The sequence below is a fragment of the Haloarcula amylolytica genome (assembly GCF_049705545.1).
GTDB lineage: Archaea > Halobacteriota > Halobacteria > Halobacteriales > Haloarculaceae > Haloarcula > Haloarcula amylolytica_B.
This window is the reverse complement of the sequence record NZ_JBNAMU010000001.1, coordinates 1-109,424: the sequence shown is the minus strand read 5'-3', so window position 1 is coordinate 109,424 and position 109,424 is coordinate 1. Positions and strand designations below refer to the sequence as shown.

General features: G+C 66.0%; 114 protein-coding genes and 1 other RNA gene (1 of these 115 running past the window's edge). 72 read left to right on the top strand and 43 right to left on the bottom strand.

Features of this window, described 5'->3' with window-relative positions:
• The 18 genes from ACOZ4H_RS00575 to ACOZ4H_RS00490 all read left to right on the top strand — a co-directional run.
• A protein-coding gene (locus tag ACOZ4H_RS00575) for a nitrite/sulfite reductase (protein WP_424327497.1) crosses the window boundary here: on the top strand, positions 1-294 show its end. Its footprint begins 1,470 nt before the window's first position; the window shows 294 of its 1,764 coding nt (coding positions 1,471-1,764); its start codon lies off the left edge, out of view; it ends in the stop codon at positions 292-294.
• Between the two features lie 331 nt (positions 295-625).
• Positions 626-1,104, top strand: an RNA gene (gene rnpB, locus ACOZ4H_RS00570) — RNase P RNA component.
• Positions 1,105-1,165: 61 nt separating this feature from the next.
• Positions 1,166-1,777, top strand: a complete 612-nt coding sequence (locus tag ACOZ4H_RS00565) for a rubrerythrin family protein (RefSeq protein ID WP_424327496.1) — start codon at positions 1,166-1,168, stop codon at positions 1,775-1,777.
• A gap of 49 nt (positions 1,778-1,826) precedes the next feature.
• The gene (gene uvrB / locus ACOZ4H_RS00560) at positions 1,827-3,887 is read left to right on the top strand and encodes an excinuclease ABC subunit UvrB (RefSeq protein ID WP_424327495.1); all 2,061 of its coding nucleotides are present in this window, start codon (positions 1,827-1,829) and stop codon (positions 3,885-3,887) included.
• A 99-nt stretch (positions 3,888-3,986) separates the two neighbouring features.
• Entirely contained in the window at positions 3,987-5,537 is a 1,551-nt protein-coding gene (locus ACOZ4H_RS00555) for an ATP-binding protein (protein ID WP_424327494.1), read from the top strand.
• Between the two features lie 102 nt (positions 5,538-5,639).
• The gene (cbiT, locus tag ACOZ4H_RS00550) at positions 5,640-6,245 is read left to right on the top strand and encodes a precorrin-6Y C5,15-methyltransferase (decarboxylating) subunit CbiT (RefSeq protein ID WP_424327493.1); all 606 of its coding nucleotides are present in this window, start codon (positions 5,640-5,642) and stop codon (positions 6,243-6,245) included.
• Positions 6,242-7,039: a cobalt-factor II C(20)-methyltransferase gene (locus ACOZ4H_RS00545; protein WP_424327492.1), complete on the top strand. Its 798-nt coding sequence runs from the start codon at positions 6,242-6,244 to the stop codon at positions 7,037-7,039. Before cbiT ends, ACOZ4H_RS00545 begins: the two co-directional genes overlap by 4 nt.
• Positions 7,032-7,910 carry a cobalt-precorrin-4/precorrin-4 C(11)-methyltransferase gene (locus ACOZ4H_RS00540; RefSeq protein ID WP_424327491.1) on the top strand — a complete coding sequence of 293 codons (879 nt, stop codon included), beginning with the start codon at positions 7,032-7,034 and terminating at the stop codon, positions 7,908-7,910. Before ACOZ4H_RS00545 ends, ACOZ4H_RS00540 begins: the two co-directional genes overlap by 8 nt.
• 404 nt (positions 7,911-8,314) lie before the next feature.
• The gene (cbiG, locus tag ACOZ4H_RS00535) at positions 8,315-9,286 is read left to right on the top strand and encodes a cobalt-precorrin 5A hydrolase (RefSeq protein WP_424327490.1); all 972 of its coding nucleotides are present in this window, start codon (positions 8,315-8,317) and stop codon (positions 9,284-9,286) included.
• A gap of 167 nt (positions 9,287-9,453) precedes the next feature.
• Positions 9,454-10,380 (top strand): precorrin-3B C(17)-methyltransferase, encoded by a 927-nt coding sequence (locus tag ACOZ4H_RS00530; protein ID WP_424327489.1) that lies wholly within the window; start codon positions 9,454-9,456, stop codon positions 10,378-10,380.
• A gap of 2 nt (positions 10,381-10,382) precedes the next feature.
• On the top strand, positions 10,383-11,396 hold the full coding sequence (gene cobJ, locus ACOZ4H_RS00525; RefSeq protein WP_424327488.1) for a precorrin-3B C(17)-methyltransferase: 1,014 nt from the start codon (positions 10,383-10,385) through the stop codon (positions 11,394-11,396).
• Positions 11,396-11,668 (top strand): ferredoxin, encoded by a 273-nt coding sequence (locus ACOZ4H_RS00520; protein WP_424327487.1) that lies wholly within the window; start codon positions 11,396-11,398, stop codon positions 11,666-11,668. The genes cobJ and ACOZ4H_RS00520 overlap by 1 nt, the downstream gene beginning before the upstream one ends.
• The gene (locus tag ACOZ4H_RS00515) at positions 11,665-12,324 is read left to right on the top strand and encodes a cobalamin biosynthesis protein (RefSeq protein ID WP_424327486.1); all 660 of its coding nucleotides are present in this window, start codon (positions 11,665-11,667) and stop codon (positions 12,322-12,324) included. Before ACOZ4H_RS00520 ends, ACOZ4H_RS00515 begins: the two co-directional genes overlap by 4 nt.
• Positions 12,321-13,544: a CbiX/SirB N-terminal domain-containing protein gene (locus ACOZ4H_RS00510; protein ID WP_424327485.1), complete on the top strand. Its 1,224-nt coding sequence runs from the start codon at positions 12,321-12,323 to the stop codon at positions 13,542-13,544. Before ACOZ4H_RS00515 ends, ACOZ4H_RS00510 begins: the two co-directional genes overlap by 4 nt.
• Before the next feature lie 29 nt (positions 13,545-13,573).
• Complete coding sequence (locus tag ACOZ4H_RS00505) at positions 13,574-13,945, top strand: DUF3209 family protein (protein ID WP_424327484.1); 372 nt, start codon at positions 13,574-13,576, stop codon at positions 13,943-13,945.
• Positions 13,938-15,209 carry a PQQ-binding-like beta-propeller repeat protein gene (locus ACOZ4H_RS00500; protein WP_424327483.1) on the top strand — a complete coding sequence of 424 codons (1,272 nt, stop codon included), beginning with the start codon at positions 13,938-13,940 and terminating at the stop codon, positions 15,207-15,209. The genes ACOZ4H_RS00505 and ACOZ4H_RS00500 overlap by 8 nt, the downstream gene beginning before the upstream one ends.
• 148 nt (positions 15,210-15,357) lie before the next feature.
• Positions 15,358-16,044 carry a hypothetical protein gene (locus ACOZ4H_RS00495; protein WP_424327482.1) on the top strand — a complete coding sequence of 229 codons (687 nt, stop codon included), beginning with the start codon at positions 15,358-15,360 and terminating at the stop codon, positions 16,042-16,044.
• Between the two features lie 129 nt (positions 16,045-16,173).
• Positions 16,174-16,365: a hypothetical protein gene (locus tag ACOZ4H_RS00490; protein WP_424327481.1), complete on the top strand. Its 192-nt coding sequence runs from the start codon at positions 16,174-16,176 to the stop codon at positions 16,363-16,365.
• 6 nt (positions 16,366-16,371) lie between these two features.
• Here the strand turns inward: ACOZ4H_RS00490 and ACOZ4H_RS00485 are convergent, their stop codons facing one another.
• The 3 genes from ACOZ4H_RS00485 to ACOZ4H_RS00475 form a co-directional block, all read right to left on the bottom strand.
• Positions 16,372-17,082 carry a CbtA family protein gene (locus ACOZ4H_RS00485; RefSeq protein ID WP_424327480.1) on the bottom strand — a complete coding sequence of 237 codons (711 nt, stop codon included), beginning with the start codon at positions 17,080-17,082 and terminating at the stop codon, positions 16,372-16,374.
• Positions 17,082-17,288 carry a CbtB domain-containing protein gene (locus ACOZ4H_RS00480; protein ID WP_424327479.1) on the bottom strand — a complete coding sequence of 69 codons (207 nt, stop codon included), beginning with the start codon at positions 17,286-17,288 and terminating at the stop codon, positions 17,082-17,084. Before ACOZ4H_RS00480 ends, ACOZ4H_RS00485 begins: the two co-directional genes overlap by 1 nt.
• A 68-nt stretch (positions 17,289-17,356) precedes the next feature.
• On the bottom strand, positions 17,357-19,519 hold the full coding sequence (locus ACOZ4H_RS00475) for a VWA domain-containing protein (RefSeq protein ID WP_424327478.1): 2,163 nt from the start codon (positions 19,517-19,519) through the stop codon (positions 17,357-17,359).
• A 35-nt stretch (positions 19,520-19,554) separates the two neighbouring features.
• Here ACOZ4H_RS00475 and cobN point away from each other — a divergent pair, with 35 nt between their 5' ends.
• Genes cobN through ACOZ4H_RS00460 form a run of 3 tightly spaced genes read left to right on the top strand, consistent with a single transcriptional unit; the run spans position 19,555 to position 25,036 of the window.
• Entirely contained in the window at positions 19,555-23,451 is a 3,897-nt protein-coding gene (gene cobN, locus ACOZ4H_RS00470; protein WP_424327477.1) for a cobaltochelatase subunit CobN, read from the top strand.
• On the top strand, positions 23,441-24,214 hold the full coding sequence (locus tag ACOZ4H_RS00465) for a precorrin-8X methylmutase (RefSeq protein ID WP_424327476.1): 774 nt from the start codon (positions 23,441-23,443) through the stop codon (positions 24,212-24,214). Before cobN ends, ACOZ4H_RS00465 begins: the two co-directional genes overlap by 11 nt.
• A 60-nt stretch (positions 24,215-24,274) precedes the next feature.
• Positions 24,275-25,036, top strand: coding sequence for a cobalt-precorrin-7 (C(5))-methyltransferase (locus ACOZ4H_RS00460; RefSeq protein WP_424327475.1), 762 nt, complete (start codon positions 24,275-24,277; stop codon positions 25,034-25,036).
• A 24-nt stretch (positions 25,037-25,060) separates the two neighbouring features.
• On the opposite strand, the gene ACOZ4H_RS00455 is transcribed toward ACOZ4H_RS00460, so the two are convergent.
• Together ACOZ4H_RS00455 and ACOZ4H_RS00450 are read right to left on the bottom strand one after the other, a co-directional pair.
• Positions 25,061-25,528: a DUF2062 domain-containing protein gene (locus ACOZ4H_RS00455; protein ID WP_424327474.1), complete on the bottom strand. Its 468-nt coding sequence runs from the start codon at positions 25,526-25,528 to the stop codon at positions 25,061-25,063.
• Positions 25,529-25,606: 78 nt separating this feature from the next.
• Positions 25,607-26,380 carry a CbiX/SirB N-terminal domain-containing protein gene (locus ACOZ4H_RS00450; RefSeq protein WP_424327473.1) on the bottom strand — a complete coding sequence of 258 codons (774 nt, stop codon included), beginning with the start codon at positions 26,378-26,380 and terminating at the stop codon, positions 25,607-25,609.
• 171 nt (positions 26,381-26,551) lie between these two features.
• Here ACOZ4H_RS00450 and ACOZ4H_RS00445 point away from each other — a divergent pair, with 171 nt between their 5' ends.
• Positions 26,552-27,040: a cation:proton antiporter regulatory subunit gene (locus ACOZ4H_RS00445; RefSeq protein WP_424327472.1), complete on the top strand. Its 489-nt coding sequence runs from the start codon at positions 26,552-26,554 to the stop codon at positions 27,038-27,040.
• Between the two features lie 34 nt (positions 27,041-27,074).
• Positions 27,075-28,286: a cation:proton antiporter gene (locus ACOZ4H_RS00440; protein ID WP_424327471.1), complete on the top strand. Its 1,212-nt coding sequence runs from the start codon at positions 27,075-27,077 to the stop codon at positions 28,284-28,286.
• A 22-nt stretch (positions 28,287-28,308) separates the two neighbouring features.
• On the opposite strand, the gene ACOZ4H_RS00435 is transcribed toward ACOZ4H_RS00440, so the two are convergent.
• Positions 28,309-29,349 (bottom strand): zinc-binding dehydrogenase, encoded by a 1,041-nt coding sequence (locus ACOZ4H_RS00435; protein WP_424327470.1) that lies wholly within the window; start codon positions 29,347-29,349, stop codon positions 28,309-28,311.
• Between the two features lie 477 nt (positions 29,350-29,826).
• On the opposite strand from ACOZ4H_RS00435, the gene ACOZ4H_RS00430 reads away from it, so the two are divergent.
• Positions 29,827-30,021 (top strand): XapX domain-containing protein, encoded by a 195-nt coding sequence (locus ACOZ4H_RS00430; RefSeq protein ID WP_004518274.1) that lies wholly within the window; start codon positions 29,827-29,829, stop codon positions 30,019-30,021.
• A gap of 86 nt (positions 30,022-30,107) precedes the next feature.
• Here ACOZ4H_RS00430 and ACOZ4H_RS00425 read toward each other — a convergent pair whose 3' ends face one another.
• Positions 30,108-30,839 (bottom strand): hypothetical protein, encoded by a 732-nt coding sequence (locus ACOZ4H_RS00425; RefSeq protein WP_424327469.1) that lies wholly within the window; start codon positions 30,837-30,839, stop codon positions 30,108-30,110.
• A 3-nt stretch (positions 30,840-30,842) separates the two neighbouring features.
• Positions 30,843-34,298: a CehA/McbA family metallohydrolase gene (locus ACOZ4H_RS00420; RefSeq protein WP_424327468.1), complete on the bottom strand. Its 3,456-nt coding sequence runs from the start codon at positions 34,296-34,298 to the stop codon at positions 30,843-30,845.
• Between the two features lie 367 nt (positions 34,299-34,665).
• Between ACOZ4H_RS00420 and ACOZ4H_RS00415 the strand changes: the two genes are divergently transcribed.
• Entirely contained in the window at positions 34,666-35,592 is a 927-nt protein-coding gene (locus ACOZ4H_RS00415) for a nucleoside hydrolase (protein ID WP_424327467.1), read from the top strand.
• Positions 35,593-35,633: 41 nt separating this feature from the next.
• On the opposite strand, the gene ACOZ4H_RS00410 is transcribed toward ACOZ4H_RS00415, so the two are convergent.
• The 4 genes from ACOZ4H_RS00410 to ACOZ4H_RS00395 all read right to left on the bottom strand — a co-directional run bounded on the left by ACOZ4H_RS00410 (position 35,634) and on the right by ACOZ4H_RS00395 (position 41,119).
• Positions 35,634-36,809, bottom strand: a complete 1,176-nt coding sequence (locus tag ACOZ4H_RS00410; RefSeq protein WP_424327466.1) for a mandelate racemase family protein — start codon at positions 36,807-36,809, stop codon at positions 35,634-35,636.
• A 129-nt stretch (positions 36,810-36,938) separates the two neighbouring features.
• A complete protein-coding gene (locus tag ACOZ4H_RS00405; RefSeq protein WP_424327465.1) occupies positions 36,939-37,805 on the bottom strand; it encodes an MBL fold metallo-hydrolase in 867 nt (288 codons plus the stop codon).
• 45 nt (positions 37,806-37,850) lie between these two features.
• Positions 37,851-38,933, bottom strand: coding sequence for a D-xylose 1-dehydrogenase Gfo6 (gfo6, locus tag ACOZ4H_RS00400; protein ID WP_424327464.1), 1,083 nt, complete (start codon positions 38,931-38,933; stop codon positions 37,851-37,853).
• A 740-nt stretch (positions 38,934-39,673) separates the two neighbouring features.
• Complete coding sequence (locus tag ACOZ4H_RS00395) at positions 39,674-41,119, bottom strand: aldehyde dehydrogenase family protein (RefSeq protein WP_424327463.1); 1,446 nt, start codon at positions 41,117-41,119, stop codon at positions 39,674-39,676.
• 264 nt (positions 41,120-41,383) lie between these two features.
• Here ACOZ4H_RS00395 and ACOZ4H_RS00390 point away from each other — a divergent pair, with 264 nt between their 5' ends.
• Positions 41,384-42,148, top strand: a complete 765-nt coding sequence (locus ACOZ4H_RS00390) for an IclR family transcriptional regulator (RefSeq protein ID WP_424327462.1) — start codon at positions 41,384-41,386, stop codon at positions 42,146-42,148.
• A 648-nt stretch (positions 42,149-42,796) separates the two neighbouring features.
• Here ACOZ4H_RS00390 and ACOZ4H_RS00385 read toward each other — a convergent pair.
• Together ACOZ4H_RS00385 and ACOZ4H_RS00380 are read right to left on the bottom strand one after the other, a co-directional pair.
• Entirely contained in the window at positions 42,797-42,973 is a 177-nt protein-coding gene (locus ACOZ4H_RS00385; RefSeq protein WP_424327461.1) for a hypothetical protein, read from the bottom strand.
• A gap of 478 nt (positions 42,974-43,451) precedes the next feature.
• Entirely contained in the window at positions 43,452-44,408 is a 957-nt protein-coding gene (locus ACOZ4H_RS00380; protein WP_424327460.1) for a M48 family metallopeptidase, read from the bottom strand.
• Positions 44,409-44,655: 247 nt separating this feature from the next.
• Here ACOZ4H_RS00380 and ACOZ4H_RS00375 point away from each other — a divergent pair, with 247 nt between their 5' ends.
• The gene (locus ACOZ4H_RS00375) at positions 44,656-45,372 is read left to right on the top strand and encodes a fumarylacetoacetate hydrolase family protein (RefSeq protein ID WP_424327459.1); all 717 of its coding nucleotides are present in this window, start codon (positions 44,656-44,658) and stop codon (positions 45,370-45,372) included.
• 109 nt (positions 45,373-45,481) lie between these two features.
• Here ACOZ4H_RS00375 and ACOZ4H_RS00370 read toward each other — a convergent pair whose 3' ends face one another.
• Together ACOZ4H_RS00370 and ACOZ4H_RS00365 are read right to left on the bottom strand one after the other, a co-directional pair.
• Entirely contained in the window at positions 45,482-47,227 is a 1,746-nt protein-coding gene (locus tag ACOZ4H_RS00370) for an excinuclease ABC subunit C (protein WP_424327458.1), read from the bottom strand.
• Between the two features lie 33 nt (positions 47,228-47,260).
• A complete protein-coding gene (locus tag ACOZ4H_RS00365) occupies positions 47,261-47,887 on the bottom strand; it encodes a hypothetical protein (protein WP_424327457.1) in 627 nt (208 codons plus the stop codon).
• A 137-nt stretch (positions 47,888-48,024) separates the two neighbouring features.
• Between ACOZ4H_RS00365 and ACOZ4H_RS00360 the strand changes: the two genes are divergently transcribed.
• From ACOZ4H_RS00360 to ACOZ4H_RS00340, 5 genes are all read left to right on the top strand, one after another.
• Positions 48,025-48,501 (top strand): hypothetical protein, encoded by a 477-nt coding sequence (locus ACOZ4H_RS00360; protein WP_424327456.1) that lies wholly within the window; start codon positions 48,025-48,027, stop codon positions 48,499-48,501.
• A gap of 335 nt (positions 48,502-48,836) precedes the next feature.
• Positions 48,837-49,940: a pyridoxal-phosphate-dependent aminotransferase family protein gene (locus tag ACOZ4H_RS00355; protein ID WP_424327455.1), complete on the top strand. Its 1,104-nt coding sequence runs from the start codon at positions 48,837-48,839 to the stop codon at positions 49,938-49,940.
• Between the two features lie 188 nt (positions 49,941-50,128).
• Positions 50,129-50,398: a HalOD1 output domain-containing protein gene (locus ACOZ4H_RS00350; RefSeq protein WP_424327454.1), complete on the top strand. Its 270-nt coding sequence runs from the start codon at positions 50,129-50,131 to the stop codon at positions 50,396-50,398.
• A gap of 153 nt (positions 50,399-50,551) precedes the next feature.
• Positions 50,552-52,627, top strand: coding sequence for an NAD-dependent DNA ligase LigA (gene ligA / locus ACOZ4H_RS00345; protein ID WP_424327453.1), 2,076 nt, complete (start codon positions 50,552-50,554; stop codon positions 52,625-52,627).
• 145 nt (positions 52,628-52,772) lie between these two features.
• A complete protein-coding gene (locus ACOZ4H_RS00340; RefSeq protein ID WP_424327452.1) occupies positions 52,773-53,936 on the top strand; it encodes a response regulator in 1,164 nt (387 codons plus the stop codon).
• Positions 53,937-54,052: 116 nt separating this feature from the next.
• On the opposite strand, the gene ACOZ4H_RS00335 is transcribed toward ACOZ4H_RS00340, so the two are convergent.
• The 3 genes from ACOZ4H_RS00335 to ACOZ4H_RS00325 form a co-directional block, all read right to left on the bottom strand.
• The gene (locus ACOZ4H_RS00335) at positions 54,053-55,057 is read right to left on the bottom strand and encodes an ABC transporter permease (protein ID WP_424327451.1); all 1,005 of its coding nucleotides are present in this window, start codon (positions 55,055-55,057) and stop codon (positions 54,053-54,055) included.
• A complete protein-coding gene (locus ACOZ4H_RS00330) occupies positions 55,054-55,992 on the bottom strand; it encodes an ATP-binding cassette domain-containing protein (RefSeq protein ID WP_424327450.1) in 939 nt (312 codons plus the stop codon). Before ACOZ4H_RS00330 ends, ACOZ4H_RS00335 begins: the two co-directional genes overlap by 4 nt.
• A gap of 93 nt (positions 55,993-56,085) precedes the next feature.
• The gene (locus ACOZ4H_RS00325) at positions 56,086-56,361 is read right to left on the bottom strand and encodes a hypothetical protein (protein WP_424327449.1); all 276 of its coding nucleotides are present in this window, start codon (positions 56,359-56,361) and stop codon (positions 56,086-56,088) included.
• Between the two features lie 149 nt (positions 56,362-56,510).
• Between ACOZ4H_RS00325 and ACOZ4H_RS00320 the strand changes: the two genes are divergently transcribed.
• From ACOZ4H_RS00320 to ACOZ4H_RS00300, 5 genes are read left to right on the top strand one after another with little or no spacing between them, the layout of a single operon-like run.
• Entirely contained in the window at positions 56,511-59,288 is a 2,778-nt protein-coding gene (locus ACOZ4H_RS00320) for a transglutaminaseTgpA domain-containing protein (protein WP_424327448.1), read from the top strand.
• Complete coding sequence (locus tag ACOZ4H_RS00315; protein ID WP_424327447.1) at positions 59,288-59,887, top strand: DUF7269 family protein; 600 nt, start codon at positions 59,288-59,290, stop codon at positions 59,885-59,887. Before ACOZ4H_RS00320 ends, ACOZ4H_RS00315 begins: the two co-directional genes overlap by 1 nt.
• Before the next feature lie 2 nt (positions 59,888-59,889).
• The gene (locus ACOZ4H_RS00310; protein WP_424327446.1) at positions 59,890-61,278 is read left to right on the top strand and encodes a DUF58 domain-containing protein; all 1,389 of its coding nucleotides are present in this window, start codon (positions 59,890-59,892) and stop codon (positions 61,276-61,278) included.
• 2 nt (positions 61,279-61,280) lie between these two features.
• Positions 61,281-62,894, top strand: a complete 1,614-nt coding sequence (locus ACOZ4H_RS00305; protein WP_424327445.1) for a DUF7519 family protein — start codon at positions 61,281-61,283, stop codon at positions 62,892-62,894.
• Positions 62,895-62,939: 45 nt separating this feature from the next.
• The gene (locus tag ACOZ4H_RS00300; RefSeq protein ID WP_424327444.1) at positions 62,940-63,341 is read left to right on the top strand and encodes an SHOCT domain-containing protein; all 402 of its coding nucleotides are present in this window, start codon (positions 62,940-62,942) and stop codon (positions 63,339-63,341) included.
• Positions 63,342-63,346: 5 nt separating this feature from the next.
• Here the strand turns inward: ACOZ4H_RS00300 and ACOZ4H_RS00295 are convergent, their stop codons facing one another.
• Entirely contained in the window at positions 63,347-64,300 is a 954-nt protein-coding gene (locus tag ACOZ4H_RS00295) for an AAA family ATPase (RefSeq protein ID WP_424327443.1), read from the bottom strand.
• A gap of 143 nt (positions 64,301-64,443) precedes the next feature.
• On the opposite strand from ACOZ4H_RS00295, the gene ACOZ4H_RS00290 reads away from it, so the two are divergent.
• The 3 genes from ACOZ4H_RS00290 to ACOZ4H_RS00280 all read left to right on the top strand — a co-directional run bounded on the left by ACOZ4H_RS00290 (position 64,444) and on the right by ACOZ4H_RS00280 (position 67,355).
• A complete protein-coding gene (locus ACOZ4H_RS00290) occupies positions 64,444-65,730 on the top strand; it encodes an O-acetylhomoserine aminocarboxypropyltransferase/cysteine synthase family protein (RefSeq protein WP_424327442.1) in 1,287 nt (428 codons plus the stop codon).
• Positions 65,727-66,935: a homoserine O-acetyltransferase MetX gene (gene metX / locus ACOZ4H_RS00285; RefSeq protein ID WP_424327441.1), complete on the top strand. Its 1,209-nt coding sequence runs from the start codon at positions 65,727-65,729 to the stop codon at positions 66,933-66,935. Before ACOZ4H_RS00290 ends, metX begins: the two co-directional genes overlap by 4 nt.
• A gap of 117 nt (positions 66,936-67,052) precedes the next feature.
• Positions 67,053-67,355, top strand: a complete 303-nt coding sequence (locus ACOZ4H_RS00280; protein ID WP_424327440.1) for a DUF7130 family rubredoxin-like protein — start codon at positions 67,053-67,055, stop codon at positions 67,353-67,355.
• Positions 67,356-67,436: 81 nt separating this feature from the next.
• On the opposite strand, the gene ACOZ4H_RS00275 is transcribed toward ACOZ4H_RS00280, so the two are convergent.
• Positions 67,437-67,994 (bottom strand): hypothetical protein, encoded by a 558-nt coding sequence (locus ACOZ4H_RS00275; protein ID WP_424327439.1) that lies wholly within the window; start codon positions 67,992-67,994, stop codon positions 67,437-67,439.
• Between the two features lie 89 nt (positions 67,995-68,083).
• On the opposite strand from ACOZ4H_RS00275, the gene ACOZ4H_RS00270 reads away from it, so the two are divergent.
• From ACOZ4H_RS00270 to ACOZ4H_RS00260, 3 genes are all read left to right on the top strand, one after another.
• Positions 68,084-68,965: a ketopantoate reductase family protein gene (locus ACOZ4H_RS00270; RefSeq protein ID WP_424327438.1), complete on the top strand. Its 882-nt coding sequence runs from the start codon at positions 68,084-68,086 to the stop codon at positions 68,963-68,965.
• A 220-nt stretch (positions 68,966-69,185) separates the two neighbouring features.
• Entirely contained in the window at positions 69,186-70,361 is a 1,176-nt protein-coding gene (gene dgoD / locus ACOZ4H_RS00265; RefSeq protein ID WP_424327437.1) for a galactonate dehydratase, read from the top strand.
• Positions 70,362-70,471: 110 nt separating this feature from the next.
• Positions 70,472-71,131, top strand: coding sequence for a DUF502 domain-containing protein (locus ACOZ4H_RS00260; RefSeq protein ID WP_424327436.1), 660 nt, complete (start codon positions 70,472-70,474; stop codon positions 71,129-71,131).
• 99 nt (positions 71,132-71,230) lie between these two features.
• Here the strand turns inward: ACOZ4H_RS00260 and ACOZ4H_RS00255 are convergent, their stop codons facing one another.
• Positions 71,231-72,163 (bottom strand): branched-chain amino acid transaminase, encoded by a 933-nt coding sequence (locus ACOZ4H_RS00255; protein WP_424327435.1) that lies wholly within the window; start codon positions 72,161-72,163, stop codon positions 71,231-71,233.
• A gap of 207 nt (positions 72,164-72,370) precedes the next feature.
• On the opposite strand from ACOZ4H_RS00255, the gene ACOZ4H_RS00250 reads away from it, so the two are divergent.
• Positions 72,371-72,607 (top strand): hypothetical protein, encoded by a 237-nt coding sequence (locus ACOZ4H_RS00250; RefSeq protein WP_424327434.1) that lies wholly within the window; start codon positions 72,371-72,373, stop codon positions 72,605-72,607.
• A 135-nt stretch (positions 72,608-72,742) separates the two neighbouring features.
• On the opposite strand, the gene ACOZ4H_RS00245 is transcribed toward ACOZ4H_RS00250, so the two are convergent.
• The 5 genes from ACOZ4H_RS00245 to ACOZ4H_RS00225 form a co-directional block, all read right to left on the bottom strand.
• Entirely contained in the window at positions 72,743-73,189 is a 447-nt protein-coding gene (locus tag ACOZ4H_RS00245) for an RDD family protein (RefSeq protein ID WP_424327433.1), read from the bottom strand.
• A 131-nt stretch (positions 73,190-73,320) separates the two neighbouring features.
• On the bottom strand, positions 73,321-73,995 hold the full coding sequence (gene ribB, locus ACOZ4H_RS00240) for a 3,4-dihydroxy-2-butanone-4-phosphate synthase (RefSeq protein ID WP_424327432.1): 675 nt from the start codon (positions 73,993-73,995) through the stop codon (positions 73,321-73,323).
• A complete protein-coding gene (locus ACOZ4H_RS00235; RefSeq protein WP_424327431.1) occupies positions 73,982-74,680 on the bottom strand; it encodes a DUF120 domain-containing protein in 699 nt (232 codons plus the stop codon). Before ACOZ4H_RS00235 ends, ribB begins: the two co-directional genes overlap by 14 nt.
• A 217-nt stretch (positions 74,681-74,897) precedes the next feature.
• Complete coding sequence (gene twy1, locus ACOZ4H_RS00230) at positions 74,898-75,878, bottom strand: 4-demethylwyosine synthase TYW1 (protein WP_424327430.1); 981 nt, start codon at positions 75,876-75,878, stop codon at positions 74,898-74,900.
• Between the two features lie 74 nt (positions 75,879-75,952).
• A complete protein-coding gene (locus ACOZ4H_RS00225) occupies positions 75,953-76,090 on the bottom strand; it encodes a hypothetical protein (protein WP_004964745.1) in 138 nt (45 codons plus the stop codon).
• A gap of 144 nt (positions 76,091-76,234) precedes the next feature.
• Between ACOZ4H_RS00225 and ACOZ4H_RS00220 the strand changes: the two genes are divergently transcribed.
• A complete protein-coding gene (locus ACOZ4H_RS00220; protein ID WP_424327429.1) occupies positions 76,235-76,402 on the top strand; it encodes an FmdB family zinc ribbon protein in 168 nt (55 codons plus the stop codon).
• Between the two features lie 7 nt (positions 76,403-76,409).
• On the opposite strand, the gene ACOZ4H_RS00215 is transcribed toward ACOZ4H_RS00220, so the two are convergent.
• Positions 76,410-76,982: a peroxidase-related enzyme gene (locus ACOZ4H_RS00215; RefSeq protein ID WP_424327428.1), complete on the bottom strand. Its 573-nt coding sequence runs from the start codon at positions 76,980-76,982 to the stop codon at positions 76,410-76,412.
• A 150-nt stretch (positions 76,983-77,132) separates the two neighbouring features.
• Between ACOZ4H_RS00215 and ACOZ4H_RS00210 the strand changes: the two genes are divergently transcribed.
• A complete protein-coding gene (locus tag ACOZ4H_RS00210; protein ID WP_424327427.1) occupies positions 77,133-77,606 on the top strand; it encodes a DUF6789 family protein in 474 nt (157 codons plus the stop codon).
• A 28-nt stretch (positions 77,607-77,634) separates the two neighbouring features.
• On the opposite strand, the gene ACOZ4H_RS00205 is transcribed toward ACOZ4H_RS00210, so the two are convergent.
• Positions 77,635-78,159 (bottom strand): helix-turn-helix domain-containing protein, encoded by a 525-nt coding sequence (locus ACOZ4H_RS00205; RefSeq protein WP_424327426.1) that lies wholly within the window; start codon positions 78,157-78,159, stop codon positions 77,635-77,637.
• A gap of 144 nt (positions 78,160-78,303) precedes the next feature.
• Between ACOZ4H_RS00205 and ACOZ4H_RS00200 the strand changes: the two genes are divergently transcribed.
• The 7 genes from ACOZ4H_RS00200 to ACOZ4H_RS00170 all read left to right on the top strand — a co-directional run bounded on the left by ACOZ4H_RS00200 (position 78,304) and on the right by ACOZ4H_RS00170 (position 83,773).
• A complete protein-coding gene (locus ACOZ4H_RS00200) occupies positions 78,304-78,678 on the top strand; it encodes a NifU family protein (RefSeq protein ID WP_058993009.1) in 375 nt (124 codons plus the stop codon).
• A 237-nt stretch (positions 78,679-78,915) separates the two neighbouring features.
• Positions 78,916-79,461 (top strand): CDP-2,3-bis-(O-geranylgeranyl)-sn-glycerol synthase, encoded by a 546-nt coding sequence (locus ACOZ4H_RS00195; RefSeq protein WP_151102831.1) that lies wholly within the window; start codon positions 78,916-78,918, stop codon positions 79,459-79,461.
• Positions 79,462-79,524: 63 nt separating this feature from the next.
• The gene (locus tag ACOZ4H_RS00190; protein WP_151102832.1) at positions 79,525-79,797 is read left to right on the top strand and encodes a hypothetical protein; all 273 of its coding nucleotides are present in this window, start codon (positions 79,525-79,527) and stop codon (positions 79,795-79,797) included.
• A 56-nt stretch (positions 79,798-79,853) separates the two neighbouring features.
• Positions 79,854-81,023, top strand: coding sequence for a hydroxymethylbilane synthase (gene hemC, locus ACOZ4H_RS00185; RefSeq protein WP_424327425.1), 1,170 nt, complete (start codon positions 79,854-79,856; stop codon positions 81,021-81,023).
• Complete coding sequence (gene cobA, locus ACOZ4H_RS00180; RefSeq protein WP_424327424.1) at positions 81,020-81,781, top strand: uroporphyrinogen-III C-methyltransferase; 762 nt, start codon at positions 81,020-81,022, stop codon at positions 81,779-81,781. The genes hemC and cobA overlap by 4 nt, the downstream gene beginning before the upstream one ends.
• On the top strand, positions 81,781-82,569 hold the full coding sequence (locus ACOZ4H_RS00175) for a uroporphyrinogen-III synthase (RefSeq protein WP_424327423.1): 789 nt from the start codon (positions 81,781-81,783) through the stop codon (positions 82,567-82,569). The genes cobA and ACOZ4H_RS00175 overlap by 1 nt, the downstream gene beginning before the upstream one ends.
• A gap of 19 nt (positions 82,570-82,588) precedes the next feature.
• Positions 82,589-83,773: an MFS transporter gene (locus tag ACOZ4H_RS00170; RefSeq protein ID WP_424327422.1), complete on the top strand. Its 1,185-nt coding sequence runs from the start codon at positions 82,589-82,591 to the stop codon at positions 83,771-83,773.
• 8 nt (positions 83,774-83,781) lie between these two features.
• On the opposite strand, the gene ACOZ4H_RS00165 is transcribed toward ACOZ4H_RS00170, so the two are convergent.
• On the bottom strand, positions 83,782-84,504 hold the full coding sequence (locus ACOZ4H_RS00165) for a PspA/IM30 family protein (RefSeq protein WP_424327421.1): 723 nt from the start codon (positions 84,502-84,504) through the stop codon (positions 83,782-83,784).
• 216 nt (positions 84,505-84,720) lie between these two features.
• Between ACOZ4H_RS00165 and ACOZ4H_RS00160 the strand changes: the two genes are divergently transcribed.
• The 5 genes from ACOZ4H_RS00160 to ACOZ4H_RS00140 all read left to right on the top strand — a co-directional run bounded on the left by ACOZ4H_RS00160 (position 84,721) and on the right by ACOZ4H_RS00140 (position 87,751).
• Positions 84,721-84,975: a hypothetical protein gene (locus tag ACOZ4H_RS00160; RefSeq protein WP_424327420.1), complete on the top strand. Its 255-nt coding sequence runs from the start codon at positions 84,721-84,723 to the stop codon at positions 84,973-84,975.
• 1 nt (position 84,976) lies between these two features.
• Positions 84,977-85,522 carry a hypothetical protein gene (locus ACOZ4H_RS00155; protein ID WP_424327419.1) on the top strand — a complete coding sequence of 182 codons (546 nt, stop codon included), beginning with the start codon at positions 84,977-84,979 and terminating at the stop codon, positions 85,520-85,522.
• A 75-nt stretch (positions 85,523-85,597) separates the two neighbouring features.
• Entirely contained in the window at positions 85,598-87,061 is a 1,464-nt protein-coding gene (locus tag ACOZ4H_RS00150) for a DHHA1 domain-containing protein (RefSeq protein WP_424327418.1), read from the top strand.
• Positions 87,062-87,157: 96 nt separating this feature from the next.
• Positions 87,158-87,391 (top strand): hypothetical protein, encoded by a 234-nt coding sequence (locus ACOZ4H_RS00145; RefSeq protein ID WP_424327417.1) that lies wholly within the window; start codon positions 87,158-87,160, stop codon positions 87,389-87,391.
• A 42-nt stretch (positions 87,392-87,433) separates the two neighbouring features.
• Entirely contained in the window at positions 87,434-87,751 is a 318-nt protein-coding gene (locus ACOZ4H_RS00140) for a DUF5783 family protein (RefSeq protein WP_004594050.1), read from the top strand.
• A gap of 80 nt (positions 87,752-87,831) precedes the next feature.
• Here the strand turns inward: ACOZ4H_RS00140 and ACOZ4H_RS00135 are convergent, their stop codons facing one another.
• The gene (locus ACOZ4H_RS00135) at positions 87,832-88,914 is read right to left on the bottom strand and encodes a DUF4350 domain-containing protein (protein WP_424327416.1); all 1,083 of its coding nucleotides are present in this window, start codon (positions 88,912-88,914) and stop codon (positions 87,832-87,834) included.
• Between the two features lies 1 nt (position 88,915).
• Positions 88,916-89,842 (bottom strand): S49 family peptidase, encoded by a 927-nt coding sequence (locus tag ACOZ4H_RS00130; RefSeq protein ID WP_424327415.1) that lies wholly within the window; start codon positions 89,840-89,842, stop codon positions 88,916-88,918.
• A 123-nt stretch (positions 89,843-89,965) separates the two neighbouring features.
• Here ACOZ4H_RS00130 and ACOZ4H_RS00125 point away from each other — a divergent pair, with 123 nt between their 5' ends.
• A complete protein-coding gene (locus ACOZ4H_RS00125; protein WP_424327414.1) occupies positions 89,966-91,975 on the top strand; it encodes a heme-binding protein in 2,010 nt (669 codons plus the stop codon).
• A 31-nt stretch (positions 91,976-92,006) separates the two neighbouring features.
• On the opposite strand, the gene ACOZ4H_RS00120 is transcribed toward ACOZ4H_RS00125, so the two are convergent.
• The 6 genes from ACOZ4H_RS00120 to ACOZ4H_RS00095 form a co-directional block, all read right to left on the bottom strand.
• Positions 92,007-92,765: a class I SAM-dependent methyltransferase gene (locus tag ACOZ4H_RS00120; RefSeq protein WP_424327413.1), complete on the bottom strand. Its 759-nt coding sequence runs from the start codon at positions 92,763-92,765 to the stop codon at positions 92,007-92,009.
• Positions 92,766-92,822: 57 nt separating this feature from the next.
• Positions 92,823-93,251, bottom strand: coding sequence for an iron-sulfur cluster assembly scaffold protein (locus ACOZ4H_RS00115; protein WP_424327412.1), 429 nt, complete (start codon positions 93,249-93,251; stop codon positions 92,823-92,825).
• A 232-nt stretch (positions 93,252-93,483) separates the two neighbouring features.
• On the bottom strand, positions 93,484-94,731 hold the full coding sequence (locus tag ACOZ4H_RS00110; protein WP_424327411.1) for an aminotransferase class V-fold PLP-dependent enzyme: 1,248 nt from the start codon (positions 94,729-94,731) through the stop codon (positions 93,484-93,486).
• A 68-nt stretch (positions 94,732-94,799) separates the two neighbouring features.
• Entirely contained in the window at positions 94,800-95,246 is a 447-nt protein-coding gene (locus tag ACOZ4H_RS00105) for a hypothetical protein (protein WP_424327410.1), read from the bottom strand.
• 63 nt (positions 95,247-95,309) lie between these two features.
• On the bottom strand, positions 95,310-95,600 hold the full coding sequence (locus tag ACOZ4H_RS00100) for a DUF424 domain-containing protein (RefSeq protein WP_424327409.1): 291 nt from the start codon (positions 95,598-95,600) through the stop codon (positions 95,310-95,312).
• A complete protein-coding gene (locus ACOZ4H_RS00095; protein WP_424327408.1) occupies positions 95,597-96,325 on the bottom strand; it encodes a tetratricopeptide repeat protein in 729 nt (242 codons plus the stop codon). Before ACOZ4H_RS00095 ends, ACOZ4H_RS00100 begins: the two co-directional genes overlap by 4 nt.
• A gap of 84 nt (positions 96,326-96,409) precedes the next feature.
• Here ACOZ4H_RS00095 and ACOZ4H_RS00090 point away from each other — a divergent pair, with 84 nt between their 5' ends.
• The 3 genes from ACOZ4H_RS00090 to ACOZ4H_RS00080 all read left to right on the top strand — a co-directional run bounded on the left by ACOZ4H_RS00090 (position 96,410) and on the right by ACOZ4H_RS00080 (position 98,538).
• On the top strand, positions 96,410-96,808 hold the full coding sequence (locus ACOZ4H_RS00090; RefSeq protein WP_424327407.1) for a hypothetical protein: 399 nt from the start codon (positions 96,410-96,412) through the stop codon (positions 96,806-96,808).
• Between the two features lie 44 nt (positions 96,809-96,852).
• Positions 96,853-97,416 carry an RNA 2',3'-cyclic phosphodiesterase gene (gene thpR / locus ACOZ4H_RS00085; protein WP_424327406.1) on the top strand — a complete coding sequence of 188 codons (564 nt, stop codon included), beginning with the start codon at positions 96,853-96,855 and terminating at the stop codon, positions 97,414-97,416.
• Between the two features lie 309 nt (positions 97,417-97,725).
• A complete protein-coding gene (locus tag ACOZ4H_RS00080; protein ID WP_424327405.1) occupies positions 97,726-98,538 on the top strand; it encodes a ZIP family metal transporter in 813 nt (270 codons plus the stop codon).
• Here the strand turns inward: ACOZ4H_RS00080 and ACOZ4H_RS00075 are convergent.
• On the bottom strand, positions 98,535-98,987 hold the full coding sequence (locus ACOZ4H_RS00075) for a hypothetical protein (protein WP_424330315.1): 453 nt from the start codon (positions 98,985-98,987) through the stop codon (positions 98,535-98,537). The genes ACOZ4H_RS00080 and ACOZ4H_RS00075 overlap by 4 nt on opposite strands.
• A 186-nt stretch (positions 98,988-99,173) precedes the next feature.
• On the opposite strand from ACOZ4H_RS00075, the gene ACOZ4H_RS00070 reads away from it, so the two are divergent.
• Genes ACOZ4H_RS00070 through ACOZ4H_RS00060 form a run of 3 tightly spaced genes read left to right on the top strand, consistent with a single transcriptional unit; the run spans position 99,174 to position 100,272 of the window.
• Complete coding sequence (locus ACOZ4H_RS00070) at positions 99,174-99,326, top strand: 50S ribosomal protein L39e (RefSeq protein WP_004518346.1); 153 nt, start codon at positions 99,174-99,176, stop codon at positions 99,324-99,326.
• A complete protein-coding gene (locus ACOZ4H_RS00065; protein WP_424327404.1) occupies positions 99,326-99,604 on the top strand; it encodes a 50S ribosomal protein L31e in 279 nt (92 codons plus the stop codon). The genes ACOZ4H_RS00070 and ACOZ4H_RS00065 overlap by 1 nt, the downstream gene beginning before the upstream one ends.
• Before the next feature lie 2 nt (positions 99,605-99,606).
• Complete coding sequence (locus tag ACOZ4H_RS00060; RefSeq protein WP_424327403.1) at positions 99,607-100,272, top strand: translation initiation factor IF-6; 666 nt, start codon at positions 99,607-99,609, stop codon at positions 100,270-100,272.
• A 23-nt stretch (positions 100,273-100,295) separates the two neighbouring features.
• Here the strand turns inward: ACOZ4H_RS00060 and ACOZ4H_RS00055 are convergent, their stop codons facing one another.
• Entirely contained in the window at positions 100,296-100,460 is a 165-nt protein-coding gene (locus ACOZ4H_RS00055; protein ID WP_424327402.1) for a hypothetical protein, read from the bottom strand.
• A 96-nt stretch (positions 100,461-100,556) separates the two neighbouring features.
• On the opposite strand from ACOZ4H_RS00055, the gene ACOZ4H_RS00050 reads away from it, so the two are divergent.
• The 7 genes from ACOZ4H_RS00050 (at position 100,557) to ACOZ4H_RS00020 (ending at position 107,326) form a co-directional block, all read left to right on the top strand.
• On the top strand, positions 100,557-100,694 hold the full coding sequence (locus tag ACOZ4H_RS00050) for a hypothetical protein (protein WP_424327401.1): 138 nt from the start codon (positions 100,557-100,559) through the stop codon (positions 100,692-100,694).
• A 129-nt stretch (positions 100,695-100,823) separates the two neighbouring features.
• Positions 100,824-100,997 (top strand): 50S ribosomal protein L18Ae, encoded by a 174-nt coding sequence (gene rpl18a / locus ACOZ4H_RS00045; protein ID WP_004594032.1) that lies wholly within the window; start codon positions 100,824-100,826, stop codon positions 100,995-100,997.
• Positions 100,994-101,455: a prefoldin subunit alpha gene (pfdA, locus tag ACOZ4H_RS00040; RefSeq protein ID WP_424327400.1), complete on the top strand. Its 462-nt coding sequence runs from the start codon at positions 100,994-100,996 to the stop codon at positions 101,453-101,455. Before rpl18a ends, pfdA begins: the two co-directional genes overlap by 4 nt.
• A gap of 6 nt (positions 101,456-101,461) precedes the next feature.
• A complete protein-coding gene (ftsY, locus tag ACOZ4H_RS00035; RefSeq protein WP_424327399.1) occupies positions 101,462-102,757 on the top strand; it encodes a signal recognition particle-docking protein FtsY in 1,296 nt (431 codons plus the stop codon).
• Positions 102,758-102,988: 231 nt separating this feature from the next.
• Positions 102,989-104,728 (top strand): nitrite/sulfite reductase, encoded by a 1,740-nt coding sequence (locus ACOZ4H_RS00030; RefSeq protein WP_424327398.1) that lies wholly within the window; start codon positions 102,989-102,991, stop codon positions 104,726-104,728.
• On the top strand, positions 104,721-106,325 hold the full coding sequence (locus ACOZ4H_RS00025; protein WP_424327397.1) for a Coenzyme F420 hydrogenase/dehydrogenase, beta subunit C-terminal domain: 1,605 nt from the start codon (positions 104,721-104,723) through the stop codon (positions 106,323-106,325). The genes ACOZ4H_RS00030 and ACOZ4H_RS00025 overlap by 8 nt, the downstream gene beginning before the upstream one ends.
• A 440-nt stretch (positions 106,326-106,765) precedes the next feature.
• Positions 106,766-107,326, top strand: a complete 561-nt coding sequence (locus ACOZ4H_RS00020; protein WP_424327396.1) for a cell wall anchor protein — start codon at positions 106,766-106,768, stop codon at positions 107,324-107,326.
• Positions 107,327-107,388: 62 nt separating this feature from the next.
• Here the strand turns inward: ACOZ4H_RS00020 and ACOZ4H_RS00015 are convergent, their stop codons facing one another.
• The 3 genes from ACOZ4H_RS00015 to ACOZ4H_RS00005 all read right to left on the bottom strand — a co-directional run.
• A complete protein-coding gene (locus ACOZ4H_RS00015; RefSeq protein ID WP_424327395.1) occupies positions 107,389-108,039 on the bottom strand; it encodes a bifunctional 4-hydroxy-2-oxoglutarate aldolase/2-dehydro-3-deoxy-phosphogluconate aldolase in 651 nt (216 codons plus the stop codon).
• A gap of 56 nt (positions 108,040-108,095) precedes the next feature.
• Positions 108,096-108,470 carry a cupin domain-containing protein gene (locus ACOZ4H_RS00010; RefSeq protein WP_424327394.1) on the bottom strand — a complete coding sequence of 125 codons (375 nt, stop codon included), beginning with the start codon at positions 108,468-108,470 and terminating at the stop codon, positions 108,096-108,098.
• A gap of 45 nt (positions 108,471-108,515) precedes the next feature.
• Positions 108,516-109,424: AEC family transporter (locus tag ACOZ4H_RS00005; protein ID WP_424327393.1), on the bottom strand; the 909-nt coding region annotated here is incomplete at its 5' end.

The following is a 109,424-nucleotide window of genomic DNA, read 5'->3' as shown; positions in this document are numbered from 1 at the left end:
TTCGCCGACTGGGTGGAGATGCGCGTCCCGGCCGACGAAGTCCCCGGCGCGATCAAGAACCTCGTCAACAACTTCAAGGACGCTCGCGAGGGCGGCGAGACCTTCCGTGACTTCGTGGAGGACCGCGACGAGGAAACGCTGGCCGAGATGGTCGAGCCCGAAGAGACGGACTACCACGACCCGTACATGCACAACACGAAGATGACGTGGTACCCCTACGCAGAGGACGACGACATGCAGTCCTCGCCTGCGCCGACCGATGGTGCCGGCGAGCCGCTCCCCTCTGACGACTAAGACGCACTACTGGGCACTCTCGGTTCGATTTTCGCCGAATCGTGCGGTTGTCCGCGTTTCGATCACCTCTCTTCTCTGCTTGGGCCGGGAGCGCGCTCTGTCGCGCGACCCGGGGAAGGGTAGGCACGCCTGAAGACACAAAACCAGTCGTTGTCGTTTGCGCGCATACCGCGAGCGAAGCGAGCGGTTTCTCGCGAATCGCGGCGCGATTCGCGCTTTTTTCATCGACGTTTTTTGGCCGGGGTTGAGCGCTCGCCATCGGCGAGCGCGATACCCCGGTGAAAAAAGGTCGTTGGTAAGCCTTATTCGCGGCACTGGCGTATCAGTATGTGGCAGCGGGAGGCCGGCTCCCGTGGCGCAAGCCATGAGGAAAGTCCCCCCACCTGTCGGACAGGTGACCGGGCGCAAGCCCGGGGCGGGAGACCGTCGGCTCTGGAACAGCAACGACACGTCGTCGCCGGACCGATGAGGTGTGCGAATCCCGAGCGAGGCTGGTCGTGCCCCACCAGACGGTGCGGCACGCGGCCAAAGCGAGGGAGAGTTAACCCACCGAGGGCAGCCGCGACCCGGTGACTCCGGGGCGCGCGTTCCGTGGGCCGCAGACGCCCCACGCATTCCGTGGACCACATCCGTGCTCCACACGTGGGCCGTCTCTGACGCCCCACGCCCCCGGCGACGGACCGATGGAACGGCGAAACCTCACCGGTGCAAGGCCGCGTCGACAGGTAGTCCGACGCCGCGCGGGAGCGCTGGACGTGGCCGCTCAGCCGAATGCTGGCCCGAACAGAAGGGGGCTTACTCCCCGCAGCCACACCACCTCGGTAGCGGCGGGTTCGATGGTTACAAGCCCGCGCCGGCCGCAGGCTCGTGTATGACCGCAGCCGATCTTATCGACGCCGTTCGTGACGACCAGCAGACGGAACTCTCCCGACTTGGCTCCTCGAAGACGCTGTACGCCGACACCCGCGGCGAGATGGAACCGGACGTGGTACTGGCGGCGGCCGCCGCCCGCGAGGAGGCGGCCCACGACACCTTCGACGTCTGGAGCGACGACGACCACGTCGACGCGGCGGCGCTGTTCGCCGACGCCGCGACCGAGACGGCCGAGCGTCGTGACAGCATCGATGCCGACCCGGTCGACCGGACGCCGGCGATGCACGACGTACTCGACGACTTCGACGGGACCATCGAGCGCCTCGGCGGCTTCGTCGGCTGGACGCTCGTCGACAAGAAGGTCAAAGAGCAGTACACCGGTTTCTTCACCGGCCAGGCAGACCCACAGACGGCGAGCACGTTCCGCAGCGCCGGCAGCGACGTGGTGGACCTGCGCGAGGAAGCGGCGGAACTGCTCGACGCCGTCTGCGAGAGCGACGACGACTGGGCCGCCGCGGAGGCGGCTGCTATCGACGTCATCTCGACGGCTTACGACGAGTACTTCGAGACGCTGGAAGACCTCGGCGTGAACCCGAAGCCCGTCTGCTAGCGATTCACGAACCACGCGGCTCAAGTCCGTCCAGCCCGATGTGTGGGTAATGAGCGACACCGGCGGACCACTCTCTATCGACCGACCAGATGTCGACCGCGAGTTCCGTGTCGACGCCCCGTTCGAGCCGGCGGGCGACCAGCCCGAGGCCATCGAACAGCTCGCGTCGGGCTATCGCCAGGGGATGGACCGGCAGACCCTGCTCGGTGTGACTGGCTCCGGGAAGACAAACACCGTTTCCTGGGTCGTCGAGGAGATTCAGCAGCCCACGCTGGTCATCGCCCACAACAAGACCCTCGCGGCGCAGCTCTACGAGGAGTTCCGCGAGCTGTTCCCGGACAACGCCGTCGAGTACTTCGTCTCCTACTACGACTACTACCAGCCAGAAGCCTACGTCGAGCAGACGGACACCTTCATCGACAAGGACGCCTCCATCAACGACGAGATCGACCGGCTGCGCCACTCCGCGACGCGCTCGCTGCTCACCCGGGACGACGTCATCGTCGTCGCGTCGGTGTCGGCCATCTACGGGCTCGGTGACCCGCGAAACTACATCGACATGTCCCTCTCGCTCGAGGTGGGCCAAGAGATCGAGCGCGATGACCTGCTCGGGCGGCTGGTCGACCTGAACTACGAGCGCAACGACGTGGACTTCACGCAGGGGACCTTCCGCGTGCGCGGGGACACGCTGGAGATCTACCCGATGTACGCCCGCTACGCCCTCCGAGTGGAGTTCTGGGGCGACGAGATCGACCGGATGCTGAAGGTCGACCCGCTGGAGGGCGAGGTCAAAAGCGAGGAACCGGCCGCCCTGCTCCACCCGGCGGAACACTACTCGATTCCCGAACAGCGGCTCCAGCGGGCCATCGACGAAATCAAGGAACTGCTGGACCAGCGTATCAGCTACTTCGAGCGACAGGGCGACCACGTCGCCGCCCAGCGCATCGAGGAGCGGACCACGTTCGATATCGAGATGATGCAGGAGACGGGTTACTGCTCGGGCATCGAGAACTACTCGGTCCACCTCTCGGACCGCGAGACCGGCGAGGCCCCATACACCCTGCTGGATTACTTCCCCGACGACTTCCTCACCGTCGTCGACGAGTCCCACCAGACGCTCCCCCAGATCCGCGGCCAGTTCGAGGGCGACAAGAGCCGCAAGGAGAGCCTCGTCGAGAACGGCTTCCGCCTGCCGACGGCCTTCGACAACCGCCCGCTCACCTTCGAGGAGTTCGAGGAGAAGACCGACCAGACGCTGTACGTGAGCGCCACGCCCGGTGACTACGAGCGCGAACACAGCGACCAGGTGGTCGAGCAGATCGTCCGCCCGACCCACCTCGTGGACCCGGCCGTCGAAATCGCGTCGGCGACGGGGCAGGTCGAGGACCTGCTCGAACGGATCGACGGGCGCGTCGAGCGCGACGAGCGGGTGCTGGTGACCACACTCACGAAACGCATGGCCGAGGACCTCACGGAGTACCTCGAAGAGTCCGGCGTGAACGTCGCCTACATGCACGACGAGACGGACACGCTGGAACGCCACGAACTCATCCGGTCGCTCCGACTGGGCGACATCGACGTGCTCGTCGGCATCAATCTCCTTCGGGAGGGGCTGGATATCCCGGAGGTGTCGCTGGTCGCGATTCTCGACGCTGATCAAGAGGGGTTCCTGCGCTCGGAGACGACGCTCGTCCAGACGATGGGGCGCGCAGCCAGAAACGTCAACGGCGAAGTCGTGCTGTACGCCGACGAGCGCAGCAACGCCATGCAGTCGGCCATTCAGGAGACCCAGCGCCGCCGGCGCATCCAGCAGCAGTACAACGAGGAACACGGCTTCGAACCGACGACCATCGAGAAGGCAGTCGGCGAGACGAACCTGCCGGGGAGCAAGACCGACACCGGCGGCATTTCCAGTGACGGTGCGAGCGATGCTGACGAGGCTGCCCATCAGATCGAGCAACTGGAAGAGCGGATGCAGGAGGCCGCGGACAACCTGGAGTTCGAACTGGCCGCGGACATCAGGGACCGCATCGGCGAACTGCGCGAGGAGTTCGATCTGGACGGCGGCGACGACAGCGACGGCGTTCCGGCACCCGGGCCGGAGTTCTGATTTCCCGGTTCGCAGAGCCCCCGCTGTATCTGGGTAACCGATTTGTACCCTGACGCAAAATGGTACGTATCTCGATGGTAGCGCTGTCGGGGTTGGACCATGTTCGAGTACATTCGTTCCCTGGGCCGTGGCTTCTCGCCGACCGGACTCGTCGTCGCCGTCCTCGGCTTCTTTCTGACCCGGTTCACAGTCACGCTAGCGGTTAGGGACAGTCCGGTGGCGTTCGTCTTCGGCGGAGTGCTGCCGCTGATCCTCGGGTTGGGGCTGTCGGCGTTCGGTGTCGCCCTTGTCGTCGGTGAGTTCGAGCGCGGGTTCGTTCGGACGGTCACGCTGTGGTGTCTCGCCGGCACCGGCGCGATGTTCGTCCTCGTCCTGGTGACGCTGGTCGGCAACGGCAGCATGGGGCCGCTGTCCGCTGGGGGGAGCCGGACGTACCTGTCGAACTTCCTCATCGGCGGCGGCGTCGGCGGGGCGCTCACCGGCGTCTACGCCGGCCGGTCGAACCGACAGCAACACGAACTCGAACAGCAGGCCGCCAGGCTGGACCTGGTCAACCGTATCCTCCGTGACAGGGTGCTGAACGCGCTGACGGTCATCCGGGGCCGGGTAGAACTCGCGGAGTCGCGGGACGGTGTGGGAACGGCAGACGTTCTGTCGGTCATCGATGACCGCTCGGCTGGCGTCCAGCAGGTCGTCGAGAACATGAAACACATCACCCACGGCGGCGCCGATCTGTCGCTGGACGCCGTACCCGTGGTTCCGTGTGTGAAGTCCGGCGTCGACGCAGTCCGGGAGACGCACCCATCGGCCGACTACGACCTACAGGCCGACGTGCCCGCGGACCTGCGGGTGCGGGCCAACACGATGCTCGACAATCTCGTCGCGCACCTGGTCGAGAACGCGGTCGTCTACAACGACAGCGACAGTCCCCGCGTCGAGGTTGCAGTCACCGACACCACGGACACCGTCACCATCAGCGTCAGCGATAACGGACGGGGCTTGCCCGAGCGGCAACTCGACCTGCTGGACCGCGGCGAAATCGGCTCCTACGAGGACCGCTCGACCGGCTTCGGGCTGGATCTCGTCCGCCTGCTCGTCCGAAGCTACGGCGGTCGGACGGCAGCCACCGTCACGGACGGGGGGACCACGATAACGCTGACACTGCCGCGAGTCTCGGCCGATGGCGGCGTCGCGACGTCCCAGTCGAACGACGTGTTGGGGCTTTCACCGCGCCGCCTAAGTCTCGCCGTCGGGACGTCGCTCGTCGCTGCCGTCGTCATGGGCGTCCCGATGCAGTTCCTCTCCGGAAGCGTCCCGGTCATCGGGGCGCTGTACGGCGTCCAGAACGCCCTGGTCGGGTGGCTCACCCACGGCTTCCACAGCGTCGTCTTCGGACTGGTGTACGCCGCACTGGTCCAGACTGCGCCGGACCAGCTCTCCGACGGCCTCAGGTACTACGGGGTCGCTCTCGGCTGGTCGCTCGCGCTCTGGCTCGTTGCAGCCGGGCTCATCATGCCGATATGGCTCTCGCTTGTCGGGATCGAAGCTAACCTCCCGAACCTCAGCGCGGTGTCGCTGCTGGCTCACCTCCTCTGGGGGGCCTCCCTTGCCGCGCTCTACCGCTACGGCTGCCGTGTCTGGTCTCCCTGACTTACTCATCCAATTAGGTCCGTCCCCCGAACCCTGCTATCATCCAAACTTGAACTAATACAACCAAAATTGTTTTACGCGCTACTGCAGTTGTATAGCGTGATGTCCCGCGTCTCGCTCCCACACGATGCGAAGGCCGGTCCCACCAAGCCGGAGGTCAGGGCCGTCCTCGCTAGCAAACTCGCTCTCACCGGGTCCGATCACTTCGCGGAGGTCGGCTCCTGTACCGGTGCCGTCACCATCACGGCGGCGCGCCGGGCCGGGCGGGTCACTGCGCTCGAACGCAAGGGGAATCGACTCGACGTGACTCGCAAGAACCTCGCCGCTAACGACGTCGACGCCGATGTCGAACTGCGCGAGGCCGAGGCCCCGGAGGGCTTGCCGGACGACGCCGACGCCCTCTTCCTCGGCGGGTCGCGCAACTACGAGGCCATCCTCGACCACGCGGTCGAGACCGGTGTCGACCGAATCGTGATGAACGTCTCGCGGCTCGAAGTCGCTGGCGCGGCGACGGAGGCCTTCCGCGAGCGCGACATTCTGGAGGAAGTCGTCCAGTTCCAGGTGAGCCACGGCTACGAACTCGCCGGCGCGACGAGTTTCAACTCGGAGAACCCGGTGTACATGCTCGTCGGCAGCGCCAGTGAGGACGTTGCTGCCGACGGCGGGTCGCCGGCCGAGACTGAGGCGACGAACGGAGGCGACCGATGACGCTCTACGGCATCGGTCTCGGCCCCGGGCAGCCCGACCTGGTGACCGTCCGCGGGAAGCGCGCCCTCGAATCCGCCGACGTGGTGTACTCGCCGGGACGGCTCTCGCGGTCGGTCGCGACCGAGCACGTCCCCGAGGAGCGCATCGGCGACCTCGACTTCCCGATGACACGCGATGAGGAAAAGCTCAGGACAGCCTGGAAGGAAGCCGCCGCCGAAATCGCGCCGACGGCCCGCGACGGCGACGCCGCTTTCGTCACGCTCGGGGACCCGAACGTCTACTCGACCTTCGGCCACCTCCGGCGGACCCTCGCGGCGTTCCACCCCGAGGTCGACCTCGAAGTGGTGCCCGGCGTCAGCGCCATGTCGGCGTTCGCGACGGCGCTCGGCGTCGAGATCACCGCAGGATCGAGCCTGGCGCTGCGGGAGGCCGACCGCGGCGCGTCGCCGACCGGCCCGGACCGGATGATCCTGTTCAAGGTGACCGACGCGCCAGCTACCCACGAGGGCCTGGTCGAGGCCGGCTACGACGTTGTGTACGGCCGCCGGCTGTTCATGGAACAGGGCGAGACAGTCGTGACGGACGACCCGAGCGAGATCGACGAGCGAGACTACTACACGCTGGCCTACGCCGAGAAGCCCGAGACGCGCGTCGAACAGGCGACCGACGCCTTCCTCGAAGCGGCCGACGAAAGCGGTGTCGTGACCGACGGTGGCGAGCAGTCAATCGGTGAACTCGCCAGACAGGAGCGCTCCGAAGCCGCCCTGTGCGGCGACGAGGTGAAGCATGACTGACGAAACTGCCGAGACGGACCCGCAGACGGCCATCGACTCCGTCGCCGGGAACCGGGACGACCGCGTGTACGAGTACAGTGCCGGCGACGAGCAGGACGGCATCCCCTTCGTCGGGGCCGGTCCGGGCAACCCTCGGCTGCTGACCGTCGCCGGCCGCGAACTGCTGGCCGACGCCGACCTCGTGGTCCACGCCGGCTCGCTCGTCAACAGCGAACTGCTGGAGGAGTACTGCGAGGATGCCGAGACAGTGTCCTCCATCGGCAAGGACCTCGAAGAGCTGATTCCGCTGATGCGGGACGCCTACGAGGCCGGCGACACCGTCGTCCGGCTTCACAGCGGCGACCCCGCCATCTACGGTGCGGCCCTGGAACAGATGGACGCACTCGAACACGAGGGCGTCCCGACCTACATCGTCCCCGGCGTCACCTCCGCGTTCGCCGCCAGCGCGACGATGCGAACGCAGTTGACCCTCAACGAGGTCGCCAACCACGTCGCCTTCACCCGCCCGCAGGGCAAAACGCTGGACGAAGACGAGGACCACATCTCCGAGTTCGTCGGTATGGGCGACGTGACGACCTGCATCTACCTCGGGACCCACGCCGTTTCCGAGACGATGGACCGTCTGCTCGAAGACGGTCACGACCCGGAGACGCCCGTGGCGGCTATCTACCACGCGTCCTGGCCCGACGAGGATGTCATCGAAGGGACGATTGCGACCATCGGCGAGAAGCTTGAGGACGCGGGCTACCGCGCCTCCGCGATGGTCGTCATCGGCGACGCCGTCGGCGGCGAGGACTACGAGCGGTCGTTCCTCTACGGCGACTGGGCGAACCGTGGTGAGTCGAGTGGATCGCAGGAAGCCGACGACTAGGATGGTCTGTCGCTGGTGGAGACTGGACCGGTGCGTTCGACCACAGCCAGAAAGCCCCCGGTCGCTCCGGTCGAGGACCTCGTTGCGCGCGTTCGCTTCGCTCACGTGCTTACATCGGTCGTCTTCCCGGAGCGACCGGCCCCTTTCAGTCCACCCCGCAGCACCGCACGCCACCGCGAGCCACACGCCTCCCCAACCGATTGCGCTGCTCGCTCGTTCTACTCGCTGTGCTGCTCATCCCTCGCACAGCGTTGGCGCGCCATCCGAGCGCGCCAGCGCGCGCCGACAGCAGTCGAGCGTCGCCTCGCAGCGATCTGCCATAGCCGAGAATCGAACCGCAGACAGTACCCACGCGGCTGACCGGCCGGCGGTCGCCTGGGGCAGTTTCACCGGTCGGAGAATCCATGAGCACTGACACCGACAACGATTCGAGTTCGAACAGTTGCAAAGCGCCCGACTCAGACGGCGAAGTAGCCGAGGACATCGCCATCGTGGCCTTCGAGCGGAAGATGGACACCGCCGAGGATATCGTCGACGGCATCGGCGACCGCTACGAGTCCATCGACATCCTCGAATACCACGGCGACGTGTTCGAGGAGCACTGGGGCGAGTACGACTGCTTCATCGGCCTGATGGCGAGCGGTATCGCGATGCGCAAGACGGCCCACCTGCTCGACGACAAGTGGGACGACCCCGCAATCTGTGTGGTCGACGAGGAACTCACCTGGGCCATCCCCATCACCGGCGGCCACCACGGCGCGAACCAGGTCGCCGACGACCTCGCGTCGATGGGTGCGGTGCCGGCGATGACCACCGCCTCGGAAGCCGCGGACAAGCAGGGCGTCGAGAAGCAGGCGAAAGCGCTCGATGCCCACGTGGTCAACGGCGACTCGACGGTAGCAACGAACCTCGCCGTGCTGGACGACGAACTCGGTCCCATCGAGCGCCTCGACGGGCCGAAGGCCGTGCTGGTCGACGACGACGTGACGGTGCTCAAGCGTAACAAGGACGACGGCGTCGTGCTGGGCACCGGCAGCGTCGCCGGGGCCGACGTTGAGCAGTTCCACGAAGCGTGGCAGCGGGCCCTCGATGAGGCCGACCGCGACCGCGGCGACGTGGAGTTCGTCGCGACGGGCACGCGGAAAGCCGACGAGGAAGGAATGCTCGCCGCGGCCGAGGAGTGGGGGCTGGGCGTCGTCGCCTTCGAGAAAGAAACCCTGGAGGAGTTCGAGGGGCCGACCCCCTCGCGGTCGAAGGAACTCATCGGCTGGCCGGGCATCGCCGAAGCGTCGGCCATCGCTGCCGGCAGCGAGCACGACCTGCTGGCCGAGAAGACCCGCTACGACGAGGCTGTTACCGTTGCTATCGGGCAGTAGCTCGGACGGATCTCCCGGGTCCCGGTAGCCGCGTTTCTGTCGACCGGAACCGCCGTTTGCATCTACAGTTGGACTAATACAAGCACAATTGTTTTATGCGAAAGCGGCGTTGTACTCACCATGCGCCACAGTATCGAGATTCGACCGTCGGCTCTCGGAGTGCCAGGATGAGCAGCGACGGACGCCAGCCGGCAGAGGCTACGACCGAGGCGACGCGTCCAGCCGACTACGGGACGCTGTACGTGGTCGGCATCGGGCCGGGGCTGCCCCACGACATGACCCAGCGGGCCAAAGACGTCATTCAGACCGCTGACTGCATCATCGCCTCGAACCTCTACCAGGAGTTCCTCCGGAAGGACGGGACGCTCCCACCCCAGTCCGCCGAACTCGACGGCGAAACCGACGACGGCGAAATCGCCGACGAGGAAGGGACCGTGCTGGAGCGGCCCGACGGCCGCCAGCAGACCCTCATTCGCTCGTCGATGGGCAAACAGGTCGAACTCGCCCGCGAGGCCTTCGAGCGGGTCCGGGCCGGCGAGGACATCGCCCACGTCTCCGGCGGCGACCCGAACGTCTACGGGAAGTCCGACCTCCTCTTTACGATGGCCGACGCCGACGACGCCGACGACGTCCCCATCGAGATCGTCCCCGGCGTGACCGCTGCTCTGTCGGGCGCAGCGAACCTCGGAGCGCCGCTGTCGAACGACTTCTGTACGATTTCGCTGTCCGACAAGTGGCGCGGCTGGGACGAAATCGAAGAGAAGCTCCGGGCGGCCGCTATCTCGGGGTTCGTCGTCGTCCTCTACAACTGCTGGCGCGACTACGAGCGAGCCGTCGATGTTCTGCGGGAGGAACGAGCGGACGACGTGCCCGCCGCTATCGTCAACGACTCCGGCCGCGGGGAAGCCGGCCGGAACCTCGACGACGAGACGGAGACGATCACGACGCTCGGCGAACTGTCCGAGCACGACGACAAGGTCGGCGGCATGGGCTCGTCCATCGTCGTCGGCACCCACGAGACCGAAGTCTGGCGCAACGACTACCAGGAGTTCCTCGTCACCCCGCGCGGCGGGCGTGACGTCGACGATTTCTGACAATGAGCACTGACAACACCACCGACGCAAGTACCGAGACAGAATCCAAATGCGGCGCGAGTACGGCAAGCTCGTCCACAGAAACGACACCGGACACGGGCGAGGACACCGCCTCGAAGTGTGGCGCGTCCTCGTCGTCCGCTTCGTCGTCATCTTCATCCAGCAGTAGCTCCTGTGGCGCGTCCTCGTCCAGCGACTCGGACGAGGAGGAGGTCGGCGCGACCGTTGACGACTTCGACGCCGAGCCGGGCCAGCTCATTGCCGTCGGCCTCGGTCCCGGCCAGCCCGAAGGGATGACCGCCCGCGCGCGGTCCGCCCTCATGGACGCCGAGCACATCGTCGGCTACACCACCTACGTCGACCTGCTGCCCGACGAGGTGACCGACGCCGCGGAGGACATCTACAACACGCCGATGTGCGGCGAGGTGTCCCGGACGGAGGAGGCAATCGACCGCGCGCTGGCGGGCAACGACGTGGCCATCATCGGCAGCGGCGACCCGAACGTGTACGCGCTGGCCGGCCTCGCGCTGGAGATAATCGAGTCCAAGGGCGCGACGGCGACGATGCTCGACTTCGACGTGGTTCCGGGCGTTCCGGCGGCCCAGTCCTGTGCCGCCCGCGTCGGCGCGCCGCTGGTCAACGACACCGTCTCCATCTCGCTGTCGGACCACCTCACCGACATGCCGACAATCGAGTCGCGGCTCCACGCCGCCGCGAAGGAGGGCTTTACCATCACCATCTACAACCCCTGGAGCCGCAAGCGCCGGGACAACTACGAGAAGTGCTGTGAAATTCTACTGGAGCACCGCGACCCCGAGACGCCGGTCGGCGTCGTCCACGCCGCCGGCCGAGAGGACGAACAGGTCGAGATAGTCGAACTCGGTGAACTCCCCGAACTGGGCGAGACGGACCTCGTGGACATGACCACCACCCTGCTCGTGGGCAACGAGGACACCTACGTCTGGGACGACCGGATGGTGACCCCGCGGGGCTACGAGACGAAGTACGACTACTAATGTACCGAATCACCATCGACCGCGAGGCCTGCGACGGTATCTTCGCCTGTCTCGTCCGCGACGACCGCTTCGTGGAGGACGGCGAAGGTCTGGCGGCCATCGAGACGGACGACCGGACGGCAATCGAGGCCACCTTCGACGACGACCGGCGGGACGACGCCGAGCAGGCCGCCGCGGCCTGTCCGCTGGACGCGATTCACGTCGAATCCGTCGAAGAGGACGTGGAGGCCGTCGATGCGCCGGCGACCGATACCGGGGAGGTCCAGCCATGAGCGTCGAGACCGGCGCGCCGCGGGACATGCTCGCGGCCCATCCCGAGACGGCGTACTTCTGGGGCCGGGTCGCCGGCGACGGGGAGTGCGAGGACGGCTGTGTCACGGTCCGAACCAACGACGAGACGGCCGCCCGGCGGCTCGCGTCCATCGCTGGTGCGGAACGGGCTGACCGCCGCATCGTCGAGCGAGCCTACGCCCACGATACCTCCATCACCCGCAAGGAGGAGGAGTTCACGGTGCAGGTCGTCGGCGGGCTCTCGGACCGCGCCAGCGCCGCGCTCGGCCTACCCTTCGACGGGGACTCGGGCGGCTACCGCTTCGACGCGCTGGCCGACTACGACCGCCAGCTCCTCCGAGGCCTGCTCGAAGGCTGTGGGACGGTGTGTTTCAAGTCCGACGACAACGCCGTCGGCATCTCGTTCGTTCACGAAGACGAGCGACTCCTCCGGACGGTCCAGACGCTCCTCGACCGCTGCCCGGTCGACGCCCCGTACGACGACCTCTCGGAGACATCGTCGGGCTACTGGTTCGGCGTGGACGACGACGCGGCACCTGCCCTCGGCGACTGGCTGTACGAGGGCAGCGAGGAGACCGGGCTGTTCGCGCCCAGTCGGCGGCGCAAGCTCCGGAAGAGCGTCGAACGAGTCCGATGAGCGAAGCCATCACCGCCCCCGACACGCTGGACGACGAGGCGGTCCTGCTCGTCGGGCACGGCTCCCGTCGCGAGAAGTCGAACGAACAGGTCCGCGACCTCGCGGTCGAACTGGAGGGGCGGCTCGGCATCCCGGTCGACGCCGCCTTCCTCGAACTCGCGGAGCCGGCCATCGACGACGCCATCGCGGGGCTGGCCGGAGCGGTCTCGCAGGTGTCGGTGGTCCACCTCTCGCTGTTCGCCGCCAGTCACGTCAAAAACGACGTGCCCCTGGCCGTCGAGCAGGCCCGCGAGGCCCATCCCGAACTGACCATCAACAACGGCGCGCACCTGGGCGTCCACCCGGCGCTGCTGGACCTGCTTGACGACCGCGCGGCCGCCGTTGAGGCCGACCTCGGCGTCGACCGCGAGGACGACGAAGTCGCCGCCGTCGTCTGCGCCCGCGGCTCCAGCGACCCGGACGCCAACGCCGACGTGCACAAGCTCGCCCGCCTGCTGTACGAGGGCCGCGAGTTCTCGCGGGTCGAAGCCTCGTTCATCGGCGTCACCGAGCCACTGCTCGACGATACGTTACATGACATCGCCAAGACCCGGCCCGACGCCGTCGTCGTCATCCCCTACATGCTCGGCGACGGCGTGCTGACCGGCCGCATCAAGGACGGCGCGCGGGAGTTCGACGAGGAGTACCCCTACGTCGACGCCGCGCCGGGCGAACCGCTTGGAACGGATACCCGTCTGCTGGACGTGCTCGGTGACCGCTGGCAGGAGGCCCGGACCGGCAGCGTCGAGATGTCCTGTGACACCTGCAAGTACAAGGTCGAACTCGACGGCTACGAGGAAGACCAGGGCGGCGCTCGCGCGATGCTTCGAGCGCTGACCCACCAAGCCGAACACGCCGACCGCGAGGACGTGGACGACGACCCCCACGTCCACGACGCTCCCGAGAAGCACGTCGCCGTCTGTACGAACCAGACCTGCGCACAGGACGGCGCGCCGGCGGTCCTCGAACGACTCCGGCAGGCCGCCCGCGACAGCGACCAGTGCGACGCCCGCATCACGCGGTCGTCGTGTCTCGGCCGCTGCGGCGAGGGGCCGATGGTCGCCGTCTATCCGGACGGCGTCTGGTACGGCGGCGTCGAAGACGAGGACGCCGCCGACATCGTCTCCTCGCATCTTGACCGCGACCGCATCGTGAGCGAACTGGTCGACCAGACCCTTTGAGAGTACACCCTTACAACACTACGACACCCATGAGCTGCTACGAAATCGAGGCTCTCCGACTGGGCCTCATGAACGTTCTCGGTACCGAAGACGACCACGCCCGCCAGCACGCCGAGCAGGAACTGGAGGGTCACATGACCGGCCCCATCGAGGCCCTCGCCGGCGCGGAGACGCTCGCCGGCATCGAGCGTCACCTCGACGCGGCGCTCGTGGACCTCGAAGAAGAAATCGCCGCGACCGACGAGGACGACCCGGAATACGACTACCTCCGGGGCCGACTCGTCGCGGTCCGCGACGCCGAGCGGGCGGTGTCGCGCATCACCATGCAGGGCGAGGACGTCCTCGACGGGCTCGGTGAGGCCCACGACGTCCTCCACGAGGCGTTCCCGGTCGATGAGTAGCCAGCGCGCCCCGACCGCTGACCTCGGGGACGTGACCCCGGCCCGCTCGCGCCATCAGGGCCGCCGTTCGGCGGTCACGCTGACCGACGGGCTCGCGGTCGTCGGCACCGCCGACGGGGACCTCCGGGCGTTCGACGTCTCGGCGGAGTCCGGCCCCCCACGTCCGCGCTGGCAGTACGACACGGACGGGGAACCCAGCGTCGTCGCGGCGGTGCCCTTCGACGGCGGTGTCGTCGTCGGCGAACGAAGCGCCCGCGGCGAGATCCGCTGTCACGACGCCGACGGGGGCCTTCGCTGGCGCTACGACACCAGAACGGACCTCGGCGAGGCCCAGCAGGAGACGCGCTTCCTACTCCCCTTCGTCGCGTCCCTCGCAACCGACGGCGACCGGCTCTATGCCGCCGCCAGACGGTACGAGCGACGGACTGACGATGACGGGAACGACCTCCGCCACTTCGAGAGCGTCGTCTACGCGTTCGCGCCTGACGGCACCGTCGACTGGACGTACCGAACCGACGGCTCGCCGATCTCGCTCGACGCCGGCGACGGCCGCGTCGCCGTCGCCTACAACCGCTGTCCGGGCGATCACCAGCACGGTCTCGTCGTCCTTGACGCCGACGGCGGCGAGCCGCGCTGGATGTGGGACCCCGGCACCGACGGCCAGCGCCGCGTCGGCGACGTGGCCCTGCTTGCTGACGGCGCTGTCGTCTCCAGCCACGGCGACTACTGCGGCTACCGGCTCGACAGCGGCGGCCGGGAACGCTGGCGCGTCCCGCTGGCGACGCCGACCGACGTGGACGGCGACACCGTCTACGCGTACCCGAACCACGTCCACGCGACGGCCGGGGGCGCGGTGTTCGTCACCGGCAACACGTACCCCGAGGCGGGCCGCGAGACCGACGCGCGGCATCCGAGCGAGCACACCGCCGTCGGCGTCTCGCCGGATGGCCACCGGCACTGGGACGCCCCGGTGGGCGGCTTCGCCAGCGGGCTGGGCACCGACGGTTCGCTGCTGGCCGTTCCCGGCGCGCAGAACTTTCGGGACCGCGACGCCGACGACCACGCGCTTCGACTGTTCGCTGTCGCAGACGGCCCCATCGATACGCTGGACACCGACGGCGTCGTGACCGCGGCCGCAATCGGGGACGGGACCGCTGTTGCCGTCGAGGAACCGGTCGTCTACCACGACGAGGGTCGCGAACGCGGTGCGTACCGGTTGCATCGGGTTGAGGTGGAGAGCGAGACGGGCCGATCGCGCCGCTGACGCGTCGATGTGGCGATCTGAACCGGTAGCGGTCCGTTCGGACGCTTTTTCTCTCAGACGTGATGTCCTGGTTTGGCTCCGGTTACTGTGTTATGTGGTATCAAACTAACCGTTCGCTAGCCGTAGCGTTTCGGTACGGGAGCCGATCATGGCCAATGACACAGACGCGGACCACGAGGAAGAACCGGCGGACGCGGACTCCGATGCTGATGTCGACAGCACTGCTGTCGATGACCACCCGACCGAGCGTGAGCGGGAGTTCGCGCAGATGCAGCGCCGGCTCAACGAGCGGGAGATGGGCCTCGACCAGCGGAGCGCGGAACTCGACCGCCGCGAGGAGCAGATCGACGCCCGCGAGGAGGAGCTTGACCGGCGAGAGACGGAACTTGATGAGCGGGAGTACCAGCTCGACGAACGCGAAGCCGCTCTCGACGACCGGGAGACCGATCTCGACGAGCGCGAGGCCGAACTGACGGAGTACGACGCGCAACTGTCCGACCGCGCCGCAAAACTCGACGAGCACGAGGAGACATTGAACACCTACCTCTCGGGGCAGATGGCGGACGTAGAGGAGTCGATTACGGAGACGATGTACGACGCACTGGACCGGTACGAGGCGGACCGGGCGACAGGCCGGTTCGGCCCGACCGGCACGATGCTCGTGGGTCTGGCCGGCCTGGCGCTTGCCGTCGCCGGACTCGGACTGGGTGCACTCGCAGTCACCGGGTCGCCGGTGGTCGCAGCCGGGGGACAGACAGCGAACCTCGTGCTTGCCGCTGTTGTCACCGTTGTCGGGTTGGCCCTCAATCTCGGAACGGTCGCCGGGAGACTCTGAACCGCGTCCGTCGTCGGGGACGTTCGCAGAGTCAAACCGCGGTCCGCACGCACAAGTGCTGTTCCCGGCCACCCACCAACCACGTCATCACGAAAACACTTATGCCGAGTCAGTATGCTATGTGTTACCATGACAGGTCACGACGCCGACCTCGATTTCCCGAGCTGTTGCGCTCACTGTCCGTTCCGGGATGACGGCTCGGCGTCCTGTGCGCACGACTTCCGCCAGGCGCTCGTGTGGGAACTCGACACAGGCCGGACCTGTTCGGTGTATCGGCAGCAGAAAACGGATGCGATGCGACAGCTTGCGGCGACCCAGTAACCGGGATCAGTCGGCTGTCGCGGGGTAGTCCAGGCCGTCCGCGGCTGGGGTGTCACTATCTCCGAGCCAGGCGTGAACTCCTGCGATTGTGGCCCACAGCAGCAGTTGGCCGAACACGACCGTCCAGCGGTAGGCGGCCACCAGCGCGGCGGGCACGTCCCCGTGGACCGGGTTCGCGGGCGCGAGCGCGACCGGAACCACGAGCAGCGCGAGCGGCAGCGCCGCCGCCCCGAGTCGAACTGCGGTGTGGCGGCGCTCCGTCCGCCGGTACGCGAACCCGGCGAGCACCGCGACCAGCGCGCCAAGCGACATCAGGCCGGCGTACCAGGTGAGGCGCACCTCCGTTCCGAGCGCCTGCTCGACGCCCGGTGGCTGTGGCGGCAAGACGAGCCACGGCGCGCCGGAGACGGTGAGGAAGCCGGCCCCCGCAAGCGCCAGCCGCTTCGTCGCTCCCGATCCGGGAATCGCCGGTTCGAGGAAGAAGTACGCCATTCCGAAGGCCGCGACGCCGAACAGCAGCCCCCAGAGGACGCCGCCGCCGATGCTCGCGACGGCCGTCGTGAGTTCCGAGACGGCGGGGCCGCCCCCGCCGTGGCTGTGTTCGAACGTCTCCAGCCCGGCGGTGAAGGCGTTCCCCACTGTCGCGACGAACAGGCCGTAGACCAGCCCGCCCGCCACGCCGGCCACCGCGCCGCGTTCGAGGTAGTCAGTCGCCATCAGTGGCAGGTGATGCCGGCGCTGTGCCGGAAGTTGTGCAGTGAGTCGTGCAGCATCGGGTCCTGCACGAACAGCAGCGTGAAGCCGAGCGCCGCCACCAGCGCGACGGCGATGGCGATCTGCGGGCCGGTCAGTGACGCTCTGGCGCGTTCGATGCGGTCGTGCACGCTGTCCGTGGCGCGTGCGGCGGGAGTGTCATCCTGCATTGTAAGCTCACTTGTCCTAAGAACAAGTAAGATTGTAAAACTTCCGCCTCACATAGGCCAACTGGGGATTATCGTTCGCTGGCCACGGCATCGACGCGCTCGGCGGTCAGCGCATCCAGCGGGACGACCGACGCGTCCGTTTCGTCTGCAACGAGGTCGAGTAATCCGGCGCGGCTCTCCTCGCCCGCATCCACGACAACGGTCCGGTCAGCCGCCTCGCCGAGCGTCCGCGCCGCGGTCCGGGTCGAATCGACCGGGCTCCCGTCGGCGGTGTTCGCCCGGCCGTCGGTCACGACAACGACGACGCCGGCGTCCGGCGCTGCGCGATGCAACACCTCGCGCGCGGCCGTCAGCCCGTCCGGCAGCGGCGTCCGGTCGCCGGTCGGAAGGTCCTTCAGGTGGCGGGCCGCCAGCGAGACGCTGTCGGTCGGCGGGAGCACCACGTCCGCGCCTTCGCCGGCGAAGGTGACGAAGGCGACCTGATCCCGGGCCTGATAGGCGTCTTTCAGCAGTTCCAGCACGGTGCCCTTCGCGGCTTTCATTGCCGGCCGCATCGACGCGCTCGCGTCGACGGCGAACACCACCAGCGTCTCCGCATCGCCCGCGCGAACGGATTTGCGGAGGTCCCGCGACTCGACGCGGCCGCTCCCGCGGCTGGCTGCCGCCCGGACCGACGCTGCGGCGTCGACCTCGTCGTCGCGACCGGCGCGCTCGGTGCGGACCATTGCGCCGCGTTTCGTTCCCGTCGCGCTGGCACGGCCGCTCGCTGTTCCGCCGTCCGTGTCGACCGAGGGTGCGTCCACGTCGGGCGCGCCGCTGTCGCCGACTGCGGCGCGGGACTGGCCCGGCAACAGCGGGGTTGCGCTCTCCGGGTCGTCGGACTGGTCGGGGTCACCCTCCTCGCCGTCGTCTCCAGCCTCTCCTTCGCCGTCGCCGGCCTCTCTTGCTTGCCGCTCGCCGTCGCTGTCGGCGGATGCTGGTGTCGGCTGCTCGCCGCGTTCGCCCGACTCGTCGTCGCCGTCCTCGCCGGCGTCACCGCTGTCGTCCGGCCGCTCTTCTTGCTGTTCGCTCCCATCTTCACCGCCTTCGGAATCGGATCCGTCGTTTGCTGACTCGTCGCCCGCCTCCGCTTCCTCTCCGTCGTCTTCCGCGTCACCTTCCTCGTCACCGTTTTCTCCGTCGTCGGCGGACTGCTCCTCGGATTCGTCCTCGCCGTCCTCGAAGTGGTCATCCAGCACGTCGTCCACGTCCGGCGCGTCCTCGAAGGGTCGGGCGGTGAGCCGGTGGGGCAACGCGAACTCGGCGGCGCGCTCGATGTCCGATTCGAGTACCGTCGTCCGCCCGTCGAGTGCGGCGAAGGTCCTGGCCGCTCGCGCCGTGGCGATGTCGCCACGGTGGCCGTCGAGGCCGGCGTCCCGGCAGAGTTCGGCGATCTGCTCGCGGAACTCGCGGGCGAGGGCGACCTCCGGAAGAACATCACGGGCGGTCCGCAGGCGCTCGCCCGGGTCGCGGTCGGGTTCGCTCTGCATCTCCTCGTCGCCGCCCTCCCCGAGCGCCTGGTCGATGATAGCGACGCGCTCCTCTAGGTCCTCGCAGGCAGACACCTCGGTCTGCAGGGCGAAGCGGTCCCGCAACTGCGGCCGCAGGTCCCCTTCCTCGGGGTTCATCGTCCCGACGAGCGTGAACTCGGCGGGGTGGGTGACGGTGACGCCGTCGCGCTCGACCCGGTTCTGGCCGCTCGCAGCGGCGTCGAGCAGTACGTCGACGAGGTGGTCGTCCAGCAGGTTCACCTCGTCCACGTAGAGGATGCCGCGGTTTGCCCGGGCGAGCAGGCCGGGGTCGAACTCGTGGTCGCCGTCGAGCGCGTCGGCCACCGACAGTGTGCCGACGACGCGGTCCCGAGTCGCGCCGAGGGGGAGCGTGACGAGGGGAACGGACCGGGTCTCGACCGGCGGGTCCGAGCGTGTCCGGCAGTCCTCGCATTGCTCGTCGGGGCGGTCGGGCGGACAGCCGTAGGGACAGTCCGCGACCGCGCGCTGCTCCGGCAGCAGGTCGGCGAGGGCGCGCACGGCCGTCGATTTCGCCGTCCCCTTCTCGCCGCGGACCAACAGGCCGTCCAGATCGTCGTCCGTCACGACGGCCAGCAGTCCGTCTTTGAGGTCCCGTTGGCCAACCACGGCCGCGAACGAGCCCCCCTGCGAAGCTTTTTTGCCGTCGCCGAGTACAACCATACTTGTATTAGTGCAAACGGAGATTTAATAACGTTATGCCACAGCTAGGACTCTACACCGCGACGGAGAACGAACTCGGGGCCGTTCAGCGGGCCGCGGGCGAGGTCGACGCGGACCTCGTCGTGCGCTCGGAGAGCGACCTCGACGACGAGCCAGCGGTCGAGGCGTTCGTCGACGAACTGACCGACGCCGACGCCGTCATCCTCTGGCTCCACGGGGCCGAGGACAGCATGCCCGGCTACGAGATGGCCGTCGAGCGATTGCGCGAGGCCGGCGTCCCGCTCGTGGTGAAAGCGACGGGCGACGCCTTCGCCTTCGAGGACACGTCGGTTCCTGACGAACACCGCGAGACAGTCTACGACTACCTCGAGAAGGGCGGGGCGAGCAACGTCGCCAACTGCGTCCGCTACCTCGTGGCGCAGTACGGCGACGCCGATCCCGCGTACGACGACCCGGTGACACTCCCGACCGAGGGCGTCTACCACCCCGACCACCCGGGCGCGAGTATCGACGAACTTCGGGCGACGTTCGACCCCGCGAAGCCGACCGTCGCCGTCTGGTTCTACGAGTCCCACTGGACCCACGAGAACACCCGCTACGTCGACGCGCAGGTCCGGGCCATCGAGGCCCAGGGGGCGAACGCGCTCCCCATCTTCTGCGAGCCGGCGACCGACGCCGAGGGCCAGTGGAACGCCGAGCAGGTCACCGAGGAGTGGCTGCTGGACGACGACGGCAACCCGCTCGTCGACGCCGTCTGCTCGTCGTTCATGTTCTCGCTGTCGATGGACGAACGCGGCCGCAGCGCCGACGACGAGGGCCAGAGCGCCGAGGACGTGTTCCTCGACAAGCTCGGCGTCCCGGTCATCCAGACCGTGACGACGATGCGCTCCCGGTCCCGGTACGACAGCAGCGACACGGGCGTGATGGGCTTCGAACTCGCGCTCTCGGTCGCGCTGCCGGAGTTCGACGGCAACGTCATTACCCACCCCATCTCGGGCAAGGAGCGGACCGACGACGACGCCGGCATCGGTAGCGCGCCGAAACAGCACTTCCCAATCGACGACCGCATCGACCACGTCGCGCGATTGGCGGTCAACTGGGCCGAACTGCGGCACACGCCCAACGACGAGAAGCAGGTCGCCGTCGTCCTCCACAACTACCCGCCCAGCGACGACGGGATCGGGACGGCGTTTGGACTGGATTCACCTGAGAGCACGGTGAATCTGCTGGAAGAGCTGGACAGTCGGGGCTATGACCTGGGCGACACGATGCCCGACAGCGGCCAGTCGCTTGTCGAACGCCTCACCGCACAACTCACGCTCGACGACCGCTGGGTCGCGCCCGAGGACGTGCGCGAGATGAGCGTCGACACCGTCTCGCCGGCCCAGTACGGCGAGTGGTTCGAGACGCTGGACGCGGACTTCCGCGAAAACGTCATCGAGGAGTGGGGTGACCCGCCGGACCGACCGTTCGCGATTCCCGGCGTGGAGTTCGGCAACGTCCTCGTGACGGTCCAGCCGCCGCGGGGCTTCGGGATGGACCCCTCGAAGGTGTACCACGACTCGGATCTCCAGCCGCCCCACGACTACGTCGCGTTCTACCGCTGGCTCCGCAACAGCTACGAGACGGACGCTGTCGTTCACCTCGGGACCCACGGCAGCCTGGAGTGGCTGCCGGGCAAGACCGTCGGACTGGACGGCGAGAGCGCACCCGACCAGCTCATCGACGACATCCCGAACGTCTACCCCTACATCGTCAACAACCCCGGCGAGGGGACCCAGGCCAAGCGTCGGTCCTACGCCGCCATCGTGGACTACCTGACGCCGGTGATGGCCAACGCCGGGACCTACGACGACCTCGCCGACCTGGAGGAACTGGCCGACCGCTACCGCGAGGCCGGCATGGAGGACGCTCGCACCGACGACGGCGAGCATCTCGCTGAGCAGATCCGCCAGACAGTGGACGACCTGGACCTCGCCGTCGAACTCGGGATCGCGGGCGAAATCGACGAGAAAGCCGACGTTCGTGGGCCCGACGAAGCGGGGTCGACGCTCGCTGAGGGCGACGTGGACGGTGATGAGTTGGATATCGACGCCCTCGTCGAACGCGTCCACGAGTACCTCACGGACGTGAAGACGACCCAGATCCGGAAGGGCCTGCACACGATGGGCGAACCGCCGGCCGACGACCGGCTCGTCGACTATCTGGTCGCGCTGACTCGGCTTGAAAATCCCGGCGCGCCGTCGCTCCGCGAGAGCGTCGCGGGCGTGCTCGGCGTCGACTACGACAAACTGCGCAACGCCCCCGGCGAGTACGACGAGGCCCTCGGCATGACTTACGCCGAGGCCGCCGACCGCGTCCACGAGAACAGCAAGGACCTCGTCCGGACGCTGGCCGAGCACGACTTCGACGTGCCAGAGAGCGAACTCGAAGACAGTACCTCGGAGGTGAACATGAACCTCCTCGTCGTGGACATCGAACCGCTCGGGGACGCTCGCGTGCGGTCGGGCGCGCACGACGCCCTCCGCGAGGCGCTGGCGTACATCTGCGAGGAGGCCGCTCCGCGGGTGGCCGGCGCGGCCGACGAGATTCCCCGCACTGCCGACGCGCTGGCTGGCGAGTACGTCCCGCCCGGCGGGTCCGGCGCGCCGACCCGCGGCGGCGTCGACCTGCTCCCCACGGCCCGGAACTTCTACACGCTGGACCCGCGGAAGGTCCCGGCCAAGACGGCCTGGGACGTGGGCAGCGAGGTCGCCGACGGCGTGCTGGAACGGCACGAGACCGACGAGGGCGAGTACCCCGAGGAGATCGGCGTCGTCGTCTGGGGCACGCCGACGGTTCGGACCCGCGGCGAGACAATCGCGCAGGTGCTCGCGCTGATGGGCGTCGAACCGGTCTGGTCCGACGCCGGTCGCGTCGAGGACGTTGAGCCGATTCCGCTCGAGAAACTCGGCCGCCCGCGCATCGACGTGACGACGCGCGTCTCCGGCCTGTTCAGGGACGCGTTCCCGGCGGCCGCGGGGGTCGTCCACGACGCCGTCGACGCCGTCGTCGACCTCGACGAACCGCACGAGATGAACTACGTGAAAAAGCACGTCGAGGAGGAGACCGACGACCTCGTCGCGGATGGCATGGACGAGGGCGACGCCGAGAGCGCGGCGAAACACCGCGTGTTCACGACGCGGCCGGGCGGCTACGGGGCCGGGACGAACAAGGCCGTCGACGAGGGCAACTGGGACGACCGCTCGGACCTCGCCGACGTGTACGTCCAGTGGGGCGGCTACGCGATGGGCTCCCGCGGTCGGGTCAGTGACGCCCACGACGCCTTCGAGCGCCGTCTTTCCTCGGTCGACGCGACCGTCAAGATCGAGGACACCGCCGAACAGGACGAGTTCGACTCCTCCGACTGGTACGCCTTCCACGGCGGCTTCATCTCCGCGGTCACGGAAATCGCCGGCGAGGAGCCGAACTCCTACGTGGGTGATTCGTCCGATCCGGACAACGTCGATGTCTACACCAACGAGGAGAAGGTCCGGAAGGCGATGCGTGCCCGCGTTCTGAACCCTTCGTGGCTCGACTCGATGGAGGAGCACGGCTACAAGGGCGCGGGCGACCTCTCGACGACGGTCGACGTGGTGCTGGGCTGGGACGCGACGACAGACGTGGTCAGCGACACGCTGTGGGAGGACGTGGCCGAGCGCTACGCCTTCGACGCGGACCGACAGGAGTGGCTCCGGGACGTGAACCCCTGGGCGCTGGATTCGATTACTGACACGCTGCTGGAAGCCATCGACCGCGGGCTCTGGGACGCAGACGACGAAACCCGGGACCGCCTGCGGGACCTGAACCTGGAAGTGGATGGGGACCTAGAGGCCCGCGCTGGCGCTGACCCCGGCAGCGATTCGACGGAGGTGACCTCAGATGACGACTGATGGCGCGACGCCGGAGGCGTCGCGAGACGGAGGCGGTGAAACCGCCGACGCAGACGATGCGACAGACGGCGACACGAACAGCGAGGACGACTTCGAGGAGTACGCCGACCTCGGCGCGACCACCTCGAACGCGATGGACATCGCGGAGACGTCGATGGACCGCGTCCGCGAACTCGTTCCGGACGAGACGCTGGCCGACCGCATCCGCCAGAAGTCCGTCCACGCGACCGGCGATCCCGAGTTCCAGCACCTGATGCGGTTCACTGGTGCGGACGACGACGAACCGGTCCGCGCGGGGGCGCGGGCCGTGCTGGACGAACAGCCCATCGTCACCGACATCACGATGGTCAAGGCCGGCATCACCGGTCGCGGTCACGACTGTCCGGTACAGAAGGCCATCGGCAACGGCGCGGAGCTGGCCGCCGAAACCGGAATGACCCGGACGGCCGCGTCAGTGCTCGAACTCGACAAGCAGGGCGTCTACGACGGGGCGATTGCCGTTGTCGGGAACGCGCCGACCGCCGCGCTCGCGCTGGCGGACTGCATCGAGGACGGCACGCGCCCGGCGGTCGTCGTCGCCACGCCCGTCGGCTTCGTCAAGGCCGCCGAGAGCCGAGAGCGGCTCCGCGAGGTCGCCGCCGAGCACGGCGTGCCGACCATCACGAACGTCGGCCGCCGCGGCGGGAGCGGGCTGGCCGCCGGGCTGACGAACGAACTGGTGCACGTCGCAAGCGATGTGCGCGAGGGGGAGGTCGACATATGACCTCCCCCTCGGAACGAGCGAGCGGGGAGGAACGACCCGCGAGCCGGGAGGCGTCGCTGGATGACTGAGGACGACTACGACCTCGACGCCGGGCCGGACCCGGCGGACCTCGCGGCGGTCGCACCCGAGGACCCCGACGCTGACCGACCGGTCCACGCCGTCGGCATCGGTCCGGGGAACCTCGACTTCCTGACGCCACGGGGCGAGCAGGCGATCCGCGAAGCTGACGTAGTCGTCGGCTTCGAGACGGTGGTCGACTTCGTCGCCGACCGGACCGACGCGGACTTGCTGACCTGTGGCTACCAGGACGAACTGGACACGCTGGACACCTTCGCCGAGCGCGTGGCCGCGGGCGAGCGCGGGACTGCGGTCCTGATGGGCGACCCGAACCACTCGGGCTACCAGTTCGTCGGGAAGGTCCAGCGTGCCGTCGACCAGCCGGTCCGCGTGGTGCCGGGCATCTCCTCGCTCCAGATCGCCGCCAGCCGCGCCCGGACGCCGATGGAGGACACGACGTTTGTCACGCTGCACAAGAGCGGCGACCTCTCGGCCGATCTCGACCGCCTCCGGAGCGACGTGGGCGACCGGCATCTGCTCGTGTTACCTCGGCCCTTTGATCTGATGCCCGAAGACGTCGCGGCCGAGCTGTTGGACGCCGGCGGTGACCCCGAACTCCCGGCGCTGGTCTACGAGCGACTCACCCACGACGACGAGGCGCGGACCGCGACGACGCTCGGCGACCTCGCAGCCGAGGCCGGCGGCGACAGCAGGGACGACACGCGGTTCTCGGACCTGTCGGTGTTCGTCGTGCGGCGAGAGTGACGAGGGTGCCTGCGACGGTCTCGGTTAGCTGACCGCGACCGGTCCCTTCTGCCGTCGCCTGTACTCGTTGATCAAACGGAACGCGAGTACGTACCCGATAGCGGCGAACACGACGGCCAGAATGATATTCCCGACCCAGAGCCGGACCAGGAGTCCGGTGCCCATCGAGGCCGATACCCCGTCGAATGTCATGCCGGGCACCGGCCCCAAGATTTTGTTACCGAGCCAGAAGCTCGACGCGTACACGCCCCACTTGACCGGTGGATTGAGAATCAGCACGGACGCGAACAGCGCGACCTTGCTGAGCTGTTTGAACAGGTACGCGAGGACGAGAAAGGCGATAAACCCAGTGCCGAGGGTCGGCAGCGCAGTGAGGAACACGCCGACGCTGAAGCTCATAGCGACCTCCCGCGGAGAGTGCTCCTCGACCAGCGCGGCCACTAGCTTCTCTTTGACCTGTTCCCGCGTCCGCGCCACTCGTCGACGAACCATCTACGTGCCAGAATGTACCGTGGGTACAAATCGCTTCCTCTCGTCCGGCGCGTGCTCGGCACTGACGCCGCGACAGCCCTAATCGCCCTCGCCGTCGGTCGCCATCGGCCGGTTTGTGGCGGCCAGCGTCGCCTCGAACGTCTGTGGTGTGCGTGCGTCGGCCATCGTTCGCGCCGTCTCGACGGCAGTTGCGACGGCCTCGGTGACGAGCGGGTGGTCGTCCAGCGTGTCGGTGTAGGAGAGCCCACCTCTGTCGAGGTCGAGTTTGTCGGGAATCTGCGTCTCGGTCGCGTCGGTGGGCGCGAGAAAGAGCGGTACGGCGACGGCGTGGTCGTGGGTGAGGTTGTACCTGACACATTCGACGGCGGGGTTCTGGAGCAGATAGCACGGTTCGACCTCGCCGAAGGCCGAGCGCTCGCGCAGGCGCTCGGCGTGGTACTCCGTCACCTGGCGCTGATACGGCTTGCCGCTGGAGCCGAAGGCGACGAGCGCGACGGAGGAGTCGGCGGCCTCCGGCACCGCAGCAGCGGCGCGGTCCCGGAGCGCTTCGGTCAGCAGCGGGCTTCGCCCGACTGGTTCACAGTAGTGCGTCTCGGCGTCGACCTCGTCGAGTGCCGCTGGTACGTCCGTGACTGTCGCGTGGTCGTGGGCGACGGTCATCGGCAGCGCGAACACGCGGTCGGCATCGATGGCTACCAGTTCGTCGCGTAACTCCCGACGGGGTTCGTGATCGTAGGTCAGCACCGTCACGTCGGTGGCTACCCCGCGCTCGCGCAGACGGCGAGCGTGTGTCTCATAGGGCGTAGCGCGTGACGTGTCCCGACCGATGAGCAGGAGTGTGTCGTGTGGCATTGGTAGCTCCTAACGCTAAAACAAGCTGAGTTGTTTTAGCGAAAGTTGGCTTGCCTGAACGTTGGCAGGAACCCACTAATACCTTTGGGTCCCCGCCGTATCGGGCATCGGTGATTGGCGGAGACACTCCGGGCCACCGGGTCTTATAGGCAATCGACCGCAATCTCGGCTATGGACGTAACCGAGAGCGATCTACCGGGTGTGGGAAAGAAACACGAGGTAGATATCGGCGGCGGGCAGCAGCTTGTCGTCGTGACCCACAACACGGGGACCCGCGAACTGTACCTGAAAGAGAGCACGGACGCCGATTCCGAGAAACTCGTCGAACTCTCCGACCGGATGGCGCGGATGGTCGGCACGATACTCGAAGGGGCGTACTTCCAGCCGGTCGAATCCAACCACGTCGAGACGATGCTGTCGGAGGGCACGCTGCTCGAGTGGTACGCGGTCGAGGACGACTCGCCGCTGGTCGGCGAGACACTGGCCGGCGCTGACATCGGGCAACGCACCGGCGTCACCGTCGTCGCGATACAGCGCGGGGAAGACGTTATCGCCGCCCCCACGTCCGCCGCCGAAATCGAGGCCGGCGACACTATCGTCGTCATCGGCGAGCGCGACAACTGCGAGCGGTTCGAGAAGCTCCTTGCCGGAGACCTGTAGATGTCCGCGACCAGTTTGCCGGGGGTCCACTGCCGTGGCTGACCTGCTCGGTATCGGCGTGTTGTTCGCCGCCGTCGCGGTCGCTACCCTCGTCGCCGTGTGGCTGAACAAGTCGGTGATTCCGTTCTACATCGTCTTCGGGATGGTGCTGTCGCCGTCGGTCGCGGGACAACTCTCCGTCGCCGGCTACGGCCTTCCGGTCGTCGAGTCCACCGAGTTCATCGAACTCGGGGCCGAACTGGGTATCGTCTTCCTGCTGTTTTTCCTCGGGCTTGAGTTCAATCTCGACCGGCTGCTGGACCGCTGGGAGCGCATCACCAGAGCGGGGACCATCGACCTCGCCATCAACTTCGGTGCCGGTCTCCTGCTCGGGTTCGCGCTGTTCCGCGACCCGCTCGCGGCCTTCCTGGTCGCCGGCATCGTCTACATCTCCTCGTCGGCCATCATCACGAAGTCGCTCATCGACCTCGGCTGGATCGCCAACGACGAGGCCGACCCGTTGCTCGGGACGCTCGTGTTCGAGGACCTGTTCATCGCTGTGTATCTCACGATAGCCGCCGCTCTCGTCGCCGGCGGGTCCGACGTGGGGGCCGCCGTGACCTCCGTCGGCGTCGCGCTCTCGTTCATCGTCGCGCTCCTGCTCCTGGCCCGCTACGGGACGCCGTGGTTCGAGCGGGCCCTGCAGACGAACTCGAATGAGTTCACGGTAGTGCGGGCCGTCGGCATCACGGTCCTCATCTCCGGTGTCGCCCTCGCTATCGGCGTCAGCGAAGCTGTCGCTGCCTTTTTCGTCGGGATGGCCTTCGCCTCGACCACCCACACACATAAACTGGAGAACCTGTTAGAGCCCGTCCGCGACACGTTCGCGGCGGTGTTTTTCTTCTGGATCGGCGTCGAGACCGACCCGCGACTGTTCGCTGGCGTCGCGGCGCTCGTCGTCGCCGCTGTCGTCGTCACGACGCCGACGAAAATCCTGTCCGGCTATCTGGGCGGCCGCGCGTACGACCTCGACCCCCGTCGGTCGATGCGCGTCGGCCTCGGAATGGTCACTCGCGGCGAGTTCTCTCTGATTATCGCCGCCGTCGCACTGACCGGCGCAGGCACGTCGCTGTCGTCCGAGATAGCCAACGCCGTCTACTCCTTCACCGTCGCCTACGTGCTCGTCATGAGTATTCTCGGGACGATGCTGATGCAGTACTCGGCTCCCTTCGAGCAGTTCGCGACGGCCCGCTTCGGGGCGGAGTAACGACGAAAACGTGGGGGCGGTCCTACATCTCGCTGTCGGGAACGACCACGACCTTCCCGAAGCCTTCGCGGTCCTCGATTATCTCGTGTGCCCGGACGATCTCGCTCATTGGCAGCGTCTCGCGGACTCGCGGCTCCATCTCCCCTTGCCAGACCAGGTCCAGCACTTCGTCGGCCTGCCCCGGGGTGGCCATTGTCGAGCCGATGACCTGCAACTGGTTCCAGAAGATGCGGTTGATGTCCGTCTCAGGGTTCCCGCCGGTGGTCGCGCCGCAGGTGACGACCCGACCGCCCTTGACGAGGCTCTTGAGCGAGTCCTGCCAGGTCTGTGCGCCGATGTGGTCGACGACCATGTCGACGCCGCGGCCGTCGGTCAGGTCCCGGATCTCGCTCGCGAAGTCCGCCTCTTCGTAGTTGATGGTGTGGTCCGCGCCCAGCTCTTCGGCGTAGTCGAGCTTTTCCTGGCTGCTGGCGGTGGCGAACACCTCAGCGCCGGCGTGGTCGGCGATCTGGACGGCCGCGTGGCCCACACCGCCGGAGGCACCGAGGACTAGTACCGACTCGCCGGCCTTCAGGTCGCCGCGGTCCCGGAGCATCCGCCAGGCGGTCTGGAACACCAGCGGCGACGCGGCGGCCGTCTCCCAGTCGACGCCCTCCGGGACCGGTGTGAGGTTCTCCGCCGGCACGGCGGCGTACTCGCTGTGGACGCCCCGGACGTGTTCACCGATGATGTGGAAGTCCGGCGCGAGTGTCGGGTCACCTTTCCGTGTGAACTCGTCGCCGCCGCCGCTCTTGCCGGCGAGGACGGCGACGCGGTCACCCGGCTCGAACCGCGAAACGCCGTCGCCCACCTCGTCGACGACCCCGGCGGCGTCACTCCCCGGGATGTGTGGCATATCGAGGTCGACGCCGGGGAGCCCGCGCCGGGTCCAGATGTCGAGGTGGTTCAGCGCGGCCGCCTTCACGTCGATGACTACCTCGTCGCGGCCCGGTTCGGGGTCGGGAAACTCGCCATACTCGAGCACATCACGGTCGCCGTGACTGTCGAACTGAACGGCTTGCATCGTCATCACTTCCCGTGGCTTGCTTATAAACGCCAGCCTCCCGGAGAGTCTCCGGATTGCGGCGGTCAGTGGTCGCTCCGCTGGCACCACTCGATTTGCGTGTACAACTCCTATGATACAGCCGTGTGATACCTATTTGTCTGTACAATACGACATATGATTCAACTCTGGATATTCTGATCAACGTCTGGATTTTATGACTCTACATTCATTAAATATAATGTGTACTCCCGACAGTTGGACCTAAAAATCCGCCTAAATCGGATATATGGATATATTTCCGATTTTCGAGAACTATCTGTGGTTGTTGTGTGCTACTCTTCACCACTGTCGACCCGAGGAGGAGCATACTTACCGCTCGAACCCGTTTTATACGCCACCAATGACACACACTTCAAACACACCCGCCGGCCGCTCTCGGGGCGTTCCGACACGTGACTCCGCGGGTCCTCGCTGTGGGACAGTGGTGACCGACCGATGAATCTCTCGCTTGTTATCGTCGCAACGATGACCGGCGTCGCCACCGGCGTCGTGTTCGGACTGCTGGACGTCCCCATTCCGGCCCCGCCGAACCTCGCCGGCGTCATGGGTATCCTCGGGATCCTCGTCGGTTATCGCCTCATCGAGTATTTCGATGTCGGCGTCAGCCTGCTGTCGTTGCTGAAGGTCTGAGCAGCTACACGCCCCTTTTCCGGACTAACTGCACCACTTCCCCTCACTACTCGCAGACGATGACGGCAGTGACGACGCTGCCGCCGTCAGTGGTCCGCGTGCTCGGTCCCGTGGTGGCGCTGGTGACTGCTCTCGTTCTCGCTGTGGTCGGTTCCGGTCTCCCCGTGATCGTGCTCGCGAGTGAGACGGCCGTGGTACGTGTCGAGCGTCCGTTCGAGGAGTGCGGTCCGGGTCTCGTGGCCCTCGACGACCGGTTCGACCCACCGCGATTCGGTCCGCCAGTAGCCCATCACGTCGCCGGAGGGCTCGATTACCTCCGCGTCGAGACCATCGACCCCCCAGTCGTCCGTGTAGGCCTGGATGAACGAGACGACCACCGTCTCGATGCCGGCGGCGAGTTCGTGGCTGCGCGTGCTCTTCGTGACGTAGGTCAGCCTGACGCGGCTGTCTTCGACGGTCAGCGAGTCGATGTCGACGAACCACTTCCGCAGGTTGGACTCGAACGCTGCTAGCTCGGTCTCGGCAGCACTCTCGGCGTCGTTGCCAGCGTGTTCGCTGTCCTGGGTGTGCTCCTCGCCGTGCTCGTGTCCGCCGTCGGTGTGCGTGTGTCCGTGTCCGCTCTCGTCGCGATGTCCCTCGTCGTCTGTCTGTGCGGGCGTCTCACTCCCGCCGGGACTCGCCGTCGATCCGCTGGCTCCGACGCCCGGCTGACTGTTCTGGGTTCCGCCGAGGCTGCTACAGCCAGCGGTTGTCACCGCGGCCAGCGCGAGGGTTCCGAGGAACCCCCGTCGCGTCGGCCGCTGGCTGGTGTCCGGCATGGCTTACGTCCCCCGCCGCGTTGCGAGCAGCGACGCCCCGACGAGCGCGAGCAGCGTGAGGACGGCGGTGAACCCGGGCCCGGACGCGGCGGTCGTCTCCGGTTCCGCGGTCGCAGTGTCGGCTGCCGCCGTGGTCGCTGACTCGCTCTCGGTGTCTACTGGCGTCGCGGTCCCTGTAGCACCCCCGGATTCGCCGTCGTCATCAGTCCCGGATTCGGCTTCCTGGCCGGCCGAAATCCAGACCGGACTGGTCAGCGCTCGGTCGCCGTCCTCGTCGACGACGCGGAAGGCGACCCAGGCGTCCCCCTCCACGTCCACGTCGGTGCTCATGGTGTCGTTCGTGCCGTCGAGCGTGACGTTCGCGACTGTCGTGCCGTTCCGGATGACTTCGGCGTAGGCGAGTTCGTCGAGGTTCCGGACCGTCGCGGACGCCTCCACGGCGGATCCGGCGGTCGTGTTCACGGTCTCACCGGGCATCCTATCGTCGACGGTGAACTCGACGGCGGGACCGTACGTCGCGTACGTGTGTCCGTCCTTCACCGACTGGGCCCACTTCTCGGGCGTGACGGTCCCCTCAACGTACGCCCGCGTGCGGGCGCTGCCGTATTTCGCCGGGAAGCACTGCGAACAGTGGTCGTCGCTGACGCCGGTCGCCGTGATCTCGTAGCCCGCGTTCCAGAGGGTGAACAGCCCCTGGACACTGGCTGCGTCGGACTCGCCGTACGGACCGTTGTACGCCTCGATGGCGTCGACCATCGGGAGGTACTCCTCGTGCTGGCCGGGCGCGCTGTCGAGGCTGACGAAGCGGTCACCCGGATGGTTGATCTGGAACACCGTCGCGTTGTGGCGGCTGCGGGACTCCTTGATGAACTCGACGATGGTCCCGTCGGAGTCGACCATCTCTTCGCCGTGCATCGGGTACGGGTTGAAGTGTCCGAGGTCGCCGGTCGTGATCTCCTCGCTCCGGATGAACATGACGTCGCGCTCCTCGGCCTGTGACTCCATCGACCCCCAGCCGCCGATGGCGTTGTGATCGGAGATGAACACCGCGTCGACGCCCGCCGACTGCTGGATGGCGACGAAGTTGTCGATGGGCGTCTTGCCGTCGAAGCTGACGCTGCTGTGGGCGTGGGGGTCGATACCGACCCAGTCGCGTTCGCTGGGATCGAGTTCCTCGGTGAACGTCGCGTTGACGCTGACTGACTCGCCGGGCGTCACCGAGACGTTCTTCTCGACCGGGTCGGCGATGTAGCCGGTCCCGTGGTTGAACACCAGCGTGTAGTTCCCGGGCGGGAGCTGGAGCGAGGCCGTGCCGGCCGGCGACGTCCGGGTGTAGACGGTCTGGACCGCGGTGCCGTCGTCGAGCACCGTAATCCGGGCGTCGGCGGGACTGACCTCGCCCTCGTCGTCGATCATGGCGGTGACGTTGACGGGGGCCGGCCCCTCCAGCGAGTCGAAGTCGGCGGTGGCCGTTTCGCCGCCGCTGACGGTAACTGACTTGGGCTCTGACGCCGCGAATCCGCTGGCATCGGCCGTCAGCGTGTACTCACCGGCGGGGAGTTCGAGGTCGTACGTCCCCGTCTCCGATCCGACGGTGTAGGTGAACGCACGGTCGCCCTGCGAGGCGGTGACCGTGGCCTGTGAGACGGACTCGTTGTTCGTGCTTGCGATGGTGCCGGTCACCGTTCCCGTCTCGGTCCCTTGCTGCTGGTTGTAGTACTCGCTGGTCGCGCTACTTGAGCCGTCCTCGCCGACGAAGAAGGCGAACTCCGCCGACTGCGTCTCACCGGGGTCGAGTCGGTGTTCGAGCCACGGGTCGACCCACGTCGAGGAGGCGGTGTACGAGGTGAACGAGCCGTTGCCGCCCCAGACGCCGTAGCTGACGCGGTCGCCGGTGAGCGCGGCCCACGGCTGGGTGAGCGTGTCGGCGCTCACTGGCGGCGCGCGCGTCTCCTCGACGGTCCCCGAACCGGGGAGCCAGGTAGACTGCCCCTCGGAACTGAGTGCCGCCCCGCTCTGGAGGCGCTCGGAGTCGTTGACCGGGAGCCGCTGGTCCCCGCCGTTCTCCATCGTGGTGTTGATCCAGATGTGACTGGAATCGGCCGGCAGCGTGTACGTCGTCGTGACAGAAACGTTCGGATTCGTACTGACGTGGCCGGTCGCGGTGACGACCGCCGCGCCGTTCGGTCCGGATGCGTTCCGGTGCTCGAAGGACTCGTAGACGGGCCACGTCCCGAAGTTGTTGAACGCGAACTCGGCGACCCCGATCTGGTCGGTCGTCAGACCGTACGCGTTGGCGTCGTAGATACCGCCCGGCAGCGTGCCGAAGGGGCCGTTGGTTTCGGTGCCGATGGCGGCGGCGATTTCGCTGTTCTTGAGCACGATCGTCTCGTTGGCGGGCGTCTCGCCGCCTTTGATCCGCTCGCCGGTGACGGCGACCGGCCGCTCCGGTCGCTCGACGTGGCCCGACGAAGCCAGCCACTTCACCGTTCGGAAGAGGAACGGTCGTGTGTCCGTCTGCTGGTGGTCGGCCTGCCACTCGTCGGTGAGATACGTCGTGAGCGACTTCTGGCTGCCGAAGGCGACGACGCGGCCGTTGTCACCGATGTCCCACGTCGCGGCCGCACCGACGATGCGCTCGCCGCGGGGGAACTCCTCCTCGGTGGTGGAGTAGGTGTACTCGTAGGTGTCGCTGTCACCGTATAACAGCGGGGCCTGCGTCCCGTTTTCGGTGTCGGTTACGTTGAGACTGACCCCGTCGTACTCCACGGTATCGACGCCGTTCATGATCGGATGCTGGCCCGTGTTGTGGAGGACGACCCGCCACTCGTAGTCCTCGACCGTCTTGTTGGTCGGGTCCTGGATGTTCCGGAGCCACTTATCGCTCTCGCCGTTGAAGTGGAGCCCGTACGGGTCGGTGATGTCGTTCAGCTTGCCGGCGTGGCCCTGCAGCGGCGAGGTCCAGTCCCCGACGACGAACAGGCTGCCGCCGTTTCTGACGTACTCGTCGATTGCGGCCTGTTCGGACTCGCTATAAGCCGTCTGGGGGACGGGGATGATGACCACGTCGTAGTCCGACAGCCCGTTCGCGGACGAACTGTTCCACGAGGTCAACCCCCCGGTCGTCGACCGCTTCGTGTCGACGTCGTACCCGCGCTCGCTGAGCCGGTTCGCGAACTCCGTGAACGTCGAGCCCTGATGACTCCCGTCGATCAGGACGTCGACCCCGGCACCACTGTTGTTGAGGTCGACAGAATCATCAGGAACCGGACAGCTCCCGTCAAGCTGACAGGTAGCTCCACCAACTGATGCTGTTTGTGTCGCCGTCTGGCTGTTCGCCGTTGTCAACTCGTTTTTCTCGCTCGGTGCAGCAGCGGCGCTTCCGAGAAAGCCGGCACTGATAACCGAGAAAACGAGCAGTACGCTGAGTAGCACTGGCCGTATGTGATTTCTGTCCATCACTTCCTGTACGCTATTGAGACTGTATAGTTAAAATTTACCCTGAAATGACTCTTTCGAAGTAATGACTGGATTCTGTAACAAACTGTCGGCTACGCATGGTGTCTGAGTACCGTGGCCCGGACTTCGCTTCCAGGGATGGGCGTCCCCGCGACTGTCCCTTGGTATCGCACCACCTGGCCAGTACAAGACGGTTGTGGCGGACACACCGGATTTGTCGGTCACACATACTGACACACTGCTGTGTGGTGCGGCGCCGGCCCGACAGACGGCCCACAGAACGCTGCCGGTCTGTCTACGGCGACGTTCCCGTGTCCTTGTCAGTCCGTACCAGCTTTTAATACCCGATAGGGGGAAATTCGGAGGTATGTCACGCAAAGTGTTCTTCGATACTGACCCCGGCTGCGACGACGCGGTCATGCTGGCGATGGCGCTTGGCCACGATGAGATCGATGTCGTCGGCCTCTCGACCGTCTGTGGGAACACGACTATCGAGAACACGACGCAAAACACCCACGCGATACTGGAACTGGGTGGCTACGACGTGCCGGTCGCCCGGGGCTGTGGCCGCCCGCTGGTCGACGACCTCGACACCGCCGAGTGGATCCATGGCGAGACCGGGCTCCACGGCAATCTTCCCGACGTAGACGTTGATACACGAGACATCCACGGAGCCGACGCGATCACCGAAGCCGCCCGCGAATACGGCGACGAACTGACGATTGCGGCTGTCGGGCCGCTCCCGAACCTGGCAATCGCGCTGGCCAAAGAGCCCCGCCTGCCCGACCTGGTCGAGGACATCTATCTCATGGGCGGGGCGGCGATGACGTCCGGGAACGTGACGCCGATGGCCGAGGCCAACTTCCACAACGACCCTGCCGCGGCCAGCCGCGTCATCCAGGACGCTACTACGCGGATGGTCGGCCTGGACGTGACCAACCGTGCTACCGTGGCCCCCGAGTTCATCGAGGAGTTCCGCGAGGCCGGCGGCGTCCGCGGGACAATCGCCGAGTGGCTCGACTACCGGCCCGATTCCGGGACCTATCCGCTGGCCGACGCACCGGCCATCCACGACGCCGCCGTCGTTGCGGACATCATCGACGAGTCGGTGCTCACCTTCGAGGAGTACTACCTCGACGTGGATACGACCGGCGGCCCCTGCCACGGGGCCGTGATCTGTGACGAACACGGCACGACCGACAACGAACCCAACAGCAGGGTGGCCGTCGATATCGACGTGCGCCGTTACCGCGAGGTTCTCGAAACCGGCGTCAGGGCCTACGCATCGGCGTGAGCCGGTAGCCAAGCCGGGTAGTAGAAAAACAACGACCGGCGCTATTCGTAGACGTGAACGCTCCCGGTGGTGTTGTCCTCGATGTAGTCCCAGTCGTACTCCACGCCCAGACCGGGACCGTCCGGGACACCGACCGTCCCGTCGTCGTCGACGGCGTCCATCAGGTCGGAGTAGCCGCCCTCGTACACCGGCGGCTGGGTGTTCTGGCAGTCCGGGTGGACCAGCGCCATCTCGTAGTAGTTCGAGTTCCGGCAGGCGGCGATGCAGTGCCGCTGTGCGGGGCCGGGCGCGTGGAACTCCACGTCCAGCCCGAACGCCTCGGCCATGCGGGCGACCTTGATCGCGCCGGTGATGCCCGCGTCGTACTCGGGATCGGCCCGCAGGAAGTCGGTCGCCTCGCTGGCGGCGAAGTCGGACTTGATCTCCAGTCCGCGGATGTGCTCGGTCTGGAGAATCGGCGTGTCGAGTTTCTGGGCCAGCTTCTTGTGGGCGTGCTGTGAGATGCCGCCGTCGCGGAACGGGTCCTCGTACCAGAAGAAGTCCTGCTCGTCGAGCGCGCGGCCCAGTTCCAGCGCGTCGGCGAACGTCTCCAGTTCGCAGGCCGGGTCGTGCATCAGGTCCATCTCGTCGCCGACGGCCTCGCCGACGGCGTGGACGGCTTCGACCTCGCGGTCGAGGCTCCGGGCGTCGTCGCCGCCGCCCCAGCCGTGGATCTTGAAGCCGCCGAAGCCCTCGTCTCGACAGTCCTCGGCGAAGTCGGCGAACGCTTCCGGCGAGTCGAGCCCGCCGGCGTCGTCGCCGTGGTAGGTCGAGGCGTACGCCGGGATGCGCTTGCGGTAGGTCCCCAGCAGTTCGTGGATCGGTGCGTCGTAGTACTTGCCGGCGAAGTCCCACAGCGCGATGTCGATGGGCCCGATGCCCATCCGGTCGTACTTCCGGAGCGCTCGCTTGCACTCCGACCAGTGTTTCTCGCGTTTCAACGGGTCCTTGCCGATGAGGTACTCCGCGACGATGTTGTACTGGGCGGCCGCCGGGGAGTTACCGCCGACGTATTCGCCCGTGATTCCCTCGTCGGTATGAATCTGCACGCCGAACAGCTTCCGGGTCGTCGTCTCTCCCGGGGCATACACCAGGTTGAAGCCGTGCTTGTCGGTCCCTACGTCTTCGAGCGGGTACTCGAACTCCCGGCTTTCGATTTTCGTTATCGTTGGCGACATTTGTCTGACGTTCCGAGGTTGGGATATTAAAGCTACCCCGCGGCAAACGAAAGACAGCGAACACCGGGTGGTTGTTTGAACCCGATTCCGCTTCATCAAACGAGATTGGGGGCTGAAACACCGGCTACATCAGCTGTCGCCCAGCGCACCGATACGTCGAATACCGGGCTCGCCCAGCCGCACCGAACAGCCGATGTACAGTGGTTCGATCAGGCGGGGATATTCGAAGGACGCCGCGTGCTCGTGGAGTACTTTCGGGTCGCCGGCTTCGCCCTGCCACATGTCGTGGTGGGAGGGGAGCAGGCGGTCGAGCCGGAGCTGGTTCGCGGCCTCGATAATTTCGTTTTCGTCCATGTACCACTTCGTTCGGACGCCGCAATCGGGTTCGGGCTCGTAGATGGAGCCGACGGTCCCGAACGCCAGTGCGCCCGCGTCGATGTCGAACCGCTCACCGATATCGACAAACGCGTCGGCAGGCCGGCTATCGCCGGCGTGGAAGAACGTCCCGGCGTCGTGCTCGATGACGTAGCTCACGGGCTCGATGGCATCGGGGTCGTTCGCGCTGGTGACGTGGACGGTGAAATCGCCGACAGCGAACTCGTCACCGACGGCGATTTCGTTGCGCTGCTCATCGGGCACCCGAAGTTCACCGTCGTAGTCTGGCGACTCGTACGACGCCGTGGGGGCATACAGATCAGCCCCACAGTCCTCGACCAGCGGGCCGTACGACGGCGGATGCATGTGGTCGATGTGCTCGTGTGTGACCAGTGTGGCGTCGCATCGGGTCGCATCGGCGGGGTCCATCGGTACCGGAATCATTCTGATGAGGTTCGGCGGGTCGCCCGTCCCGAAGTACGGGTCGATGTACAGCGTCGTCGACTGCGACCGGAGCACGAAGCCGTTACAGCCGAGATACCAGATAGTGACGCCGTCGCCGGGGTCCGTCGATTCGACTTCCTCGCGGACGAACCAGTCGTCCCACGTTGACTGAACCATGCTCCGAGCTACGGCCGGCCCGGGCAAAAAGTCCCGTGGCGACACTTAATCGAGCGTGACCGTCGACTCCGTTTCGGAGGCCTCGTAGACGGCCTTGATCGTCTTGATGTCGACGAGGCCGTGCTCGCCGTCGGCGTAGGGGTCGCTGTCGGTCAGCAGACAGTGGGCGAAGTACTCGAACTCCTCTTCCATCTGGTCGATCTGCTCGAAGTCGATGTCGACCGTCGTGCCCTCGTGGGAAAGCTGGAGCGAGCGGTCGTCCCAGGGGTAAAACGCCGGTTCGACGCGGACCTTGCCCTCGGTCCCGAGCACGGAGATGTGGCTGTCGAGGTGGGCGTTCTGGCTGGCGGTACACACCGCGTACACGTGCCCGGGGAAATCAAGCTGGAACGCGCCGTGTTCGTCGGGCACGTCCGCGAACTCCTCTTGAACCGATGCGACGGTCCCCCGGACGGCGACTGGGTCGGCGTCCAGCAGGAACCGGCTCGTGTTCAGCGGATACAGGCCGATGTCCATCACGGCACATCCCCCCGAGAGCTCCCAGTCCAGCCGCCACTGGTCGGGGTCGGGAACCAGTTCGAGGATGGGCTCGGTCATGTTGCCGTGGACGAACAGCGGCTCGCCGACGTACCCCTCGTCGATGAGGTCCTTCGCCCGCCGGACGGCCGGCTCGGTGTGCATCCGGTAGGCGACCATCAGCGTCGCGTCGTACTCGTCACACACCTCGACCATCCGCTCGGCGCGTTCGATGGTGGCCTCCATCGGCTTCTCACAGAGTATCGCCTTGTCCAGTTCCGCCGCCGTCTCGACGAAGGGGAGGTGGCGAGCGTTCGGGGTAACGATGTAGACAGCGTCGTAGGCGTCGCTCGCGGCCCCGTCGTGGAACTCTTCGTAGGTGATGGCGTGCTCGACCGTCTCCGAATCGGCGGCCACGTCGGCCGCCTTCTCGCGGTCGCCGCTGACCAGGACGGTCGTCTCACAGAGGTCCCCCGCGTCGACGGCGGGCATCGCCTGCTCGGTGGTCCACCAGCCCACACCGATCATCGCAAACCGGACTGGACTGTCGGTTTCTGTCAGTTCCTGCCAGTCTCGATGGTCGAACCCGGCTGTGAGCGCGTCGATATCCATGAGGTTGTTATCGGCTGGCTGGATATTATGTTTTGTGTTGGCACACCCGGGCTGGCCCGAGCCGTTCCAGAGTAGCGAATGATAGTTCATGTATCGAGTAAATTAATCCCGGCTGGTGACATGTATGTTTGGTATAATGGAACAAATCGTCAGTCTCACCCGCCGCTGTTCTACAGCGACCGGCCGATAATCCGAGCGGATAATGCTGTTTCACGGGCTGTCTATGGGCGGTATCCGCCCGCGATCTCCGTTTCCCCTCTCGAGAATAACGACAGTACAACCGTTACGGCAGGCGTTCCACGATAATGAACGAGCGGCACTGTGGGGCCTACCACGCATTGTCTGATAGGGGGTCGCTTCAAAACTCCGTCCCACTCGCTGTGTTCACTACGGTGAGGTGGACGTATGCAACGACTGCCGACAACGAAACCTGTGCCCAACCGGGTACCGATATCAGTCACTGTTTCTCGCCGTGCTCAGACCGGTCCGGCTATTGTAGTTGGCGACGGCGAAACATGCTCCGGATGCTGGGGCGCCAATAACGAGAGTGGAACGTCTGTACGGGACAGACAGTGCCGATGCTGGGGCCGTTCCACCATCGTTTGCCGGTTAGGCTACGACCATGACTTTGCACGCTCGCTCTTGCGGTGGACAAGAGCAAGAGAATATAAAAATTAATACTATATAAATATTGTGTTACAGAAACACTACTTCGCAGTCAGCACCAGTAGCCGCCTCGATTAGCTGTTGCGGTACACCGTCTTGATGTAGCTGAAGAACTCCAGCCCGGCGTCGCCCTGCTCGCGGTAGGTGTTCGTCGAGGAGCGTTTGAGGCCGCCGAAGGGCACGTGCAGTTCCAGCCCGGTGGTCTTCTCGTTGACCTTGACCACGCCGGACTCGGAGCGCTCGATGAACTCGTTTTCTTCCTCGATTTTTTCGGTCACGACGCTGGCCGAGAGCCCGTAGTCGATGTCGTTGGCGACCTCGACACCCTCGTCGAAGTCGGAGACGGGAATCACGGCGAGTACCGGCCCGAACACCTCTTCCTGTGCGATGCGCATGTCGGGCTCGACGTCGGAGAAGACGGCCGGCGAGATGAAGTTCCCGGCGTCGTACTCGCCGCCGGTGAGTTCTTCGCCGCCCGTTTCGAGGGTCGCACCCTCCGACTGTGCGATGTCGATGTACTCCAGGCTCCCCGCGAGTTCGTCCTCACTGACGTGGGGACCCATGTCGGCCCGGTCGAGGCCGTTTCCGATATCCAGTGACTCGGCGTAATCGACGATGGCGTCGAGGAACTCGTCGTACACGTCCTCGTGGACGATGGCTCGGGAGGTCGCCGTACAGGCCTGGCCCGTGCCGCCGAAGGCCCCGGCACCGACGATGTCGGCCGCTTTGTCCACGTCGGCGCTCGGCATGACGACGGTCGGGTTTTTCCCGCCCATCTCCGCCTGCGCGCGCTTCCCGTTGTTCGTCGCCTGGTCGTAGACGTGTTCGCCGACTGAGGCGCTGCCGGTGAACGACACTACGTCGACATCCTCGTGGGTGGTCAGTCGCTCGCCGACCTCGCTACCGGGGCCACAGACGAGGTTGATAGCGCCGTCCGGAATCCCGGCCTCGTCAAGTGCCTCGACGATCATCGCCCCAACGGTCGGGGCCTGCATCGCGGGCTTGATGACGACGGCGTTCCCGACCGCGAGCGCCGGGGCGATCTTCCAGGCCGGAATCGCGATGGGGTAGTTCCACGGCGTGATGAGCGCCGCGACGCCCATCGGCTCCTTCTTCGTCTGCAGGCCGGCACGGCCACCGCTTGGCTGTTTGACGGTCCCGCCGAAGTCGCGGGCCTTCTCCGCGTAGTAATAGAAGATGTCAATCGCCCGCTGTACCTCACCTTCGGCCTCTCCGAGCGGTTTCCCCTCTTCGCGGGTCAGTGTCTCCGCCAGTTCGTCTTTCCGGGACTTCAGGATTTCACCGGTCTCGCGCAATATCGCACCGCGCTCCGGGCCGGGCATTCCGCCCCATTCGTCCGTCGCGTCCACTGCGGCCGCGACCGCTTCGTCGGTTTCCGCCGTCGAGGACACCGGAACCGTGCTGACGACGTCGGTCTCGTCCGCCGGGTTCGTGACGTCCTGTGTCTCCCCGCTTCCGGTCCACTCGCCACCGATATAGTTCTCGTACGTCTGCGTCATACGTTCGATTCATCTCGTTCCCGATACTTACGCGTTTCCCATCCCTCGCTGTGCTGTTTCGTTCGGCGACAATACCTGCAACCGCCAGTCGCTTCTCACGGGCTCTCCTTGCCCGATGTAAACGATAAATATAAATAAGATATTATCACAATCGTTGCACAACGAACATACACCACTGGTGGCTGCGTTCCGAACACACGGTTGCCTGCAGCCGACTCGTTCGGTGTACAACGCAGTTGCGACCTAACGCTGACAACTCAATCCATGGCACGAACGGCACAAAACCCGGTCAAGTCGGTCGAAACGACGTTCGAGATACTCAACGGACTCAAAGACCTCGGTGGCGCTGGCGTCACTGAACTTTCGCGACACCTCGACCTTCCGAAGAGCACGATCCACAACTATCTCAGCACACTCGAGCAGGAGAAGTACATCGTCAACGACGACGGCCGCTACAGGGTCGGTCTCCGGTTTCTGGAACTGGGCGCGTACTCCAGACACCGACAGAAACTGTTCCGCATTGCCAAACCCGAAGTCGACCGGCTCGCCTCGGAGACCGGTGAGCTGGCGAACGTTCTGGTTGAGGAGCACGGGCGCGGGTCCTATCTGTACCGCGCCCGGGGTGAACAGGCCGTACAGGTGAAAGCCCACGTCGGCACCCGCGTTCCGCTCCACTCGACAGCCCTCGGGAAAGCTATCCTCGCCCATCTACCCCGGGAGCGTGTCGAAACGATCAGCGAACGACACGGGCTGGGGACTGAAACCGACAACGCAGCCAGCACGCTGGCGGAACTGGAGGATACTTTGGAAACCGTCAGGGAGACCGGCGTTGCGTTCGACGATGAGGAACGGCTCGACGGACTCCGATGTGTCGCGGCACCAGTGCTGAACAACAACGGTACCGTACTCGGTGCTATCAGCGTCTCCGGTCCGACTAACCGATTCCGCGACGATAGATTTACAGAGGAACTACCACAGAAGGTCCTCGAAGTCGCTAACGTTATCGAACTCAACGTTATCTACTCCTAGGCTTTGCACGCTGTTCTCTGTTCTCCCAAGGCCAACCACGAGAGGATGGTGGTGACTCTGTTCCATCGTGTGCTGTCTTGAGGGGCGCGGTGACCACAGTCTCATTAAAATGCCCACGAGAGCAACACGAAATCTGTGCGCTTGCCAGATCTGTCGTCCCGTCGGGAACGACTGTGGTGCAGTACTGGGTCCGTGGTTGAAACGCGACTGTTCAGTACTATCGTACGGTCTCTCTGCTGTCACTCGTACCGTAGCTGTGTCGCTGCGACGTACACCCTGGCGACGCCCTTTCTGGTATATATACCTTTCTCCAGCTCTAACACGTGTATGTATGTTATCGGTAATCCGCTGTTGGCGATCGTTACTGCTGGATCGGTTGCCGGTTGTTAGTGGCCTCACCGAAATTTGATATAGCGATATATGATTTGTTAAATAAGACATGCTGACCGAGAAACTCGATCGATGCACTGCCGCACGGTTCTCTCGAAACAGGACGATTCTGGATCGTCGGCTACGACGTTTCACTAATTAACTCTGGATATCTGACTCTAGGTTGTCTAATATATAACTAAATCCCATTTCGACATATCCAAAGTGTGCTATCGTAACAGCAGGGGACACCGTATCTTACCAAAATAAAACACCGGACTACTGTCCGCAGTCGGTCTTTTCTAGGAGGGCGTCGGCAAGCGCGCTCTTTCGATGTGAGACCAGTAAATGGCAATAAATATCGTCTTCGCTGTCCGCACCGCAGTTACACAGCGGACACCCGTACGTGTGGCTGGTTGCCGCCTCGGTCGCTCGCCGCGGGATGCTGGCTTGCATACGCGGGTGCAGGGTCGACCAGAACATAGCGGTTTCTAGGACCGCTATGTCGCTCTCCATCCGGATATAGAGACCGCCCGCGTGACCGCGCTCGACTCTTGGTGGTGACGGTTTCCGGAGCAGTGCCGGTCCGGTTCAGGGCCGCAATACGTGCCGCAGCCCGGTCCGCCGGCTCGTAGGACCGCCGCGACCGTCTTCCCCGCGGCTGACGAGGTCGGCGTCGCGGAGTCCGGGAGCGCGTAGCCGACCGTCCTGTCGCTTACCGCGACGGGCGGGCTATCTCACGGTCCCAGCGGCCGTCGGCTGTCAGAGCGGCTACACGATAGAATCCGGCTTCGTCGCCGAGCGTCTGTGACGCGTCGGGGTCTCCTCTCCATCGACTAATATCCCACTATCTGATAGTGGATTAGGGTAGTATACGTCTAAAACAGTGGCTTCGACAGACATATTGGCGCTACTGGCCGTCGCTAGGACGGTGTCACCGACGGGGTCCCGACGGCCGGTTCACCGTCGCGGAACTGCCGTGCCGGGCTCGTTCCTGTAACCGCTGTATTCGCTCGTCCATCGGGGGATGAGTCGACAGGAGCCGCGATAGCTCGCTGTCCGCCTCGCTGTGAACGTACAACTGTCGCAGGGGGCCGAGGTCCGGCGTCGAAGCCCGCTTGATTTTCGTGAGGGCGCGGGCAAGCGCAACGGGATTCTCCGTTATCTCGACTGCGCGGTCGTCGGCTGCCAGCTCACGACGTCTGGAGTACCCGAGTAGCAGCAGCGTCACGGCAAACCCGAGTCCGGCGACGACCTGCAGCGCGTACCGTTGCGTTCGGCCGAGCCAGGAGCGCGACCACGACGAGGGGTCGCCGCGCAGCAACGCGAGCGAGCGGGCGATGCCACCGATCAGCACCACGGCGGGAAACAGCACGAGGCCGACGAGCCCGACAAGCGTCTGGACGAGACTGTAGGCGACAGTCTGAACGAGTGCGTCGCGGGTCTCCAGGTGTGCGAGTTCGTGCGCCAGTAGCGCCTCGAACTCCGCCGCGGACAACAGCCGGAACAGCCGCCGGTCGACGACGATAGCCCCAGCCCCGCCGCCGATGGCGAACGCGTTCGGGACCGGCAGTTCCGCCAGTAGCAGTGTCGGTGTCTTGACGTCCATCCGGTCAACGAGCGCGTCAAGGTGGCGGTAGGCTTCGGGCGCACGCGCTCGCGAGAGCTCGACCGCATTGAGCGATCGCTTGAGTCGTGCCGTCGCAGCCCAGTAGTTCACGACGCCGAGAACGATTGCCGTTCCGATGACGACCACGGCGGCTACCATCGGCGACGGGCGACTGTCCCACAACGGCAGAAGCAGCATGTACCCGACGTACGCCGCCACGAGATAGACCAGCAGCGACAACAGTCCAACGACGGCCATGAGGAGCCGTCGGGTCACAGCCATATTCGGGGATACGTGCTGCTGGAAAAAGTCGCTTCGGTGGACACGGTGTTTGATTGGGGGTCTCGGATCGGGGGTGCCGTTATTGGCCATTTCATATAGCGGTACAGGATTTATCCGCTATCGCTTCGGTGTCCGTACTCGTCCACGAACCGCTCCAGAACGGCTCATATTCCACTCAAACGAGGCCATTGAGCGGTGCTGGCGTGGGGCCGACACGCCTTTTTGACCGGCCCTCGGACGACAGCGTATGCGAATCGCACGCCTGCTGACGGATGACGGTCCAGTCACCGGCGAATACGTCGACGGCGTCGTTCACGCCGACGACGGCCAGTACACAGTCGGCCGCGATGGACGACTGCTCCCGCCGTGTGAACCGACCGCGCTGTACTGCGTCGGCCGGAACTACGCCGCCACCAACGACCAGATGGACTACGACCGGCCCGAGGAGCCGGACTTCTTCATCAAACCCCCGACGGCACTGCTCGCACACGAGCAGGATATCCCCTACCCGCCGTTCTCCGACGAACTCACCTATGCTGGTGAACTGGCCGCAGTCATCGGTGAACGGTGTCACGACCTCGACCCGGCCGACGTTCCCGATGCCGTCAGAGGCTACACGATACTGAACGACGTCGACGCGTTGGACCAGCAGGGCCGAACCGCGCGAAAGGCCTTCGACGGGTCCGGGCCCCTGGGGCCGTGGGTCGAGACCGACGTCGACCCCACGGCCATCAGCATGTACACCGACATCAACGACGAGCGCCGCCAGTCTGCCAACACCAGCGAAATGCTGTTCGGTCCCCACGAAGTGGTCGCGTACCTCTCGGAGCGGTTCACGTTCCGCCCTGGCGACGTCGTCGCCTTCGGGAGTCCGGCGAACCCAGGCACAGTTGCGCCCGGTGATACGATTGAGATAACCTACGATGGCGTCGGGACGCTCCGAAACACGGTTGTCGAGCCGTAGCGGGATCCGAAACACTGGAATCACCGCTTAGCAACTTTCTTCGGCCCTTTCCACCAGAGCAGTGTATCTGATCGCTCAGCAGTGATAAACTGCTATCCGATATACGAAATCACTGCAGCCGAGACCGAATCGTCTCCGCGGTCTGCTCGCCGATGCCGTCGACAGCCGTCAGTTCTTCATCAGAGGCCGTCCTGACGTTGTCCACACTGCCAAAGCGCCGGAGCAACCGCTTCCGCGTCTCGGGGCCGATGCCGGGCACGTCGTCGAGCGTCGTCGACACCTCGTCCCGGAGCGTCTGGTGGTACTGCACGGCGAATCGGTGGGCCTCGTCGCGAATCCGCTGGAGCAGGTGGAGCTGCGGGGCGTCGTCATCCCAGTCGTGCACGCGGTCGGGCGTGATAACTAGTTCCTCGTCTTTCGCCAGTGCGATGGCCGGCACGTCCCAGCCGGTCTCGGCGAGGGCGTCGCGGGCCGCCCCGAGTTGGCCGTCGCCGCCGTCGATGAGCAGCAGGTCTGGGTCCGGCCGGTCGTCCCTGCCCTCGACGGCGCGCGCGGCCCGCCAGCGGAGGAGTTCGCGCATGTTCGCGTAATCGTCGTTTTGCTCGGTGAGCTTCTTGCGACGGTAGTCGCCCTTTTCCGGCGTCTCGTCGACGAAGGTGACGTTCGAGCCGACGGCCGACCGGCCCTGTGCGTGGCTCACGTCGAAGCCCTCGATGCGGCTCGGGCGGTCGATGCCCAGGGCGTCGGCCAGGCGGCCGGTCTCGTCGTCCGTCCCGCCGCGCTGGCGGGCGTTTTTCAGCGCGAGATCGACCAACGTCGCCTCCCGCCCGGCCCCGGGCACGCCGAGCGTGACGCCCTCGCTCTCCAGCCAGGCTTCGATGTCCGGATCGGCGGGGTCCTCGGCACAGAGAATCCGGTCGGGTAGCTCCCGTTCGGCGTAGTACTGCGGGATGAACGCCCGATACACGCCGGCAGTGCCTTCGCCGTCCGGGGCCTCCAGCGTGTGCCGGTCCCGTTCGACGAGCTTGCCGCCCTCGGCGTGGAGCCGGGCGACGATAGCGCGTTCGCCCTCGACGGCAGCACCGAGCACGTCCGTCGTCTGGTATCCACCGGAGTCGCTGACAGCGGTGTCGCCCTCGCCGTGGAGCGCCTCGACGGCCCCGAGCTTGTCCCGGAGGTTCGCGGCGCGCTCGAACTCCTGGTTCTGCGCGGCGGCCTCCATCTCGCGGCGCAGCGGGTCCGCGAGAACGCCGGTCTCGCCTTCGAAATATCGGGTGACGGCTTCGACGTCCTCGGCGTACTCGGTCTCGCTGATCTCGCCGGTGCAGGGCGCGGTACAGATGCCCATCTCGTAGTCCAGACAGGGTCGGTCCCGGTTGCCGTACTTGTGGTCGGAACACCCCCGGAGCCCGTACGTCTCCCGTAGTGCCTTCACCACCGTCTCGACCCGCCCCTTGTCGGTGAACGGCCCGTAGACGGTTGCGCCGTCCTCCGGGTCGCGTGTCACCTCGATTCGGGGGACGGCATGGTCGGTCAACTGGACCAGCGGGTAGGACTTGTCGTCTTTCAGCCGGACGTTGTACGGCGGCCGGTGGCGCTTGATGAGGTTGGCTTCGAGCAGCAGCGCCTGCGTCTCGGTGTCGGTGACGGCGAAGTCGATGGTCTCGGCACGCTCGACCATCTTGGCGATGCGCTCGCTGCGCGGATCGGCATAGGAGCGCACGCGGTCCCGCAGATCGACGGCCTTCCCGACGTAGAGGACTCGGCGCTTGTCGTCCCGGCCCTGTTCGAACAGGTACACACCGGGCTCCCGTGGCAGCGATCCCGCGCGCTCCCGAACCCCGTCGGCGTCCATTAGATTCGGGTTGGTGCTCGGCAGAGTTGAACGTCACGGGAGCGGGTCGTCGGGCGGCGACTGGTCCGCGTTCCCGGTGTCGGTGGGTGTCGCGTCCGGAACGATGGCGGCCTCGATCCGGTCGACGACGCTCTCGTCGTCCGGCGCTGTCAGTTCGATGTCGTCGTCGCCGGCGACGCGCACGACGAGCAGTCGGTCGCGGCTCCAGAGGTAGACCCCGAGGACGACAGCGGCAAAGGCAAGCGCGAGGCCGCCGAAGAGGCGCATCAGGTCGTCCAGTTGCGCCATCAACGTCAGCATCGTCTGGAGCATCCCCAGCATCCCCCCGATGCCAACGGCACTGGCGGCACCGCCGCTGTCCAGTGAGACGTTGCCCACGAGACCGTCGAGGCTCACGGTCGTCCCGGCGGCCACCAGCACGACGCCGACGACCAGCGCCTTCACGCCGAGCTCGAGGAACGACCAGTCGCCGCTCGTGGTGACGTCGACGCCCTCGACGTTGGGGCGGTCGACCTGTCGGTAGTTCGATCCCTCGCGGTCCGGTGTGAACACGAGGACGCGGTGACTCGTCACGACGACCCCGCCGCGGTCCAGCCGAACGTCCGCTTCGATCACCTCGCCGTCGTACAGGAGGCTCTCGGCCCGTGCGACCCAATCCATACAGCCCCTTTCCCGCGGACACCCGTATATTCTCCCCCCGTAACCGCTAACTGTGCGCCCTCGAACATGACAGTATGACCGCCGATCCCCGCTGCCCTCACTGCTCAGAGAAAGTCAGTGCGACCGCGACGTGGTGTATGCACTGTGGCCGGGACTTCGATAGCCCGGTCGACGCCGGAACCGGGACGACGGTTCTCGATGCCGGCGGCAGTCAGACCACGTCGGACTTCGAAGCGGCGCTCAACGCCGGCGACCTCGACGGTATCCAGAACGCGCTCGTGCAGAGCGACAACGGACCACGGCTGGTCGGCGTCGTGCTCGCCGGTATCGCGCTGTTTACGCTCCCGCTCGTGTCGCCACCGGGCGTTACGCTGTCGTATCTCCTTGTCGTCGCCGGCGTTGGAGCAATTGCTGCGACGCAGTCGACGTTCGACGCGGCGATCAGAACCGGCGGGAAGGCACTCGCGCTCGCACCCTTCCTGCTGGTGTTTATCGACGTCTTCCTCGGATACCTGTTCGGCGGAACGGTAGCGACCAGTGCCACAGTTCTGGTCGGCCCGGCAATTTACGCCGGTCTGGTCATGTACGGCGTCCGCCGGTATCGTCGGCGCTGAGTGGTCTACGTTGGCCCGACTGAATTGAGTCATCGTGCATCTCAGCCAGCGTGTCAGCGACCTGCTCGACTGCCCTATGGGCGATGGCCGCTCGTTGGGCGTCCGTGAGCGGGGCGTGGCGACCCATGTGCATGTTTATCACTCCCATTAGCAAATACCTCATGTAGAGTACAATCGCTGTCTGAGTTATTCCCGCGGGCGCGGACAACCGTGACGGTGACGGCGATAACTTCCCGCCGGCCCCGGCCGCTGCTGGGGTGAGGTGATGTCCTTCGCCCGGTATCAAAACTACCATGCCCCCCGGATTCGAGAGTCCACCTACTACAGGTGGTTCTGTGACCGAAAAACGCGAATACAAAGACGACTACCAGGACAAGACGCTGTATCTCCCGGGGCCGACAGAGGTGCGCGAGGACGTTATCGAGGCGATGGCCGAGCCGATGTTCGGCCACCGGATGGACCGGATGACGGACCTCTACACCACCATCGTCGAGGACACGAAGGAGTTCCTCGGCACCGACAACGACGTTATCGTGCTCACGGCGTCGGGGACGGAGTTCTGGGAGTCGACGACGCTCAACCTGGTCGAGGACAGCATGCTCGTGCCGACCTCCGGCGCGTTCAGCGAGCGCCAGGCCAACGTCGCAGAGCGCCTCGGCAAGGACGTCGACCGCATCGAGTACGACTGGGGCCGGGCGGTCAAACCCGACGACATCCGCGACGCGCTCGAATCCGGCGACTACGACGCCGTCGGGGCCGTGATGAACGAGACCTCGACCGGCGTCCGCAACCCCGTCGAGGAGATCGGCGACGTGGTCGCGGAGTACCCGGACACCTACTTCATCGTCGACGCTATTTCCTGTCTCGGCGGCGACCAGATCGACATCGAGGCCCACGGCATCGACGCCATCTTCACGTCCACGCAGAAGGCCTTCGCCATGCCGCCCGGACTCGCGGTCTGTGCCGTCAGCGATGCGGCCTACGAGCGGGAACTGGAGAAAGACTCGGCGTCGTGGTACGGCGGCTTCCAGCGCTGTCTGGACTACTACGACCGGAAGGGCCAGACACACTCCACGCCGGCGATTCCGCTCATGCTCGCCTACCGCAAACAGATGAAGCACATGCTCGATGAGAGCCACGACGCCCGCGACCAGCGCCATCGGGAGATGGCCGAGTACACGCGCGAGTGGGCCCGCGAGCATTTCGACCTCTATCCCGAGGAGGGCTACGAGTCCCAGACAGTGACGTGCATCGAGAACACGCAGGGCATCGACGTCGCAGAGACGGTCGAGGCCGTCTCCGAGGAGTACGACATGGTGTTCTCCAGCGGCTACGGAGACATCAGCGAGGAGAGTTTCCGAATCGGGCACATGGGCGAACACACCGTCGAGAGTATCAAGGAACTAACCGACGCAATCGAAGACGTAGCCGACCTGTAACTCAGACGAGAACCGACGAAAAACGGGGATTATGGCCCGATTTGGGGCGGTCTGCTTCCACAGCCTGGCGTTTTCACAGTCTGATAATGCTGGGAAGAGTATATTACTACTAACTGTCTTGGTGTAGACAGACGAACCATATGAGTAAAAGTAACAGGCGAAGTGGGGACAGCGATTCTTCGACACCAATGAATGTGACCCGAAAACAGTTCGACTGGAGCGAGACGCGACCGAGCGCGGCAGTGACTGAGTACATCTCCGCCATGACCGGCCGGGAGCAGACTGACTTCGCACCGCTGTACGAGACTGTCGACCCAGAAGCACTCGACTCACTCATCGACTCCTCGGACCGCTCGTCGCCGGTCAGCATCTCGTTCGAGTACGCCGGCCACTCCGTCACCGTCCGGAGCGACGGGGAACTCGTCGTCGAAGCGCCGAGCGCCAAAATCGGCCGATAGCCGCCACCTTCTGCAGTCGTTATCCTCTCTTTACCGTTCTAACGGGTGGTAGCGCTGTGGGAAAACTACATCTCTGTTTCTGTCTGTTGTTTCGTCAGTTCTGCGGCCGGGAGCAGAGCCGTTTTTGTACGCGAGACGCAACACTTCTCCACCATGACCACTGCCGAGGACGTCGCCGGCAACCCCTATATCTCCGATCCGCGGACCGAATTTGCACCCGTGGAGGACATCGACGCCGAGACCGCCCGCGAGCAAGCCGACCAGTTGCGCGAGGCGATCCGCTATCACGACTACCGCTACTACGTCGAGAACGATCCAGTCATCAGCGACCGGGCCTACGACGCGCTGTTCGACAGGCTCCAGAGACTCGAATCGGCGTTCGACCTCGACACCGACGGCAGTCCGACCCAGCGCGTCGGCGGCGAACCGCTGGACGAGCTTCCCGAGGTCGAACACGTCGCACAGATGGGCTCTATCGACCAGGGTGGCGAGGAAGCTGACGTTCGAGAGTTCGACAAGCGGGTCCGAAACAGCCTCGATGGCGACGTGCAGTACTTCTGCGAACCGAAGTTCGACGGCCTCTCTATCGAGGTCGTCTACGAGGACGGCGTCTACCAGCGGGCCGCGACCCGCGGCGACGGCGAGGTCGGCGAGGACGTGACAGAGAACGTCCGTACCATCTCCAGCGTTCCCCAGCGGCTCCGCGGTGACTACCCCGACGTTCTGGTCGTCCGCGGTGAGGCGTACATCCCGCGGGACGCCTTCACGGCGTTCAACCGCGAGCGTGTGGAGCGGGGCGAGGACCCCTTTGCGAATCCCCGCAACGCCGCTGCCGGGACGCTCCGCCAGCTCGACCCGTCGGTGACCGCAGAGCGTCCGCTGTCGGTGTTCTTCTTCGGTGTCCTCGACGCCTCGGTCGATTTCGAGAGCCACAGCGGGATACACGAACGGTTCCCCGATTGGGGTCTCCGTGTGTGTGACCGGACTGCCGTCGTCGACGAGATCGACGCCGCCATCGACTACCGGAACGACCAGCACCGGGCCCGCGACGACCTCGATTACGAAATCGACGGTGTCGTTATCAAGGTCGACGATTTGGACGCCTGCGACGAACTCGGCTCGACCGCACGCGCCCCGCGGTGGGCCTTCGCCTACAAGTTCCCGGCTCGCAAGGAGGAGACGACGGTGCGGGACATCGTCGTGCAGGTCGGCCGGACCGGCCGGCTCACCCCCGTCGCGCTGATGGACCCCGTCGAGGTCGGCGGCGTCACCGTCTCCCGCGCCTCGCTGCATAACCCTTCGCTCATCGCAGACCTCGGCGTCGACGTGGGCGACCGCGTCCGCATCAAGCGGGCCGGGGACGTCATCCCGGACGTCGTCGAAGTGCTCGACGATGACGGCGACGGCCACTTCGAGTTCCCGGACACCTGCCCAGCCTGTGACAGCCCGGTCGAGCGCGATGGCCCGATGGCGTTCTGCACCGGCGGCCTCACCTGCCCCGCCCAGCGCGAGCGCAGCGTCGAGCACTACGCAAGCCGCGACGCGCTGGACATCGAGGGCCTCGGCGAGAAGGCCGTCCAGCAACTCCTCGACGCTGGCCTCGTCTCGGACCCCTCAGACCTGTACGAACTCACCGTCGAGGACCTCACTGACCTGGAGGGGTGGGGTGAGACCAGCGCCCGGAACCTCGTTACTGAGATGGGCGACGCCCGCGAGCCGCCGCTTGCGAACTTCCTCGTCGCGCTGGGTATCCCCGAAGTGGGCACCGTCACCGCACGAAACCTCGCTCAGGAGTTCGGCACGTTCGAGGCGATACTCGACGCCGCTGACGACGGCAACACCGACGCGTTCGAGGCCGTGCCCGACGTGGGTTCGACCGTCGCGCGCTCAATCGTCGAGTTCTTCGAGGGCGAGGGCAATCGTGCCGTCATCGACCGCCTGCTCGACCACGTCACCCCACAGGCTGCCGAGGAGACGGGTGGTGACGCCCTTGCGGGTCTGACGTTCGTTTTCACCGGGTCGCTCGACGGGTACACTCGCAGCGACGCGCAGGACCTGGTCGAGCGCAACGGCGGATCAGCGACGAGCAGCCTCTCCGGCAACACGGACTATCTGGTGCTCGGCGACAACCCCGGCCAGCGGAAACAGGACGACGCGGAAGAACACGACGTGGAGACGCTCAGCGAAGCCGAGTTCGAGGCGCTACTGGAAGACGCGGGCGTGCTGTAATCGCGGGTCCCGGACGCAGCCGTCGGCCGTGGTGAGACCTCCCGGAACCGAACTCAATACGACTGATCGCGCCGCTCCCTGTCTGGCGGTGACCCTCGGTCTCGGCCATATTTATTTGTTCGTGCACCGCCAACTACACAAAATAATGGACCACTCTGGTGATTCGGTCCGTATTCTCCACGTTGATGACAACTCCAACTTCGCCGACACGACCGCGGCGTTGCTCGAACACGAGGACGACCGGTTGTGCGTCGAGACGGCGGCGAGTGCCGAACAAGCGCTAGAGACACTCTCTACGGGCCAGTACGACTGCGTCGTCTCGGACTACGACATGCCGGACCAGAACGGGATCGAGTTCCTTGAAGCCGTCCGCCAGCACTACCCGGAGCTCCCGTTCATTCTCTACACCGGGAAAGGGTCCGAGGAAATCGCGAGCGATGCGATCTCTGCGGGCGTGACCGACTACCTCCAGAAGGGTTCGGGCGCCGAGCAGTACACACTGCTCGCAAACCGGATCAGAAACGCTGTCGACGCACATCGGTCCCAGCGAAAACTCGACGAGCGAACCCGTCGGCTGGAATCGCTCATCAGTAGCCTCCCGGGCATGGTTTATCGCCGTCTAAACGCGCCGGGATGGCCAATGGAAACCGTCGAGGGCGAAATCGAACCGCTCACCGGCTACACAGCCACGGACTTCGAGACCGGGGCGGTAACCTGGGGTGAGGACGTACTCCATCCGGCGGACCGCGACCGGATCACGGAGACGGTCCAGGAGGGGCTCGCGGCCGACGGCGAGTTCGAGATGACCTATCGGATTATCACTGCAGACGGCGCCACGAAGTGGATGTGGGAACGCGGCCACCGCGTCCCCGGTGCGGATGCTGACTCGGCCGTGCTGGAGGGGTTCGTCACCGACATCACCGACCGCAGGGAGCGAGAACGGGAGCTGCGACGGTACGAGCGGATGGTAAACACGATGCAGGAGGCGGCCTGCATCTACGACACGGAGGGTCGGTTCGAGGTTGTCAACGAGTACTTAGCCTCGTTCTACGGGACATCGAGGGACGAACTGGAAGGTGAATCGAGCCAGCTCCTGCCCAAGATCAGGAGCGAGCACGAGGAGGACCCATACCAAGAGCTGATCGACGGCGACCGCGACGAACTCCGTGGGGTGGTGAGCGGCGAGTTTTCCGGCCACGGGTACGAAGTGCTGGAGTACCGCCTCACGCCGCTGGAAGTCGATGGGCAGGTCACGGGCGTGGTCGCCGTCACCCGCGAAGTGACGGAACAGTGGGAGCACGAAAGATAGGTCGCCAAGCAGCGTTCGGTTCGGGATCGGCGGTGTCACACCCCCGGGTGATGTGTTCACTGCGGTAGTCAGCACACAGAAAAACTGCGAACCGGCGCGTGAACAGCGGCGGCGCGCTACAGGTCCTTGTTTTCGAAGACGTAGTAGCCGGCGACCAGCGGGACGACCAGCCACAGCAGGAGGTAGCCGATGACCGCAACCGTCCCGTACTGGGGCGGCAAGGCGGCGTTGGTACACTCGACACCGGTCTGTGTCATCTCGAGTGTCCCGCCCAGCATCTCCTCACACGTCACCTGCGGACTCGACGTCAGCAGGAGCCGCGAGCGGATCGGCGAGCCCTGCAGGATCTCCCGGACGAGCGTGCGGTACGCGGCGATGGGGCTCAGCAGCGAGACGAACAGCTCGACGTGGAGCTGGGTCACCTCGCCGATGTTCGCGTGGTCCGACAGCAGGTTCCCGAGCCCCGCGCCGAGGTTCGACCAGAACACCTGCAGGTAGACGTAAATCCCGAGCGACGCGGCCATCGTCCGTCGTGCGGTCTTCATCGCCGCCGAGAGACCGATCGCGAACGCCGTGAACACGACGCCGTAGGCCATCGTGACGAGCGCGAACAGCAGGAACGACTCCCACGCGATCTCGATCTGTGACGGGAGTATCACTAATAGCGTCGTCAGGAATCCGACCGTGACCGGAATGAGCGTGATCGCGCTCCGGCCGACGAACTTGCCCGCGAGCAGTTCGCCGCGCGTGTACGGGAGCGAGAGCAGTATCTTCAGGGAGCCTCGCTCGCTCTCCCGGGCGATTGCGGCGTAGCCGATGACGATTGCGACTGCGGGGAGCAGCGGCGCTGCGATCGGCAGTGCGAACCGGACGTACGCATCTGTCGTCAGCGACGCCCCCGCTTCGGCGAACTGCTGGCCGATGTTGAAATACAGGCCGAGCAGCGCCGGCAGCGCGAAGAGGACGATGAAGATGAACGAGAGCACCCAGATCCACGGCGAGCGGACCGTATCGCGGAACTCCTTTTTCGAGATGGGGTACCAGTCGGCGAACTCGGAGTTCTTGATGCTCGTATCGACGTCCCCGAGGAAGCGCTTGACGGGGTTCTGTTCGGTGCTCATGCGTCGACCTCCGCCTGTTCTTGCTCCTGTTGCTCGGTGTAGGCGGCGAACACTTCATCGAGCGACGCTTCCTCAGTCTCGAAGTTGGCGACCTCGCCCCCGCTTTCCTCGACGGCATTGAGGACGGCCATCTTCGCATCGCTGTCACAGCCGACAGTGAGCGTGGTCCCGTCCGCGGTCACCGTCGAGACCTCGTCGAGCTCCTCGATAGCCGCGACCGCGTCGTCGGTGCCGTCGCCGTCGGCCAGCGTCACGCGGAGGACGGTGTCCCCGGCGGCGGCCTCACGCAGCCCGGCGACGCTGTCTTTCGCGATGAGACGGCCGTTCTGGAGGATACCGACCGTGTCACAGACGGCCTCGACCTGGCCGAGAATGTGACTGGAGAAGAAGACGGTCGCGCCGCGCTCGTTCTCCTCGCGGATGAGCTCCCGCATCAACCGGGCCCCGTTCGGGTCGAGCCCGGTCGTCGGCTCGTCGAGAATGAGGAGGTCTGGCTCGCCGACGAGCGCCATCGCCAGCACGAGGCGCTGTTGCATCCCCTTCGAGTAGCCGCCGGCCTTGCGGTCGATGGCGTCGGCGATGCCGACTCGCTCGGCCAGTTCGTCAGGTACGTCGTCTGCGTCTTTCGACTCGATGACAAAGGAGAGGTGCTGGCGACCGGTGAGCCGGTCGTACACGTCGTAGCCTTCGGGGAGGACTCCAGTGCGGGCACGAATCTGTTTTGGTTCTTCGTGGATGTCGTGACCGAGCACCGTCGCCGACCCGTCGGTCGCGCGGACGAAATCCAGGAGGATGTTGATCGTCGTCGACTTCCCGGCCCCGTTCGGGCCGAGGAAGCCGAAGATCTCGCCCTCCTCGACGGTGAGGTCGACCCCTTGCAGCGCGGTGAGGCTCCCGAACTGCTTGGTGACGCCATCCAGTTCTATCGCTGCCATACGGCCGGTTTGTGACGGCCGCCTGTATAGTCTTTCGTGTTCGAAATATCAGCCGAAATGGAAGTACAGAGGTTCAACTGTTCCAGCGGCCGCTTACACCTCTGCGTCGGGGTCGTGGCGCTCGGCCATCCGCTGGGCCTCCGTGGCGTAGCGGTCTCGGGTCTCTGCTTCGTTCACGGGTTCGAGTCGCTCGGGTTCGACGTCGATGGCCGCCGTAATCCGTTTGCGTCTCAGCAGATTCGGTGAGAGCTGTTTGGTCAGGTGGCGGTCGCCTTCCGGGGGCGCGTAGATGAGCGTCACCATCCGTTCGTCGCCGAAACTGGAGCGTTCGACCAGCCAGCACTGGACCGTCTCCTCGTCGTCGGTCATTGCTGTTGGGTTGCTTCGCTTGCGGTTTATATCTTACAACCATCCGGTGGTCCTCGGTACAGCAACTACTGCGACGATGACAGGCGCGCCGTCCCCGCCACTGACAGCAGATTTATGGCGACAGCGCCGGGACGGTACGGTAATCCGACGTGGTCTCCGACGACTCGCCCTTCGATGACGTATCGGCAGACCGGGACTACCTCCGGGTACTACTCACTGCCGTGTGTGTCGTCGCCGTGGTACTCGCGACGGCGATGCTCCCGATTCTGTCCCCCGGTGGGACACAGAGTCCGATGGAGTCCCTCGTGCCGCTCCCCCAGGAGAACCCGCTCGGGTCTGGAGGGGGGACCTCGACCGGCGGCAGCGGGGGGCAACTCGGCGCGCTGAACCCGGGAAGCCAGACCGATGTTGGCGGGTCGCTCGACAGCGGTGACAGCCCGTACCGGTCACAGGACACGGAGCCGCATTTCACCGTCACGAGCTCGGAACCGGCGTACTGGCGGACCGGCGCGTACGAAACGTACACCGGCACGGGCTGGGACGGGCGCGCGGACCCCGAGGCCTACGAGGGGGCGATGGCGGTCGACGGAATGACCGACACGACGGTCGACTACGAGGTTCGACTGGCCAAGTCCGCCACGTCGCTGCCGACCGTCTGGCGGCCGAAATCGGTCTCCCGCGAGGACGTGATGGTCACAGAGTACGGCGCGGTCACGTCCGAACGGCCGCTGCCCGCCGGAACGACCTACAGCGCGACCAGCGTCACGCCGCCCGACGATCCCGAGGTGCTGCAGACGAGCGGGCGGGACTACCCCGACGAAATCGAATCGCGCTACACGGGCGTGCCGGCCTCAACCTCGGCCCAGGTGGGGCCGTTCACCGACCGGCTGACCGAGGACAGCGACTCGCCATACGAGACGGCGGCGACCATCGAGCAGTGGCTGGAGGCGAACAAGAACTACTCGCTGAACGTCAGCCAGTCGCCCGAGGACGACGTGGCCTCGGAGTTCATCTTCCAGATGGACAAGGGGTACTGCGAGTACTTCGCCACCTCGATGGTCGTAATGCTGCGCAGCCAGGACATCCCGGCCCGCTACGTCGTCGGCTACTCGACCGGCGAGCGGACTGGCCAGAACGAGTACACCGTCCGCGGCATGAACGCCCACGCGTGGGTCGAGGTGTACTTCGAGGGCGTCGGCTGGGTGCAGTTCGACCCGACGCCGGGCCAGGAGCGCCTGGAATCCGAACAGCAGGCGATGCAAAACAGCAGTCAGGAGTACAGCGCCGCGGAGTCCGGGAGCCCCGACGAGGAGTTCGCCGTCGGGACGCCGACGGGCGAGACACAGACCGAAGCCCCGACTGATGGGGCGGGGCAGGAGTCTGGCAGTGACGAAAGCGAGGGAAGCGAGACAAGCGATAGCGAAACAGGTGACGGTGACGGAACCAGCGGCTCGGGCGACGGCCAGTCGGTCTCCCAGTCCGGCGAGTTCGTCGTCGAACTCAACCGGACGGCGACGCCGGGCGCGGCAGTGGCGGCGACGGTGACCCGCGACGGCGCGCCGGTCGAGGGAGCGGCCGTGTACTTCAACGGCGAGCCGGTCGGAACGACGGGGCCGGACGGCACCGTTTCCGGGACGGTCCCCTACGAGGCGGAGCTGACGATTACCGTCGATGCGCCCGACGAGGAGGCATCGCTCGCCGCGCCGTCGGTCCCGCGTGACAGCACTCGCGCGTTTGCTGTCGCCGGCCCGCGGGCCCAGCAGTCGACGAACGCGAGCTACGAACTGAACACCAGCGCGTCCGTGAGCGTCACCGGCGAGCAGGTCACCGGAGGCGAGGTGACCGTCACCGCGACCGTCGACGGCGTGCCGGTGCGGGACGGCGACGTACTGCTGGATGGCGAGCAGGTGGCGACGACGGACCGGCAGGGACGCGCGGCGGTCACGCTCCCGACCGAGCCCGGGAACGTCTCGGTTGCCGTCGAGCGTGACGCCGTCAGCGGCAACACGACCGTCGTACTCGAACGGCTCTCTGTGGCAACGTCGCCGACGCTCCCGTTGGCCCTGCCCGCGGCCGGCCAGACGGTGAACGCGACGATGGGCGGTGAGCCGGTGACGAACGCGACGGTCGCGGTTGGTGGGGAGCCGACGGCCCGGACCGGTACGACCGGCCGGGCGACGGTCGGCCTCCCGCTCGCCGCCAGCGCCGAGATCTCGGTCTCGAAGTACGGCCAGACGGCCACGACGACCGTCGGGGGGCTGTTCGTCAACGCCGCGGGTGTCGTGCTCGCTCTCGGCGTCCTCCTCGGCGGCACAGTACTCGGCGCTCGTCGGCGGAACGTCACGCCCGGGACGCTGCTGGAGTGGGTGCGGGCGGCCCGCGAGTTCGCCGTCGGGGCGCTGGTCGGCGTCGCGGTGGTTCTCGATGATCTGCTGGGCCGCTTTCGCACGCGACTCGAACTCACTGTCACGGCGATCCGAGACCTGCTCGTCGGCCGCCGGTCCCCCGGTGCGCTGCTCGACGCGCTACGAGCGTGGGTTGACGCACGCCTTTCGGCCGCCGAAGACGCAGCCGGCGATGCGGTGGCGGCCGTCTCCGCGACCGCATCTAATGGGGGAGACGGGACGCCCGCGGCCCGGGTCACCATCCGCGAGGCGTGGACGCGCTTCCTGACCCACGTTTCGCTCCGGCGGTACTGGACGCGGACACCCGGGGAAATCGCGACTCACGCCATCGAACGGGACGACCTCCCGCCGGCCGCGGTTCGGACGGTCCGGGACGCGTTCCGGGCGGTCGAGTACGGCCAGCGGGACCCACAGGAGCACGTGGCGGCCGTCGAGGAGGCGATTCGGACCATCGAAGCGGCCGCCGGGCAGCAGTCCGGCGCGACCGACGACACTGACGACGCGACGGGGGGACGGCCCTGATGCGCCTGCGAACGGTCGTCTTCGGGACTATGGGGCTGCTGGCGACCGCCGTCGCGGCCTCCCTGATCTTTGCTCCGACGGCCGCCGGCGAGTCGCTGGTCGCCGTGTTCGGTAGTGTTGCCCCGACGACTGCCCTCCTCGCTGGGAGTCTAGTCGTCGGACTCTGTTCGGTCTTCGCCGGCTGGCTGGGTGGGCTCCTCGGCGGTGGCTCGCCGACCGCCTTCGACGTGGCCGTCGACAGCCCGCCGGAAGACGTGACGGCGACGGAGGGGCGGCTGTTCGCCGCCGACATCGACGCGGCCATCGACGACGCGGTTGCGGGCGACGACGCGGCGATGGACACGGTCACCGAGCGACTCGCCGCCGCGGCGACGACGGCCTACGCCATCGGCACTGGCGTCTCGCAGGCGGACGCCCGGCGGGCGGTGCAGACGGGCACCTGGACCGACGACGCCGTCGCGGCGGCGCTGCTCTCGCCGACGGAGCCCCAGTCGCTGCTGGCCCGACTGCGCCTCTGGCTCGACCCGGAGAGCGAGCGCCGCCGCCGCATCCGCCGGACGGTCGACGCTATCGAGCAGGTGTCGGGGGGTGCGCGCTGACGATGCATCGCCGCGTCCGACGCTGGAGCGGCGGCCTCGCGGCAGCGCTGTTTCTCGTCAGCGTCTCGCTGCTGACCGCCGAACCGCTGTTGCTCGCGGCGACCGCAATCCCGCTCATCTACGTCGCCTACGGCGCGCTGTCGCGGGTGCCGCCGGGAACCGATCTGCAAGCGGCACGGTCCGTTTCTGACGCCCAGCCCACACCGGGTGAGCCGGTCGAGATCGAACTCACGCTCACGAACACCGGCAGCAGTTCGCTGACCGACGTGCGGGTCATCGACGGCGTGCCAGAGGAATTGGCCGTCGTCGAGGGATCGCCGCGGCTCTGTACCTCGCTACGGCCAAACGAGAGTGCCACGCTGTCCTACGCCGTGATGGCGAAGCGCGGGACATACACGTTCGACGCCGCCGCGGTGCGGGTGCGGACGCTGTCGGCCAGCGACGAGGTGACCGTCGACCTGCCCGTGGCCGGCGACGGAGCGCTGACGTGCTCGAACACCGTCTCCGAGGTGCCGATGGCCGACGCGACGCTCCCGCGGGCGGGGACGCTTCCGACCGACACCGGCGGGAGCGGCCTCGAGTTCCACTCGACGCGGAGCTACCAGCCCGGTGACCCGGTCAACCGCATCGACTGGCGGCGCTACGCCAAGACCGACGAGCTGACGACCATCGACTACCGGGAGGAACAGGCCGTCAGGACGGTGCTGGTCGTGGACGCGCGGCCGCCGGCCCGCGTGACGCCGGAGCCGGGATTCCCGACCGGTGCCGAACTGTCGGCCTACGCCGCCGAGCGCCTGTTCGACGCCCTCTCCCGGACCAGCGTCGTCGCGAGCGTCTGTGCCGTCGGACTGGCCGCGGAGGATGTCCCCGGCGGGCTCGGTCCCGACGGCCTGGCGTGGGTCGACGCCTCGGGCGGTCACGCGGCCGCCCACGCGAGACAGGTGTTTGATAGCGTGGGCCGCGCCGCGGCCCGGCAGTCGGCTGCCACCCCGGCCGGTGACGCCGACGTGTCCGGCGACGGGTCGTCCCCACAGCCACAGGGCGGAGATGCGCGGGTGACGACGGCTGACGGCGGCACAATCGAGGACCCGGACCTGCTCGCCGTGCTCGCTCGACTCCCGCCGACCGCGCAGGTGGTCGTGTTCTCGCCGGCCGCCGACGACTGGCCCGTCTCGCTGGTGTCGTCGCTTGCGGTCCGTGACTACCCGTCGACGCTCGTGAGTCCGTCGCTGACCCGCGGGGACTCGCTCGGTGCGGCCGTCGCCGGTACCGAACGAATCGCCCGGCTCCAGCGGGCCGAACTGTCCGGCGCGACCGTCATCGACTGGGACCTCGACAGCCCCATCGACGTGGCGCTCCGCGCCTCGCTCGCGGACCTGTTCAGCGTGTAACTATGGACGACCACACCACACTCTCGACCCGGATGCCTTGGACCAGCCTCGCTACCGTCGTCGGCGTGACGGCGGTGCTGGTCGCGGGACTGCTGGGAACCGTCTCCGCCGACCGGGCCGCTATTGTCGGTGCGGCCACTGGTGTTCTGTTAGCGCTCTCGCTGTGGCTGAGTGGCTGGGACCGCTGGCAGGCGGTCGGGACGGTACTGGCCAGCGTCCTCGCGCTGCCGGTCGCCGTCGGGCTCTCGGTCGCCACCGGCGGCTCGGTCGTCACGCTCGGTGCGGAACTGTTTCCAGTCTCCTCGCAGGCCGGCGTCCGACCGGCAGTCGTCACGCTGGTGTCGCAGGTGTTCGTCGTCCTCGGCTGCCTGACCGCCGTCTTCGGTGCGACCGCGGCCACCCGCGGCGTTGTCGATATCGAACGGGTGGGGACCTACGGCGGCGTTGTCGTGCGGACAACCGTCGTTCCGTTCGTCGTCGCCCTCGCGCTGTTCACGCGAGGTGCCGTCGACTTCTTGCAGTCCAACGCCGATACTCCAGGCGTCCAGCAACTGACCGGCGAGGTCCTCACTCGGGTGCTGGGGCCGGTGTTCGACCCGGTTCCCGGCCGAACGCATATCGCTATCTTCAGTCTGCTGCTCGCCCTCGCCGCCGCGGCGCTGGCCCGCGGACTCGACGCCTTGCCGCTTTCCGAACTCGTCCCGGAAACGAGCGACGCGCCCGACATCGACGGGACCGTCGGCGCCGTCGAGCGGACGCTCCGCTGGACGGGCCGGCTCGCCCTGCTGGCCGCGCCAGTCGCCGGCCTGTTCGAACTGGGTCTCGGCCAGGAATCCATGGCCGAGTTACTCCCTGGCGGGCTGTACGACCTCATCGTCGCAGTCACAGCCGCGCCGGGCCTCCGCGGCCTCCTCTGGTGGCTGTTCCTCGGCGGGACGGTCGCTTCGGTGGCCGTCTGGTTCCTCCGGCGCGCGGTCCAGAGTTCGGCCGACCGCGTCGGGTCCGTCCTCGCGCCATACGTCGGTGGGGGCGTCATCACGCTCGCCGCGGTGGCGGTCGCGGGGCCGGCGGTCGGTGCCATCGAGATGGCGCTCAGGGCAACGCCGGCCGCGACCGCCGTCGATCAGCTTTTGGCTCCGATACTGGACGTGTACGGCCCCGAGACCGTCACGCTGGCGCTGACCGTCGTGGCGCTGTTTTCGGTCATCAGCGCGACCGGACAGCTATGGGTGGCGCTGGCGACGAGCTATCTGTGCGAGCGGACGGCCGGCGTTACGCTCGCTGCGGCCGGCCTGTTCGGTGCGAGCGCGTTCGCCGCGACGCTTTCGACGCCGACGTGGTTAGTGCTCGCGGGTCTGGTCGGTGCGGTCGTCGTCTGGGACGCCGGCTCCTTCGGGACGACGCTCGGGCGCGAGGTCGGCACCGGGACCGCGACGCGCCGCGCGGAACTCGTCCACACCGGCGGGACCGTCGCGGTCGGCGGCGTCGGTGCGGCGGCGACGCTGGGTCTGTCTGAGGTCGCCCAGGGCGCTGTTGCTGTCGCGCCATCGGTCGCCGTGGCGGGCCTCGTGGTCTGTCTCGTCGCCGTGCTGGCGCTGGTGGCTGCGATACGATAGGGCCGCACCGAACAACCCTTTGTGCAGTGCTGTCAAGCCGACAGTATGACCGATCAATCCCCGCGAGAACGGGCCAGAGACAACGCGACGGAACTCGCCGCTTTGGCGGTCACCGGGTTCTGGCTCGTTGCCCTCGTCACCGGTCAGGAATGGTGGCTCGCGGCGCTGCTCGTCGGCTACGTCGTGGTCGTCCCGTTGACTGAACTGCTGTACGGCGATGCGGACGAGGAGGCGGCGGAAGGGAGTGTCGACGAGACAGAAGCGGTACAGGCGTCGTCTGCCGATACCGACGAAACACCGCTGGAGCGCCTGCGCCGCAGGTACGCCGAGGGGAAGCTGACCGACGAACAGTTCGAACGGAAACTCGAGCGACTGCTGGAAACGGAGACGCTGGAAGATGTCGAAGACGGTGCAGCGGTGCGGGAGCGCGAAACCGAGCGGCCCTGAAACGCTCAGGGGCTGACGGCCGGCACTTCGACGCGGTCCAGCACGTCGTCGACGACAGTCGCCGGGTCGACGCCGCGGACGCCCGCGTCCGCGGTCAGGACGAGTCGGTGGGCGAACGCCTCCTCGACGACGTTTTTTACGTCATCGGGCACGGCGTAGTCGCGGCCGTCGAGGACCGCGGCGGCGCGGGTCGCCTCGAACAGCCGCTGGATGCCCCGCGGGGAGACGCCGACATCGACGCGGTCGTCCTCGCGAGTGGCGCGGCCGAGTTCGACGACGTAGTCCCGGAGCGTGCCGTCGACGGTGACCGTTTCGACAGTCCGCTGGAGCGCCGGCAGGCGCTCGCCGTCGATGACGCTGGTGACGCTCGGGGCCTGGGCCGTCCGGTCGGCGCGGCGGTCGATGAGTTCGCGCTCGCCGCCGAAGTCGGGGTAGCCCATCGAAGTCTTGACGATGAAGCGGTCCCGCTGTGCCTCGGGCAGGCCGAAGGTCCCCTCCTGTTCGACGGGGTTCTGCGTGGCGATGACGAAAAACGGGTCGGGCAGGTCGTGGGTCACGCCGTCGACGGTCACCTGCTTCTCGCCCATCGCCTCGAGCAACGCGGCCTGGGTCTTGGGTGGCGCGCGGTTGATCTCGTCGGCCAGCACGACGTTGGCGAAGACGGGGCCGGGCTGGAAGTCGAACTCGCCGGTGGCCTCGTTGAACACGTTCGAGCCGGTGATGTCGGACGGCAGCAGGTCCGGCGTGAACTGCACCCGTTTGAACGAGAGGTCGAGTGCCGTCGCGAACGACTGGGCGGTGAGCGTCTTCCCCGTGCCGGGCACGTCCTCCAGCAGGACGTGGCCCCTGGCGAGGATGCCGGTCATGACCGTTTCGAGGAAGTGGTCGTCGGCGATGACGGCACTGCCGACCGCGTCGAGGATCTGTCGGCTGGTTCGTCCGGCAGTGTCGTGGTCCATACCGGCGTGTAGACAGCCACCGACAAATACCCTCTCCCTCGGTTTCGCCGGCGGGCGGCCCGATCCCGTGCCATCTTCTCACAATCAGAGAGTATTGCCGTAACTCTGAGTTATAGATAGCTAGAGATATATGCATACTGCACATGACTAACGACTACGGATTCGGGACGCGCTGTGTCCACGCCGGCCAGGAGGAGCCGGACCCGGCGACAGGGGCGCGCGCGCCGCCCATCTATCAGACTTCGTCGTATGTCTTCGAGGACGCCGACACCGCGGCCGACCGGTACGCGCTGGAGGACGACGGCAACGTCTACTCGCGGTTCGACAATCCGACTGTCCGGATGCTCGAAAACCGTATCGCGTCGCTCGAAAACGCTGTCGACGCCGTCGCGACAGGGTCCGGGATGGCCGCGCTCGACGCCGGCACGTTCGTCCTCGCGGCCAACGGCGACAACGTCGTGACGGCCTCCTCTATCTACGGCGGCACGCATTCGTACTTCTCGAAGACCGCCAGCCGCCGGGGAATCGAGACGCGGTTCGTCGACACGCTCGACCCGGACGCATACGCCGAGGCCATCGACGAGGACACGGCCTACGTCCACTTCGAGACCATCGGCAATCCCTCGCTCGTGACCCCCCCGATGGAGGAGATCGCCGACGTCGCCCACGACCACGGCGTCCCCGTCTTCGTCGACAACACGTTCGGCACGCCAGCGCTGTGTAATCCGCTCGACCACGGCGTCGACCTCCTCTGGGAGTCGACGACGAAGTGGATCCACGGCTCCGGGACGACCGTCGGCGGCGTCCTCGTCGACGGCGGCTCGTTCCCCTGGGACGAGTACCCCGAGAAGTTCCCGGAACTGGGCGGCGAGAACGAGGCCTTCGGCAAGAACTTCACCGAGGCCTTCGGCGACCGCGCCTTCTCCGTCGCTGCCCGCCAGCGCGCCCTCCGCTCGCTGGGTGACGGCCAGAAGCCCTTCGACGCCTGGGCGACCCTCCAGGGAGCCGAGACCCTCTCCCTGCGGATGGGGCGCCACTGCGAGAACGCGATGACCGTCGCACAGCACCTCGACGACCACCCCGAGGTCGCCTGGGTCACCTATCCCGGACTGGAGAGCCACGAGACCCACGACCTGGCACAGCAGTACCTCTCCGGTGGGTTCGGCGGCATCGTCACCTTCGGGCTGGAAGCCGGCTACGACGCCGGGCGGCGGTTCTGCGAGGAGACTGAACTCGCGCAGTTCCTCGCCAACATCGGCGACGCGAAGACGCTGGTCATCCACCCGGCCTCGACCACCCACGCCCAACTCAGCGAGGAGGAACAGCGAGCCAGCGGCGTGACGCCGGACCTCCTCCGGTTCAGCGTCGGCATCGAAGACCCCGAAGACATCATCGCAGATATCGACGCCACAATCGACCGTGTGACATGAACGTCGAACACAACACTGTCTCAGTCGGCGAGTTCGAGTTCGATGCCGGGGAGACGATTCCGGACCTCGAAATCACCTACGAGGCCTACGGGGAGTTCGACGGCGACAACGCGGTGCTGGTCTGTCACGCGCTGACCGGCAGCGCCCACGTCGCCGGCCGCGACCGGGTCGACAGCGCCGACCAGGCGCGCGCCTGGTGGGACGACATCGTCGGACCGGGCAAGGCTATCGACACCACGGAGTACTACGTCATCTGTGCGAACGTGCCCGGCTCGTGCTACGGGTCGACGGGGCCGAAGAGCGAGAACCCGGAGACGGGCGAGCCCTATGGCACCGACTTCCCGCCGGTCACCGTCACGGACTGGACCGAGGCCCAGCGCGCCCTGCTGGACGAACTCGGGATTCCCCACCTCCACGCCGTCGTCGGCGGCAGCGTCGGCGGCATGAACGTTTTGGAGTGGGCCAAGCGCCACCCGGACCACGTCGACCGCATCGTCCCCATCGCCGCCGCCGCGCGACTGGACACGCAGTGTCTCGCGCTGGACGCCATCGCCCGCCGGGCCATCACGACCGACCCGAACTGGAACCAGGGCCACTATTACGGCGAGGATCAGGACCCACCGAGCGACGGCCTGGCGCTGGCCCGCCAACTGGGCCACGTGATGTACCTCTCGAAGGCGTCGATGGAGCGTCGCTTCGGCCGCCGCGCCGCCGGTCGGGACGCCGTCCGCACGTTCCCCACCGACGCCGCGGGCGCGTTCTTCCCGTACCGGGACGTGGAGTCGTATCTCGACTACAACGCCGAGAAATTCACCGAGCGCTTCGACGCCAACAGCTACCTCTACCTGACCCGGGCGATGGACAACTACGACCTCGCCGCCGGGTTCGAGTCCGACGCGGACGCGCTGGCGGCGTTCGACGGCGACGCGCTGGTGATGTCCTTTACCGCCGACTGGCACTTCACCACCCAGCAGGCGGAGGCCCTGGCCGACTCGCTCCGGGAGGCCGACGCGAACGTCGCCCACCACGTCATCGACTCCGACCACGGCCACGACGCGTTCCTCGTCGAACCGGACAACGTCGGGCCGCCGCTCGCGGACTTCCTTGACGCCGGCGTCGACGGCAAGGCCGTCACCGATTCTGTCGTCGAGGACAGCCAGGAGAGTGATTTCGCACCGGTCCACAATAGCCTCTTCTCGCGGTAGCGGTGCGGGCGTGCGGTCCGTCAGCCCGCGGGTTTGCTGACACGATTCGGTTCGTCAATCATGCATGTTCTGTCCCACGCTAGCATTTAACACATCTCGCTCCGACTAGTTCTATGTATGGCTGACATGACCACGAACATCGAAAGCGAGGAGTATTCGTTCGGACAGACGGTGTACGACGAGGATGGCAACGAGCTCGGGACCATCCGCGGGTTCGACGAACACGGCTTCTACGTCACGGTCGAGGACGGCATTGAGTCCATGTCGAGCGAGCATCTCAGCGCCGGGGCCGCGGGCGAGGCCGAACTGATGTGGCGCTGCTGGGAATGCGGTGAGATGGGCAAGATCGAGGATATCCCCGACGAATGTCCGTCCTGTGGCGCACAGAAAGAGGACATCTACTACTGGCAGGAGGACTGATTCGGACCGCTGTCGCTGTGTTTCGGTGAACCCCTGCTTGGAGTGCGTCTTCGCCAGGAGACGACGACAGCTCGTACGCGATTACACCTGCTCGAACCGCTCGCCGGCGGCCGACCCGACCGCGTCCCGCACGGTCTCGACGGCCGACGGCGGGAGCGAGAACTGTAGCGTCGTCCAGTCCCGTTCGAGGATCGCCCGCCCGTCCTCGTCACAGACGACCGCGTACACCAGCGACCTCCCGTAGACTCGCGCCAGCGCGTCGAACGTCTCTGCCGTCATCGGTACCGTCCCGGTCGTGTGGGTGTCGGTAGCCGAGACATCGGTGTGGCCCGCAATCGTCTCGACGGCGAACCGCTCGCCGCCGGGGTTATCCCGTCGCCCCAGCCCGAGGTGGACAAACGCTTCTGTGGGGCCCCGCGGTGACGCGTCCAGCACCGCCGCGAGCACGTCCAGCCCGACCGCTTCGCCGGGTTCGGACAGCTCGAACCGGTGCCTGATTTCGTCCTCCGGCCAGGTCGGGCCCGGTTCGACACCGCTGCCGAGTCCCTCCCACGCCGTGACGATTGTCTCGGTCAGCCGGTCGATACCGATCTCGTCGATGGCCCGAACTACCGCCTCGGCGTCGTCGGAGTCGCCCATGCTCGCTCGTTCGGCGCTCGCGGCCAAGTGCGTGCTGATTCCGGCACGCCGGTGGTAGGTTTTTGTTCGGGCCGTCCCTGCTCGTCGATATGGATGTCGTCGTTGTCGGGGCCGGAAGCCTCGGCAGTCTCGTCGGTGGCCTGCTCGCCCGAGAACACGACGTGACGCTGGTGGGCCGCGAACCACACGTGGGCAGCGTCAGCGAGAACGGTCTCTCGGTGGTGGGGACCGAGCAGTTCCGGGTCCGGCCGAGCGCACAGACGACGATCCCGCAGAGTGCCGACCTCGCGCTGGTGACGGTCAAAGCCTACGACACCGCTGCCGTTGCAGCGGACCTCGCGGATTGCACACTCGGTGCCTGTCTCTCGCTACAGAATGGAATGGGCAACGAGGCTCAGTTGGCCGCCGAACTCGACTGTCCGGTGCTCGCGGGGACGTGCTCCTACGGCGCGCGGCTCCGGGAGCCGGGAACCGTGGCGTTCACCGGCCGCGGCGACATCGTGCTCGGGGACCGCCACGGCGGCCGGTCCGCAGTCGCCGACGACGTCGGGACGGCGTTCCGGGCGGCCGGCATCGAGACGACCGTCGCAGCGGACATGCCGACCCGCCTCTGGGAGAAACTCGCGGTCAACGCCGGCATCAACGCCGTGACGGCGCTCGCCCGCGTGGAGAACGGGGCACTGGCCGACTCGCCGGCCGACGCCATCGCCGGGAGCGCCGCCCGGGAGACGGCCGCCGTCGCCCGCGAACAGGGGATCGACCTCTCGGACGAGCGTGCGGTATCGCTCGCCGAAACTGTTATCGGTGACACTGCCGCCAACCATTCGTCAATGTATCAGGACATCTCGGCCGGCCAGCAAACGGAGATCGACGCGATCAACGGGTACGTCGCCGACACCGCGACCAAGTCGGTGCCTGTGAACGAGACGCTTGCCGGTCTCGTCCGCACGTGGGAGCAGTACCGCGGATAGATCGGTTGGCACGCCGGCGACGTGACGGCGCGTCGTTCACACACCCGTGTACGTCGGTGGTATAGTAGCGGCTACCGGAAGCGATGGGGATGACACAATCTAAATATCGTGTCACCGATGTCCCTCTCATGACCACACAGATCGCCGGATGGCGTCCTGAACCACCGCGTAGTGATGCCAGTAGGGCTGGCTCGCGTGTCACAACTGGGAGGGCACTGGTATGACAGCGGACGACGCGGGCGGGAGCCGCATCGTCGACTACGAACTGTTCGAGGTGCCGCCGCGGTGGCTCTTCCTTCGGCTGGAGACTGCCGACGGCACCGTCGGCTGGGGCGAACCCGTCGTCGAGGGGCGGGCCCACACCGTGCGCGCTGCTGTTGAAGAACTACTGGACGGCTATCTCGTCGGGGAGAACCCCGAGAACATCCAGGACCACTGGCAGGCGATGTACCGCGGCGGCTTCTACCGCGGCGGCCCGGTCCTGATGTCCGCCATCGCCGGTATCGACCAGGCGCTGTGGGACATCAAAGGGAAGCAACTCGGCGCACCCGTCCACCAGCTGCTGGGCGGCCAGGCACGGGACCGGATTCGGGTGTACCAGTGGATCGGCGGCGACGAGCCCTCCGACGTAGCCAGCGCCGCTCAGGAGCAGGTCGACGCCGGGTTCACGGCGCTGAAGATGAACGCGACGCCCGAGATCGAGCGCGTCGACAACCCGGCCACTGTCGAGGCCGCCGCGACCCGCCTCCGGGAGGTCAGGGAGGCCGTCGGCCCGGAGGTCGACATCGGCGTCGACTTCCACGGCCGCGTCACGAAGCCAATGGTCAAGCGCCTGGCGTCCGCGATGGAGCCCTACGAACCGATGTTCATCGAGGAACCGGTGTTGCCCGAACACAACGACGCGCTGCCGGCGCTTGCGGCCCACACCGACATCCCGATTGCGACCGGCGAGCGGATGTATTCGCGCTGGGACTACAAGGAGGTGTTCGAGGACGGTGCCGTCGACGTGATCCAGCCGGACCTCTCCCACGCCGGCGGCATCACCGAAGTGTACAAGATCGCGTCGATGGCCGAGGCCTACGACGTGGCGATGGCGCCCCACTGCCCCCTCGGCCCCGTTGCGCTGGCCTCCTGCGTGCAGGTCGACGCCTGCTCGCCGAACGCCCTCATCCAGGAGCAGAGCATCGACATCCACTACAACGAGACCTCGGACGTGCTGGACTACCTCGCGGACCCGTCGGTGTTCGACTACGAGGACGGGTTCGTCACCGTCCCGACCGACCCCGGCCTGGGCATCGACGTCGACGAGGCGTTCCTCCGGGAGCAGTCCCAGCAGGACGTCGACTGGCACAACCCCGTCTGGCGACACGACGACGGCAGCGTCGCCGAGTGGTAGGTCGGCCACTGCCTCGCCGCCCGCGCGGTTCTCGCGGGCTCGGCCCCGCGACCGGCGGCACACACGTACCAAAGGAAAGGGCTCATATCCCGCGCCCGATAGGTACCTGTATGGCCTCCTCCACGTCGTGGAAGCGCGATTTCGCGAGCGGGCTCATCGTCCTGTTGCCCCTGCTGGTGACGATTTACGTTATCCTCTACCTCTACTCTATCCTCGCGTCCGCGGCGGTCATCCCGGCTATTGACGCCGAACTGTTAGCGGCGCTTGGACTCCCCTCGGGAACCTCTTCTGTTGAACTCGCTCGGGTGTTCACGACGCTGATTATCTTCATCCTCATCGTGTTCTCCATCGGGTACCTGATGCGGACGGCCTTCGGCGACATCGTCGAACGGGCCATCGACGACGCGATGAACCACGTCCCCGGACTCAGGGTGGTGTACAACGCCTCGAAGATGGCGGTCGAAACGGCCGTCTCGGGGACTGAAGAACTCCAGTCGCCGGTGAAACTCGAAGTGTGGGACGGGATGCGAATGACGGCGTTCAAAACGGGACAGACGACCGACGACGGCCGCGAGGTGCTCTTCCTGCCGACGGCGCCGAACATCACGACCGGCTACGTCGTCGAGGTCGAACCGCACCGCTACGAGGAAATCGACGAGCGCGTCGAGGAAGCGCTGACGCGAATCCTCAGCGCCGGGTTCGGCGACACGGACCGCAGCAACGCCACGCCGATTCCGGTCGCCGACGAGGAAGAACTCTCGGACGATTGATGCGGACTCCTGTCCCTGTTTCCCGCGACAACCGACTGTAGGCGGTCGATGCGGAACTGACGTACAGCAGTCCGTATGAAAGCGCCGCTCAGTGCGCGATCAGATGTAGTGGAACCACTCTTCGCGGTCGCCGCTCTCGATGACATCGAAGAACGCGGACTGGAGTTCGTCGGTAACCGGCCCTTTGGTCCCTTTACCGATCTCGTTGTCGTCGACGCTCCGGATGGGCGTGACCTCCGCCGCGGTGCCGGTAAAGAACAGTTCGTCGGCGGTGTACAGCTCACCGCGAGAGATGGTCGCTTCCTCGTGGACGGTGTAGCCCATCTCCTCGGCGAGCGTGATTGCGGTGTTGCGGGTGATGCCTTCGAGGATACTCTCGGCCAGTCCGGGGGTGTAAATCTCCCCGTCGCGGACCATGAAGATGTTCTCGCCCGGGCCTTCGGCGACGTTGCCCTCCTTGTTCAGGACGATTGCCTCGGTGTAGCCGTTGCGGCGGGCCTCCTCGCCGGCGAGCATGCTGTTGACGTACAGCCCCGTGGTCTTGATGTTGGTCGGAATCTGGCTGGAGGCGTGTTTGCGCCAGGACGACACCATCACGTCGACGCCGTCTTCCAGCGCTTCCTCGCCCAGATACGCGCCCCACGGCCACGCCGCGATGGTGGTTTTCGTGGGGCAACTCTTCGGGCTCACGCCGAGCGAATCGAAGCCGTAGTAAACGATGGGGCGGATGTAACACGACTCGAACCCTTCCGTCTCGATGAGTTCCGTCGTCGCCTCGGTGAGTTCGTCCTTGCTGAACTCGATGTCGAGGTCGTAGGGTTTCGCCGATTTGTACAGGCGGTCCAGGTGTTCCTCCCAGCGGAAGATGGCCGGTCCCTGCTCGGTGTCGTAACAGCGGACGCCCTCGAAGACGCCGGTCCCGTAGTGCAGCGCGTGCGTGAGAACGTGGGTCTGTGCGTCCTCGAAGTCGACGAACTCGCCGTCCATCCAGATACGGTCGGCCCCCTCGAACATCTCCGGACGGTCGCTCATCGTGCGCCCTCCCCGGTGCGTCGGCAGTCACGGTGCCCGCGGGTGATGCCCCCTGCTGTCTCGTCGTGTGTCATATCTACTCCATTGATGTCCGTGTTTAAGAGTGTTGACGGTCGACTCGCGGGCGTTTGCTTTCGGGGGACCGGGCAGCGTCGGGTGCCCGCAAGTGAGTAAACACTATACCGACCACAATCGTGTGGCTCCGGTATGTCAGAGTCCGCTCTGCAACGGTCTCTCCATCGGGGCGTCGCGATGCTGCTGGTCCCGCTGGGACTGCTCCTTATCCAGATAGCGGTCGTCACGCGAAACCTGTCCGGCGTCGTCGAATCGCCGCTTCCCGGCATTTCTCGGACAGTCGGGACTGTTGTCGTCGTCGGTGCAGGTCTGTATCTCCTCGCGAGCGTCGCGCGACAGGTGTACAGGGCGGCTGATACGCCCTTCTAACGCGCCACGGAACGCGGTCCCAAAATCAGTCGTCGGCTGCCTCGTCTTCCTTTCAAGTACTGCGAAGCGGCGGTCCGTCCCGCCGTCGACTTCCATTTACAGCCGTGACTTCGTTCCGAGAGTCCGACCCCTGCCTCACATCGCGCTCCCAGTCTCGCCGGCACGGACGACGACGGTATCCGCGACGATATCACCGAGGCGCTGTTTGCGGTCCGTGACGAGAACGGCGACGAAGCCGATCAGATAGAACGCCGGCAGCACGTCGACGATTCGCAAGAGGGTCCTGATCGCCGCCGGCCCAAAGTCGATTGGGTCGCCGTCCTCTGTCACGACGACGATATCGAGAGCCATTTTGCCAATCGTCTGGCCGTACGTCCCTTCGAGGTAGATGTAGTAGCCGAACCCGATGAGGAGTCCGAGTAGACTCCCGAGTACTGCGAGCCGTACCTGGCTAAGGATACCGCTGATAACTGACGAGATAACTCCGATAAGCACGATGTCGATTATTATTGCGACGACACGTCGCCAGATCACGTCACCTTCAGTGCCCATCTCGGGCTGTGGGCGTTCGAACCAGGCCATACTCGCTGACTGACACGCCACTGATATAAATCCAAGCCAGACGCCACTGATGCATACTCACGAAGGTCGATAAAATGACCAGTGAACGCCCTAACGGTCAGCTCTCGCCGACCTGGGAGTCTTCGATGATGTCAGTCGAACCGCTCTAGCAGGCTTGCCCCTTCGACGTACACGAGGCCCTCGCGCTCGGCGTAGGCCCGCGCCGCCGCCGGGGGCAGCGCCGCGCCGGTCTCGTCGTCCAGCATCTCACAGACGACGGCGGCCGCTGGCAGGTCGGCCGCGTCGGCGAGTTCGAGCGCGAGTTCGGTGTGGCCCTCGCGGTCGGCCAGGCCGTCCGGGGCCGCCCGGAGGAGGTGGACGTGGCCCGGCGACCGGAACGCCTCGCTGAACGCCTCTGGGTCGGGGTCCGTCGCGGCGGCGGCCAACTCTCGGATCGTCAGCGAGCGGTCGTCGTCGGTGATGCCGGTGAACGTGTCGCGATGGTTCACCGTCAGCGAGAACGAGGAGCGCTCGTCGTAGGCGAGGTCGTGGTCGGCCGCCGTCGGGTGGTCGAGGACCTCCTGCATGAACGGCAGTTCCAGCGCCTCGGCGACGCGGTCCGAGAGGGCGACGCAGACGAGCCCACCGGCGTCGTTTCGCATCCGGGCGACGGCCTCGGGACTGACGGCTCCGGCCGGATAGACGAGGTCGGTCTCGCCTTCCCGGTCGGCGGCGTCGTGGATCAGCACCGGCTCGCCGCGGGCGAAGGCGGCGACGGCGTCGGCCACGCTGTCGGCGTCGACGGCGGTTTCCTCACTCCGAGACATGCACGATCACCTCGTCGCCGTCGGCCAGTTCCAGCACATCGCGGAGCTTCTCCGGCGCGATCACTTCGAGTTGCTCCTCCCCGTGGTGGGTCCGCTCGGGGGCGATGACGTGGGCCGGCTCGTACTCGCCGTCGCTGCCCTCTATGGAGGCGGGGTAGCAGTACGCGGGGCCGTACGTCCGCTCGTCGTCCTCCCAGCCCTCGATGGTGACCGGCTCGATAGCGCTCATCCGCGCCCGCTTGCGGACGCTCTCGGCCGTGAGTTCGAGGTTGAGCGTGCCCGCGAACGGCTCGTACCCCAGTCGCTCGATGAACTGCTCCATGTAGCCCGGCAGCGTGATGTAGTGTCGTCCCTCCCCCATCCCCGAGGTGACGACGCCGGTCAGGTCGACGCTGGCGTCGGACTCGAAGATCCGCCGGTAGTCGGCGTACTCCGACTGGAGGCGGCGTTCACCGTCCCCGGTCAGTTCGACCTCTTGCCCGTCGCTGACGATGTCCCGGGCCAGCAGCCCGGCGTCTTCGAGCCGCTGGAGCCGCCGCGAGGCGGTCTGGTTCGAGGCGTCCAGCCGTTCCGCGAGATCGGCACAGGACACCTTTGCCGACTCGTCGAGCGCACCGTCGAGGGCGAGCAGTTTCAGCGTCGCCAGCTCGTCCCGACCGACGCCCTGTCCCGTTGATTCAGCCATGCACCGCAGTAGGGATTCCCGCCGGATAAGCATACCGAAGGTGGAATGCATTCCACTTTTGGAACGGAGAAAAACTGGTACGGGGTTGGTAGCAGAAGCGCGTCTTGTTGTTTGATCCGGATCTAATTTAAATCGCTGCCTAACACGTTCAACCCCATCACAGTACTGTGATGGTGCCGGCTCGTCGTCTCAGTGACTCACGAGCTACAGGCAGCATTCAGTACTCCACGAGCGAGTCCTGTTCCCAGAACTCGCTCGACTTCTCCAGTTTCGGGACCCACGTGTTCTCGTCCTCGGCCAGCATCGCCACGCGGGAGTCCTCGACCTCCTTCAGCACGTCGTGGTCGGGGAGGTACTCGCCCATCTTCTGCGTGAACTCGCGGACCTCGCTGTGGTCGGGCATCGAGTCGCGGTCGAGACGGCCCCGCGAGTGGCCGACGTGCATGTACGCCTTCATCTCGACGAAGTCCGCGTCGGCCCGGTCACACATCGCCGCGTACCACTCGGGGTGGTGCATGTTGTGGCCCTTGACCAGCGTCGTCCGGATGACGGTGCGGGTGTCGTCTTTCTCGGCCAGTACGTCCAGCGTGTCGATGAGCGAGTCCCAGGCGTCGTCCTCCATCGCCTGCACCGTCGAGTCGAACGTCTGGCGGTCGGCGGCGTCGACGGAGACGTACAGTTGCGTGGGGTCACACCGCTCCAGCATCTCCGTGTTGGTCCCATTGGAGACGAGGAAGGTGGTGATGTCGCGGTCGTGGAACTCCTCGATGAGTTCCGGCAGATGTGGGTAGAGCGTGGGTTCGCCGTCCAGCGAGATGGCGACGTGGCGCGGCTCCATCGCCTGGTCGAACACCTCGCGCGGGACCTCGTCGTTGCCGCCGAAGCCAGAGAGGAGTTTCCGCTGGAGTTCCACGGAGGCATCGGCGACCGCCGCGGGGTCGTCCCACTCCACGTCGCCGAGTTCGTAGGCGTGGCCGGCGTGGTCCCGCCAGCAGAACACGCACCGCTCGTTGCATTTCACGACCGGCGTCATCTGGATGCATCGGTGGGACTCGATACCGTAGAAAATGTACTTGTAACACTTCCCTTCGCCGCGAAGGGCGTTTTTCGTCCAGCCGCAGGTCTGGGCGGCCGTGTGGTTCTCGCTGTGGTAGGCCGGGTCCGAGACCTGCTTCGGACCGCCGTCGGCGTCACTCATTGCTGTCGGCTTCAAGAGCCAGCGGCAAAAACTCCCGGATGTTGCGCGTCAGCCAGTTCGCTCCATCGGGCGCCTTACGTCAGCTTGACGATGGGGTTGCTCATGTGGTGGCCGACGACGTTGCCGTTCTCCATGATTCGGTCGTAGCCATCGTCGTCAACTTCGATTCGGGTTTCGCTGTCCTTCTGCATCAGATAGAGTGTTTTGTTCATACACCTGTGGATGCCCCTGATAGGCAAGACCAGAACTACTAGGTGTATAGATACGCGCTGTGATGTATGCTATATGTATCAAATCCCGCCGGAGATGTATCTCAGCCGGAAGATTTTGGGGGCTCCGGATAGTGAGTACATAGTATGGGTGTGCTTGACACGGTCTCCGAGCTGTTCGGCTCCGGGGACCAGCACTACAGGTTCCGCTGTGACGACTGCGGGACCGAGTTCGCACAGCGCGCGGCGACGGTCGAGGACCTGACCTGTCCGGAGTGTGGCGCTGGGGCAGTGCGGCCGGCCGAGGCGGCGTGAGGCCGCGTCAGCGTCCCAGGTCGTAGAACTCGTCGTTCGGGCGGATGTCGGCGAGCTGTGCGAGGCGGTTCGAGAGGTTGAAGAAGGCGGCGACGCTGCCGATGTCCCAGATAGCGCGGCGGCTGTAGCCGTGTTCCTCTAGCCGTTCGAGGTCCGCTTCCTCGATACGGGCGGGCGACTCGGTCAGTTTGACGGCGAAATCCAGCATCGCCTTGTGCGTCTCGTTGATGTCCGCCGTCCGGTGGTTCGCGGCGACCTGCTCGGCGAGCTTGGGCGCGTCGGCGTAAATACGCAGCAGCGCGCCGTGGGCAACGATGCAGTAGAGGCAGTCGTTGACGCCGCTGACGGCGACGATTATCATCTCGACTTCCTCGCGTTCCAGCGCCGTCTCCTCGACCAGCGCGTCGTGGTACGCGAAGAACGCCCGGAAATGCGAGGGACGATACGCCATCGCCGGGAAGATGTTCGGCGTGAAGCCGGCGCGGTCGGTCTCCTCCGCGATGCGGTCCTGCAGGTCTTCGGGGAGGTCGTCGAGCTTGGGCGTCTCGAACCGAGCCATCACTGTGTCGGAGTCTGCCATACCCCACATGTCCGTCCGGCCCCGGCTTGAAAGTTGGCTGCCTGTCTGGCCATGGCCGACGAGAGGTGGTGTATAGTTCTTCCGGGGACGTGGTACGGGGCCGAACAGCCACGCCGGCTCTTTTGACAGACGGCGCAACCAATCGTATGCATGTCAACGACGACAGAAACGACACAGACGTACGATGTCAGTACCGGCAACTGGAAAGCCGGCGTGCTCGGCGGTATCGTCGGGAGCGCCGTGATGGGTGCCTTGATTCTCGTGATGAACACCGCGACGCTCGCTGTCGCGATCCCGTCCCTGTACGGCCTCGCGCCGCCGCCGAGCCCGGCCGCTGGTCTCGTCGTCCACCTCTCGCACGGGGCTGTGATGGGCGTGATGTTCGCCGGGCTAGCGAGGGTCCTCGGTCTGGAATCGTCCGGCAAACTGCTCGGACTCGGCGTCGGCTGGGGCGTCGCCACCTGGGCGCTCTTTGCCGCGCTTCTGATGCCAGTCTGGCTCGGTGCGGTCGGCTCGCCGGCCTCGCCGCCGTTCCCGAACTTCGCGCCGCCGTCGCTGCTGTGGCACGTCGTCTACGGGGGCGTCCTCGCGGTCGTTTACGCCGCGACCGTGGACCGCATCTGAGACCCAACCTGAGCCGTCGCGGTCGCCGCTACTGCTCCTGAAACACGGTCCACTGTCGCTCGTCGGTTCCGGCGTCGGCTATCGCCTCGACCTTCTCGCGCTGCAGGTCGTCCAACTGCGCGGTCGCCAGCCGGACCCACGACAGGAACTCTCCGCGGAGCCGCTCACGCACTACTTCGGGCGGCTGTGGCGTGTAGACGTACACATGGCCGCCTTCTGGCCTGATGCGCCGGCGTTTCTCGACGACACCGAGGTCGGCGAGGTGGTTGAGATGCCGCGCGACGACGCTCCGGTCGTAGCCGATCTGTTCGGCCAGCGCCGCCACGGTCAGCTCGCCGCCCTCCATGACGCAGAGACAGACATCCAGCTCGGTGCCGGACATATCGAAGACGGTCTGCAGCAAGGTTTCGAGCGACGGCTCGCTGACCGCCGCGTCCGTCGCCTCGGCCGCCGCCATCGGCTCGCCACAGCACTTCGGTCGGTTGTCGCCGATGCCGACGCCGCCGCAGGTCTCACACTCGAACAGCCGCGTTTCGTCAGCGGGGGGTGTCATACGCCGGCCTACTCACCCCGCCGGTAGAAGCTTCAGGTGTGTTCGGGGTAACTGGCACGGGTGCCCGCGGGTCGCGGTTTATCCCCCGTGATATAGATGTTAGTCCAAAGGTCTAAGCCCTCCCGGGACGGAATACAATTCACTATGAGCACTGAGACTGAGGACGCCAACGACCTGCGCGAGCGAATCACGAACTTCCTGCGCCGCAACTTCCCCCAGATTCAGATGCACGGCGGGAGCGCGGCCATCGAGGAGATCGACCGCGAGGAAGGCAGCGTCACGATCCGCCTCGGCGGCGCCTGTTCCGGCTGTGGCATCTCGCCGATGACCATCCAGGCCATCAAGACGCGCATGACCAAGGAAATCCCGGAGATCAACGAGGTCACCGCACGCACCGGGATGGAACAGCAGGAAGGGATGTCCGGCGGCAGCGGCGGCATGAGCCCCTCGTTCCCCGGCGAGTCCCGCGGCGGCGACGTTGGCGGCGACGAAGACGAAGGCCCCGAAGCGCCGTTCTGAGGCCAGCTCTCGCTCTTTTTAGATTCGTGGCTAGCCGCAGGTGTGGACGTGTCCGTGTGCTCCCTATAGTAACAATTGAAACAATTCACACACTGATCGCACGACAGCAGTGCGATCAGGTGTGCATTGATTTTCAATGGCTACTATAGCTCTGTGTTCGCAGTCGCCGTCTCCGGGCTACCGTAACTGCACCAGGAAGCCACACAGGTTAAGACGACGGGGCCAGACGGCGGGGATATGGAGACGGTCGACACGGTCGTCTGGGCGCTGTGGGCGATGTTGCCGGCGTACATCCCGAACAACGCCGCGGTACTCGCTGGCGGTGGCAGACCGATAGACGGCGGTCGGACCTGGGGCGGGCGGCGGGTGCTCGGCGACGGCAAGACCTGGCGCGGGACGCTGATCGGAACCGCCGCCGGGACGCTGCTCGCGCTCGGACTGACACAGGCCGCGCCCAGCGTGAGCGCCGCCCTGGGAACCGACCTCCCGACGTTTCCGCTCCGTGCGGGGCTTGGACTCGCCTTCGGCGCGATGCTCGGGGACATCGGCGCGTCATTCCTCAAACGCCGGACGGGCCGCGAGCGCGGCGCCGCGTTCCCTGGACTGGATCAACTGGATTTCGTCGTCGGGGCGTTGCTCTGTGCGCTTGTGGCCGCGCCGTCGTGGTTCACCGAGACGTTCACGCTCCCGGTGCTGGTCGTCGTTGTCGTCGCGACACCGGTGTTACACGTCGTCACCAACGGTCTCGCCTACCTGCTCGGGCTGAAAAACGAGCCGTGGTAACAGTTGTAGCGGCCCGTGGCGTTTTCCAATAGAACTACTTCTATCGCCCACAACGCACACTCGATGGCCCTGGCCACCTCCCTCCCGGTCGGTAGACGTGCCCCGCCGATCATTAGACGTGCGACGGCTGCTGGCGTGCTCTGTACGGCGGTCTTTCTGCCGATCATGTACGTGCTCCTGCACGCGTACGTAGTCCTCACGGTAAGCGTCGGTCCCGTCGACACGCTCAACAGACTGATCGACTTCGCCCTCGTCGCCGGCGGCGCGACGACGTTCGCCGCGGGATTCGTTTCGCAGTGCGTGCTCGGAACTGTGCTCCCCGAGACGACTGCGTAACGACATCGAATCGACGAAGAAGTGCGTTTTTACGCGCTGACCGTGGAGTGTCGGGTATGACAACACGCGGGGAGACACTGCGACTGGCGACGCGGGGATCGGACCTCGCGTTGCGCCAGGCGGCGACGGTCCGGGATTCGCTGAGCAGTCGCCGGCTGTCGGTCGAACTCGTCGAGGTGGAGACGACGGGCGACCAGATCCGGGACGAACTGATTCACCGGCTGGGCAAAACCGGCGCGTTCGTTCGCAGCCTCGACGAGAAGGTGCTGGAGGGCGAACTCGACGCGGCGGTCCACTCGATGAAGGACATGCCGACCGAACGGCCCGAGCGCCTCGTCGTCGCGGCGGTCCCCGAGCGGGCCGCCGCCGAGGACGTGCTGGTGACGCCGGACGGCCGCTCGCTCGATGAGCTACCGGAAGGCGCGACCGTCGGCACGTCGAGCCTGCGACGCAAGGCGCAGTTGCTCGCCGAGCGCGACGACCTCACCGTGGAGCCGCTCCGGGGCAACGTCGACACGCGCATCGCGAAGCTGCTGGCCCCGTCGCTCCAGCAGGAACACCAGGAGCGCCACGAGGCCGAACAGGAGCACAAGGGCGACGCCGGCGACGGGGACGACGCTGACCCCGACGCCGACGAGGAGGAGGAACACCCCTACGACCGCACGGTCGAGGAGTGGTTCGACGACCTCACCGAGTTCGAACGGCGGGCGATGGAGCGGGACCCGGACGTCGAGTACGACGCCATCGTGCTGGCGAAGGCGGGCCTCCACCGGGCCGGCCTCACGCGTTACGTCAGCATGTCCGACCTCGACCCAGACCGGTTCGTGCCGGCCCCGGGTCAGGGCGCGCTGGCCGTGACCGCCGTCGACGGCGACCTCGCGCTGGACATCAAAGACCGGCTGGACGACCCCCAGACGCGCGTCGAGACGACCGTCGAACGGACGATTCTCGAAGAGCTCGGCGGCGGCTGTGTCGCGCCCATCGGCGTCCACGCCCACCTGGAAGGCGGTGTCGTCCACACGCGAGTGCGCGTGCTCTCACAGGACGGCACGGAGGAGGTGTCGGTCGGCCGTGACATTCCGGCCGAGTACCACATCGACGCGGCACAGGACCTCGCGGCGGAACTCGCCGAGCAGGGTGCTGACGATCTCATCGCCGAGGCCAAGCGGGACTCGACGGGCGCCGACGACGACGCCGCGACGGCACGGGAGGAAGACGAGGAATGACGGACGCCGCGCCCGGCAAGGTGTATCTGGTCGGCTCCGGCCCCGGCGACCCGGACCTGCTGACGGTCAAGGCCAAGCGCCTGCTCGAGGAAGCTGACGTGGTGTTACACGACAAGCTCCCCGGACCCGAAATCATCGGGATGATTCCCGAGGAGAAACGCGAGGACGTGGGCAAACGCGCCGGCGGCGAGTGGACGCCGCAGGAGTACACCAACGCCCGGCTGGTGGAACTGGCTGAAGAAGGCAACACCGTCGTCCGGCTGAAAGGCGGCGACCCCACGGTGTTCGGCCGCGGCGGTGAGGAACTGGCCCATCTCGCGGAAAACGGGGTTCCGGTCGAGGTCGTCCCGGGTATCACGAGCGCCATCGCCGGTCCCGAAGCCGCCGGGATTCCGGTCACGCACCGCGACTACACCTCCTCGGTCTCCTTCGTCACGGGCCACGAGGACCCAACGAAGGACGAATCGGCCGTCGACTGGGAGGCCCTGGCCGCGACCGGCGGCACGCTCGTCGTCCTGATGGGCGTCGGCAAACTGCCGCAGTACACCGAGGCCCTGCGCGAGGCGGGGATGGACCCCGATACGCCGGTCGCGCTCGTCGAACGTGCCACCTGGCCGGACCAGCAAGTCGCTACCGGGACGCTCGACAGTATCGTCTCGGTCCGCGATGAGGCCGATATCGAACCCCCCGCGATCACCGTCATCGGCGAGGTGGCCGGCGAGCGTGAGCGGGTGGTGGAGTTCCTGGAGGGGTACTGATGCGTGAGGAACCGCGCCTCCGCGTTGCCGCCTTCCGTCCGGCCGACGACCGCCTCGACGACGCGGTCGAACTGCTGGAATCGCTCGGTGCCGACCCGGTCCCGGACCCGATGCTGGCGGTCGAACCAGCGGCGGCCGGCGACATCGACGGTGACGGCGACGACAGCCCGGTCACGCCGCGCACCGACGCCGACTACGTCGTCCTGACCAGCAAGACCGGCGTCGAACTCGCCGCCGAAGCCGGCTGGGACCCCGGCGAGATGACGGTATGTGCCATCGGCGAATCGACCGCCGAGGCGCTTCACGAGGCCGGCTACGGCGTCGACATCATCCCCGCGGAGTACTCTTCGACGGGACTCGTCGAAACGCTGTCCGGAGCGGTGGCCGGCGCAAGAGTCGAAGTCGCCCGGTCGGACCACGGCTCCGCAGTGCTGACCGACGGGTTGGAGAACGCCGGGGCGTACGTCCACGAAACCGTGCTGTACCGGCTGGTTCGACCGCCGGAATCGGGCGAGTCAGCGGACTTGGCGGCCGACGGCGACCTCGACGCGGCGCTGTTCACCTCTTCGCTCACCGTCCAGCACTTCCTCGATGCGGCCGCGGACCGAGGCGTCCGTGAGGTCGCCATCGACGGGCTGAACGGGGCGACTGTCGGCGCTATTGGCGAGCCGACGCGGGAGACGGCCGAAAACGCCGGCATCTCGGTCGACGTCGTCCCCGACCAGGCCGACTTCGAGGCGCTGGCCTGCGAGGCCGTCGAAGCGGCGGCCCCATCACACCACGAATGACGGGCGCAGCGGCCCGATAATGACGTCCTCGGCACGTCAGCTCGGACTCCTGACCGGCTGGCAAACGATCGCGAGCACCTGTTTCTACGCGCTGTTCGCGGGCACAGCGCTGCTGAGCGACGCCATCGGGCTCTCCCGGTTCCAGGTCGGCCTCGTCGTGACGGCCGGAACGCTCGGGTACACGGTCGCCCTGTTCCCGGTGGGTGCCGTCGTCGACGGAGCCGGTGAAAAACCTGTGCTGGTGGGTGGGCTGCTGGCGCTGGCGCTCGGCGTCGTTGCCGTCGGTCTCGCCGGCTCGTACTACCCCCTGCTCGCGGCGGCCTGCGTTCTCGGGGCTGCCTACGCAACGGCGATGCCAGCGACGAACCGCGCAATCGTGACGACCATCCCCGCGGCCATCCGTGGGCGTGCGATGGGCATCAAACAGGTGGGCGTCACCGGGGGAAGCGGCGTCGCGGCTGTGCTCGTCGTCAGTTTCGCTCCGTCGGTCGGTGCCTGGAATCTGGGCTTTCTCCTCGTCGGCAGCCTTGCAGTCGCGGTCGCGCTTCTGTTCGCGCTGGGATACAGCGGGACGCCGGGCGGGGAGTGGCAACTCCCCGACGTCCGGGCGCTCGGACGGAACACCGCCTACGTCTCACTCGCTGGGGCCGGGTTCTTTCTGGGCGCGGCGCTGTTCACCACGGTCGGCTACGCGACGCTGTACCTGACCGACGCCGTGGAGGTGTCCGTCGCCGTCGCCGGCGCGGGCTTCGCCGCGATGCAGGTGTCCGGGAGCGGGGGCCGCGTCGTCGCCGGGTGGGTGGCCGACAGCCGAACGGAGCCGGAGGCGCGGGCCAACGCCCTCGTACTGCTCGGGCAGGCGACTCTCGGCGTCCTCCTGCTGGCTGCGCTGGCGATTCCCGGACTTCCGAAACCGGTCGCGATGGCGGCGCTGGTCGGTGTCGGCGCGACAGTTCTGGGCTTTACGGGGCTGTACTACGCCTGCATGACCGCGCTGGTCCCGACTGACGAAGTGGGCGCGGCCACTGCCGGCGGCCAGACGGCGCTGAACGGCGGGGCACTCCTAGCGCCACCGGCGTTCGGGTTCCTGGCGGACGCCATCTCGTTTCGGGCCAGTTGGGCGCTGCTCGCCGGCGTCGCGACGGTCGGCGTCGCGTTACTGGCGGTCACTATCCGCCGCACGGGCGACCCGACCGCCGGGTGACTAGTCCCTTACGCGGCTTCCTCGACTGCCTCGCGCTCGTCCATCTCGGCCCGCAGCGTCGCCAGTTCGTTCTCGACGGCCCGCTCGCTGGAGAGGCGGTCGAGTTCCTGGTCGATCGAATCGCCCTCGTCGAGCACCGATTCGAGTTGGCCGCTCGCTTCGAGTTCCTCCAGCGCGGCCGCGCGCGCCTCCATCTGCTCCGTGCGCTCCGTCGCGCGCTCGATGGAGCGGTGCACGTCGGCCATCGTATCGCCAGCGCCCGTAAAGGCTTCCGAGACCCGCGCCGACGCCTCGGCGGCCTGATAGCGGGCTTTCATGGTCTCTTTCTTCGTCCGGAACTGCTCTATCTGGCTGCTGAGCTCGGCCCGCTTGCCGACTAGCCGGTCCTGGGTCTCCTGCAGGTCGTCAATCTGGCCCGTCAGCTCCGTGATCTGGCTGACGTTCACCTGCTTTTTCTCCAGCGCCCGACGAGCGAGGTCGTCACGACCCTCCTGTAGGGCGGCCCGGGCCTGCGTGTCGTGTTTCTCGACGTTCGAGCGCAACCGGTTTCGGTGTATCTCTAGGCGTTTCTTCTGGGTCGTCACGTCGGCGATACCGCGGGTTACGTCCTGCAGTTCGTCCCGCATCTGTTCGTAGGAGTAGTCCAGTTCCGCAACCGGGTCCGAGGTTCGGTTTAGCAGGGCGTTGAGTTTGGCGCGGATCGCAAACGCGAACCGTCGGAGGAGGCTCATCGGCCCTGTTCTGGCCGCTGGGTAACTCGAAGCGATTCCGACTGCGGCTCGGTCATACTAGAAAGCATGTCCTCTCGTATGGCTGACACGGTTATAATAACAGGGTGTTACTCGATTTAATCCGGATTTAATCGACTAAAACGACGGAAACGCGCGGCTATTCGAGCTTACCGTCTGGCTACTTGATGGGGTGCCGGGAGCAACGAACAAGTGACGATGACACGAACCCTACTGCGCACGGTCGGCACGCTGCTGCTCGCGCTGACACTCCTCACCGGTGCGGCTGCGGCCGCACCCGCGGTGGACACCGACGACGCGACGAACGCCGTCGGCCCGCCCGGCGGCCTCCCGGACCAGGTCCCGGATTTCGTCACGACAATCCTCGAACTTATTCAGGAGTTCCTGACCGGCGGGACCGACGGCAGTCTGGGACCGGGCGTGAGTGACGCGGCGGGCGAGGCCGGTGGCTAAGATGAACGGGAAGCTACTCGCCGTCGGCGGCGTCGCGGTGCTCCTGCTCGCCGGTGTCGGCGGGGCGTTCGTCGCTGGCCTCGGTCCGTTCCAGGCGGAAAGCAGCGGCGAGGACATCTCCGAGTTCCCGACGGAGACCGCCCCCGACGATACCGCCACCGCGGACGACGGGAGCGACGCTGACGGCGGCGCAGCCAGCACGCCGCCGTTCGCGTTCACTGTCGACGCCATCGAGGAATGCGGCCGGACCTGCCGCGACGTGACCTCCACCCTGACGAATCAGCAAAACAGCACGGCGGAGGATATCACCGTCTACACGCGGATTTACGCCGGGAACACCACCGACGGCGGTGACGTAGTCTGGGAGGGGTCCGAAGGTGTCGGAACACTCGAAGCGGAGGAGTCCTACACTACGACCCGGCGCGTCGACCTGTCGTTCGGTGACGCCTACGCCATCGAACGGGCGGACGGCTGGATAACTGTCCGGACGACCGTCGAGACTGCCGACCGGTCCGTCACGCTCAGCGACCAGCGGAAGGTCGCCTGACGGGACACGCCGGCCTGCTACGAACGACTGCGCGTCTGAACGTTTTTATGCCGGAGCGCACCTATCCCCGGTACGATGACTACGACCGGCCCCGTTCCAGCGCTCGCCGACCGCGCGGCCGCCTGCGCCGACCGACTCCGGGCGGCCGACCGCGTGTTGCTGGCCTCTCACATCGACGCCGACGGGCTGACCAGCGCCGCCATCGCCACCGCGGCGCTGTCGCGGGCCGGCATCCCCGTCGAAACCGTGTTCAAGAAGCAACTCGACACCGCCGAAATCGGGAGCATCGCGGCCCGCGAGTACGATACCGTCCTGTTCACTGACTTCGGGTCCGGCCAGCTCGATGTCATCTCCGAACACGTCGCCGCGGGCGATTTCGAGGCAATCATCGCCGACCATCACCAGCCGTCAGACCCGGATGACTGCCACCCCGACGCGGTCGTCGGCACCGACGGCTACGCCGACTTCGAGACGCATCTCAATCCGCTGCTCGAAGGCATCAACGGGGCGTCGGAGCTCTCGGGTGCGGGTGCGGCGTACGTTCTCGCCCGCGCGCTCTCGACCGGAGAGACGGACAACCGAGACCTCGCCGCGCTGGCGGTCGTCGGCGCGGTCGGGGATATGCAGGCCGTCGGCGGCGAACTCGTCGGGGCCAACGCCGGCCTCGTCGAGGAGGGCATCGCCGCCGATGTGTTGGAGGAGGGTACCGACCTTTCGCTGTACGGCAAACAGACCCGGCCGCTGCCGAAACTGCTCGAGTACGCCACGGAAGTTCCGATTCCAGGAATCTCAAACGATCAGGCCGGCGCGACCCGGTTCCTCGAAGGTCTCGGGCTTGACCTGAAAGCCGATGGAGACTGGCGGACGTGGGCGGACCTCTCCGACGACGAGCGCCAGACCGTCGCCAGCGGGCTGGTCCAGCGTGCTGTCGAGCGCGGTGTCCCGGCGGACAAGATAGAGACGCTCATCGGGACGACCTACACCCTGACTGCGGAACCGCGTGGGACGGAACTCCGGGATGCGAGCGAGTTTTCGACGCTGTTGAACGCCACAGCCCGTTACGAGCGGGCGGACGTGGGACTGGCAGTGTGTCTCGGCGAGCGTGACGCACCGCTGGAGCGCGCGCGAACGCTGTTGTCGAACCACCGCCGGAACCTCTCGGAGGGACTCACGCTCGTCAAGGAACGCGGCGTCACCCAGGCCGGGACCGTCCAGTGGTTCGACGCCGGCGACGCCATCCGCGAGACCATCGTCGGCATCGTCGCCGGGATGGCGCTGGGGACCGACGGCGTCGACTCGGATAAGCCCATCATCGCGTTCGCCAGCACCGACGAGGACGAGACGAAGGTGTCCTCGCGGGCGACCGGGCCGCTGGTCGGCCGGGGCGTGGACCTCTCGGTCGTGATGCGCGAGGCCGCCCAGTCCGTCGGCGGCGACGGCGGCGGCCACGACATCGCGGCGGGCGCGACTATCCCGACCGGCGAGGAATCGGCGTTCATCGAGGCGGCCGACGAGATTATCAGCGAGCAACTATCGTAGCCGAAACGTAGCAAACGGAGCGGCAGGCCGACCGTCGACACTGACGGCCAGTATCAGCAATAAAAGCTATACGTCCGCTTCTCCGAACACCCCACGATGGACTCTCGGGGCCTGTTCGATATCGCACTCGTCGTCGTCGCCGGCCTGTTGGCCTACACTGAGACGTTCGGCTTCGCGAACCCGCGGACGACGCTGGAAGAGATCATCGCGGCGATTGCCGGCTTGGACATCCGCGTCTTTCTCGTCCTGGGTGGCATCTTCGGTATCTGCTTCGTCGCGTACCTCACCATGTACCTCCCACAGAAGGACGCACGCACGATACAACGGTGAACATCGGGTCATCTTTATCCCCAGCCCCGTAGCATTCTGGCAATGACAGAGTTCGATCCCGAGAAGTTCGAAGACAAGTACGCGAACTACTTCCCGGAACTGCAGAAGGCGTACAAGAACGCGTTCGAGCGGATGAACGACACCTACGACTCCGAACTGGTCCACGCCATCGACCAGCAGATCCTCAACGAGTCCGAGCCGTTCTACGAGGACGGCGAGTTCAGTGTCGAACTGCCAGAGAACCCGACCGAGCGGCTCTCGGCGGTCATCGTCGACGACGAGAAACTCGACGCTGTGCTCTCCGAATACATCGACGAGATCGAGCGCGAACTGCGCCGCGTGTTCGATCTCGACGACTGACTGCGCCCGCCGCAGTCCGGCAGCCGTTATTTCGCGACCCTGCTCTGCCAGTCTACTTGCCGAAAGCGCGTAGTGATGCCCTACTCGTCGGGCGTCGAAGTCTCGGTTGGTTCAGATGTCGGGGTTGAATCCGGTTCAGGTGCCGGTTCCGGTGTGGGTGCTGGTACGTCGCCACCGCTTGTGCCGGCACCGGGAAGCGCGCCGCCGGGTCTGGAGCCGCCGGAATCGGCGGTCTGTGGTGCGTCTGCAGGCGATTTCTCGCCTGTAACGAGGAAATCGAGCAGGTTACCGACCAGTCGCTCGTTATCGGCCCGGTAGAGGAATTCCTGGGTGAGGACGTTCGTGTCCCCGACAGCGACGACGTTCCCCGAGCGGGCGACGACGCCGTACGTGTCCTGTCGCCGGGTCTGTGAGAGCGTTGTCTGTTCCGTCGCAGTGACGACGGCGTCGCCGCCTTCGACGGGGACGGCGGCGTAGAAGACCGCCCGGTCGACACCCTCCGTGAGTGCCGTGTCGCTCGTCGGCGTCGCGTAGACGTTCCGGTAGTTGGTGTCGTACTCGTGCATGTTGTACAGGTAGCCGTTACCGTACGCGAGGCCGTACTGGCTCGCCAGTGGGGCCATCGGCTTGGTCACGCTGTCCGAGGCGACCGGCCTGAGAAGTCCCAGTCCGGCGGGGCTCGCCTGCGACGGCTCGTTCAGCAGGAGCACGCGACCGCCGGCGTCGCTGAACGCGGCCAGGCCGTTCAGTTCGCTCTCGGTGTAGCGTTGCTCCGCGCCGAGGACGACGAGGGCGTCAGCCGAACGGAGTGATTCGTTGAGCGGGCGACCGTTCTGCCGCTCACCGACGTGGTAGCGCACCCTCGCACCGTTTTCGGTCAGGGTCGACACGAGCGGCGTGAGCGCTTCGCGGTCGATATCTCCGGCGTGGGCGACGTCGACCACGACGACCTTCCCGGAGGCGTCGGCCGACATCGAGAGGTCGCCGCTCTCGTCTGCTGGGGTCGCGACGGCCTCGTCGCTGTTGAACGATGCGGCGTTCAGCTGGGCTACGTCGGGGGCTGACTGACTACCGCCTCCCATCGCCGCAGTTCCGACGACGACTGCGAGGACGACTACAGCGATGAAAAAGCCGACACGGGCGACCGTACCTGTATCCGCCATTTCAGGCACCTCCCTGTGCGCTGCTGTTGTAGATGACCTGCTGGTTCTCCGGCGCGCCGTATATCATGAGGAAGTGGACTGAATCGACACCGCGGAACGTGTACGGCGCGCTTTCGGCGGCGACGGTGGTGTTCCCGCCGGCGCCACTCCCGCCACTGAGGAGGAGCAGTCCCTGCGGGTCCGCGGGGTTGTGGTACACGACCTGGTACTCCGAGAGATCGGCGGCTTCAGCCGCGCCGGCTATCGCGGCTTCGAGTCCGCCGACTTCATCGGCGTAGCCGGTCTGGACCGCGCGGCCGCCCTGATAGGCCGATGCTTCCGCGACAGTCTCGCGAGATACCTCAAGCCTGTCACCGCGCTCGGTCATGACCGCACCGACGAAGGACCGTTTCATCGATTCGAGGCTTGCGAAGTACTCGTCGCGCGTCATGCCCCGATGGGCCTTGTCGGGCCCGGTTGTGGCGGAGGAACTCAGGCCGTCGGTCGGCGCGGTTCCGATGACGCCGACGTGGCCGACGATACTGGCCGGCGTCACGTAGATGCGGTCGCTCGGGACCGCGGTGTAGTACGCGCCGGAGGCGGCGTACTGGCTGACGCTCGTGTATACCGGCTTCTCCGCTGAGAGCCGCTTGACGGCCAGATACATCGACTCGCTGGAGGCTGCGCTGCCGCCGGGGCTCGACACCCGGAGAACGACCGCCTCCACCGATTCGTTGCTGCGAAGTTCGCGGAGCTTCTGTATCGTCTCCTGTGAGCTAGAGCCGGAAATCGTTTCGTCGATGTTCACCACAGCGACGTACTGTTCGTCGCCCTCGGCGACCGACGCCGCGTACGGTACGACGGCGGCACCGATGAGAACCGCGATCACCGCAAGTACCGTGTACGACTGGAGGGCTGTTGCGACCCGTCTATCGATTGGGTTGTTCATGCGACAACACCGATTCGCTGACACGTCGTACTAATAAAGACACAGTCCGAACTGCTGGCTCAGAAGTCGCCGTGACGGAACCACATGAGAAGTTTCCTTACTATCGACCTGTAACCGGCATCTATGGACCAACGCAAGCCTCCAGCCACCGAAGAGGGCTGGTACGCGCTGCACGACTGCCGGAGCATCGACTGGGACGCCTGGCGCGAGGCCCCCCAGCGAGTCCGCGACCGTGCGCTCTCGGAGGGTATCGGCTTCCTCGATGCGTACGAAGCCGTCGAAGACGCCGAGGAGGGCCAGACGGCAGTGTACACCGTCATGGGTCACAAGGCTGACATCATGATCCTCCACCTGCGGCCGACGATGGGCGACCTCGACGCCGCCGAACGGCACTTCGAGCAGACGGAGTTCGCCGCCTTCACCGAGCGGGAGTTCTCCTACGTCTCCGTGACGGAGGCCTCGGGCTACACCGAGAAGTCCCGTGAGTACTTCGAGGGCGAGGTCGACGACGACTCCGGGCTGGCCCAGTACATCCAGGCCCGGCTCCACCCCGATGTGCCCGACGACGAGTTCGTCTGCTTCTACCCGATGAGCAAGCGCCGCCAGCCCGACCAGAACTGGTACGACACGTCCTTCGAGGAGCGGGCGGCCCACATCAAACGCCACGGCGATATCGGCCGCACCTACGGCGGCGACGTGAACCAGATGATCGCCGGCTCCATCGGCTTCGACGACTGGGAGTGGGGCATCACGCTCTGGAGCGACGACATGCGCCACATCAAGGAGCTGCTGACCGAGATGCGCTTTGACCCCTCGACCTCGCAGTTCGCCGAGTTCGGCCCGTTCTACGTCGGCCGGCGCTTCGACCCCTCCGAGTTGCCGGCCGTCCTGGCCGGCCAGCGGGTGCCGACCGACGACGAGTCGGTTCCGGAGACGCCGGCGGACGTTGCGGAACACGAGCACGCTCCGACTGATGCCGGCGCGAGCCACAGCCACGCAGAAGAGCCGACAGCGAGCGACGCACAGGCCGGGGCACACGCCGGCGGGGACACCGATAGTCACGGCGGTGCCCACCCCGGCAGCGCCAGCGAGGGTGACCATCCGCATTCGGAGGAGTCCTCCGACGGGGATGACTCGGGATCGTCGAGCAGTTCGGGCGGCCGGCCGGACGTCTCGGCCGATTTCGAGGAGGTCGACGACGCCGCACAGCGGCTCGGTCGGCTGGGACTGCACGAAGGTGAGGCGTACGACGCCGGGGACTACGCGCTGGTGTTCCACTCCTCGGCGGATGCGGAGGACATCGTCGACGACGTGTCCGACCTCGAGAGCAGTTTCGACCACTACGACCGCCACGTCCAGACGGCCGTGCGCGCCGACAGCGGCCAGACCTACGTCGTCAGCATCTGGACGGCGAAAGACGCCGCCGAGACGGCGGCCGGGTTCCTGTCCGATATCGACGGCGTCGAGGAGCAACTCGGCGGCCCGCTCGGCGAGGGTGCCGAGAGTAGCGAAACCGAGGACGGCAGTGAGGCCCAGACCGCCGAGTCGTCGCAGTCGATCCGCGAGACGCTCGAATCGGCGGGCGTCTACGCCGGGCAACCGCACGGCGAGGACGTGTACGCGCTGGTCGTGTACTCCGAAGCCGACGCGGAGACGCTCGACGAGGAGGTCGCGGACCTCCGGAGCGCGTTCGACCGCTACGACACCCACGTCCAGACGACGGTGTACGGCGACACCGACGGCGATGTCTCGGCTGTCGCGTCGTTGTGGGACACCGAGGACGCCGCCCAGACCGCCAGCGACTACCTCACCGACCTGCCCGGCGTCGTCGGCCGCCACGGCGAGGGCGACGGGTTCGGGACGATGGGGATGTTCTACACGGTCAAGCCCGAGTACCACGAGGACTTCGTCGAGAAGTTCGACACTGTCGGCGGCCTGCTCGAAGAGATGGACGGCCACCGCGAGACCTCGCTGCTGTTCAACCACGACGACGAGAACGACATGTTCATCGCGAGCCAGTGGGACTCACAGGAGGACGCGATGGCGTTCTTCCGTTCGGACGACTTCTCAGAGACGGTCGACTGGGGTCGCGACGTGCTGGCCGACCGACCGCGGCACGTGTTCCTGGCCTGAATCACAGGCCATCAGTCAGCCCACTTCTCCGCTAGCGACCGGCGACGAACCGGAGCCGCCGGTAGTCGGCCACCCAGGTGTCCCCGTCGAACAGCGTCGGCCGGAGCCGGTCCTCGACGGCGGACAGAACGGCGTTTCGCTCGTCGTCCTCGACATCGGCGAAGAACTCGTCGCCGAACATTCCGATCCAGTTCCGGAGCCCGTCCTCGCCGCCGTCGAGCGGCGTCGGCCGGTCGAACAGCCGCGAGAACCGCAGTTCGAGCCCGTGTGATTCGACCCGCGGCGCGTACTCGCCGATACTCGGGAAGTACCAGGGATGGTCGACCTCGTAGCCGCGAGCGTCGAGTTCGGCGACGAGCGCGTCGGTTATCGCCGCCACGTTGCCAGCTCCACCGAACTCCGCGACGAACCGCCCGGTCTCGGTCAGCGCGTCGGCGACCGTCGACAGCACCGCGTCGTGGTCGTCACCGGGAATCCAGTGCAGTGCCGCGTTCGAGAACACCGCGTCGAACGGCCTGTCGGCGGTGTATGACCGAACGTCCGCCTGCTCGAACGTGAGGTCCGGATAGGCGTCCCGGGCCTGGGCGACCATCTCCGCCGACGCGTCGATGCCGACCACTTCGGCTCCGCTGTCAGCGATCTCCGCCGTCAGGTGGCCCGTGCCACAGCCGACATCCAGCACCCGCTCGCCCGGTTGGGGGTCCAGCAGGTCGACGACCGACTGGCCGTGTTCGTGGACGAACCCATGCCGGTCGTCGTAGTCGTCAGGATCCCAGTCGTTGCCTGGCATAGGCCGAGTGACGTGTGACGTAGTATAAAAAGAATACTGACGGTGTGTGTGCCCGTTTCAGTCGTCGTCTTCAGTCGTCGTCCGGTCGATGTCCTTCTCGCCGAAGTAGATCTCCGCCCCGTCCTGTGCCACCTTCTCGGCGAGGACGGCGCATTTCACCCGCATCGGCGAGATATCGACGCCGAGCATCTCTGTGATGTCGTCGCGGTCCATCGCTTCCAGGTCCTCGACCGCCATCCCCGCCAACTCCTGTGAGAGCATCGACGCGGAGGCCTGGGAGATGGCGCAGCCGTCGCCCTGGAAGGCGACCTGCTCGATTGTCTCCTCGCTCTCGTCGAGGACGACGTCCATCCGTATCTCGTCGCCGCACATCGGGTTCTCGCCGATGTGGGTAAACGTCGGCTCCTCGATCTCCCCGTAGTTCCGGGGGTTCTTGTAGTGATCGAGGATCTGCTGCCGGTACATGTCCGAGCCACCGATACCCATAATTAAACTACGATACGGCTGTCAATCGGAAAAGGCTTCCGAGCCACCTTTTTTTTCATCGTCGGGTCGCCGAAGGCGACCACTCTCTGCTCACGGCGATTTTGTCGCCGTTCGCATGGTCAGCGGGACCGTCGGTCCCGCTCGACTCGAAAAACGTGGGCGAAAAAGGCCGGACGCTCACTTTGTTCGCGTCCGGGGAAACCGCGCGCCGATGGCGCGCGGTAGAGGTTGACTACGCGAACAACTGCCGGGCGTCGTCGATAGCCGAAACGAGCTTGTCCACCTCTTCCCGCGTGTTGTAGACGTAGAAGGAAGCACGTGCAGACGCCGGGACGCCCATCTTGTCGTGTAGGGGCTGGGTGCAGTGGTCGCCGGCGCGGATGGCGACGGCAGAGTCGTTGAGGATCGAGGAGAGGTCGTGGGCGTGGACCGAATCGAGGTTGAACGCGACCAGGCCACCCCGTTCCGTTCCCGCGGCCGGGCCGTACGTCTCCACGTCGCCCTCGTCCCGCAGTTGTTCCAGCGCGTACTGGGCGAGCTGCTCCTCGTGGCGCTGGATTCGTTCCATGCCGATATCGTCGAGGTAGTCACAGGCCTCCGCCAGCGCGATGCCCTGGCAGATGACCGGGGTGCCGGCCTCGAACTTCCAGGGGAGGTCGTTCCAGGTGGCGTCCTCGAAGGTGACCTTCTTGATCATCTCGCCGCCGTAGAGGTACGGCTCCATCTCCTCCAGCAGGTGCTTTTTGCCGTAGAGGACGCCGATACCGGTCGGACCGGCCATCTTGTGTCCCGAGAAGGCCAGGAAGTCGGCGTCGATAGCCTCTACGTCGACCGGGCGGTTCGGGACCGACTGGGCCCCGTCGACGAAGATGTAGGCGTCGTGGTCGTGAGCGATGTCAGCCAGCTCCGAGACGGGATTGACCGTCCCGAGCGTGTTCGAGACGTGGACGACGCTGACCATCGCCGTGTCGTCGGTGATGACCTCGCGGGCGTGGTCCATATCGAGCGTGCCGTCCTCCTGGACGCTGATGTAGCGACAGGTCGCGCCGGTCTTCTTGGCGATCTGCTGCCAAGTGACCAGCGAGGCGTGGTGTTCCATCTCGGTGAGCACGACCTCGTCTTCGGGGCCGAGTTCGTTCAGGCCCCAGGCGTAGGCCACGAGGTTCTCGCTCTCCGTGGTGTTCTTGGTGAAGATGATCTCCTCGCGCTCGCCCGACGCGCCGATGAACTCGGCGACGCGGTCGTGGGCGTCCTCGTAGGCGACGCTGGCCTCCTGGCTCAGCTGGTGGAGGCCGCGGTGGACGTTGGCGTTGGTCGTCCGGTAGTAGTCGGCGATGGTCTCGACGACCGGCTCGGGCGTCTGCGTTGTGGCCGCGTTGTCGAGGTACACCACCTGCTCGCCGTCGAATTCGCGCTGGAGGATGGGGAAGTCCTCACGGATACGCTCCACGTCCAGTAGTTCAGATTCAGCGTGTCCCATTACCTCTATACAGGGACTCGACAGGCAACATTCCTTCGGTTCACCTAGAACTCCGCCGGGTGCCCGGCCTATCCCGATTCGGACTCGGCGGCCACCGCGTGCTGTTCCCGGTAGGTCTCCAGCCGGTAGTTGTCCCAGACGAGGTCACAGAGGACGTGGGCATACAGGACGAGAGCGGTAAACAGCGCCAGCGGCTCGGAGACGGGCCAGAGGCCGAACACGGCCGCGCCACCGATGAGGTGGTGGCTGAGGAGCCGCTGGAGCGGCCAGAGGTCCTGCGGGGCGAATATCTCGTCCTGGCCGCCGACGACGAGTCGCGGGTTTCGGAGAACGCGCCGGAACGCGGCCCAGTCGCCGGTCTCCAGTCGGGCCACGGCGAAGTGATCGACGTCGATGGCGACGCCGACGGCGACCGCGTAACCGACGGCAGCCCACCAGGGGAGCGGGACCGGCAGGACGGTCAGGCCAGCGGCCCCGACGGCTACGGAGGCGAGCGCGTGCTCTCGGGAGTACATACGCGTCCCTCTCGATGGGCGCACGCAAAGACTGTCGGGGTCGGCTTTCGGCAGCGACCGCAGTTACATCCAGAGCAGTTGCGCGTGGCGCGTCTCGCCGATGTCGAGGACGTTCTCCTCGTCGACGAAGCCGTGCTCGACGGCGACGCTGACGGCGTCGTCGCCGACGATATTGGCGACGGAACAGCGGGCGAGGCTGTCGACGATTTCGTCTTCGGTGGCCGATTCGCCGCCGTAGAACTCCTCGTTGACGGTGAGTGACACGGGGCCGTTCTCGAACGTTTCGCCCATGATGTCGGGATCACAGACCGAGACGAGCAACCCCTCGTCGGTGTCGCGTTCGTTGAGTATCATTCCAGCAGTTGCTGTTCGGCCTCCTCGCGCATCTCGTCGACTTCCTCAGCCAGTTCCTCGGCGCGGTCGAACTCGCCGACCTCTTCGAGGGCGCGGGCCTTCTCTTCGAGCACGTCGGCGTTCCGGAAGCCCAGCCGGACCGCGTTGTCGAACGCGTCGATGGCCTCATCAGCCAGTCCGCGTTCGAGCAGGAAGAAGCCGCGGTTGTACCAGCCTTCACCGAATCGGGGGTCGATCTCGACGGCGCGCTCGGCGTGTTCCAGTGCCTGCTCGGAGCGGCCGGACTTCCACAGCGCGTACGCGAGGTTCGTCTCCGCCGTGGCGGCGTGATCGGACTCCTCGTCGAAATTGAGGGCTTCCTTGTACGCGCCGATGGCGGCGTCCCACTCCTCGAGTTCCGCGTGGGCCGCGCCCTTGTTCGTCCAGGCCTCTTGGAGAAGACGCTCCTCCTCCGTGTGCTGGGCAACGCGCTCGAAGGTTTCGGCGGCCTGTTCGTGGCGGTTGATGTGCATATACTCCAGGCCGACATCGAGTAGCTCCTCCGGTTCGACGGAGTCAGAGGAGATGTTCCGCTGGTCTAGCAGGTCGGTGACGACACGCGAGTCGACGGGGTCGACCTTGTCCGGGTCTACCTCGAACTCCGGCGGTTCGAGGTCGAACCCCTCGTACGGCTCGTCGAACCCTTGCCCTTCGGAGAAGGAGTGATCGTCGTCGTGGTCTGTCATACCTCCTGATTGACGGCCAATCCGGTTAAGGCCTACGTCCACGGCTCGCCAGGATTTAGGTGGCAAGCGACCGGATTCTCGGATATGCGGGACCCACTGGCAGTGGACGTATTGCTCGTCTTCTTCGGGGGTGTATTTGCGGTCGTTGGCTGGGCCGCTATCATCTCGAACGAGGCCCCGCTGTCACTGCCCGCCGCTGGAGCGGGCGTTGCAGGAACGGTTGTTCTGGCGGTTCTCGTCGGACGCTACTTCGCGCAGCTATCGGCGCTCTGGCGCTGGGTGCCCAGTCCGGCGGAGACGCCCCGGGAACGAGCACAGGTGGGTCTCCTGATTGTGGCGGCCCTCCTCGCCCGGCTATCCCTCGGTCTACTTCCTGACACCGCCATCCCCGCTCTCTTCGGTGCCGCGGTCGCAATGGTCGCTCTGGGACTCGGACATAGTCTCTGGCGGTGGTATGCATCCCCGGACCACGGCAGCCACTGACCGCCGTCGTAGCTTTCTTGCGGATCTGACTGGAATCGCTAGCTATGACCAAACGCCTGTTCGTCAGCGTCGACCTGGACGGGCTCGAAGACGCTATCGAGAGCCTACAGAAGCGCTTCGACGGCGTCTCGGGGCTTCGGCTGACCGACCCCGAACAGGCCCACGTCACGCTGAAGTTCCTCGGCGACACCGAGCCCAACCGGGTTGATGACATCGTCACCGCTCTCGAAGCAGCGGTCGAGGACAGCGGCGTCGAGCCGTTCGAAGCCGAGTTCGGCGGTCTCGGCGTGTTCCCATCGCTATCCTACATCAGCGTCGTCTGGATTGGCGTCCGCGACGGCGAGGGCGGTGCGGAACTGACTGCGTTGCACGAAGCCGTCGAAGACAGGACCGTTGCGATGGGATTCGACCCGGAAGACCACGAGTTCACGCCGCACGCGACCATCGCCAGGATGGACCACGCCGGCGGCAAAGAGACGGTACAGAACGCCGTCGAGAACGACGACCCTGACGTGGGACGCCTGCGGGTCGAGGAAATCCGGCTAAAGGAGAGTGAACTGGGACCTGACGGCCCGACGTACCGGACCGTGGAATCGGTGTCGTTGTGAGCGTATCCGGCTCCTAACGGTCCTAACCAGGGCGCGGCGACGTGCTGGGAGGGTGCCCCGCCACAGCCAGCGGTTGCCGTCGGTGTGAGATTCACACGAACAGTGTTGGTGGGTAAGTACTATGACATATTTTGTATGAAGAGAGGCGCGACGTAGTCGGTACTGTCGTAGAAATAGTCGTTATCCGCACTGTAGCTGTCAATTTGAAGCACTGCTGACTATTTGGATTGTACTGCCGGGCTGTTTAGGCCGGCCAAAACAAATCAGGTTAGTGACAATTTTTATCGGGCTGAGCAGCGTAGTACCGATATGGTCGCCGTCGAGAACGTTGCTTTCGTGTTCGTCGCGGGGTTGCTCACGGCGCTCGCCACCGGCCTCGGTGCGATCCCGTTCTTTCTCGTCGATGAGTTCTCCGACCGATGGAACGTCCTGCTGTGGGGGCTGGCCTCGGGAATCATGGTCGCCGCCTCCCTGTTCGGACTCGTCCGTGAGGGGCTGGCCTACGGATCGCCGGTGCTGATGGTTCCCGGTATTTTGGCCGGGGTCGGGCTCGTCGCCGTAGCACACGAACTGTTGGACGATTTCGACCACTCCCCGGAGCAGTTCGAGCAGGCTGATTTCACCAAGCTCCTGTTGATTCTGGGCATTCTGACTGTGCATAGCTTCCCCGAAGGTGTCGCTGTCGGCGTCTCCTTCGCGGAACTCGGGCTGGAATCGGCCACGCCCGAATCCGCCGTGGGTATCGTCGGCGTCTCCGTCCCGCTGCTGGCGGTGTTCATGACGGTCGCTATTTCCATCCACAATATCCCGGAGGGGACTGCCATCGCTATCCCGCTCCGTTCGCTGGGTGTCAGCGAGTGGAAGATGGTCTGGTGGGCGGTGTTCTCCTCGCTGCCACAGCCGGTCGGGGCCGTTATCGCGTACTACTTCGTCACGCTGGCGAAGGCGTTCCTTCCGTTCGGCTTCGGCTTCGCCGCCGGAGCGATGGTGTATCTCGTGCTCACGGAGTTCGTCCCCGAAGCGCTGGAGTACGGGGACGGCTTGCCGGGTGGGGGCAAACGCGAACTAACCGCCGGCGTCGTTGTCGGAGTGCTGGCGATGGTGCCGCTGGCGTTCGTCTAGAAGGGGAGTTTCTTCCGGATGACCGTGAGATCGACGAAGGCCTTCAGCGGGTCATCGTAGTCGTCGACGCGGGTTTCCATCCGGTAGTTCGAGTGGTCGACGGCGAAAAAGTACGGCCCGGGTTCGTCGAGTGACTCCCGTGCGCCGCCGTCGTCCGTTGACGCTTCGTAGATATCTGACCCCTCGGGCTGGACCGCTGTCTGGCTGAACTTGGGGTTCCCCGGCGGTGTCTCGTCGGGCTTTCGACCCTTGATGTACGTGTCGTACTGTTCGAACTGCTCGCGGTCAGTGAAAAAGTACACGTTGAACGGGATGTCCGCCTTGACGATGTACTGTAGCTCGCCGCCGGGGTCGGAGACGTCCGGGATCTCCTCCTTGATCCACGCTTCGTGCGGGTTGACCCTGACATCCTGTTTCACGCTGACGACGACCTCACCGCCACCGCCCATGCAACCAGAGCCGACGGCTGTCGCACTGACACCCATTGTCTGGAGCAATTTCCGGCGCTTCATCCATTGATAATCAGGGTTATTCGCTACTTAGTTCTACGTCCGCAGTTATAGCCGCTGATAACGGGCCGTGACCGGCTCGAAAAGGAAGGAATTTAAACCACGGCGCGGAACAAGCACCATACCATGGGTAAGAAATCGAAGGCTACGAAGAAGCGACTGGCCAAGCTCGACAACCAGAACAGTCGAGTCCCGGCCTGGGTCATGCTCAAGACGGACCGCGAGGTCCAGCGCAACCACAAACGACGCCACTGGCGGCGCAACGACACTGACGAATAATGAGCGCCAGTGACTTCGAGGAGCGTGTCGTCACCGTCCCGCTCCGAGACGCGCGAGCCGAACCGAACCACAGGCGCGCAGATAAGGCGATGATCCTCATCCGTGAGCACCTCGCCAAGCACTTCTCTGTCGACGAGGACGCCGTCCGCCTCGACCCCTCGATCAACGAGGCGGCCTGGGCTCGCGGTCGCGCCAACACGCCGAGCAAGATCCGTGTTCGCGCCGCCCGCTTCGAGGAAGAGGGCGAAGCCATCGTCGAAGCAGAGACCGCAGAGTAACGTTGCTCCGCGCGGCTTTCTCCGGGTCGTCGTACGTGGGTGTGTTCGCCCGTGCGACCGACGACTGTGTGCTGGTTCGCCCAGACTTAGACGAATCGCTGCTCGATGACCTGAGCGACGAACTCGACGTTCCGGCCGTGCCGACGACTGTCGGCCGCTCCGGGACCGTGGGCGCGCTCGCGACCGGCAACGAGAACGGGCTGGTCGTCTCCGAACGCGTCCGTGAGACCGAAATCGAACGGATTCAGGACGTCGTCGACGTGCCCGTGACGCGGTTGCCCGGCCGGATCAACGCCGCCGGCAACGTCGTCTGCTGTAACGACTACGGCGCGTACGTCCACCCCGACCTCTCCAGAGACGCCGTACAGGCAGTCAAAGACGGGCTGGACGTGCCTGTCGAACGCGGTGTCATCGCCGGTGTCACGACCGTCGGGACCGCCGCCGTCGCCACCAACAATGGCGTACTCTGCCATCCGAAGGCCACGGACGGCGAACTCGACGCCCTCGAGGAGGTCCTCGACGTGCCAGCTGACATCGGGACCATCAACTACGGTGGCCCGCTCGTCGGCTCCGGGCTGATCGCCAACGACAACGGCTACGTCTGTGGCTCGGACACCTCCGGGCCGGAACTGGGCCGTATCGACGCGGCGCTCGGCTACATCGACTGACGCGGTTTTTATTTCCCGCTCGCTCAGGACGGATGCTGGTGGCTGAGTTTCTCCGCCACCACGCCCGGAACGGGCAGTCCGCAGTCCCCACACGCCCAGGACCGACTGGTTCCGCCACGCTCCAGCGTCAGGTCCTGCCTGAATCGCAGAGTCGCGCCGCACTGGCACTGGTAGGTCGTCTCGCTCATAGCCGGCTGTACGTATTGTTCCGGCAAATCCGTCAGGGTCGGTGACCATGATACTCCGTGTCAAAGAATAATATGGTGTGTTCCCAACTAGCACGTATGGTCCAGCGAACCTCGCCCACGGAAGACCAGAACCGCCTCGTCTGCCGAAAGTGTGACTACTCGACAGGTGTGCTCCGGCCGTCCTGTCCCGAGTGTGGCGGCGATATGGTGTACGCTCCGGCGTCCGAGGAGTAGGCCCGCCGCTCGTTTTCCACCCGTGTGGCCGTATCAGTCGCTGGACAGGACGATCCATCTCGTGAATGAGACACACCCGGGACGGGCGGAAGGGGAAGATACTTCCCTGCCCTGCCCGCACCTGCGTGTATGAGCACGTACACTGTTCGCGGTAGTTTCCCGGCCCGAGACGGCCCACAGCAGTTCGAGAAGGAGGTCGACGCGCCAAACGAGAACGTCGCTGAGGAGCGCGTTTACAGCGACTTCGGCTCCCAGCACAACCTCAAGCGCACGCAGATCACGATCGAGGAGGTGGCAGCATGATGGGCGGTGGCGGCGGTGGCGGCGGCGGTCAGATGCAGCAGGTCGCACAGGAGATCGAGCAGATGGAGCAGGAAGTCGACGCTATCGACGAGGAGATCGAACGCCTCCGCGAGAAGCAGACTGACATCGACGAGGCCATCGAGGCCATCGAGACGCTTGACTCCGGCTCCACGGTGCAGGTCCCGCTCGGCGGCGACGCCTACATCCGCGCCACTATCGAGGATATCGACGAGGTCGTCGTCTCCCTCGGTGGCGGCTACTCCGCAGAGCGCGAGCAGGAAGGCGCTGTCAGCACGCTGGAAACGAAGAAGGAAACGCTGGACGACCACATCAGCGACCTGCAGGAAGAGAAGGCCGAAGTCGAGACCGAGATGGAGGAACTCGAACAGCAGGCCCAGCAGATGCAACAGCAGCAGATGCAGCAGATGATGCAACAGCAAGAGCAGGAAGACGAGTAAGGCCGCATGTTCGACGGACTGAAGGACAAACTCAGCGGGTTCACGAGTGACGTCGAAGAGGACGTCGACGAAGAGGCACTCGAAGCGGAGGACGAACCGGACGCCGACGAGGCAAACGGGGAAGCGCCTGCCGAACAGGCAGCCGACGCTGAGCCCGCAAAAGACTCACAGCCGTCCGAAGACGACACGCAGGCGGCGGCAGCGACGCCAGCAGCCACGGACGACCAGTCCGGCGCTGACTCTGAACCGCCAGTCGCGGACTCCGAGGCGATAGATGAGTCAGCCACGGCGTCGTCCACGGCAGTCGAAGACGTAGATGCAAGCCCCGCGGACGATTCACAGCCGGACGACACCGCGGAGACCGATGACGACTCGGTGTCCGACGCCGAGTCGGAGTCTGAAGACGACGATGGCGGCCGCGGCCTCGCCGCGAAGGCGAAGCTCATGGCGACCGGGAAGACGGTCATCGAGGAGGAGGACTTACAGAGCCACCTCGACGACCTCGAACTGGCGCTGCTGTCGAGCGACGTGGAGATGAGCGTCGCCAACGAGATCCTCGACGGCGTCAAGGAGAACCTCACAGGCCAGACCCGCCGACGGCTCTCCAGCACGGGGAACCTCGTCCGGGACGCGCTCCGGGAGTCGCTGTACGACGTCATCAACGTCGGCCAGTTCGACTTCGACGAGCGCGTCCAGCAGGCCGACAAGCCCGTCACCATCGTGTTCACCGGGGTCAACGGCGTCGGAAAGACGACCTCGATTGCGAAACTCGCCCAATACTTCGAGGAACGAGGGCTCTCGACGGTACTCGCCAACGGCGACACCTACCGCGCCGGCGCGAACGAGCAACTCGAAAAGCACGCCGAGAACCTCGACAAGAAGATCATCACCCACGAGCAGGGGTCGGACCCGACGGCGGTCATCTACGACGCCGTCGAGTACGCCAAGGCCAACGACATCGACGTGGTGCTTGGCGACACGGCCGGCCGACTCCACACCTCGGACGACCTGATGGCCCAGCTGGAGAAGATCGACCGCAATATCGACCCGGACATGACGCTGTTCGTGGACGAGGCGGTCGCGGGCCAGGACGCCGTCAACCGGGCACGCGAGTTCAACGACGCGGCCGAGATCGACGGGGCGATCCTGACGAAAGCCGACGCCGACCCGCAGGGCGGCGCGGCAATCTCCGTCGCGCACGTCACCGGCAAGCCGATCCTCTTCCTGGGGACCGGCCAGGACTACGACGACCTCGAACCGTTCGACCCCGAGGAAATCGTCGACAGCCTCATCGGCGAGTAGGCCTCCGGACTTCGCGGTCATTTTTGCCGCTACCTAGTAGCTGTGAGCGGTAACTGCCGACCCTGATTGTGTGGAACCCATAGAGTCCGGGCCGTCGCGCCGGGACAGCCCTGTTCATAATGAGGCAATTGTTACCACCTCAGGGGAGGTGTGGTCGTTTTCGCCGGCAGGGGCGCGTTGAAGACGCTCGTTATTCATTATCAATCCACACAGTATTGTGGTGTGATAGTAATGAACACAGTTGAACGCTGGAAACAGGAGAAGCATCCGCTGGACGTTATCGAAGACGTTGCGCAGTATGCGGCCGAGGAGTTGAGTTTCGAGGAGATTGAGGACCGGGCCGACGACGGCGAGTGGGAGCGACTGAAGTGGGCCGGGCTGTACGCCCATGGTCGCCAGGACGGCTACTTCATGATGCGGACCAAAGTCCCCGGCGGCTATCTCTCGCCCGAGCAGGCCGAAGTCATCGGCGAGGTGGCCGACGAGTACGCCACCGCGCCTGAGGAGTACGGCGGTGAGGAACAGAACGATATCTGGGGTGACGCGTTCCTCGATATCACGACCCGCCAGGACGTCCAGATGCACTGGATCGAAATCGAGGACGTGCCCGAAATCTGGCAGCGCTACGACGAGGTCGGTCTGACGACGGTCCAGGGCTGTGGCGACTCGGCGCGGAACGTGCTTGGCTGTCCCGCCGCTGGGCTGGACGATCACGAGTGCTTCGACGCCCAGCCCGTCGTCGACGCCATCTCGGAGTTTTTCACGAAAAACCGGGAGTACGCGAACCTCCCGCGGAAATTCAAAATGACGATCACCGGCTGCCGGCAGGACTGCGCGCAGTCCCAGATCAACGACGTGGGACTGACGCCGGCCCGCCGCGAAATCGATGGCGAGCAGTACTACGGCTTCCACGTCAGAGTGGGCGGGGGCCTTTCGGACGGGCCACGGATGGCCTCGGACCTGGACGTGTTCGTCCCGCCGGCGGACGCCGTCGAGTTCTGCCGGGCCGTCGCCCAGACCTTCAAGGAACTGGGCGACCGCACCAACCGCGGCGTCTGCCGGATGCGCTATCTCGTCCAGCAGATGGGCGCCGAGACGTTCGAGGAGGCGGTCCGGGACCGCTGTACGGTCGATCTGCCGACCCAGGGGACCGACTGCTCGGAAGGGTACCGCGGCGACCACGTCGGCATCCACGACCAGCGTGTGGACGGCCTGAAGTACGTCGGCTTCAACGTCATCGCCGGCCGGATGGGCGGCGACGAGTTCCGGCGAGCGGCCCACGCCGCACGGGAGTACGGCACGGAGGACGCATCGGTCAGACTGGCGACCGACCAGAACTTCCTCATCACGCACGTTCCCGAGCGAAACATCGGCAATTTGCTGAATACGCCCTTTGCCCGGAAGTACCAGCCCGACCCCGGCCCGTTCTCGCGGGGTGCGGTCGGCTGCACCGGCTCGGAGTTCTGCAACTACGGCATCATCGAGACGAAAAACCGCGTCCGCCGCTGGGCGAAGGCCCTGGACCGCCGGATCGACGTGCCTGACGAGATAGACGTGGTCCGGATGCACATGTCCGGCTGCTCGGCCTCCTGCGCGCAGCCGCAGATCGCTGACATCGGCTTCCGCGGCGAGACGGTGCAGGTCGACGACCCCGAGGGAACCACCAACGAAGAGGGCGACAATATCATCGAAGGGATGGACTTTGGCCTCGGCGGGAGCCTCGGCGCGGACAACGAGTTCCTGGATTGGGTCGAACACGCCGTCCCGGCGGACGCCGTCATTCCGGCGCTGGAAGAACTGTTCGAGGCCTATGCCGACGAGCGAACGGACGGCGAGCGGTTCTACGAGTGGTGCCGCCGCGTTGACAACGACCGGCTTCGCTCGGTGATGCGGCGGGCCGACGCCAACGTCGACGGCGGCGTCGCACACGGTGACGGCGGCGGCCGCGGGGAGGTGGCCGACGATGACTGACCGGCGCTACCGGCGGCAGGTCGCGCCGGCCGACGCCGCGCCCGAACTCCTGGACCACGAGCGACGGGACGCTCGCCCGTGCCACGATGACCCACCGCTGGTGACTGACGGTGGCCGACCGATGCCCGGCGTCCCGAGTGACGGTCAAGACGACGCCTGTGGCTGCGGGAGCGATTGCGGGTGTAGCGGGGGCGACAGCGGGCACAGTCACGGCCACAGCCATAGTGGGGAGCGGCGCGTCCGCCCGGACGGCGGGACCGGCGCGGCGAACGTCGAACCGGACGGCAAACTCAAACCCATCCGGTTCACGGAGCCGGCGACGGGGACCAGCCAGAACGTCGACGACGGCCGGCCGGACGAACGGGTGGGCGTTCCCGACGGCGCTGACCTCGAGACGCCCGGCGACGGCATCCGCGCCGAGATGAACGACATCGAGGAGCCCGAGGGCAAAACGTGGTTTATGGAACTCGACGAGGCCGTCATCCAGGCCGACCGCTGTATCCAATGTGGGACCTGCGTCGCGGCCTGTCCCAGCGACTCTATCGGCATCGGCGACGACGACCTGCCGAAGCTCGTGAAGATGTGTACCGGCTGCTCGCTGTGCTGGGATATGTGTCCCCGCGGCGGCCTCCGCTACGAGCGCCAGTGGAAGGTCACTGGCGGCGACGACAACGTCAAAGGCGCGGGCGACCCTATCACGGAGTTCTCAGCAAAGGTCGAGGACGATTGGCGGGAGAACGCCCAGGACGGCGGCCTCGTGACCTCGGTACTGTGTCACTTGCTGGAGGCCGGTGAGATCGACGGTGCGCTCATCGCCACCGAGAGCGACGACGCCGAGTGGAAAGCCGAATCGTTCCTCGCAACGACGCCCGAGGAGTGCATCGACAACGCCGGGAGCTTCTACAACCAGACGCTCGCGCTGGGGAACCTCGACCTCGAGCAGTGGGAACACAAACTCGACGTCCCGCTGTCGGAGGCCTCACTCGCGCTGGTCGGCACTCCCTGCGAAATCGAGGGAATTCGCGCCCTGCAGGATTTCGACTGGGACTACGCCGCCCAGGAGGACGGCGTCCGAGCCATCGACTACACCATCGCGCTGATGTGTACGAAGAACTTCAACTACTACTCGCTCATCGGCGAACTCATCGAAGAAGAGCGTGGCATCGACCGCGCCGACATCGGCAAGATGGACGTGCTCCACGGGAAGATGATGGTCTACGGTGAGGACGGAGAGATGCTCCTGGAGGAAGACGTGGAGAACTTCCACGACGCCGCCCTCAAGGGCTGTGACGAGTGTGCCGACTTCACTGGCTACTGTGCCGACCTCACCGTCGGTTCCGTCGGGTCCAGCGACGAGTACTCCTCGGTCATCGTCCGAACCGAAACCGGCCTGCGGGCGTGGGAACTGACCGAACCTGACCTTGATTACCACGACCTCGAAGACCGCTCTGCCGTCGGCAAGCTCCAGGGCTGGGACAAGAAGAAGGCCTTCGACGCGCTGCAGCGGCCCTTTGACCCCGACGCACCGCGGTTCATCGACTACGCCGACCACGCCGAGCACTACGGGTCCGAACTTCACCCGCACGAGAGCGACTAGTGACGAGGGGCCCGGGACGTTTGGCAACACAGCCTGTCTTATACCGTTGCTAAACAGCAGCCGGCCGGGTTTTGGCCATGAAGCGGCCGCCTGACCGGCGCCACAGGGCAAATAGCGACACGATAGTCCGCTTGGAAGATACAGATACCTATGTGCTCGATAATCGTCTGTGAACTGGGTGAATCGGATGGTTACTACCCGTTTATACGACCGAACCAGGGCACATCGAGGCTCGGGTGACGAAGCGTGGGCCGACCGCAGAACCGCTTACATACCCGATCCGGAACTACCGTTCGATCAATCATGATCTGAAACAGATCGTTCATAGCCGTTTCGCGAACCGGCCCAACTTCAGATGTAGCTAATCCATCCGGTCGGTCCCCCGTCTGACGCTTAGCAGGTCATTCATAAACTGCCCTGGTAGTCTTCGTGCAAACGCTATGGAACGACCGATCACATCTCGGCGGAACGTTATCAAAATCACAGGCGGCGCGCTCGTGGCTCTCGCTGGCTGTGGCGGCTCCGACGGCGGCAGCGGAACAGAAACCGACGGCGGCGGTGCCGAAGCTCCGGACACGCCCACGGCGGAAGAGACTGACGCGATGACAGAAGACGAGACGGAACCGGCGATGGAGACCGAGACGGAGACTGCGTTCGAAACCGAGGAAGAAACCGGAATGGATACCGAGACTGAACTCGGCGAGAACGACACCGATGCTCTCGGGAACGAGACCGAGACGCCGGGTAACGGAACGGATCTGCCGGACAACGGGACTGAGATACCAGGCAACGAAACGGACCTGCCAGGTAACGAGACTGAGATCCCGGGCAACGAAACGGACATGCCGGACAACGGGACTGAGATACCAGGCAACGAAACGGACCTGCCAGGTAACGAGACTGAGATCCCGGGCAACGAAACGGACATGCCGGGCAATGAAACCGGTACGGCCGGCAACGAAACGGAGAGCAACGAAACGACGAACACGACCGGAGAATAAGTCGCTGACGCCGTACCGGGTCGTTTTCTGACTGTCCGAGCGGTGAGGTCCGCGGACCGTTGCTACTCTCGGGCGGCCTCGACGGCGGCGACGAACTCCGCGGCCTGTTCGCGGACGCCGTCCATGTCGTCGTTCTCGATTGCTTCGTAGTTGACCAGTGCCGAGCCTGCGCCGACGGCGACCGCGCCGGCATCGAAGAACTCGTCGACGTTGTCGGTCGAGACGCCGCCGGTCGGCATAATCGGCACGTCCCCGAGCGGACCCTGCAGCGCGCCGATGTGGGCCGGGCCGACCGTTTTTGCAGGGAACATCTTCAAGATGTCCGCGCCGGCCTCCATCGCGTCGGCGGCCTCCGTCGGCGTCATAACGCCGGGGATGGCGACGACGCCCTCGCGATTACACACGTCGAGCACGTCCTCGTTGAGGTTCGGCGCGAGGACGAACTCCGCGCCGGCCTCAATGACGTTGCGGGCGGCGGCGGCGTCCATGACCGTACCGGCCCCGATGATAGCGTCGGTGTCGTCGAGCGCCTTGTCGACGGCGGCGATCATGTCCGAGCAGCGCTTGGCGTCCGCGGTGAGTTCCAGCGCCGTGACGCCGCCCTCGTGGACGGCCGTCGCCACATCGACCATTTTCTCTTCGGGAATCCCGCGCAGGACCGCTGTGACGCCGCTGTCGACCAGTTGCTGTTGTACCGCCTGTTTGCTCGTCATGGGCGCAACTGTGATGGGGTGGCCCAAAAGCGTGTCTGAACCGCCGAGCCCCCTCGCTACGTGTCGGGATCGTACGGGCGCGCGATGTCGGTCGGCGGCGCGCCAACGCCGAGGACCGTGACTGGTTCGTCGGCGTCGGCGGGGTTGTGCGCACGGTGTGGGCTCTCCGGTTCGGCGACGAACACCTCGTCGGCCGAAACGACGTACTCCCCGTCGGGCGTTTCGACGTGGAGCGTGCCGTCGAGCACGTAGAACAGCTCCTCGCGCGTCTCGTGGTAGTGATAGCTTCGCGAGAGGTCCTCGCCGGGCACCATTTCGTAAGTGGCCGCGTGGAGCGCGTGGAGTTCGGTGGCGTCGGAGACCCCGCGCCGGTCACAGGGATAGTCCTCAGTCTCCGACAGGTCCTCGGGATCGATCTGGTGATAGCCCATATCGTCCGTGGGGGCGTCGGTGGGCAAAAGCGTGGTCACGGCGACTCAGGCGAACAGCCAGACCAGCATGGAGAGCGTCCCGATGGAGACCACTGTCGAAGTGAAGACGTTCAGCGAGGCGAACGCCGCGTCGCCCCCCAACTCCGTCGTGTAGACGTACGTCGACACCGCTGTCGGGGTGCCGAGCATCACGACTGCCGCGCCCAGCGCTGTCGTATCGACGGCGAGCGAGGAGTATACCAGCCACGCCAGCGCCGGCATCCACAGCACCTTCAGCCCGACGACGCTGACGGTCTTCTGCAGGTCAGACACCGGGAGGTCCGTGTCGAGCGTCGCACCGATACACAGCAGGGCGACCGGGAGCGCCAGCTCAGCCGGCGGGCCGAGCGCACCGATGAGTAGCTCCGGAACGGCTAGCGATAGAACCGAGGCTGTGATGCCGGCCGCCAGCGCGATGAGCACCGGGTTCGTGAGGAGTTTCCTGCACTCGCCCAGCAGCGAGGCGTCGCTGCCGTTGATGCGGACTAACAGGAACACCGTCACCGGGACGTGGGTCACCGCGCCGATGCCGAGGATGACGCTGGCGACGGCCGTCGCTTCGCTGCCCATCGTCGCCGCCACGAGCGGCAGACCGAGAAACCCCATGTTGCTGTGATAGGACTGGACGACGGAGACGCTGCGGCGGTCGGGAGACTCCAGCCGCCGGTGGACGAGCCAGCCCAGCGTTATCGTCAACGCGATGACGGCCCAGAACCCCCCGAGCAACGCCGGTGAAATAATCTCCCGCAGCGGTCGGTCGTACGTGGACCGAAATATGAGCGCCGGCAGCGCGACGGTAAATACGAGGGAGGTGAGGGTATCCGTCCGCCGTTCGGTCAGCAGCCCGAAGTGGCCGGCGGCGACGCCGGCCGAAAGAAAGGCGACCATGAATCCGAGCTGCCCGAGAACAGCCAT

Bases quoted from the DNA above. Each gene is read 5' to 3' on its own strand.
- ACOZ4H_RS00275 (WP_424327439.1), bottom strand. From the start codon at position 67,994: ATGGGCGACTCCGACGACGCCGAGGCGGTAGTTCGGGCCATCGACGAG.
- ACOZ4H_RS00250 (WP_424327434.1), top strand. From the start codon at position 72,371: ATGTCAGAGTCCGCTCTGCAACGGTCTCTCCATCGGGGCGTCGCGATG.
- ACOZ4H_RS00090 (WP_424327407.1), top strand. From the start codon at position 96,410: ATGCGGGACCCACTGGCAGTGGACGTATTGCTCGTCTTCTTCGGGGGT.
- ACOZ4H_RS00405 (WP_424327465.1), bottom strand. From the start codon at position 37,805: ATGGTTCAGTCAACGTGGGACGACTGGTTCGTCCGCGAGGAAGTCGAA.
- ACOZ4H_RS00055 (WP_424327402.1), bottom strand. From the start codon at position 100,460: ATGAGCGAGACGACCTACCAGTGCCAGTGCGGCGCGACTCTGCGATTC.
- ACOZ4H_RS00095 (WP_424327408.1), bottom strand. From the start codon at position 96,325: ATGACAGACCACGACGACGATCACTCCTTCTCCGAAGGGCAAGGGTTC.
- ACOZ4H_RS00370 (WP_424327458.1), bottom strand. From the start codon at position 47,227: ATGGACGCCGACGGGGTTCGGGAGCGCGCGGGATCGCTGCCACGGGAG.
- ACOZ4H_RS00135 (WP_424327416.1), bottom strand. From the start codon at position 88,914: ATGGCGGATACAGGTACGGTCGCCCGTGTCGGCTTTTTCATCGCTGTA.
- ACOZ4H_RS00485 (WP_424327480.1), bottom strand. From the start codon at position 17,082: ATGGCGACTGACTACCTCGAACGCGGCGCGGTGGCCGGCGTGGCGGGC.
- ACOZ4H_RS00555 (WP_424327494.1), top strand. From the start codon at position 3,987: ATGTTCGAGTACATTCGTTCCCTGGGCCGTGGCTTCTCGCCGACCGGA.
- ACOZ4H_RS00495 (WP_424327482.1), top strand. From the start codon at position 15,358: ATGGCCAATGACACAGACGCGGACCACGAGGAAGAACCGGCGGACGCG.
- ACOZ4H_RS00305 (WP_424327445.1), top strand. From the start codon at position 61,281: ATGGACGACCACACCACACTCTCGACCCGGATGCCTTGGACCAGCCTC.
- ACOZ4H_RS00360 (WP_424327456.1), top strand. From the start codon at position 48,025: ATGCACTGTGGCCGGGACTTCGATAGCCCGGTCGACGCCGGAACCGGG.
- ACOZ4H_RS00530 (WP_424327489.1), top strand. From the start codon at position 9,454: ATGAGCAGCGACGGACGCCAGCCGGCAGAGGCTACGACCGAGGCGACG.
- ACOZ4H_RS00430 (WP_004518274.1), top strand. From the start codon at position 29,827: ATGAATCTCTCGCTTGTTATCGTCGCAACGATGACCGGCGTCGCCACC.
- ACOZ4H_RS00145 (WP_424327417.1), top strand. From the start codon at position 87,158: ATGGACTCTCGGGGCCTGTTCGATATCGCACTCGTCGTCGTCGCCGGC.
- ACOZ4H_RS00375 (WP_424327459.1), top strand. From the start codon at position 44,656: ATGCGAATCGCACGCCTGCTGACGGATGACGGTCCAGTCACCGGCGAA.
- ACOZ4H_RS00165 (WP_424327421.1), bottom strand. From the start codon at position 84,504: ATGAGCCTCCTCCGACGGTTCGCGTTTGCGATCCGCGCCAAACTCAAC.
- ACOZ4H_RS00505 (WP_424327484.1), top strand. From the start codon at position 13,574: ATGAGCTGCTACGAAATCGAGGCTCTCCGACTGGGCCTCATGAACGTT.
- ACOZ4H_RS00520 (WP_424327487.1), top strand. From the start codon at position 11,396: ATGTACCGAATCACCATCGACCGCGAGGCCTGCGACGGTATCTTCGCC.
- ACOZ4H_RS00270 (WP_424327438.1), top strand. From the start codon at position 68,084: ATGGATGTCGTCGTTGTCGGGGCCGGAAGCCTCGGCAGTCTCGTCGGT.
- ACOZ4H_RS00220 (WP_424327429.1), top strand. From the start codon at position 76,235: ATGGGTGTGCTTGACACGGTCTCCGAGCTGTTCGGCTCCGGGGACCAG.
- ACOZ4H_RS00335 (WP_424327451.1), bottom strand. From the start codon at position 55,057: ATGAGCACCGAACAGAACCCCGTCAAGCGCTTCCTCGGGGACGTCGAT.
- ACOZ4H_RS00490 (WP_424327481.1), top strand. From the start codon at position 16,174: ATGACAGGTCACGACGCCGACCTCGATTTCCCGAGCTGTTGCGCTCAC.
- ACOZ4H_RS00540 (WP_424327491.1), top strand. From the start codon at position 7,032: ATGACTGACGAAACTGCCGAGACGGACCCGCAGACGGCCATCGACTCC.
- ACOZ4H_RS00280 (WP_424327440.1), top strand. From the start codon at position 67,053: ATGGCTGACATGACCACGAACATCGAAAGCGAGGAGTATTCGTTCGGA.
- cobN (WP_424327477.1), top strand. From the start codon at position 19,555: ATGCCACAGCTAGGACTCTACACCGCGACGGAGAACGAACTCGGGGCC.
- ACOZ4H_RS00245 (WP_424327433.1), bottom strand. From the start codon at position 73,189: ATGGCCTGGTTCGAACGCCCACAGCCCGAGATGGGCACTGAAGGTGAC.
- ACOZ4H_RS00160 (WP_424327420.1), top strand. From the start codon at position 84,721: ATGACACGAACCCTACTGCGCACGGTCGGCACGCTGCTGCTCGCGCTG.
- ACOZ4H_RS00475 (WP_424327478.1), bottom strand. From the start codon at position 19,519: ATGGTTGTACTCGGCGACGGCAAAAAAGCTTCGCAGGGGGGCTCGTTC.
- ACOZ4H_RS00210 (WP_424327427.1), top strand. From the start codon at position 77,133: ATGTCAACGACGACAGAAACGACACAGACGTACGATGTCAGTACCGGC.
- ACOZ4H_RS00205 (WP_424327426.1), bottom strand. From the start codon at position 78,159: ATGACACCCCCCGCTGACGAAACGCGGCTGTTCGAGTGTGAGACCTGC.
- ACOZ4H_RS00515 (WP_424327486.1), top strand. From the start codon at position 11,665: ATGAGCGTCGAGACCGGCGCGCCGCGGGACATGCTCGCGGCCCATCCC.
- ACOZ4H_RS00445 (WP_424327472.1), top strand. From the start codon at position 26,552: ATGGACGTAACCGAGAGCGATCTACCGGGTGTGGGAAAGAAACACGAG.
- ACOZ4H_RS00170 (WP_424327422.1), top strand. From the start codon at position 82,589: ATGACGTCCTCGGCACGTCAGCTCGGACTCCTGACCGGCTGGCAAACG.
- ACOZ4H_RS00100 (WP_424327409.1), bottom strand. From the start codon at position 95,600: ATGATACTCAACGAACGCGACACCGACGAGGGGTTGCTCGTCTCGGTC.
- ACOZ4H_RS00330 (WP_424327450.1), bottom strand. From the start codon at position 55,992: ATGGCAGCGATAGAACTGGATGGCGTCACCAAGCAGTTCGGGAGCCTC.
- ACOZ4H_RS00010 (WP_424327394.1), bottom strand. From the start codon at position 108,470: ATGGGCTATCACCAGATCGATCCCGAGGACCTGTCGGAGACTGAGGAC.
- ACOZ4H_RS00110 (WP_424327411.1), bottom strand. From the start codon at position 94,731: ATGGGACACGCTGAATCTGAACTACTGGACGTGGAGCGTATCCGTGAG.
- ACOZ4H_RS00120 (WP_424327413.1), bottom strand. From the start codon at position 92,765: ATGCCAGGCAACGACTGGGATCCTGACGACTACGACGACCGGCATGGG.
- ACOZ4H_RS00420 (WP_424327468.1), bottom strand. From the start codon at position 34,298: ATGGACAGAAATCACATACGGCCAGTGCTACTCAGCGTACTGCTCGTT.
- ACOZ4H_RS00545 (WP_424327492.1), top strand. From the start codon at position 6,242: ATGACGCTCTACGGCATCGGTCTCGGCCCCGGGCAGCCCGACCTGGTG.
- ACOZ4H_RS00190 (WP_151102832.1), top strand. From the start codon at position 79,525: ATGGCCCTGGCCACCTCCCTCCCGGTCGGTAGACGTGCCCCGCCGATC.
- dgoD (WP_424327437.1), top strand. From the start codon at position 69,186: ATGACAGCGGACGACGCGGGCGGGAGCCGCATCGTCGACTACGAACTG.
- ACOZ4H_RS00310 (WP_424327446.1), top strand. From the start codon at position 59,890: ATGCATCGCCGCGTCCGACGCTGGAGCGGCGGCCTCGCGGCAGCGCTG.
- ACOZ4H_RS00065 (WP_424327404.1), top strand. From the start codon at position 99,326: ATGAGCGCCAGTGACTTCGAGGAGCGTGTCGTCACCGTCCCGCTCCGA.
- ACOZ4H_RS00415 (WP_424327467.1), top strand. From the start codon at position 34,666: ATGTCACGCAAAGTGTTCTTCGATACTGACCCCGGCTGCGACGACGCG.
- ACOZ4H_RS00105 (WP_424327410.1), bottom strand. From the start codon at position 95,246: ATGTACTCCCGAGAGCACGCGCTCGCCTCCGTAGCCGTCGGGGCCGCT.
- ACOZ4H_RS00390 (WP_424327462.1), top strand. From the start codon at position 41,384: ATGGCACGAACGGCACAAAACCCGGTCAAGTCGGTCGAAACGACGTTC.
- twy1 (WP_424327430.1), bottom strand. From the start codon at position 75,878: ATGAGTGACGCCGACGGCGGTCCGAAGCAGGTCTCGGACCCGGCCTAC.
- ligA (WP_424327453.1), top strand. From the start codon at position 50,552: ATGACCACTGCCGAGGACGTCGCCGGCAACCCCTATATCTCCGATCCG.
- ribB (WP_424327432.1), bottom strand. From the start codon at position 73,995: ATGTCTCGGAGTGAGGAAACCGCCGTCGACGCCGACAGCGTGGCCGAC.
- thpR (WP_424327406.1), top strand. From the start codon at position 96,853: ATGACCAAACGCCTGTTCGTCAGCGTCGACCTGGACGGGCTCGAAGAC.
- ACOZ4H_RS00030 (WP_424327398.1), top strand. From the start codon at position 102,989: ATGAACACAGTTGAACGCTGGAAACAGGAGAAGCATCCGCTGGACGTT.
- rpl18a (WP_004594032.1), top strand. From the start codon at position 100,824: ATGAGCACGTACACTGTTCGCGGTAGTTTCCCGGCCCGAGACGGCCCA.
- ACOZ4H_RS00125 (WP_424327414.1), top strand. From the start codon at position 89,966: ATGGACCAACGCAAGCCTCCAGCCACCGAAGAGGGCTGGTACGCGCTG.
- ACOZ4H_RS00155 (WP_424327419.1), top strand. From the start codon at position 84,977: ATGAACGGGAAGCTACTCGCCGTCGGCGGCGTCGCGGTGCTCCTGCTC.
- gfo6 (WP_424327464.1), bottom strand. From the start codon at position 38,933: ATGGATATCGACGCGCTCACAGCCGGGTTCGACCATCGAGACTGGCAG.
- ACOZ4H_RS00465 (WP_424327476.1), top strand. From the start codon at position 23,441: ATGACGACTGATGGCGCGACGCCGGAGGCGTCGCGAGACGGAGGCGGT.
- ACOZ4H_RS00325 (WP_424327449.1), bottom strand. From the start codon at position 56,361: ATGACCGACGACGAGGAGACGGTCCAGTGCTGGCTGGTCGAACGCTCC.
- hemC (WP_424327425.1), top strand. From the start codon at position 79,854: ATGACAACACGCGGGGAGACACTGCGACTGGCGACGCGGGGATCGGAC.
- ACOZ4H_RS00380 (WP_424327460.1), bottom strand. From the start codon at position 44,408: ATGGCTGTGACCCGACGGCTCCTCATGGCCGTCGTTGGACTGTTGTCG.
- ftsY (WP_424327399.1), top strand. From the start codon at position 101,462: ATGTTCGACGGACTGAAGGACAAACTCAGCGGGTTCACGAGTGACGTC.
- ACOZ4H_RS00340 (WP_424327452.1), top strand. From the start codon at position 52,773: ATGGACCACTCTGGTGATTCGGTCCGTATTCTCCACGTTGATGACAAC.
- ACOZ4H_RS00350 (WP_424327454.1), top strand. From the start codon at position 50,129: ATGAATGTGACCCGAAAACAGTTCGACTGGAGCGAGACGCGACCGAGC.
- ACOZ4H_RS00200 (WP_058993009.1), top strand. From the start codon at position 78,304: ATGAGCACTGAGACTGAGGACGCCAACGACCTGCGCGAGCGAATCACG.
- ACOZ4H_RS00130 (WP_424327415.1), bottom strand. From the start codon at position 89,842: ATGAACAACCCAATCGATAGACGGGTCGCAACAGCCCTCCAGTCGTAC.
- ACOZ4H_RS00455 (WP_424327474.1), bottom strand. From the start codon at position 25,528: ATGGTTCGTCGACGAGTGGCGCGGACGCGGGAACAGGTCAAAGAGAAG.
- ACOZ4H_RS00260 (WP_424327436.1), top strand. From the start codon at position 70,472: ATGGCCTCCTCCACGTCGTGGAAGCGCGATTTCGCGAGCGGGCTCATC.
- ACOZ4H_RS00225 (WP_004964745.1), bottom strand. From the start codon at position 76,090: ATGAACAAAACACTCTATCTGATGCAGAAGGACAGCGAAACCCGAATC.
- ACOZ4H_RS00020 (WP_424327396.1), top strand. From the start codon at position 106,766: ATGGAACGACCGATCACATCTCGGCGGAACGTTATCAAAATCACAGGC.
- ACOZ4H_RS00175 (WP_424327423.1), top strand. From the start codon at position 81,781: ATGCGTGAGGAACCGCGCCTCCGCGTTGCCGCCTTCCGTCCGGCCGAC.
- ACOZ4H_RS00295 (WP_424327443.1), bottom strand. From the start codon at position 64,300: ATGGACCACGACACTGCCGGACGAACCAGCCGACAGATCCTCGACGCG.
- ACOZ4H_RS00365 (WP_424327457.1), bottom strand. From the start codon at position 47,887: ATGGATTGGGTCGCACGGGCCGAGAGCCTCCTGTACGACGGCGAGGTG.
- ACOZ4H_RS00115 (WP_424327412.1), bottom strand. From the start codon at position 93,251: ATGGGTATCGGTGGCTCGGACATGTACCGGCAGCAGATCCTCGATCAC.
- ACOZ4H_RS00500 (WP_424327483.1), top strand. From the start codon at position 13,938: ATGAGTAGCCAGCGCGCCCCGACCGCTGACCTCGGGGACGTGACCCCG.
- ACOZ4H_RS00565 (WP_424327496.1), top strand. From the start codon at position 1,166: ATGACCGCAGCCGATCTTATCGACGCCGTTCGTGACGACCAGCAGACG.
- ACOZ4H_RS00025 (WP_424327397.1), top strand. From the start codon at position 104,721: ATGACTGACCGGCGCTACCGGCGGCAGGTCGCGCCGGCCGACGCCGCG.
- cobJ (WP_424327488.1), top strand. From the start codon at position 10,383: ATGAGCACTGACAACACCACCGACGCAAGTACCGAGACAGAATCCAAA.
- ACOZ4H_RS00480 (WP_424327479.1), bottom strand. From the start codon at position 17,288: ATGCAGGATGACACTCCCGCCGCACGCGCCACGGACAGCGTGCACGAC.
- ACOZ4H_RS00460 (WP_424327475.1), top strand. From the start codon at position 24,275: ATGACTGAGGACGACTACGACCTCGACGCCGGGCCGGACCCGGCGGAC.
- pfdA (WP_424327400.1), top strand. From the start codon at position 100,994: ATGATGGGCGGTGGCGGCGGTGGCGGCGGCGGTCAGATGCAGCAGGTC.
- ACOZ4H_RS00315 (WP_424327447.1), top strand. From the start codon at position 59,288: ATGCGCCTGCGAACGGTCGTCTTCGGGACTATGGGGCTGCTGGCGACC.
- ACOZ4H_RS00235 (WP_424327431.1), bottom strand. From the start codon at position 74,680: ATGGCTGAATCAACGGGACAGGGCGTCGGTCGGGACGAGCTGGCGACG.
- ACOZ4H_RS00435 (WP_424327470.1), bottom strand. From the start codon at position 29,349: ATGCAAGCCGTTCAGTTCGACAGTCACGGCGACCGTGATGTGCTCGAG.
- ACOZ4H_RS00385 (WP_424327461.1), bottom strand. From the start codon at position 42,973: ATGCAAGCCAGCATCCCGCGGCGAGCGACCGAGGCGGCAACCAGCCAC.
- ACOZ4H_RS00075 (WP_424330315.1), bottom strand. From the start codon at position 98,987: ATGGGCGGTGGCGGTGAGGTCGTCGTCAGCGTGAAACAGGATGTCAGG.
- ACOZ4H_RS00290 (WP_424327442.1), top strand. From the start codon at position 64,444: ATGACTAACGACTACGGATTCGGGACGCGCTGTGTCCACGCCGGCCAG.
- ACOZ4H_RS00425 (WP_424327469.1), bottom strand. From the start codon at position 30,839: ATGCCGGACACCAGCCAGCGGCCGACGCGACGGGGGTTCCTCGGAACC.
- cobA (WP_424327424.1), top strand. From the start codon at position 81,020: ATGACGGACGCCGCGCCCGGCAAGGTGTATCTGGTCGGCTCCGGCCCC.
- ACOZ4H_RS00395 (WP_424327463.1), bottom strand. From the start codon at position 41,119: ATGACGCAGACGTACGAGAACTATATCGGTGGCGAGTGGACCGGAAGC.
- ACOZ4H_RS00410 (WP_424327466.1), bottom strand. From the start codon at position 36,809: ATGTCGCCAACGATAACGAAAATCGAAAGCCGGGAGTTCGAGTACCCG.
- cbiG (WP_424327490.1), top strand. From the start codon at position 8,315: ATGAGCACTGACACCGACAACGATTCGAGTTCGAACAGTTGCAAAGCG.
- ACOZ4H_RS00195 (WP_151102831.1), top strand. From the start codon at position 78,916: ATGGAGACGGTCGACACGGTCGTCTGGGCGCTGTGGGCGATGTTGCCG.
- uvrB (WP_424327495.1), top strand. From the start codon at position 1,827: ATGAGCGACACCGGCGGACCACTCTCTATCGACCGACCAGATGTCGAC.
- ACOZ4H_RS00255 (WP_424327435.1), bottom strand. From the start codon at position 72,163: ATGAGCGACCGTCCGGAGATGTTCGAGGGGGCCGACCGTATCTGGATG.
- ACOZ4H_RS00300 (WP_424327444.1), top strand. From the start codon at position 62,940: ATGACCGATCAATCCCCGCGAGAACGGGCCAGAGACAACGCGACGGAA.
- ACOZ4H_RS00050 (WP_424327401.1), top strand. From the start codon at position 100,557: ATGGTCCAGCGAACCTCGCCCACGGAAGACCAGAACCGCCTCGTCTGC.
- ACOZ4H_RS00070 (WP_004518346.1), top strand. From the start codon at position 99,174: ATGGGTAAGAAATCGAAGGCTACGAAGAAGCGACTGGCCAAGCTCGAC.
- ACOZ4H_RS00015 (WP_424327395.1), bottom strand. From the start codon at position 108,039: ATGACGAGCAAACAGGCGGTACAACAGCAACTGGTCGACAGCGGCGTC.
- cbiT (WP_424327493.1), top strand. From the start codon at position 5,640: ATGTCCCGCGTCTCGCTCCCACACGATGCGAAGGCCGGTCCCACCAAG.
- ACOZ4H_RS00140 (WP_004594050.1), top strand. From the start codon at position 87,434: ATGACAGAGTTCGATCCCGAGAAGTTCGAAGACAAGTACGCGAACTAC.
- ACOZ4H_RS00080 (WP_424327405.1), top strand. From the start codon at position 97,726: ATGGTCGCCGTCGAGAACGTTGCTTTCGTGTTCGTCGCGGGGTTGCTC.
- ACOZ4H_RS00215 (WP_424327428.1), bottom strand. From the start codon at position 76,982: ATGGCAGACTCCGACACAGTGATGGCTCGGTTCGAGACGCCCAAGCTC.
- ACOZ4H_RS00150 (WP_424327418.1), top strand. From the start codon at position 85,598: ATGACTACGACCGGCCCCGTTCCAGCGCTCGCCGACCGCGCGGCCGCC.
- ACOZ4H_RS00510 (WP_424327485.1), top strand. From the start codon at position 12,321: ATGAGCGAAGCCATCACCGCCCCCGACACGCTGGACGACGAGGCGGTC.
- ACOZ4H_RS00450 (WP_424327473.1), bottom strand. From the start codon at position 26,380: ATGCCACACGACACACTCCTGCTCATCGGTCGGGACACGTCACGCGCT.
- metX (WP_424327441.1), top strand. From the start codon at position 65,727: ATGAACGTCGAACACAACACTGTCTCAGTCGGCGAGTTCGAGTTCGAT.